We start from the raw sequence: 115,343 nt of genomic DNA on the forward strand, positions 1-115,343 counted from the left end.
CACCGGCTCTGCGAGGAGCTCGCCACGACCATCAGCGACCAGTGCGAGCGCATCGAACTTGCCGACGTCGACGCCGACCAGCAATGTCCGGGCCGGCCCTGCTCGATCCATCACACGCAGGAAGCCGGCCTGCCCCTCACCGCCAACGAACCGCATCCGGGCACCTCCTTGAGAAGACGACGATCAGCACCACCATCGGTGCTGTCGACTCCCACGAGGAGGTATCAGTCAGCACTTCGGCCCGATGAGGGCATCAAGCCGGGCAACGGCCTCCTTCCGGGAGACCGACACCGTCCATGGCCCTGATCGCCGCCACGCGACGTCTGCGAGGTCGAGAGCCCAGCAGCAGAGACCGATGATGTCCTCGGAGCGGTTGCTGAACTGCCAGCGGGGGTAGTCGTAGCGACGCTTCACGCCGCCGACCGTCCTGGTTGCCCAGTTGTTGACCCGTGCTCCGTCAGAGTGGAAGAGGCCGCGTAGGAACGCGCCGGGGAACGCGATCACCATCTCGGTCTGCCACGGCTCCAAGGCGATGAGGCGCTCGTGCTTGCGTCCCGGACCGTGCTGGGGGAAAAGGCACGGCCAGTGCTTCCAGTTGCTCTGGACCACTGTCGTGCCCGGCGCGCTGACGGTGAACACGCCGCCCGGCTGGAGCGACCCCACTAGTGCTGACACGTCGGTCACGATCCCCGTGAGAACGGTGTCGCAGGCAATGCGGAGCGTGGTGTGTGCGCCATGGGAAGAGACGCATCCGTCGCCCAGGTAGAAGCCGAGCAGCGCTGAGTAGCCACTACCCGGCCAAGGGACGGCCCCTCGGCAGACGACGCATCCTGGGTCGACTCGCGGCGTGCTCGACACCCACGACCGGATGGTCGACCTGGCGATTCCCATCGTTCGGCTCGCGGCGCTCAGGGTCGCGCCTGCCGACACCAGCTCGACCGCACGGGAACGTTCCAGAACCGAGTACATGCAGGTCACTGTGGCGCTGACCACTGACACCCATGTCGCGAGAAGTGCCCCGGGTGAGATTCGAACTCACACTGAATGCTGTTTGAGAGCATCGCCTCTGCCGTTGGGCTACCGGGGCGGAATCGGCGTCGGAACCCTATCCGAACTAGCCTTGCGACCGTGACGCAGCCCGTGGACACCAGCCCCGCCGCAGACGTACGCCGTGTCGTGATCGCCGAGGACGAGGCGCTCATCCGGATGGATCTCGCCGAGATGCTGGCCGAGGAGGGCTACGACGTCGTGGGCCAGGCCGGCGACGGCAAGCGGGCGATCGAGCTCGCGCGCGAGCTGCAGCCCGACCTGGTGATCCTCGACGTCAAGATGCCCGTGCTCGACGGCATCGCGGCGGCGGAGACGATCGCGGGGGAGCGGATCGCCCCGGTCGTCATCCTCACCGCCTTCTCCCAGCGCGACCTCGTGGTGCGGGCCCGCGACGCCGGGGCGATGGCCTACCTCGTCAAGCCGTTCCAGCGTGGTGACCTCGTGCCGGCCATCGAGATGGCGGTGAGCCGCTTCGCCGAGATCACGGTCCTCGAGCGTGAGGTCTCCGACCTCCAGGAGTCGCTGGCGACGCGGAAGTCGGTGGACCGCGCCAAGAGCGTGCTGCAGGAGAAGCTCGGTCTGAGCGAGCCTGACGCCTTCCGCTGGATCCAGAAGACCGCGATGGACCTGCGCCTGTCGATGAAGCAGGTCGCCGACGGCGTGGTGGAGCACGGCGTCGCCGGGCTCGGCGGCGATGCTGGGGGATCCGCGACCCGATCCTGACCCACTCCGGCCCTCGTCGCCACCCGGTCCTGGGCGGTGATCCGTCAAGGTCTGGTCAAGGTCTGTCGCGCGCGATGTTTCATGCTGGTTTCCGGTACAGACCGGTTGGTCACGAAACGGCAACGGCAGGAGACTCAGGCCGCGCAATCGTGTCCTGGGCCACACGCTGAGTGTTAGGTTCCCGCCACGAGGCTGCCGAGGTGGACAGCCCAGAGAACTACGGAGGGTCCATGATCCGCTCATCCAAGACGTGGCAGGCCGCCGCCATGGCGTCCGTTGCCGGTCTGGTGCTCAGCGCATGCGGAACGACCGACACCGATGGTGGCGGCGACGCGTCCGGCGAGGACTGCAACTTCAAGATCGGCGTGATGGGTGCCCTCTCGGGCGCCAACGCCAGCATCGTCCTCCCGTCCGTCGACGGCGCCGAGCTCGCGCTCAAGCAGTGGGACAACGACGAATGCGAGGTGACCCTCGAGAAGTTCGACACCGAGGGCGACCCCGCCAAGGCGACGCCCGTCGCGACCCAGATCGCGGGCGACGACACCTTCATCGGTGTCATCGGTGGCGCGTTCTCGGGTGAGACCCGTGCGACCAAGAGCATCTACGCCGACGCCGGCGTGACGATGGTGAGCCAGTCGGCCACCGCGACCGACCTCACGCAGGAGGACCAGGTCGACGTCTTCCACCGCCTCGTCCCCTACGACGACTACCAGGGCGCGGCGATCGCCAACTACCTCACCGACGAGGTCGGCGCGAGCAAGGTGTTCGTGGTCGACAACTCCGAGGCCTACGGCGAGCCGCTGGCCGACCGCGTCGAGGAGACCCTCGGCGACAAGATGGTCCAGCGCGACAAGACCGAGGTCGGCCAGACCGACTTCGCTCCGACCATCTCCAAGATGGAGTCGGCCCAGCCCGACGCCGTCTTCTACGGTGGCTACATCGCCGAGGCCGCGCCGCTGCTGAAGCAGATGCGTGACGCCGGCATCGACGCCCCGTTCGTCGGTGGCGACGGCCTCTACGGCGCCGACTTCGGCAACGCCGTCGGCGCGGCGGGCGAGGGTGCGGTCGTGATGTGCCCCTGCGCTCCGATCGAGGAGGACAGCACCTTCGCGGCCGACTACGAGGAGGAGTTCGGCCAGGCGCCGGGCGCCTACGCCGCCGAGGGCTACGACGCGATGAGCGTCTTCCTGGCCGCCCTCGACGACGGTGCCCGCACCCGCGAGGACGTCGAGGCGTTCGTCGACGACTACACCGGCGAGGGTCTCAGCAAGGAGATCGCCTTCGACGAGAACGGCGACGTCCCGCAGGAGAACGTCTCCTACTGGGCCTACAAGAACGAGGGTGGCACCCTGGTTCCCGATGTCGAGGTCACGCCCTGATCCACACGGATTGACCATTGTTCGACGGGGGCGGTCGGCTTTTGCCCGGCCGCCCCCGATCCATGGCCCGAGCAGGGCCTCGACCAGGGAGGGCCCTGAGTTGGACTTCGATGCCCTGATCAGCGGGTTGGACCGTCACACACTGGACGGCATCACCCGCGGATCCATCTACGCGCTCGTCGCGCTCGGCTACACCATGGTGTACGGCGTGATGAAGCTGATCAACTTCGCCCACTCCGAGGTGTTCATGGTGGGCACCTGGACCGTCCTGGGTGTCTACACCGTCCTCGGCGTGTCCGCCGGCGCGGGCCTGGGCATGGTCATCGCGGCCACCCTCCTGGCCCTGGTGGGAGCCATGATCGCCTCGGCGGGCACAGCGCTCGCCGTCGAACGCATCGCCTACCGGCCGCTGCGCAAGAAGGGCGCGCCGCCCCTGATCTTCCTCATCACCGGCATCGGGTGCTCGATGGTGCTGGTGGAGCTCTTCGGCCAGGTGTTCGAGGTCTTCTTCGGCCCGCCGTTCGGTCGCGTCACGGTCAACATCCCCTCCGTCCTGGAGACGAAGGAGCTGTTCACCATCCCGGGGATCGACCTGACCATCACCAACACCCGCGTGATCATCATCGTGGGCGCCGTCCTGATGATGCTCGCGCTCGACACGTTCGTGAACAAGAGCCGCCTCGGTCGCGGCGTCCGCGCCGTGGCGCAGGACCCCGACACCGCCTCCCTCATGGGCGTCAACCAGAACCGCGTGATCATGCTGGTCTTCGTCCTCGGTGGCGCCATGGCCGGAGTGGCCGCGCTGCTCTACACGATCCAGTACGACATCACGAAGTTCGACATCGGCTTCATCATCGGCCTCAAGGCCTTCACCGCCGCCGTCCTCGGCGGCATCGGCAACCTACGAGGTGCCCTCGTGGGCGGTCTCCTGCTCGGCATCGCCGAGGTCTACGCCTCGACGGTCTGGAGCTCGGAGTGGGCCAACGTGACGGCCTTCGTCGTCCTCGTGGTCATCTTGATGTTCCGCCCGACCGGACTGCTGGGCGAGTCGCTCGGAAAGGCACGCGCATGAGCCAGATCCTCGACACGTATCGCGGCCTCAAGCTGCGTGACCGCATGGCCGCTGCCCCCGCCTGGGTGCGCAAGGTCGGCCTGCTGCTGGTGATCGCGTTCGCGTTCTACCTGCCGTTCCTCAACATCCTGCCGTTCGCCTACGTCCGCACGGACCTGACGTCCCGAGGCTCCGACTGGGCCAGCGTGCTGTTCCTCGTCGTCGTCTACATGATCGTCGCCGTCGGGCTCAACGTGGTGATCGGCTTCGCAGGTCTGCTCGACCTCGGCTACGTCGGCTTCTACGCGTTGGGCGCCTACTCGATCGCCCTGTTCGGCTCGCCGTCGTCGCCGGTGGTGGAGGCCCTGCAGAGCAGGTTCGGCCTGTCCGAGACGTGGGCGGTGCCGTTCGCCGCCTGCATCCCGATCGCCATCGCCATGTCGCTGATCGCCGGCGTGATCCTGGGTGCCCCCACCCTGCGCCTGCGCGGCGACTACCTGGCTATCGTCACGCTGGGCTTCGGCGAGATCATCCGCATCACCGCCCGCAACCTCGACAACGTGACCAACGGCGCCACGGGCATCACCAACGTGCCCACCCCGCCCGGTCCGGAGATCGACGGTCGTTCCTTCTTCAACACCGTGGACGCCGAGCGGTGGTACTGGCTGGCGCTGACCATCCTCATCATCATCATCTGGCTGGCCTTCCGCCTCGAGCACAGTCGGGTGGGTCGTGCGTGGCTCGCCATCCGCGAGGACGAGGACGCCGCCGCGATCATGGGCGTGGCCGCCTTCAAGTTCAAGCTGTGGGCGTTCGCCATCGGCGCCTCGGTCGGTGGACTCGCCGGCCTGCTGTTCGGCAGCAAGCAGCAGTACGTCGAGCCCAACGCGTTCATGGTCAACCTGTCGTTCCTGTTCGTCGCGATGGTCGTCATCGGCGGCTCGGGCAACATCTACGGCGTACTGCTCGGCGCGTTCCTGCTCACCTACCTGCCCGAACGGTTCCGCGAGTTCCAGGAGTGGCGCCCGTTCGCGTTCGGCGTGGCCCTCGTGGTCGTCATGATCATGCGCCCGCAGGGACTGGTGCCGAGCAGACGCAGGGCACGAGAATTCGAGGACCGCAAGGTCGAAGCCGAGGAGGCTGCCGCCGATGCCTGACAACACCGCGCACGAGACGACCGTGGGGGGCGCGACCACGGTCGCCCCGGACACCTCCGACCACGAAGCGCTCAGCATCCACGTCGGCCCCCAGGGGGAGACGCTGCTCGAGATCGACCACGTCACGCTGCGCTTCGGCGGCGTGGTCGCGCTCAACGACGTCGACTTCTCGATCAAGCGGGGGGAGATCCTCGGCCTGATCGGGCCCAACGGTGCCGGCAAGACAACCTGCTTCAACGTCATGACGGGCGTCTACACCCCCACCTCCGGCGAGGTGCGCTTCAACGGCAAGGTGATCAGCGGCACGAAGCCGCACAAGATCAACCAGCTCGGCATCGCCCGGACGTTCCAGAACATCCGCCTCTTCCCGGAGATGTCGGCCCTGGAGAACGTCCTGGTCGGCTGCGACGCGCGGCACAAGACCAGCGTGCTCGGCGCGCTGTTCCGTGCCTACCGGGTGCGGCCGACGGAGGAGCAGCTGCCCACCAACCCGCTCAGGCGGGGCTTCGCCAGGGTGTTCGGCATCAGCCGTCACACCATGGAGGAGCGCGGGGGCCGCATCAAGGCCATGGAGCTGCTGAAGTTCGTCGGCATCGCCGACCGGGCCCACGAGCTGTCGCGCAACCTGCCCTACGGCTACCAGCGACGCCTCGAGATCGCCCGCGCGCTGGCCACCGAGCCCGAGCTGCTCTGCCTCGACGAGCCGGCCGCCGGCTTCAACCCCGCGGAGAAGGAGGACCTCATGGACCTCATCCGCCGCATCCGCGACCTCGGGCACACGGTGCTGGTCATCGAGCACGACATGAAGCTGGTCCTCGGCGTCACCGACCGGATCATCGTCCTCGAGTTCGGCCAGAAGATCGCCGAGGGCACCCCTGACGAGGTCGCCCGCAACCCGAAGGTCATCGCCGCCTACCTGGGAGAGCCCGACGATGCTGCTTGAGATGAAGGACGCCGTGCTCAGCTACGGCAAGATCGAGGCGCTCCACGGCATCAGCGTGGAGGTGGCCGAGGGCGAGGTGGTCTCCCTGATCGGCGCCAATGGCGCCGGCAAGACCTCGACGATGCGCGCGCTGTCCGGTGTGCGCGGGCTCTCCTCGGGCTCGGTCGTGTTCGACGGCGAGGACGTCACCAAGCTGCGCGCCGACCAGCGTCTGCGCAAGGGCCTCGTCCTGTGCCCCGAGGGTCGCGGGATCTTCCCCGGCATGACGGTCACCGAGAACCTCAACATGGGTGCCTACACCCGCAAGGACAAGGACGCCCTCGACGAGGACTACGACCGCGTCTTCGGCCTCTTCCCGCGGCTCCTCGAGCGCAAGAAGCAGGTCGCGGGCACGATGTCGGGTGGCGAGCAGCAGATGCTGGCGATCGGGCGCTCGCTGATGTCGCGGCCCAAGCTGCTGATGCTCGACGAGCCGTCGATGGGCCTGGCGCCGATGCTGATCCAGCAGATCTTCGACATCATCACCGAGATCTCGCAGCAAGGCACCACGATCCTGGTCGTCGAGCAGAACGCCAAGCAGGCGCTCACCCGCAGCGACCGGGCCTACGTGCTGGAGACCGGCCGGATCGTCAAGACCGGCAGCGGCACCGAGCTCCTCGACGATCCCTCGGTGCGAGAGGCCTACCTCGGCGTAGCCTGATCCCGGCAACGGGGATATGGTCTGTCCCGGCGTGGTGCCGCGAGAGGGCGGCAGGGGGCCACGGTGGGTGCTCGAGGAAGTGGTGGGTCGATGAGTCGGACGCCGGTGACCGTACGCGCGGCTGCGGCCGCGGACGTTCCCTCCCTGCGTGAGCTGTGGAGCGACATCCTGCGCCGCGGCGCGCTCGACGAGCAGCTGGCCGACGTGGCCGGGATCGTGGCCGACGCCGACGCGCGCGAGGACCGGTGCGTCGTCGTGGCCGAGGTCGACGGCGAGCTCGCCGGCGCGGTCTACCTCGAGGCGACGACCTTCACCCCCCTCAACCTCGAGCCGGCCGTCCTGGCGGTCTCGCCGCACGTCTTCTCGCAGTTCCGCCGCAAGGGCGTCGGCAGCGCGCTGATCGAGGCGGCCTGCCGCTTCGCCGAGCAGCACGGCATCAGCCACGTCCAGACGGCTGCGGCCGCAGAGGCGCGCGACGCCAACCGCTTCATGGCGCGCCTGTCCTTCTCGCCGCAGGCGACGCTGCGCGCGGCCACCACCAGCGCCGTACGAGCCCGCCTGCCGCAGTCGCGCCAGGTGACGCACGCGGCGACCAGCCGGCAGCGCATCGACCGGGTGCTGGCCGCCCGGCGGATCCGCCGCGAGCGCGTCCCGGGCTGAGCCCGACCGCGCACGAACCGGCACGGGGGTGCCACATGTGAGCGACCAGTTCTACGCGGACGCGAGGCTCTACGACCGGCTGTTCCCCGGGGGCGACCGCGCCGTCGCGTTCTACCGGGCCGAGGCCGACCGACACGGCGGGTCCGTGCTGGAGCTGGGGAGCGGCACCGGGCACAAGCTCATCCCGATCGCCGCCGACGGCCACCCGTGCACGGGCCTCGAGCGGTCCCCGGCCATGCTCGGCGAGGCGCGGCGCAAGGCGGCCGAGCGAGGCGTCGAGGTGGAGTGGGTGCAGGGCGACATGCGCGAGCTCGACCTCGGCCGCACCTTCGACCTCGTCGTCATCGCCGCCAACTCGCTGCTGCACCTGCAGACCTCGGAGGAGCTGGTCGGCTGCCTCCGGTCGGTGCGACGGCACCTCGCGCCCGGGGGACGGCTCGTCCTCGACGTCTTCAACCCCAGCGTGCGCATGCTCGCCCTGGCCGACGGGGTACGGCGCCGGCGCGAGGCGTCGTCCTACGTGGACCCCGACCGTGGCGTCGTGCACGTCGACGTCGCCGAGACCTACGACGCGGCCGCGCAGGTGACCCGCGGCAGCTGGTACTTCTCGAGCGACACCGAGGCCGACTTCCTCGTCGCTCCGCTCGAGATCCGGAGCATCTTCCCCCAAGAGCTGCCGCTGCTGCTCTCGCTCGGCGGCCTCCGGCTCGTCGAACGCCACGGCGACTGGTCCCGTGAGCCGTTCACCGCGGACGCGGCGCTCCAGATCTGTGTCTGCGAGCCGGACTGAGGCGGGCTGAGGCGGGCTCCGGCGGGCAGAGGTCAGGCGGCCGGGGCGTCGAGCAGCGCGCAGGTGATGCGCGCGGTGCACACGCGACGGCCCTGCTCGTCGGTGATCGCGATGTCGTACGACGTCGACGACCGGCCGAGGTGGATGGCGCTCGCGACGCCGGTGACGATGCCGGACGTGGCCGAGCGGTGGTGCGTGGCGTTGATGTCCACCCCGACGGCGATCTTGGCCGGGTAGGCGTGGATGGCGGACCCGATCGAGCCCAGGGTCTCGGCCAGGACGACCGACGCGCCGCCGTGCAGGAGGCCGAAGGGCTGGGTGTTGCCCTCCACCGGCATGGTCGCCACGACCCGCTCCGCGGACACCTCGACGAGCTGGACGCCCATCTTGTCGTTGAGCCGTCCGTTGCCCTGGGGGAGGAACGCGACGAGCTCCTCGACGCTCAGGTCGGCCAGCGACGCAGGTGGGGTGTCGGGTGTCTCGCTCATGCCGTCATTCTGTCGGAGCGGGGCGCGCTGGCGGCGCCGGGGCTGGGCACGGCCGGTGTCGGTCGCGGCGGCTAGAGTCGGCGGGTGCCTGAGACGAGCGAGCCCACCCGCCCCCGCCTCCTCCTGCTGGACGGCCACTCGCTGGCCTACCGCGCGTTCTTCGCGTTGCCCGTGGAGAACTTCGCGACCGCCTCCGGGCAGCACACCAACGCCGTCTACGGCTTCACCTCGATGCTGGTCAACGTGCTGCGCGACGAGGCCCCGACCCACGTCGCCGTGGCGTTCGACAAGTCGCGCCAGACCTTCCGGCTCGAGGAGTACAGCGACTACAAGGCCAAGCGCAACAAGACCCCCGACGAGTTCGGCAGCCAGCTGCCCCTGATCCGGCGGGTGCTCGACGCGCTGCACATCCAGCACCTGTCGATGGAGGGCTACGAGGCCGACGACATCATCGCGACCCTCGCCACCCAGGCGCTCGCGGAGGGGATGCAGGTCCTCATCATGACCGGCGACCGCGACTCCATCCAGCTCGTCACCGACGACTCCACCGTGCTCTACACGATGCGCGGGGTGAGCGAGCTGGCGCGGCTGACCCCGGCCGCGGTCCAGGAGAAGTACGGCGTCCCGCCCCACCGCTACCCCGAGCTCGCGGCCATCGTGGGGGAGACGTCCGACAACCTGCCGGGCGTCCCGGGTGTCGGCCAGGGCTACGCCGCCAAGTGGATCAACCAGTTCGACGGCCTCGACAACGTCATCGCCCGCGCCGACGAGATCACCGGCAAGAAGGGGGAGGCGCTGCGCGCCCACCTCGGTGACGTCATCCGCAACCGCCGGCTCAACGCGCTGGTGCGCGACCTGACGCTGCCGGTGCGTCCCGAGGGCCTGGTCCGGCAGCCGTGGGACCGCACCGCCGGTCTCGAGCTCCTCGACGAGCTGGAGTTCCGCGGCGAGCTCCGCACCCGGCTGCTCGAGACGATCGACCCCGACCCGGGCGACGTCGCCGAGGCCGAGGCGGGCTTCGAGCTCGACGGATGCCGCCTGGGCGCCGGCGAGGCCGCCGCGTGGCTCGACGTGCACGCGCCCGCCGGCACACGGGTGGGGGTGTCCGTCCAGGGCAGCTGGCGCGCCGGCACGGGCGAGGTCATCTCGCTCGCCGTGGCGACCCGCGAGGGGCAGGCGGCGTGGATCGACGTGACCGACATCGGACCCGACGACGACGCGGCGGTGGCGGCGTGGCTGGCCGACCCGGACCGCCCCAAGGCCGTCCACGACGCCAAGGGGCCGAGCCTCGCCCTGGCCGCGCGCGGGTGGGCGCTCGCCGGCCTCGAGGTCGACACCGCGCTCGCGGCGTACCTCGTCCAGCCCGACCAGCGCTCCTACGACCTCGCCGACCTGACCCTGCGCTACCTCAAGCGCGAGCTGCGCCAGGACACCGTCGACGCTGACCAGCTCAGCTTCGACGCGATGGACGACACGACGGCCAGTGACACCGCGATGCTCACCGCTCGGGCCGTCCTCGACCTCGCGGACGCGCTCGACGACGCGGTCGAGGAGCACGGCGGCACCCGTCTGCTGCGCGAGGTCGAGCTCCCGCTCATCGGCACCCTCGCCCGCATGGAGCAGGTCGGCATCGCGGTCGACATCGACTACCTCGAGCGCCTGGAGTCGGAGTTCAGCGACCAGGTGCGGGCGGCAGCGACCGACGCCTACGACGTCATCGGCAAGGAGATCAACCTCGGCTCGCCCAAGCAGCTGCAGGTGGTCCTCTTCGACGAGCTCGACATGCCGAAGACCAAGCGCACCAAGACCGGCTACACCACCGATGCCGATGCGCTGCAGCAGCTCTTCGAGAAGACCGCGCACCCCTTCCTCCAGCACCTGCTGCGCCACCGCGACGTGATCCGGCTGCGCCAGACGGTGGAGGGCCTGCTCAAGACCGTCGCGTCCGACGGCCGCATCCACACGACCTACAACCAGATCATCGCGGCCACGGGCCGGCTCTCCAGCACCGACCCCAACCTGCAGAACATCCCGATCCGCACCGAGGCCGGTCGCCGGATCCGCGAGGGCTTCGTCGTCGGCGAGGGCGGCGAGTCGCTGATGACCGCCGACTACAGCCAGGTCGAGATGCGGATCATGGCTCACCTGTCCGAGGACGCCCTCCTCATCGAGGCGTTCAGGTCGGGCCAGGACTTCCACTCCATCACCGCCGCCCGCGTCTTCGGGGTCGCCGCCGAGGACGTGAGCGTCGAGCAGCGCGCCAAGATCAAGGCGATGAACTACGGCCTCGCCTACGGCCTGTCGGCGTTCGGCCTCTCGCAACAGCTGCGCATCGACACCTCCGAGGCCCGCGGGCTGATGGACGAGTACTTCGAGACGTTCGGCGGCGTCCGCGACTACCTCGGCGGCATCGTCGACGAGGCTCGTCGCTCCGGCTTCACCGAGACCATCCTCGGTCGTCGCCGCTACCTGCCCGACCTGACCAGCGACAACCGCCAACGGCGCGAGATGGCCGAGCGGATGGCGCTCAACGCGCCGATCCAGGGCTCGGCCGCCGACCTCGTCAAGGTCGCCATGCTCGGCGTCGAGCGGGCGCTGGCGGAGCAGGGCCTGCGCTCCCGCATGCTGCTCCAGGTCCACGACGAGCTCGTCTTCGAGGTGGCGCCGGGGGAGGGCGACGAGCTCGCCGCGCTCGTGCGCGCCGAGATGGGTGGCGCTGCCGACCTTGCCGTGCCGCTCGACGTGTCCATCGGCACCGGGCGCAGCTGGCACGACGCCGCTCACTGAGCGGGTCGGGCCGCCTCGGTTGCGGCCGCCGCTCAGCCCGGCGGCGTGGGCGTGACGGGCGGGACGGGCGCCCCCCGGTTGATCCGCAGGCTGGCGAGCGTCAGCACCACGAGGAGTGTCGTGTCGACGGCGACGACCGACGTCACCAGCTCCGCGACGGAGTCGGCCTGGAGCCCCAGCGCGACCAGCGCGGCCAATGCGGCCCACACGAGCAGCACGGAGCGCCGCGCCTGCCTGGCCAGGACGGCGTACACCTGCAGCTGCAGCATGGCGAGCACGGTGCCGAGGGTCGCGAAGAGCCAGAGCAGTCCCTCGACCTCGCCGAACTCCGCGCCACCCACGAAGATCATCGCCACGCCCGACAACAGCTCGGCGGCGAGGACTGCGAGAGCTCCGATGGCGCCGATGGCGACCAGGCTCCGGACCAGGGCGCGCTTGCGATGCTCGGGCGAGGCCATGTCCGGGAACGCGACCACGACGATGAACTGAGGCAGGAACAGCATCACCTTCGTCATGATCAGGCCGGCGGCGTAGAGGCCCGCGTCGTGGTCGTCGAGCACGTTGCGGGCGATGACGATGTCGACGCTGGAGAGGGCGAAGAAGACGAAGAGCACCTGGGCGTTGTGGGTGCTCTCCACCAGCATCGCCCGGGCCGAATGCTCGGGCGCCGCAGTCTCGGGCGTACGACGCCTGCGCAGCACCCACCACCCGACGGCCACCGGGAAGGCGTAACCCAGGGCGACGCCGAGGACGGCCGTGGTGGCGTCGGGGCGCCAGAGGATCAGCGCGGTGCCGACGACGAGGCGAGGGATCCCGCTCGCGAGGTACAACACGGAGAGGGCGCCCCACCTGCGCTCTCCCTGCAGCACACCTGCCTGGCCGCCCGTCAAGGTGAGCGGGACGACGGCGCACGCGAGGATCACGGCGGTGAGCACGTCGTCGAGGTTGAGCATCCTCGTGACCACCGGTGACAGCGCCAGCACGACGAGGCCGAGGACGAGCGACACCCGGGTCGACAACGACAGGATCGACTGCTCGATGGCGGCGACGTTGTCGCGGTCGACGGCGATGCGGCGGGCTGCGGTGGCCTGCAGGCCGAGGGCGCCCACCTGGACGACGATGAGCACGCTCAGGCAGGCGGCCAGCGCGCCGTACTCGCTCGGCCCCATGATGCGCGCCGCCAGCATCGTGAAGCCGTAGGTGGCGAGGTTCATGACGCTGGTGGCAACGGCGACAGCACTGCCGTCGAGGGTGCGCGGGTGCGCGGTCGACGGCCTGGTCACTGCGGCATCCTAGGTGCACGGCCGTCCCGACCCGGGACCCGTCGGCGGCCGCGCCCCGTCGGAAGCCCGGCTGCGCCGGCACCGACCACCTAGGCTGTGCTCCCGTGCGGACAACGACCGGCGCCTGGGCGCTGCGCCTGGCCCCGGTCGCGTGGTCCGCGCTGCTGGCGCTGCTGATGCTGGGCAGCGCGCTGTCGCCGGGTCTCGTGCTGACCTACGACATGGTGTGGGTGCCCGACCTCACCGTGCGCGGCGACTTCCTCGGCCTGGGGTCCAACCTGCCGCGGGCGGTCCCGTCCGACATGGTGGTGGCGCTGCTCGACGACGTGACCACCGGCGTGGTGCTGCAGAAGGCGGTGCTGGTCGGTGCGCTGGTCCTGGCCGGTACCGGTGCCTGGCGGCTGCTGGGACGTGCCGGCGTCCTCGCCGCCCTCGCCGGGTCGACCTTCTACGTGTGGAACCCGTTCGTGGCCGAGCGGCTGGGCATCGGCCACTGGCCGCTCCTGATGACGTACGCCGCCCTGCCGTGGATCCACCTGCTCGCCCGTCGCCTGGCTGCGGGCGAGAGGTGCCTGCCGCAGCTGGTGCTCTGGCTGGCCTTCGCGAGCCTGAACCCGGTCGGGGGCATCATCGCCGGGCTGTACGCCGTCGTGGGCGTGGCGGTGGACGGCCGCAGCGCCGCTCGCGCGGCGGCCTGGACGGTGGCCTCCGTCGTCGCGGTGAACGCACCGTGGATCGCGGCGGGCGCACTGCACGGCACGGGGACGGTGAGCGACCCCGCGGCCGTTCGGCTCTTCGCGGCGCAGGCCGAGGGCGTCCTGCCCGCCTGGGCTGCCGCACTCGGTCTGGGAGGCATCTGGAACGCGGAGGTGGTGCCGGCCTCGCGCACGAGCTGGGTGGGTCTGGTCTCACTCCTGCTGGTGCTCGCCGTCTGCGGCGCCGGGCTGAGGTCGTGGCTCGGTGCGGAGGGCCGGCAGGCCCGGCTGGCGCTCACCGCCCCGGCAGCCCTCGGCCTGGTGGTCGCGCTGGCCGGGACGGTCGCGCCCGGTCTCGTGGGTTGGCTCGTCGGCCACGTGCCCGGCGGGGGACTGGTGCGCGACGGCACCCGGTTCCTGGCCCTGCTGGCACCGCTGCTGGCGGTGCTCTTCGGACGCGGCGTCGCCCGGCTGACGGCGTCCGTGCCCGCACGTACGCCCGCCGCGGTGCTGGGCACCGTCCTGGTCCTGATGCCCGTCACGCTCATGCCCGACGCCGCGCTGGGCCTCTCCGGACGCCTCGACGCCGTCGACCTCCCCGCCGACTTCGAGGCCGCCCGGCGGGCCGTCGAGGAGAGCCGGCGCGCCGGACGCGAGGGCGACGTGCTCTCCCTGCCGTTCACCTCCTACCGCCGGCCGGGCTGGAACGACGGCCGACGCACGCTCGACCCGGTCGGGCGCTACCTCCCCGCCGACTACCTCGCGAGCGACACCTTGGTCGTGTCGGGCACCGAGGTGGCGGGGGAGGACGCTCGGGCCCGGCGCGTGGCCCGTGACCTCGCGACGATGACGGGGCGTGACCTGGAGCGGGCCCTCGCCGGCGAGGGGATCGCCTGGGTCGTGGCCGACCGCGAGGCCACGCGCGCGCTGGCGGCCGAGGGCCTCGACGCGCCGGCGTACGGCACGCTCCCCGAGCTGCCCGGTGCCCGGGTGCTGCACGACGGGGAGCTGCTCACCGTCTGGGAGCTGCCCGACCCCGCCAGCGAGCCGGCCGGGACCGTCTCGAGCCGGCCCGTCCGGCTCGGGGTGCTGCTGGGCGCCTGGGCGCTCGCGGGCGGCGTGGTGGCCGCGGCAGCCCTGCGGGTGGCGACCCGGCGCTGGACCACTTCACGCCAAATGCGCCGGGAGGCGTGACGGGGTGCTACGGTTTGGTTCGGTCTAGTGAACTGGAGACATTCGTGCAGGGATTGATCGGTGGCATCGTCGCGGTCGTCGTCGGCCTCGTGCTTGCCGGACTCACCACCTTCGGTGTCGTCAACACGGTGAGCAGCGCCCCGTCGCAGCCCGACCAGAGCGTCATGGACTACGGCACCAACCAGCAGGCTGCCGAGTAGATCCGTCCCCGGGCGTCGTCGCCCGGGTCCCGCCACGCGTCCGACCTCAGGTCGGGCGCGTCTGCGTTTGCCGGGACCGGTCACGGGGGCCGGTGAGTGCCGGTCAGGGGCCGTCGGGGTCCTCGACCGCGACCCGTCGGCCGGCCAGCACGTCGGACAGGACGTGCGCGAAGGACTCCTGGGAGTGCGCCCAGGAGAACGTGTGGGACATCTCGCGCGCTCCCTTGCCCAGTCGCCGGCGCTCGGCGGTGTCGGACACGAGCCACCGAACGGCCTCGACGAGCTCGGCCGGGGTGTCGACCAGCAGCCCGGAGGTGCCGTCGTCGATCGACTCCCGGGTCCCGCCAGCTGACGCGTAGGCGATCGTGGGGACACCGTGGCTTCCGGCCTCGCCGATGACGATGCCCCAGCCCTCCTTCAGCGACGGCAGCAGCATGACCCAGGACCGGGCCAGGATCTCGTGCTTCTCCTGCTCGCTGACGTGCCCGGTGAACGTGACGGCGTCACCGGCGTCCCGCTCGGCGACGTAGGCCCGGAGGGACTCCTCCCACCAACCGTTGCCGACGACCACGAGGGTCGCGTCGGGATGGTCGGCGCGCAGGGCGACGATGACGTCGACGGCGTGCTCGACCTGCTTGTGCGGGACCAGGCGGCCCAGGACGCACAGCTGCGGGGAGGTGCTGCGCGGCACGTCCAGCACCGGCGCTGGATCAGTACCGTTGTGGACGACGGCGATCCGTTCGCGACCCACGCCCAGGCTGATGAGCTCGCTTCGGGTGGCTCGCGAGACTGCGACGTACTGTGAACGGCGGTAGAGGCGCGGCGCGAGCGCTCGCTCGATCCACCAGCCCACCCGCCCCAGCAGGCCCGGGTAGACGACGGGCCACTGCTCCCGGTGCACGTGGTGGACGAGGACGACGACCGGCGCTCGGGTCGCAAGCCGGGTGAAGAAGGGCAACCCGTTCTGCACGTCGACGACGAGGTCGACCTTGCCGAAGCGGCCGAAGACGAGGCGGAGCATGCCGATGACATAGATCGCGAGGTGGTTGCCGCGCCGGACGAACCGGACGCCGTCGACGACTTCGTCGGCGGGCGCACGGTCGTGTGCGGCGCAGAAGACGGTCGCGTGGGCTCCGTGGCGCACCAACCCACGGGCCATCGCCTCGACGTAGCGCTCGGACCCCCCTCCTTCGGGATTCTGGGTGTCGCGCCAGTTGAACAGCACCACGTGACGTCCGCTGAGGGACGCGGGGTTCGCCGCCTGCATGAGGCTAGGTTACCCGCGAGTTGGGTTGGCGTCTGCGGTCTGGGAAGCACAGCGGAGCGACCGGTGGTTCGAGCCGGTCAGTAGGGGTCGTACGGTCCCTCGTGCCCGAACAGCCGTGAGGCGACGGGGCGCAGCCGGAGTCGTAGGAGGATCTTCACGAGCACGTTGCGCAGCCACCAGGGGACCTCACGCAGGATGCGACGTCGGTCCTCCCAGGAGGGCCGGCCGACGCGGAACAGCGCCATCGAACCGCAACGGCGCTCGTAGCGGATGGTCCTGGACGGCAGCACGTGGGCGAGGACGCCAAGGGTGACCCCGATGGAGGAGTAGCAGTCGTGGACGAGGATGGGGGCTCCATCCGGAAGGTGCTCGGCCCACTTCAGGTCGTCTGCGAGCGTCCAGTAGTCGTGCTTGCCATCGATGTAGAGGTAGTCGATGTCACGCGTCCACGTCGGCCGGGCGCGAGTGCTGTACTCAGGAAGCAGCTCGACTGCGTCACCCAGCGCGGCCTCGCGCAGGTTGTTCTCGAACTTGGTCCTCGTGGAAGCGCCGCCGAAGAGGCGACCGTCGACGAACGGGTCGACCGCGACCACCTGGCCACCCTGTGCCAGCGCGGCCGAGGCCAGCACGATCGTCGACTTGCCTTGGTGGCTGCCGATCTCAAGCAGGAGAGGGGCGCTCGAGAGGTCGCGCGCAGTGTCGAACAGCAGCTTCGCCTGCTCCTCCGTGAGCCATCCCGGGATGGTCGACGCCACCTCCCAGACAGCCTCGAAGTCGAGGGCGGGGCGATCGCTCATGTGCAGTTCCTTGGAGCTGGACGGCCGGGGTGGCCGAGAGTACCGACGCAGAATATAGACTGCGCGTCGTTTGGCTGGATCGACACGGGAGGCAGCCGCAGTGACTGACGGCGCCGCCACGACCGTCCGAGCGCGCCCACGGCGCCGACCATCGTGGACCACTGGTGTGCACGTGCTCGTCTACGTCTCGGTCATCCTGGTCAACCTGCTCCAGCAGCCCGGACTGATCACGTTCGACACCAAGCTCGACATGCAGCTCAACCCGGCCGACCTCTTGGCTCGGAGCGTCGACCTGTGGAACGGCGACTGGGCTCTCGGGGGCCTGCAGAACCAGGCGTCGGGCTATCTCTTCCCGATGGGCCCAGTGTTCCTGATCGGTGACGTGCTCGGTGTGCCGATGTGGATCTGGGAGCGGCTGTGGTCAGCGGCTGTCATGTTGCTGGCCTACGAGGGCGCCCGACAGCTCGCCGCTCGATGGCCCGGCATAGGCGCCAACGGGGCCGTCCTCGCCGGCCTGGCCTACATGCTGTCGCCCCGGGTGCTGACGACCGTGGGCGGGTTGAGCGGCGAGACACTCCCCGGGTCCGTGCTGCCGTGGACCGTGCTGCCGCTCGTGCTCTACCTCCGAGGACGGCTGCGTGCGTGGGTGGCGTTCGTCCTCTCCGCTGCCACGATCCCCGTGATGGGCGGGCAGAACGCCACTCTCGTGGTGGCGTGCTTGGTGCTGCCAGGGCTTCTGCTGGTCCTCACGGCTGGGAGGACGCTGCGGCGACGAGCCGGTGACGTCGCTGCCTGGGGCGCGCTGGTCACGCTCGCCTCGCTGTGGTGGCTGGTCCCGCTCCTCCTGCTCGGCTCCTACTCTCCTCCGTTCCTCGACTTCATCGAGTCCGCGGCCAGCACCGCCGGCACCACCGGGTGGCTCTCTTCGCTCAGAGGGACCAGCCACTGGGTGGCGTTCTTCACGGGGGGCGGTCCGGTGGGCTGGACGGGTGGGAACGAGCTGGCGTCGTCGGCGCCGCTGCTCCTCTCGACCGTGCTGGTAGCCGCCATCGGGCTCGTAGGCCTCCTGCAGCCGAGGTTGTGGGGACGCCGCGCGCTCGCGACGTCTGTCCTGATCGGGCTGGCGGTGCTGACTGCAGGGAGCGGCGGATGGGCCGGCTCCGTGCTGTCGGAGGAGTGGTTGCACGCTCTCGACACCGTCCTCGCGCCCCTGCGCAACATCCACAAGTTCGATCCGCTCGTGCGGCTTCCGCTCAGCCTGGGCATCGGAGCGTGGGTCACGCTGGCCGTGCCCCGGCTCGTCGGGGAGGGACGGCTTCCCTCCGGTCCGTGGGCCCCACGCCTTGTCGCGGGAAGCGTGGGCGTGCTGGTCCTGGCGACCACGGTCCCCGCGCTCGGCGGCGCGCTGCGACCCACCGGGGGGTTCGAGGACGTCCCGAACAGCTGGCGGCAGGCGGCGGCCTACCTTCGCGACCAGCCGGACCCGACGCGCGTGCTGGTGCTGCCCGGGGTCGGCTTCGCGGTCCAGACCTGGGGGCGCACGATCGACGAGCCCATCCAGGTGCTCGACGCCCCCCCGTGGATGGCACGTGCGCAGATCACGGTCGCACCCGCCGGGACCCTGCGCCTGCTGGACTCCGTCGAGCAGGCGGTCGCAGACCCCCGGCCCGAGCGGGACCTGCCGGCGGCGCTCGACGCGCTCGGCGTCACCCACGTGGTCGTGCGGGACGACCTCGCCACCGATGAGGTCGACGCAACCGATCACGCGTTGGTGCGCGCTGCGGTCGCCGGCGTGCCGGGCGCCGCCTTGGCCGCCACCTTCGGCACCACCTCCGACGGGAACGCCGCCGTCGAAGTCTATGAGCTGCGCCACGACGCCGAGCCACGCGTCGAGGTCCAGGAGTGGGAAGACCGGCTGGTCGTTGACGGCGCCCCGGAGGTCGTCCCGCGCCTCCGAGCCGCAGGGCTCGTGGCCCGTCGCCGCGCCGCGGTACTGGCGGCGGACGACGATCGTCCCGACGTGGTGACCGACAGCCTGCGACGCGTCGAACGTAGCTTCGGGCGGGTCCACGACGCCCGGTCGGGGGTCATGACCGCGTCCGAGCCCTACCGCGTCACTCGCGTGGCTCACGACCACGTGGACGATGCCATGCCGTCGGACTTGACGGTGGCCGAGTATGAGGGTGCAGCCGAGATCCTCGCGTCCAGCTCTGCGGGCTACGCCGACATCCTCGGTCCGGTGCGCCCCGAGCAGCATCCCTGGTCGGCGTTCGACCACTCCGTCTACACCGCCTGGGGCACGGCACCGTTCGCGCGTCCGGAAGGCCAGTGGATCGAGGCGAGGTTCGACCGACCGACCCGGGTGGGGGACGTCTCGCTGTCGTTCGACACCTTCACCGGGGCACCGGTGACGTCGGTCCGGATCTCGACCGACGACCGGTCCGCCGTGGCCGAGGTGCAGCCGGATGGGTCGGTCCCCGATGTTGACGTTGACGACGACTCGGCCAGGAGACTGCGGGTCACCGTGCTCGGAGCCAGCAAGGACGGACAGGTTCGGCTCTCGGACGTGCGGGTAGCCGGGATCGACGTCACCAGGTCGCTGGTCGTCCCGGGACGGGTGTCGGCCGACACATCCGTGTTCCTGGCTGCCGAGACGCCGCAGCGTGCCTGCTTCGTGACCGTCGAGGACTTCGTCGACTGTGAGCTGGCGTGGCAGCGGGAGACCTCAGAGACGCCGGGTTTCGACCGCACCATCACGGTGGGTGCGAGTGGCAACTGGACGATCAAGGGTCGTGCCTTCGCCACCCACGGCCCGGCGCTCGACCAACTGTTCGCGCCGTTGGCGAAGGACCAGGTGCGGGTGGTGGCGACCTCGACCTACGGCGGCGACCCGGCGGTCAACGCGGCAGGCGCGCTGGACGGAGACCTGGAGACGGGGTGGACATCGGCCCCCGGTGACCCGGCCGCGGCGCTGCAGCTGACCTGGGGGCCGCGCCGCAAGGTCTCCCGTGTCCAGCTCCTGACCTCGCCGGGCCAGCCGGGCGAGCTTCCCGAGACGGTCGTCGTGGACGGCGGCCCCGGGACGGGCGACCCGCAGCTGGTGGCCACCCGGGGAGAGACGGCCGGTGAGATGAGGCCGATCCGCACCGACCAGCTCCGGGTGACGGCGTTCGGACCGGCGGGTCTCGACGGCGTGGGCATCTCCGAGCTGGAGGTCGACGGGATCGAGGACCTTCAGCACCGACCCGAACCGAACACCCCGACCGGCGCGGCCTGCGGCTTCGGGCCGACGATCGAGGTGGCTGGCCGCGCCGTCCAGACCCGGATCAGCGGCACGCTCGAGGACATCCGCACGGGCGCCGACCTGTCTGTGATCCCGTGCGGCAGACGGTCGGTCGACGTGCCCGAGGGGGAGCACCGGATTCGTGTGGTGAACCCGAACGGCTTCGTCATGTCGAGCCTGGTCCTGACGCCTTCCGTCCCCGCAGAGGACGCCGGCCCAGACCGGCCACCCGTGCTGATGTGGTCGCCGACGCACCGGGAAGTCCAGGTGTCGGTGTCGTCCGAGTCGGTCCTCGCGGTCGCGGAGAGCGCCAACGCAGGGTGGACCGCGAGGATCGGGAGCTCCGAGCTGCGCCCGGTCGTGCTCGACGGCTGGCGCCAAGGTTTCGTGGTCCCCGCCGGATCGGCGGGCGTCGTCGTCATGGACTTCGCGCCGCAGAAGCTGTTCCGCTTCGCGCTGGCGGGTGGTCTCGTCCTGGTCGGGATCCTGCTGCTCCTCGCGCTCACGCTCCTCGTGCGTGCCGTCGGACACCGCGATGCTGACGCGGCCCTCGACACGGGGGATACGGGCGCTGGGTCGTCGGGAGTACCTGCGTGGACGCAGGTACCCGCTGTCGTCGTGCTGGCCGTCGTATCGCTGCCGCTGGCGGTGGGTGCGCTGATCGGCTGGCTCACGCGCGACCGTGGCGACCTGCGGGTTGCTGCGGCTTGCGTGGGAGCGCTTGCGTTCGCCGGCGTGGTCGCCGTGTCCGCCTCCGCCGTGATCGTCCCACCGGTAGTGTCCGACGTCGTCGTGGCGCTGGCCGTGGGAGCCGTGTGCGGTCGGGTGCTCGCCCGACCGTGACCGGGCCGCATCGGACACACGTGTCCGGAGGAGGGGGAGGAGAAGCGTTGCCGGTTCCCGGTGTCCGCACGCTGGTCGTGGCGGTCCTCGCTGCCGCCGTCGCCCTCCGCGTGACCGCGGCCCAGCCGCTCACGGGCGCCTACGCCCGCCTCGCCGCCGACCCCACAGGTGCGCTCAGAAGCGCCGCCGACGGCTGGACGGTGTCCGGCACGCTCGGCGACGCGAGCGCCCAGGGACTCCGGGACGTCCCGCTCGCCGCCTTCCTGTGGCTGACCGACGTGTTCGGCGTGGCACCAGCCGGCGGGCGGGTGGCGTGGTCGGTCCTGGTCCTGGTCCTGGCTGCCGTCGGCGCGGTGCGCCTGGCGCGCTCTCAGGTCTCCGAGCCCGACGCAGGGAGCGAGTCCTGGACCCCCTGGGTGGGTGCCGCGCTCTTCGCCTGCGCGCCCGTGCAGGTCGCGACGGTCCTGCACTCGCCGGGCGACGGCCTGACCCTCGCGCTCCTCCCGTGGGTGCTGACGCCCTTGGTACGCGGCGCTGACGGCTGGCGCGCTGCCGCCGCGTCCGCTGCCTGGCTCGGCCTGGCCGGTGCCGGGACGCCCCCATGGGCCCTCACCGCGCTCGCGGCCGGCCTGGTGACGGCCTTCGCGACCGCTCGGCGACCGGGTGGAGCACGCCAGCTCGCGCGCTGGTCGGTGCTGGCCCTCGTCTCGTCCTCCTGGTGGGTGGCCGCCTACGTGTGGGAGGCGTCGTACGCCACTTCGGTGACGGGCCTGACCACCGATCTCGACGCCGCGGGGCTCGCCGAGGCCGCCGGCCTCACGTCGACCGCCACGGCCCTGACCGTGGTGCTGCTGCTCGCGCCGCTGGCCGTGGCGGTGAGCGCGCTCGCCCTGCGCGTGGGGCGCGCCCGCGCCGTCGTCGGGGCCCTGCTCCTGCTCGTGGGCGTGGCGACGCTGGTCGGCGTCATCAGCGGGGAATGGCCCGAGTGGCTGCCGGTGCCTGCCTCTGCGGCGACGGCCACCGACACCGTGCCCGCGCCGTGGGCGGTGCTGGGTGGCCTGCTGGGGCTCTCGGCCCTGCTGGCCTGGACGCCGCTGGTCGACCACCTGATCGATCGGTTGCCGCGTCCCTGGACGTGGCGCCCGGCGCCCGGCGGCGGTCTGGTCGCAGCCGGCCTCGCCGTCCTCGTCCTGGTCTCGGTGGCCGGGCCGATGCTCGCCGTGCAGGAGCAGGTGTCCGAGCCGTCGGGTGTCGACGCCGATCAGTGGGACGGCGTGGCCGCGTGGTCGCGGACCGCGCCCCCGGGGCGGGTCCTCGTGCTCCCGTCCGTGACCGCCGGACGCGTCGCTCCAGCCGTCCAGGACGCGTTGCGGGGCCGTCCGTGGGTCGCGCGCGACACCCTGCCCCTGTCGGGGCCTGCGGCCACGACCGCGCTGGATGCGGCTCTCGGCCGGCTGGACCGCGGGCACGAGGGTGCCGGCACCGCGGCCGTCCTCCGGCACCTCGGCATCTCCTACGTCCTGCTGCGCAACGACGTCCCGGCGGCCGAGGACCGGGAGCGGCCGCTCGCCCTCGTCCGGCACGCGCTGACCCGGCAGGGCGCCACGAGGGTCGCCGTGATCGGTGCGGACGACCAGGGCGACGCCGCCACTACGACAGGCATCGTGGACCTCGGTGTCCGCGACCCCACGGGGTCGATCGAGATCTGGGCGCTCGACGAGGCGGCCGACGGAGCGGTGCACGACGGTGCCCCGTGGGCGGTCGCGGGAGACGCCTCTGTCGTCGGTGACCTGGCTGACGCGGGCCTGTCGGAGACGCCCGCGCTCGTGCTGCGTGACGATGGCGCGGAGTCGGTCGACGTCGTGTCGGACAGCGCGCGCAGGCAGGACGTCGACCTTCGCGTCGCGAACGACCCGCGCGGGCCGGTGCTGGAGCCGGACGACACGCGCGCCGTGGTCCCGCCCGGCGCCGCGCCGGCGACGACGGCCGCCCGAGCCCTCGCGGGGGCGCAGGAGGTGCGCGCATCCTCTTCAGCCGCCGACCTGGACTCCCACCGCCGACGCGTCGGAGCGGTCGCGACCGCCGCGGTCGACGGCAACGCCTTCACGTCCTGGCAGTCGCGACGTGGTGAGGTCGTGGACGAGTGGTGGGAGATCTCCTTCGACGGCGTGACCGACCTGACGTCCGGCGCGCTCCAGGTGGTGCAGAACCCCTTCGCGTCCTACCAGGTCACCCGCGTCCGCTTGGATTCCGACAACGGCTCGACGGAGGTCGACGTGCCCGCTGACGGCGCGGTGGCCCTGGCGGGGATCGGCCGCACCGCCCGTCTGCGGGTGGTCGCCACCGGGGTCAGCGGCACCGTGTCCGCTGGGAGCAGCTTCGCCATCGCCGAGCTCGCCGTGCCGGGGCTCCAGGTGGAGGAGCAGCTCGTGGTGGAGGGACCCGAGACGGACTCGTGGATCCTCGCCGCCCGGCCGGCCAGCCTCGCGACCTGCGTGCCGTCCTTCGCGATCGGGGGAGCGGCGGACCCCGCGGCGAGCGAGACGGTGTGCAACCGCGGGGTGAGCGTGGACGGCCCCGACTCCGGTCCGCTCAGCCGGGTCGTGCGCGCCTCGCGTAGCGGGGAGGTCGCCGGACGCGCGTGGGTGCGCGCGGTCGACAGTGCGGAGTCGAGCCGCTTGGCCGACCGTCTTGCGCGGCCCACCATCGCCGCGACGGCGTCGAGCGTCGCCTCCTCCGACCTCGTGGCGGGGGCCCAGGCCGCAGTCGATGCTGACCCCGCCACGGCGTGGCGACCCTCACCGGAGGACGTGGCTCCCACGCTCACGCTGGCCTGGGAGCGGCCGGCGTCGGTCACCGACGTACGCGTGACGACCGCCGCCCGGCGGCTGGCGAGCCTGCCCACCCACGTCGTCGTGACCTACGGCGACAGCGCCCGGACCGAGTCGGGCGAGATCGGCGCCGACGGCGTGGTGGACCTCCCCGAGGTGCGCACCCGCGAGGTGACGCTCGCCTTCGAGGCCGAGGTGCCCCAGGCGTCGGCAGACTCCCTCACGGGCGGGGTGCAGGCGGTGCCGATCGCAGTGTCGGAGGTGGAGGTCGTCGGTGCGCCTGCGGTCCGCTACGACGCCGACGACATCGAGCAGCTGCCCTGTGGCTCGGGCCCCGACGTGTCGATCGACGGCGAGTCCTACGAGACCGCCGTACGAGCCTCCGCCCGGCAGGTCGTCGAGGCGTCGGTCGTCCCCGCCGTCCTGTGCGACCGCCCGGTCCTGGGGGCCGGTGACGTGCGGGTCAGCGTCGAGGCGTCCTTTGCCTGGATCCCGACGGGGCTGGTGCTCGCACCACCCGACGGGGTCCTCGGCGAGGTGGACGAGTACGGCGTCGATGCCGGCGCCGACGCAGACAGCGGTGACGTGGTGCCGGCCGGGACCATCGGCGCCCGCCCACGCACCAGGGTCCTCGACGTCGACCCCGACGAGCCCGCGACGCTCGTGCTGGCCGTGCCCGCCGGCACGGGCTGGGCCGCGGTCGCCGACGGGCGGGAGTTGGGGTCGCTCACCGTGGACGGGTGGGCCCAGGCGTGGCAGGTGCCGGAAGGGGTCGCGAGGGTGAGCGTCCGCTACGCCTCCGGCGAGGTGTTGCGCTGGGTGGCCGGGCCGGCGGTAGCGGGTTGGGCGCTGGTGCTGCTGCTGGCGCTCTGGTCACCGGCAGGGGCACGCCGACCGCGGAAGCCCGCCAGGTGGGGACGTCGCGACCACGCGATGGTCGGTCGCTCCACCCAGGCGTAGGTCGCCGCGCCGAGAGGGATCGAGATCCCCAGGACCCACACGAGGCGCCACAGCAGACCCAGCACGCCGTCGGGGAACGTGATGTCCCGCTCGAGGATGACGATGACGGGCAGGTGCCAGAGGTAGATGCCGTAGGACCACCGGCCGATGGCCACGAACCACCGTCGGCTCAGCAGCTGGTTCGTCGGCACCTGCGGCGGGCCGAAGACGACCACGCACAGGAGCAGGCACGCGATCGAGGCTGCGGTGAAGGTGCGCAGCTGGTCTTCGCCGAAGGTCACCGGGACGAATCCCGACGGCCCTCCGAGCGACGAGGTGGCCAGTGCGACCAGCGCGAGGGTCAGCACCAACGGTGCCCACCGGTCGGCGCAGAAGCGAACCAACCCGCTCAGCGGTACGAGACGGGCTCGCTGTGCCTCCGCCAGCAGGGCCACGAGCGCGCCACCGGCGAAGCAGAACAGGAACGAGGGCAGCCAGTAGGGGTAGAGGAGCTGTCCGGTGAGGTCGGCCTCCGCGGTCCAGAGACGCCACCCGATCGAGATGGGGAGCGCCAGCGAGATGAGCGCTGCGCACGTCCACAGCGAAGCGGTGCCGCTGCCGCGGCGTGCGAGGCGGCCCGTGACCCAGGCCATGACGGGAAGCGCGACGTACCACGACACCTCGGTCGCCAGGCTCCAGGTGTGCAGGAGGGCCGCGCGAGTCGGCTCGACCTCGTAGATCCAGGTGAGCGACAACGCGCGCAACCACCCCTCCACGCCGTCCGGGCGAGCAGCCGGGATCACCAACGCCACCGCGAGGAGCACCACCCAGTAGGCGGGGAAGATGCGGGTGACGCGCCGGATGGCGAAACGGCCGAGGGCGGGCCGATCCGCCAGGCGGAGGCTCCAGCGCGCCCAGGGTCGATAGAGGAGGAATCCCGAGAGCACGAACAGGCTCACCGGACCGTACGTGGGCAGGCCGAGCCAGTCGAACGTGGTGCGGCCCGAGGTGTGGATGAGCACGACCATGAGCGCGGCGAAGCCCCGGAGCCCGGTGAGGCTCGCGATCTCCGCCGCTCGACGGGCCCGCGCCTCGTCGGCGGGCGTGTCCTCCCATTCGACCGCGGTGCTCGCTACCACGCGGGCGATTAGATCATGGCCGGACGTTGGGGCTTGCGCATCGCCGCTACCCACGCGTGACCGCGAAGCGCCGCCCCCGGCCGCACCATCGGCTACAGTCGCCGCGTGCCGCCGCAGTCCTTGTCCGCTCCGTCGGCCTGGGCTCCCTCGCTGCGCCGCTCCGTGCGCCTCTTCCGTGCCTTCCGGGTGGAGCAGACGCAGCCGGAGGTGTTCTACGGCCAGCTCGCCGACGACGCCGTCGGCCACGTGTCTCACTACACCGACCTCGCCGGCGCCCGGATGCTCGACGTGGGTGGTGGACCGGGCTACTTCCGCACCGCGTTCGAGGGCGCCGGTGCCACCTACTTCGCGCTCGACGCCGACGTCGGCGAGCTCGCTGGCCTCGGCGACATCGCACCCCGCACGGTGCTCGGGAGCGGGATGCAGCTTCCGTTCGCCGACGGGACCTTCGACATCTGCTACTCCTCCAACGTGCTCGAGCACGTGGACGACCCGTGGCGCATGGCCGATGAGATGGTGCGGGTCACCCGACCGGGCGGGCTGACCTTCATCTCCTACACCGTCTGGTACGGCCCCTGGGGCGGGCACGAGACGTCCCCCTGGCACTACCTCGGCGGTCGCCGCGCCCGGCGCCGCTACCGGCGCAGCCACGGGCACGAGCCCAAGAACAAGTTCGGCGAGTCCCTGTTCGCGGTCACGGTGCGTGCCGGCCGGCGGTGGGCGGCCTCGCAGACCGCGGGCGAGGTCCTCGACGTCGTCCCGCGCTACAACCCCGCCCGTGCGCGGTGGCTGTCCCGGGTGCCGCTCCTGCGCGAGGTCGTCACCTGGAACCTGGTCATCGTCCTGCGCCGTCGATGACGTCCCCACCCGCCCACACGACGCCGTCGGCCGTCACGTGGCGCTTCCGGCTGTTCGTCTCCTGCCTGGTGCTGGTGGCGCTGGCGTTCGCCCAGCGGCCCGGTCGGCAGGTGAGCGACACCAAGTTCGACCTCGTCGCCGACCCGGGGGCGATGCTCGGTCGGGCGCTGCGTATGTGGGACCCGACGGGCGGGTTCGGGCAGGTGCAGAACCAGGCCTACGGCTACCTGTTCCCGATGGGTCCCTTCTTCTGGCTCGGGGACCTCGCCTCGGTCCCGGAGTGGGTCGTCCAGCGGGCCTGGTGGTCCCTCCTTCTGGTCGTCGCCTTCCTCGGCGTCGTGAAGCTGGCCGGCGCCCTCGGGCTGGGCACGCCCACCAGCCGGCTCGTCGCGGGCTTCGCCTATGCCCTGTCGCCGCGCATCCTCACCACCCTCGGCCCCATCTCCATCGAGGCCTGGCCGATGGCGCTGGCTCCGTGGGTGCTGGTGCCCCTCGTGATCGGCTCCCGACGGGGGTCGCCGGTCCGCGCGGCAGCCCTCTCGGCACTCGCCGTGGCCGCGGTCGGCGGCGTCAACGCAGCCGCCACCTCGGCGGTGCTCCCGCTCGGCGTGGTCTGGCTGCTGACCCGCACGCCCGGACCACGTCGGCGCGCCCTGCTCATCTGGTGGCCGGTCCTCGTCGGGATGGGGACGCTGTGGTGGCTCGTGCCGCTGTTCCTCCTGGGTGGCTACAGCCCGCCCTTCCTCGACTTCATCGAGACGGCCTCGGTGACCACGTTCCCCACCACCCCGTTCGACGTCCTGCGGGGCACGTCCCACTGGGTGCCCTACGTCGACGCGACCTGGCGGGCCGGCAACGACCTGATCGCGACCGGCTACGTCGCGATCAACGGCGCCGTGCTGCTGGTCATCGGCCTCGTCGGTCTGTCGCTGCGGAGCAACCCGCACCGCCGGGTGCTGGTCCTGGGCCTGCTGGCGGGCCTGGTGCTCGTGTCGATCGGGCACTCCGGAGCCGTCCACGGCTGGTTCGCCGGTGCCGAGCGCTCGGCCCTCGACGGCGCCCTCGCGCCGCTGCGCAACGTGCACAAGTTCGACCCGGTGGTCCGGCTGCCGCTGGTGCTCGGCCTCGCCCACCTGCTCGGCGCCCTTGCGGCCGCCGTGCCGGCGCCCGGCCCCGGTCGGCGCGACTGGCGCGCGCGGCTCGAGGACGGTCCGCGCGTGGCCAGCGTCGGGCTCGTCGTCCTGGCGAGCGTCGCCGTCGCCGGCGTGGCCAGCCCGGCCCTGGCCGGCCGGATCGCGCCCGCGCAGGACTTCGAGGACGTCCCGGACTACTGGCAGCGGGCCGTGTCGTGGCTCGAGGACGAGCGCGAGGACGACCCGGGCCGCGGCACGGCGCTCCTCGTGCCGGGCTCGAGCTTCGCCACCTACTTGTGGGGCACGCCCGAGGACGAGCCCGTGCAGTCCTACGGCGTGACGGGATGGGCCGTGCGCAACGCGGTGCCCCTGGCGCCGCCGGGCAACATCCGGATGCTCGACGCGGTCGAGCAGCGGCTGGCGACGGGGGAGCCGTCGGCCGGGCTCGCGCCCTTCCTGGCGCGCGCCGGGGTCGGGCTGCTCGTGGTGCGCAACGACCTGCGGCCCTCCGACGATGTACCGCTCCCGGTGCTGGTGCACCAGGCCATCGAGGGCTCGCCCGGGTTGGTCAAGGTGGCCGACTTCGGTCCGGACGTCGGCGGCCCCACCCGGCTCGAGTCGGACCGTGGCACGACGCTGGTCGCGGAAGGCGGCTGGCACTCGTCCTACCCGGCCGTGGAGGTCTACTCCGTGGCCGGTGCGACGGACGCGGCGGCCACGGATGCTCCGCCGCTCGTCGTCGGCGGCCCGGAGGACCTGCTCGGCCTGCTCGACGCCGGCCTGATCGGAGACGCGCCGGCCGTGCTCGCCGTCGACGCCGACGAGGCCGGTGCGGAGCAGTCGACTCGCGGGCCCCTGCTCCTCACCGACGGCCTGCGGCGCCGCGAGGCGACCTTCGCCCGTGTCCACGACGGGCGCTCCGCCACGCTCGAGGCCGACGACGCCGGTCGGCGCGGAGCCCCGGCCCGGGACTACCTCCAGGCAGGCGCGAGCCGGTGGGAGACGACCGCGCGCCTCATCGGAGCGCGGTCGGTCACGGCGTCCGGATCCCGTGCCTACGCCGACACGGTCGGACCGGTGCGGCCCGAGACGCTGCCCTACGCAGCGTTCGACGGCCGGCCCGGTACGCAGTGGGAGTCCGGCCCGTCGCGGGGCGAGGGACCGTGGGTGGAGGTCGAGCTCGAGCGGCCGACACAGGTCAACCAGGTCACCGTGGTCACCGGCGACACGGGGTCCGAGGAGGACCCCACGATCGTCGTCGAGACGGCCGCCGGCAGCTCCCGCGCCGTGCGCGCCCCGGCCGGGGAGGAGGTCGTCGTCGACCTGCCGGACGGTACGACATCGTGGCTGCGGGTGCGCGCCTCCGACGCCGACGGACCCGTGCCGAAGCTGTCGGTCGCGGAGGTCCGTGGCGACGGCCTCGACATCGACCGCACGCTCGTGCTGCCCGAGGTGCCGGCCGCGTGGGGTCCGCCCGACCACGTGCTCCTGTCGGCAGATCCGTCCACCGACGCGTGCGTGCAGGTGGACGATGACGTGCGCTGCGCTCCGGGCCGAGCCCGCCCCGACGAGGGCGGCGGAGTGGTCGACCGGACGGTGCGCCTCGGGAGCGGAGCGGACTACGGGGTCTCGCTGGAGGTGCGCCCGGTCGCCGGCGACGCGCTCACCGGGCTGATGCTGAGGGACCAGCTGGTCAACATCAGCGCGTCGTCGAACGCCGTCGCCGACGCCCGGGCGTCCGCCCTGGCAGCGATCGACGGCCGCCCCGGCACGACCTGGCTGGCCGAGGAGGACGATGCCGACCCGACCCTCGACGTGACCTGGATCGGCGAGCGCCGGGTGCGCGAGATCCGGCTCTCCCTCGACCGGCAGGCGGCCGCCTCGCGACCGACCCGGCTGGAGGTGGTGCACCCCGGCGGACGACAGGTCGTGCGACTGGACTCGTCCGGCCGGGCCGATCTCGAGCCCTTCCGCGCCTCGCGGGTCTCGGTGCGGGTGATCGGGGAGGAGCGGGCCTACGGCCGCTCTCGCGGGGGCGACCTGCAGAAGCTCCCGGTCGGCATCAGCGAGCTGCGCCTGCCCGGCACGGGCCTGCTCCCACTGAGCCTGTCCGACACCCCGGTCGACATCGGGTGCGGTTTCGGTCCCCCGCTCCGGGTCGGCGACACCCTGCTCGCCAGCAGCGTCACGGCCTCGCCGCGCCAGCTGTTCGACGCCGAGGCGCTGCCGGCACGTGCCTGCGGACCCGCGACGGTCGGCCTCGACTCACCGACCACCCGCGTGGTCGCCGCGCCGGCCCCGGCCTTCCGTCCGACAGCCGTGACCTTCTCCCGTCCCGGTGCCGCAGGCCCCCTCCCTGCGTCACAGGCCGTCGTCTCCCCGACGTCGCCGGTGACCGCGGTCCTCGACGTCGCCGGCACGGACGGCGAAGCGGCTGTGGGGGCGGATGGCGGCGTGGTGGCGGTGCGGCACAACGCCAACCCCGGCTGGCGCGCCGAGCTCCCGGACGGCTCGACGGCCGCGCCGCTCGTCGCGGACGGGTGGCAGCAGGCCTGGCACCTGCCCGAGGGCGTCGCGACGCTCGACCTGCGCTACGCCCCCGATCGCGCCTACCGCGTGGCCCTCGCCGTCGGCGCGTTCCTGCTGGCGCTGCTCGCCGGGGCCACGCTGCTCCTGCGGGGGCGTCGGCGACCGGTCCCGGAACCCTCGGGCACCCGCGTGGCGGCCTGGGTCGTGCCCGTCGCCGGGGTGGCCACCCTGGGGCTCGTCCTCGGGTGGTGGGGCCTCGCGGCAGGACTCGCCGGCGCCGCAGCCTCCGTCGTGGCCCGGCGCTGGGTGAGCAGCCCGTCGGTGGCGTGGGCGGCGGGGCTGCCGATCGTCGTCGCGGGACTCGTCTACTGGTGGCGGCCGCTGGGCTCGGCCGACGGCTGGGCCGGGGCGTTGGTGCTGCCCCAGCTGCTGGTCGCCGTGGCGCTGGGTGCGCTCGTCTCGGTCGACGTCGACCCACGCCACCACACGTTGCGCAGGCGCAGGGTGGGACGCTCGACGGCCCGGTGAAGCACCTCCGAGACGAGCAGTGAGGCAGCCAGTGTGAGCGCGAACAGCTCGATCCCGCGTCCCTCGAAGAGCGGCATGTCGCGCCAGTCGGCGATGAGCTCGAGCAGGACCAGGTGGACGCAGAAGATGCCGTAGGACAGGTGCCCCACGTGGCGCAGGGCCGGGGACGACAGGATGCGGACGAAGCGGCCGTCAGCCGGGCCGAAGACCCCGGGCAGGATCACGAAGCCGGCGATCGCCGCGTAGAGCAGGTTCTTGGTCAAGGCGGCGCCGAGCGTGGTCGGCGTCAGGTCGGGCGGTCCGGCCAGCGGGGTCGCCGCGATCACGAACAACGCGCCCGCGGCGAGCCAGCACAGGCCGGGGGAGCGGCCGAGCTCACGGACGACGGCCGTCACGCGGTCGGGCACGGCGTCGCGGTCCTCGCGGGAGCGGACGTCGTACGACGCGAGGAGGATGCCGACCGCGAACCACACGAGGTAGGACGGCAGCCAGAGACGGATCATCGTGTCCCCGCAGTCCCACCGCACGGAGAGGTCCATCAGCCACACGACGGTCGTCGCCGACATCGCCAGGGTGACGAGGCCGAGGCGGTCGGCGCGACGCCCCCCCACGCGGGCGAGCCCCACCCACATCAGCAGCGGCAGCACCAGGTAGAACGCCACCTCGGTCGACAGGCTCCACATCTGCGTGAGCCCGTCGGGCAGTCGGTCGTCGACGTAGATGTCGGCCATCAGGAGCGTCGTCACCCACTGGCCGACTCCGGCGCCGCGGTTCCCCGGCAGGAGCGTGAGCGCGGCGATGACCGTGATGACGTAGATCGGGACGAGCCGCAGAGCCCGCTTCCACAGGTAGTGCAGCGTCGACGGCGGAGCGAGCCCCGCGCGGTGGCGGGCGATCCACGGCCGGGACAGCAGGAAGCCGGACAGCACGAAGAACACCGCGACGCCCACGTCGAGCCGGGACAGCGCCGTCCCGACGACCGGGTGCGCGTAGGCCCCGGCCCAGAAGGCTGCGTGCGTGGCGAGGACGGCGACGGCCGCCACCGCCCGCAGTGAGTCGAGGGCCGGGAAGGCGACCGTGGCTGCCTCCTGGTTCGGGCCCACCATGGGGCCGAGTCTCGCACGCGCCACTAGGGTTCGCGCATGCTGCTGCTGAGACGGGGTCGCTCCGTGCTGTCCCGAGTGGGTTCGTTCTCCCGCGACCGGGGGGCGGCCGACGTGTTGCGCTCCTGCGCGCAGTGGGGTTGGGACTGGTGGCGCGGACGACCGGGGGGAGGCCGCGACCACGGCTTCTTCGAGTGGGACGGGCGTCGCTTGCCCTACTTCGTGCACCACTACCACTACACGTGGCTCAACGAGCGAGCCGTCGAGGTCGCCATGGCACTCGACCTCCTCGAGCGCCACGCCGGAGCGAGCGTCCTCGAGGTCGGCAACGTCCTCAGCCACTACGCCCCCGTCGGGCACACCGTCGTCGACAAGTACGAGCGGGCGCCCGGCGTGCTCAACGAGGACGTCGCCGACCTCGACCTCGGCCGGGAGTTCGACCTGGTGCTGGCGATCTCGACGCTCGAGCACGTCGGGCTCGACGAGGACGTCCGCGACGACGACAAGCCGCTGCGGGCGATCGAGCGGCTGCGCGCGCATGTGGCGCCGGGCGGTCGGCTCTGGGTGACGCACCCCGTCGGCTACAACGCGGCGCTCGACGCCCGTCTGCGCGACGGTGTGCCCGGGGTCGCCCGCATGCGGGCGCTGCGCCGCGACCGCACGCGCAACCAGTGGCGCGAGGTCCCGCTCGACGAGGCCTGGGGGACGCCCTACGACCGCCTGCTCTACACCGCCCACGCGGTCGTCGTGGTCGAGATCAACCCGGTTGGGGAAGGTGCTGCGAAGACGGGTGCCGACGAGGTGACTGGCTGGTAACGTTCGCGCGTCGCGTGAGCACGAACACACTTTTGAGGAGTGCAGGTGGGTAAGAAGCTGGCCGTCATCTTGACGGGTTTGGGTGTGTTCGTCCTGGGGGTGGCCCTGCTGGCCCGGTTCTACGCCTACGACCGACTGGCCGTGGTTCCCCTCGACCAGGACACGGTCTCGGTGTCAGAGGGACCCGGCGCCACGATCTTCGACATCGCCAGCCAGCAGGAGATCACGGTCGACCTGGTGTCGACCCGCAACGTGGTCGGCGACGTGGAGGCCTCCGAGAAGGCCAGCGAGGAGCTCGATCGCGACATCGCCATCTGGGAGACCCTGGTCTACACCGACGAGCCCGGCGCCGAGGTCAGCGCGGACAACCCGCCCCGGTCCGGCAACCACGACCTGGTCGCCTTCGACCGCCACACCGGCGAGACGGTCAAGTGCTGCGACACCTACACCAGCACGACCGCCGACGACCGCGGGGTCGAGGAGAAGGACACGATCGGGTTCGAGGGCCTCTACTTCAAGTTCCCGTTCCAGACCGAGAAGAAGACCTACCGCTTCTGGGACGGCTCGCTGCGTGAGGCTCCCGAGATCGAGTTCAAGGAGGAGGAGACGATCGAGGGCCTCGACGTCTACCGCTTCGAGCAGGTCATCCCGCCGACGACCGTCGGCAACATCACCGCGCCGGCGTCCTTCTTCGACATCGACGAGGAGGGTGACGTCACCCTCGACCGCGTCTACTCCAACACGCGCACCCTGTGGATCGAGCCGGAGACCGGCGTCATCATCCGCGGCCAGGAGGACCAGTTCAGCGTCGCCGAGTACGAGGGCGAGCAGGTCGCGACCCTGACCGACGTGACCATCGGCTACAACGCCGAGACCATCTCCGACAACGTGGACACCTACTCCTCCCTCGCGACGCAGCTCAAGCTGATCCGCATCTGGGTGCCCCTCATCGGCGGCATCCTCGGCCTGCTCCTCCTCGCAGCCGGACTGGTGATGCTCCTGCGCAACCGTCGCGAGGCGACGCACGCGGCCTGACGCACCCGAGGTCGTGCCTGGCGGCCGACGGGCCACCCGGCTCGTCGGCCGTCAGTCGCACCTGGTCGGGTCCGCGCGTGGTCGCGCCGCCTCGCGGCCGTCGGTGCGGCCGTCGCCGTCCGTGTCGACGCGGGTCGGGTCGGTGCGCACCACGCGGCCGTCCGCGAGGCGGTAGCCCTCGGCCTCGCGCCGGTCCGTGACGGAGTCGTCGTCGGTGTCGCGCAGGTAGGCCACGCTCCGGACCCGGAACCGCAGCCGGACCGCACCCGAGCAGGCGACCACGCGCTGGCGTACGACGTAGCCGTGGATCTCGCGCGCGTCGGTCAGGCCGTCGCGGTCGGTGTCCGGCCGTCCCGGGTCGGTGCCCGTCCCCAGGCCACGGCGGGTGAGGGCGAGCGCGTCGACCAGTGTCCGGGCCAGCAGCGCGTGCCCGGCATCGGTGAGGTGCACCGCGTCCGGTCCGACGAGGTCGTGCGGGTCGGCACCGAGCGCGTCCTGCGCCTCGAAGGTGCTCCCGAGGTCGGCGAACGTGACGCGCGGGCGTCGCAGCGCGAGCTGCTCCAGGGCGTTGCCGTAGTCCTGCCAGGCCTCGACGGACACCTGGTAGCGACGCACAGGTTGCAGCAGCACGTGGCAGGGAGGGTGGGTGCTGACCGCGTCGATGCGGCGTACGACGTCCTCGACCTGCGAGACGAAGGTCGCGGCGGGCACGCGGGCGACGCTGTCGTTGGAACCGATCATGTGGAGCACGCAGGTCGGCTGCAGCACGCGGACGGCGTACTCGTGCGCGGGGCTGAAGTAGGTGGCCGCGGTCGAGCCCCCCGCGGCGCCGTTGACCCCCTGGACCCCGGGCCTCCCGTCCGGCCGGTCGGTGCTCTCGGCCAGCCGGCGCGGCGGCCGGCTGGTCGAGGTGCCGACAGGGAACCGCGACTGGAGCCGCGCGACGACCTGGTCGACGAAGCCGGCGGCCGCCGAGCTCGCACCGACGCCGTAGGTCGTGGAGGAACCGAGGAAGAGCAGGCGGACCGGCTGGCTGCGGCGTCGCGCGAAGGCGGTGGTCAGCGGCGCGAGGGACGGTCGCGCCAGGGCGGTGGCGCCGAGCTCGACCCGGTCGGACAGGCCGTCGCGGTCCCGGTCGGTGGGGGCGGCCGCCCGAGCCGCGCTCGCAGGTGTGGGGGGTGCCGTCGCGACGCTCGCGCCGACGGGCGCCGGGGTCAGGCACGAGCAGGTGCCCAGGACGACCAGCGTCCCCGCGGCTGCCACCGACCCGGGGCGGCGTCGGGGCCGGTCGGATCGACGCCAGCGCATGGCGCAGGCTACCCCGGAACCCGGTGGTGGTCAGCCCGCCAGGAGCGCGACGAAGATCGCCGTGCCCGGCGTCAGCAGCCCGCGGGTGCGTGACCAACCGCCCCAGACCCGGTCGTGCTGCTCGGGCCACTCGGGCTCGACGAGGTCGACCAGCCTGAAGTCGGCCGCTGCGAGGAGGCGCACCCAGTCGCCGAGCGTGCGGTGGTGCTCGACGTAGGCGACCACGCCCGTCTCGTCGTCGACCTCGACGTAGGGCGTGCGGTCCCAGTAGGACTGCGTCGCGGTCAGGCCGGCCTCGCCCGGGTCGTCGGGGAACATCCAGCGGGTCGGGTGGGTGACGGAGAACGCGAAGCGCCCTCCCGGGCGCAGCACCCGGGCGACCTCGGCCACGGCGACGTCGATGTCGCTGACGAACTGGAGGGCGCCGAAGGAGCAGAAGACGACGTCGAAGCTGCCGGCGGCGAAGGGCAGGGCGGTCGCGGTGCCCCGCACGGACGGCACCGCCACCCCCGTCTCCGCGTCGAGGCGCAGCGAGTGCTGCAGCTGGCGGTGCGACAGGTCGAGCCCGAACCCGCGGCCGCCGTGCGTGCGCACCCAGCGCGAGCACTGACCGGCGCCACTGCCCACCTCGAGGACGTCGAGGTCGGACACGTCGCCGAGGATCCCGAGCTCGTCCTCCGTGTGCCCCTCCGGGCCCCACACGAAGCCGGCGTCACCGAGGAACGCCCCGTGGGTGGCCTGGTACTCGTCGGCGTAGCGGTCCCAGTCGGGCCCGTTGGCGCTGCGCGACTCGTGCTCGGACACGGGGCGGCGCTCGACCCGCACGGACTGCGGCAGGTGATCCTCCACCCCCGGAGCGTAATGGTGCCGGTGCGCCGGGCGGACGACCGCCCGGCCCACCGGCACCCCAGGGGCGCGACGTCTCAGCCGACGCCGAAGGTGCCAGCGCCGGTCCGGCTCTCTCGGACGCGCGGGTCACGCGGACCCGAACGCCAGTCAGCCGGGTTGGACCTGGCGCGCACCTCGGCACCGTCGCGTACGCCACCACGGTCGGTGTCGCACTTCGTCGGGTCGGTGCGGTCCCGGCCGAACCGCTTGTTGGCGCTGCCGGTCACCTCGACCTTGTCCTTCAGGCCGTCGCGGTCGGAGTCCTTCTTCGTCGGGTTCGTCCGTGTCTTGCCGATCTTGAAGGACTTCTTCTTGGTCCTCACCTTCTGCTTGATCTTGACGCCCCTGACCTCCGTGCCGTCGCTCAGCCCGTCCTTGTCGGTGTCCTTCGACAACGGGTTCGTCCGGACCAGGATCGCCGTACGCGCCTTCCTGCCGCAGACCTCGAAGCGCTGACGGATCCGGACGCCCGCCACCTCGCGGCCGTCGGTGATCCGGTCGTCGTCGGTGTCCGCGTCGGTCGGGGCAGTCCCGTGCACGTCGACCTCGGCGCCATCGGTGAGACCGTCGCCGTCGGTGTCGTCGTCCAGCGGGTCGGTGCCGGTGGTGTTGACCTCCTGGCCGTCGGAGAGCCCGTCGTCGTCGGTGTCCGGGTCGTTGGGGTCGGTCCCGGTCGTGCCCTCCTGCTGGTCCGGCAGGTTGTCGCCGTCGGCGTCGCCGGGGGCGGGTACGACGGTGAAGGTCACCGTGTCGGCCCCGCTGGTGCGGTCGCCGATGGTCTGCGTCGCGGTCACGGTGTGCGGACCGGGCTGAAGGACCACGCCCGAGCTGCACGACCACCGTCCGTCGTCGCCGACGACGGCGGTGCACAGGAGGACGCTGCCCTCCTGGACCTCGACCGTCGCGCCGGGCTGACCGGTGCCGGAGATCGCCGGCGTCGTGTCCTGCACCGTCGCGCCGGGCGCCGGCGAGGTGATGTCGGGTGCGGCCGGCGGAGCGGGCTCACCGCCACCCTCGAGGTCGATGGTGATCGTCACGGTGTCGGTGTCGGTGTTGCCGGCCTCGTCGGTGGCGGTCGCGGTGAGGGTGTGGTCGCCGGGCAGCAGCGGGAGGGTGGGTGTGCAGCTCCAGCCGCCCTGGGGGCCGACGGTGGTCTGGCAGACCGGGATGCCGTTCTCGGTGACCTCGATCGTGGCGCCTGCCTCGCCGGTGCCCGTGATGGTGGGCGTGGTGTCGTCGGTTGTCGAGCCGTCGGCCGGGGTCACGATGGTGACGGTGGTGGCGGTGTCGATCTCGAAGGTGACGCTGTCCTCGGGTGAGGTGTTGCCGGCGTCGTCGGTGGCGGTGGCAGTGTAGGTGGCCTCGCCGTCGGGGAGGGGCTGGGCGGGTGAGCAGCTCCAGGCGCCGGTGACGGGGGCGGCCTCGGCGGAGCAGACCTCGTTGCCCTGGGCGTCCTCGACCACGACGGTCGAGCCGGGCTCGGCGGTGCCGGAGAACTCCGGCGTCGGGTCGTCGGTGAGCTCGCCGTCGGCCGGGGTCACGATGACCGGCGCGGCCGGGGCCTCGTCGTCGACGCCACACTCGACGCCGCCCTCGGGGGCCGTGGCCTCGACCGACATCGGCGCGATGTCGAGGTCGACGCTCGCGGCGTCGAGGACCCCGACGTCGAGCACGTCGAGCGAGATGCTCAGCAGCGCGTCGGCGGTGGCCGCGCCGGTCGGGCCCGCGGACAGGTCCTCGGCGGGGTACGCGGTGATGCTGAGGTCGACCAGCGGGTCGAGCAGCAGCGGGAGGTCGATGGGCTCGGGCTGGCCGTCGGCAGGAATGGTCACCTGCTGGCCGCCCACGGTGGCGACCACCGTCGGCGGGTTCGTGTAGCCCGCGGTGCCGGTCGTCCCGTCGGAGCGGGCCTCCAGCACGACGGGACTGGTGACGTCCACGGTCACGGCGCCGCCGAGGAGGCTGATGTCACCGACGGTCGTCGTGGTGCGCGAGACGACGTCGGAGCTCCCGGCCCCGTCGTCGTCCAGGAAGGTGCGGGTCCGGGTCTCCGAGGCGGTCACGTCCGCGAGGGTGCCCAGCCCGGGCAGGCTCGTCAGCGACAGCCCGGCGAGCGTGGTCCTGGCGTCGGAGAGGACACGGTCCCCGTCGGCGTCGGCCGCGACGCAGGTGCCGAGGTCCTCCTCGCAGGCGGCCCGGGTGTCACCCGTGATGGCGCCGACCGTGACCACCGGGGCCAGGTCGACCGCGAGCAGGCCCTCGGCGCCCGGGTCGCCGCTCGGCGGCGCGACGGTCGACTGCTCGTCCAGGGTGAGCCCGGTGCCGATCAGGGTCCCGTCGAGGTTCGCGGCGTTGGCGCTGCTGGTGCCTGCCTCGACGCTGCTCTCGACCGTGCTGCGGCTGTGGCCGACGGCCACACCCGCCAGGTCGAGCGAGAGCAGGTCGACGTCGAGGCCCACGATGTCGCCGTGGGCGTCGGCGGAGTACGCCGCTGGGAGCGGTGCCGCCGCGGCCGGCGGCTGGGCGAAGGCCAGGAACGAGCCCGGTAGTGCGATGGCCGTGGCGATCGCCAGCGTCCTCGTGGACCGGCCCCGTGACCGGTCGTGTCGTCGATGCATCTGAAGTTCCCCCTGTGGCGTTCAGTCGTGCCGATCCCCGCCAGACCCACACGACGGTGATGTCATGTCAGTGGTCACAACGAGGTACCCACAATTTGGTAACACCGCCCCCGGGGAACCCAGCGCGACCGGCCGCGCCGGGTAGCAGGTCCCCGTGCCACCATGCGTGGGTGAGCGAGCTCGGTACGACGATGCGACCGCTGGCCGGCGGGCACTCGGGACGCACGTTCGTCGCGGAGGTCGCCGGCGAGCGGGCCGTCGTACGGCTCTACCCGCCCGATGACCCGCGGGGTGAGGCGGCTCCCGAGGTCGACCAGGCGGTGCTGCGGCTGGTGCGTGGCCTGCTGCCCGTCCCCGAGGTGCTCGAGGTGCGGCGCGCGGAGGCCGGCGCGGGGCACCCCGGGCTGCTCGTGACGTCCTGGATGCCGGGGGAGCGGGGCGACCTGGTCGTCGCGCGGCTCTCGGACGCCCGCGACGAGGACGGTCTCCGGCGACTGGGGAGCAGCACGGGCGCCGTCGCCGCCACGCTCGCCGGGATGCCGATGCTGCGGCCCGGACCGTTCGTCGACGCCGAGCTGACGCTGGGCCACTTCCCCGACGGCGGCCTCGACGAGTGGGTCGCCCAGCGGCTCGGGCGCTGGCCCGAGGCCCGGCGTACGGCGCTGGCCGAGGTCGCCCGTCGCGCCCAGGACCTGCTCGACGCGGCGCAGCGGACCTGCCTCGTGCACAGCGACCTCAACCCCAAGAACCTCCTCGTCGACCCGGACACCCTCGAGGTGACGGGCGTGCTCGACTGGGAGTTCGCCCATGCCGGGCACCCGTGGACCGACCTCGGCAACCTGGTGCGGTTCGAGCGGGACCCGTCCTACGTGGCCGGGGTCCTCGGCGCCTGGACGGCACGACACGGCGGAGCCGTCGACGCGCTGCTCGACGGGGCGCGGGCGGCTGACCTGTGGGCGCTGGTCGACCTCGCCGCCAGGGCGGGCGACAACCCCGTCGCCGATCGCGCCGCCGCGCTCCTGCGAGCCGTCGCGGAGACCGGTGACCTGCACGCCCGGCCCGCCGCGTCCTGATCGCGTCGGGAGCCCGGTTCGCGCGTGGTCCGGAGCTTGCTCCTGAGCGTGGGTCTGAGCGTGGGTCTGAGCGTGGACCGAGCGTGCCCCGCCGGTTGGACGCGGGCCGTCGCGCGCGCGTAGTCTTGGGAGTTGCGCCAGTCGTCTGCCCGGCTTCCATACCGAGCGAACCCGGGCTCGCCGCGTCGCCGCGCGTGATCAGTCACCGTCGGGGGCCAGTGAAACGGACAGCTGCACGCGTCCGCACGACTCCATCCATCCAAGGAAATCCCTTCCATATGACGAGCACGCTCTCCACTCTTCCGGACTACGACGCCCCTCAGGTGGCTGTCAACGACATCGGGTCCGAAGAGGACTTCCTCGCGGCAATCGACGCGACCATCAAGTACTTCAACGACGGTGACATCGTCGACGGCACCATCGTCAAGGTGGACCGTGACGAGGTCCTCCTCGACATCGGCTACAAGACCGAGGGCGTCATCCCCTCGCGCGAGCTGTCGATCAAGCACGACGTCGACCCCAACGAGGTCGTTTCCGTGGGCGACAAGGTCGAGGCCCTGGTCCTCCAGAAGGAGGACAAGGAAGGCCGCCTGATCCTGTCCAAGAAGCGTGCTCAGTACGAGCGTGCCTGGGGCACCATCGAGCAGGTCAAGGAGGAGGACGGCGTCGTCGAGGGCACCGTCATCGAGGTCGTCAAGGGTGGCCTCATCCTCGACATCGGCCTCCGTGGCTTCCTCCCCGCCTCGCTGGTGGAGATGCGTCGTGTGCGCGACCTGCAGCCCTACGTCGGCCAGACGCTCGAGGCGAAGATCATCGAGCTCGACAAGAACCGCAACAACGTGGTCCTGTCGCGCCGCGCCTGGCTCGAGCAGACCCAGTCCGAGGTTCGCCACGGCTTCCTGACCCAGCTCCAGAAGGGCCAGATCCGCAAGGGCGTCGTCTCCTCGATCGTCAACTTCGGTGCGTTCGTGGACCTCGGCGGCGTCGACGGCCTCGTCCACGTCTCCGAGCTGTCGTGGAAGCACATCGACCACCCGTCCGAGGTCGTCGCCGTGGGCGACGAGGTCACCGTCGAGGTCCTCGACGTCGACATGGACCGCGAGCGTGTCTCCCTGTCGCTGAAGGCGACGCAGGAGGACCCGTGGCAGCACTTCGCCCGCACCCACCAGATCGGCCAGATCGTGCCGGGCAAGGTCACCAAGCTGGTGCCCTTCGGCTCGTTCGTCCGCGTCGAGGAGGGCATCGAGGGCCTGGTGCACATCTCCGAGCTCGCCGAGCGTCACGTCGAGATCCCCGAGCAGGTCGTCCAGGTCAACGACGACGTCATGGTCAAGATCATCGACATCGACCTCGAGCGTCGCCGGATCTCGCTGTCGCTCAAGCAGGCCAACGAGACCGCTGCGGCCGCCGACGTGGAGGAGTTCGACCCGACGCTCTACGGCATGACCGCGACCTACGACGAGCAGGGCAACTACGTCTACCCCGAGGGCTTCGACCCCGAGACGGGCGAGTGGCTCGAGGGCTTCGACGAGCAGCGCGCGATCTGGGAGGACCAGTACGCCAAGGCGCACGCCCGCTGGGAGCAGCACGTCAAGCAGCAGGCCGAGGCCAAGGTGGCCGAGGCCGAGGCCGGCGAGGCCACCTCGTACTCCTCGGGCGGCGACGTCGCCGAGGGTGGCGAGACCGGTGGCGACACCGGCGGCTCGCTCGCCTCCGACGAGGCGCTCCAGGCGCTCCGCGAGAAGCTGACCGGCGGCTCCAACTGATCCGCTGATCGCCACGTAGCACCCACGTAGCACCACGACGGCCCGCCGGGGAGACCCGGCGGGCCGTCGTCGTGCGCGGGGGCGTGCCACGGTCAGGGTCGATCCGCTAGAACTGGCGACATGACAGGACGCGGCACGTCGGCACTGGTCCTCGGCGGCGGGGGCATCACCGGGATCGCGTGGGAGCTCGGGGTCCTCACCGGGCTCGCCCGCGCCGGCGTCGACCTCACCGGCGCCGACATCGTCGTCGGCACCTCGGCCGGATCGGTCGTGGGCGCGCAGGTGACCAACGGACTGCCCCTGGAGGAGCTCTACGCCGCCCAGCTCGAGCCGGCCGACGCCGAGCTCGGCGGTCGGCTCTCGCGCATCGCAGCGCTCAAGCTCGTCCCGCCCTACGTGCTGCCCGGGAGCGGGCGCGACAAGCTCGCCCGCGTCGGGCGGGTCGCGCACGCGTCCCACGCGCCCGGCAGCGTCGACCGCGAGGGTGTCATCCGCTCGCGGCTCCCGGCCCACGACTGGCCCGACCGCGACCTGCGCATCACCGCCGTGGAGACCACGACCGGCGAGTTCACGGTCTTCGGACGGGACTCCGGCGTGGACATGGTCGCGGCGGTCGCGGCGAGCTGTGCCGTGCCGACGGTGTGGCCGCCCGTGGAGATCGACGGACGTGCCTACATGGACGGCGGCATGCGGTCCACGGCCAACGTCGACGTCGCGGCAGGTGCCGAGCGGGTGGTCGTCCTGGCGCCGCTCCCGCGGTCGCTGAGCAAGAAGGTGTCGATCCGGGCCCAGCTCGAGCGCGTCGGTCCGCGCGCCTGGTCGGTGGTGACGCCCGACGCGGAGGCGCTGGCGGCCTTCGGCCGCAACCTGCTCGACCACACCAAGCGCGCCGTCGCGGCCGAGACCGGGCTGCGCCAGGCACGTGACCTCGTCGACCAGGTCGGCCCGGTCTGGGCCGCCTGAGTCTCAGACCAGGTCCTGCAGCGCGTCGCGCCGCACCTTGCCGGTGGCGGTCATCGGCAGGCCGGTGACGGCGACGTAGGCCTTGGGTCGCTTGGCGGGCGCCAGGACGAGACGGGCGTGCGCGTCGAGCTCGTCGCTCGAGACGTCGCCGACGACGGCCGCGCACACCCGCTGCCCCCACTGGGGATCGGGCAGGCCGAAGACGGCGACGTCGCGGACGCCGGCGACCTCCCGGAGGGCGTTCTCGACCTCGAGCGGGTAGACGTTGACACCGCCGGTGATGATCAGGTCGGTGCGGCGGCCCTCGAGGTGCAGGTAGCCGTCGGGGTCGATCCGCCCGACGTCGCCGACGGTGAACGCCGGCCCGTCCGGGGTGTCTCGCCACGCGGCGGCGGTCTGCTCGGGGGCGCCGAGGTAGGTGAACCGGGCGTGCGGCGGGACGGCGCACCAGATCCGGCCGTCGTCGTCGACGGTGAGCGTGCGGCCGGGTCGGGCCCGGCCCACCGTCCCGGGACGTCGCAGCCACTCCTCGGACCGGCAGGCCGTGAACTGGCCCTCGGTCGAGCCGTAGAACTCCCACGTCGAGCCGTCCGGGAACCGGTCGACCAGCTCCCGCTTCACCTGCGGGGGACACGGTGCGCCCGCGTGGGCAACCAGGCGGAACGACGACAGGTCCGGCGCCCCGACGGCGTCCCAGTGGGCGAAGAGGCGCTGCAGGTGGGTCGGCACGCAGAACATCGTGGTCGGACGCTCGCGCTCGATCGCCGCGGTCACCGCCGCCGGGTCGAACTTCCCGGGCACCACGATCCGGCCGCCGGCGAGGAGGGTGCCGGTCGCGAACCGCAGGGGCGCGGAGTGGTGGAGCGGGCTCAGCACCAGGTTGACGTCGTCGGCGTCGAAACCCCACAGGTCGCGCTCCTCGGCGACCAGCGCCTCCGCCTCGGCGCGGGTCAGCAGGCCGGACCACACGCCCTTTGGAGTGCCGGTCGTGCCGCTCGTGCAGTGGATCGGCCGGCCGAGCGGCAGCGAGCGGGACCGGTCCGCCCGACCGGTGAGCAGCTGCTGCACCTGGGCGTCCGAGGTGACCACGAGGTCGGGGGCGATCGGCTCGAGGATGCGGCCGAGCTCGGCCTGCGTGAGCGCCGGGTCCAGCGGGACCGGGAAGACGCCGTCGGTGAGGAGCGCGAGGACCAGGTCGACGTACGACGCGGAGCCGGGGACCAGCAGGGCCACCCGGGCGCCAGCAGGGAGGACGTCAGCGGTGTCGGGGCTCGCCATGGAGGCATTGTGTCCGTACCGGGTCACGCGCCCGCACCCGCCGGGATCGCCGGCGGGTGCGGGAGCAGGGTGCGTGCGGGTCAGCGGCGCACGATGAGCCACCAGCGGACGGTGCGCTTGTTGCCCGCCGCGTCGCGGACCACCAGCACCACACGGTGACGACCCGGTGCGAGCTGCTTCGCCGTCGCGACCATGACGCCCTTGCGGTTGACGCGCACCGCCGCGGCCTTCTTGCCCCCGATGCGGATCGTCACGTCACCTGCGCGGAGGCGGTCGTGGCGGTCGCTGATCCGGGCCCGGACGGTCGGCGTGCGGTCCCGGGTCGGCTCGCTCCCGGTCAGGACCTTCGCCTTCGGCTTGCCGCGGTCGACCGTCCACGTGCGGACTGCCGGGGTGGCGTCCGTGTTGCCCGCCGCGTCGATGGCCCGCACCCGGAGCTCGTGCTCGCCCTGCCTGAGCTTGTTGAAGGTCGCTGGGGAGGTGCACGGTGCCCACGCCCCGCCGTCCAGGCTGCACTCGAACCTGCTGCCGGGCTCGGAGGAGACGAAGGTGAAGGTCGCAGCCGGGCCGCGGCCCTGACCCTTGGGACCGTCGGTGATCGTCGTCTGCGGGGGAGTGGTGTCGCCCGGGGCCGGCTTCGCCTTGACGGTGACCGTCACCGTGCCCTCGCCCGCCGCGACGTCGTCGCTGCCGGCGTAGGCCGCGGTGAACGTCACCGCACCGGGCTCAGCGAACGGACCCACGGTGAAGGTGGCGGTGCCACCCTCGAGCGCGGTGGGGCCGTAGGACTTCCCGCCGCCGGTGAGGGTGACCTGCCCGGTGGGCGTGGTTCCCTCGGCCGCGACCTTCACCGACACCTGGCTGGTGTCGCCCACCGTGACCTCCGACGGTGTCGCCGTCGCGGTGACCTCGGAGGCGACCGGGTCGGTCGGCCCGGGGTCGTCGCCGGTGACGACGACCGCGACGGTGTCGGTGACCTCGTCGGTGCCGTCCTGGCTGCCCACCGTCACCGTGGCCTCGTAGGTGCCGGGCTCGGTGTAGGTGTGCGTGGGGTCGACGCCCTCGGCCTGCTCGCCGTCACCGAAGTCCCAGGCGTAGGTGAGCCCGTCGGTGCTCGGGTCGAGGTCGACGCAGCCGATCCGCTTGGCCGGGTTGTCCGGGTCGTGGATCACGATGGCCATGGCCTTGGAGCCGGCGCGCTGCTCGCTCGTCACGACCACCTCGCCGCTCGCGCCCTCCTCGTCGCTGGTGAAGGGCAGCCAGATCTCGTTGGCCTCGGCGAACGGCTGGTCGGTGTCGAAGCGGAAGTGCGCTCCACCGTTGCCGTCGGCGCAGGCCTGCTCGTGGACGTGGACCATGTGCTGAGCCCCGGGCTTGAGCCCGGTGACATCGAGCGTGGTCACGGTCGTGTCGCGTGAGCGGACCATCGACGCCGTCCCGGTCAGGTCCGGGTAGGTGGTGGTGCCGTCGGCGAAGGCGCTGACGTCGCCTGCGGTGGTGACGACCGTGGAGAAGTCGACCTCCAGGGGCGCGTCACCGCTGTCCGGCGTGGCCGTCGCCTCGATCTCCGGCAGGGCCTCCACGTCGATCTGCACCGTGGCACTGCCGGTGTTGCCCTCCTCGTCCGTCGCGGTCAGCACGGCCCGGTAGGTGCCCGGCTCGGTGTAGGTGTGCTGGGCCATGGGCTTGGGGCCCGTGGCCGGGGTGGTCCCGTCACCGAAGTCCCACTCGTAGCTGACCACGTCGCCCTGGTCGTCCTCGGCGGTCCCCTCGAACGAGACCAGCAGGGGTGCCCGGCCGCTGGTCGGCGTCGCCGTGGCCGTGACCCGCGGGTCGACCCCGGTGACGACGATCTCGAACTCGTCCTCGTACGTCCCCCCGTTGCCGTCGTCGACGGTCAGGGTGGCGGTGTAGGTCCCGGGGTCGGTGTAGGTCACGTGGGCGTGCGACGACGTCGACTGGTCGGACGGACCGTCGCCCTGGCCGAAGTCCCACAGGTAGGTGAGGTCGTCACCGTCGGGGTCGTCGGCGCGGGCCTCGAAGTGGACGTAGAGCGGTGCTGCGCCCTCACGCGGGTCGACGAGCGGGTCGGCGGTGGGCGGCTGGTTGTCCTGCGCCGGCTCCTCGACGACCACGGTGCCTCGCATGGTGGCGCCGTGGATGCTGCACCAGTACTCGTAGGTGCCGGGCTCGGTGAAGGTGTAGCGCACCGGTGCTCCGCCCGCGTCGCGGTACTCCCGGAGCTCGGGGTCCCAGGTGTCGCCGCTGTCGAGTGAGGTCAGGTCGTGGCCCATCGTGGCCTGGTCGAACTGCCACTCCACGGTGTCGCCGACCTCGATGGTGACGGTCGACGTGCCGTTGTCCTCCGACACCCACTGGTTGTCGGTGGCCGAGTCGACGGCGTCCACGACCCACGTACGTCCCTCGGCGGGCTCGTCGACGACGACCTCGACGGTGTCCTCACCGGTCTGGCCCTCGGGGTCGGTGACCGTCACGGTCGCCGTGTAGGTGCCCGGCTCGGTGTAGGTCCAGCTCGCCTCGGCGGTGTCGGCGGTGTCGTCCTGCGTCCCGTCGACGCCGAAGTCCCACGCGTAGCTGAGGTCGCCGCCCTCGGGGTCGGTGCCCTCGGCGGTGAAGGCGACCTCGAGCGGCGCCGTGCCCGAGGTGGGCTCGGCCGCTGCGGTCACGCTCGGCGCCTCGCCCTGCTCGACTCCCGACCAGCGGAAGAAGTCGAAGTCGGCGACCGGGTTGCCCCCGGCACCGCCCTTGAGCGCCATCACGCCGACGCGCGGGTTGGTGATCCCGGCCAGCGTGCGCGGGTCACCCACCTCGGTGAACTCGTCGCCGTCGGTGGAGTACCACCCGCGCAGCTGGGTGCCGTCCGAGGTGAAGCGCAGCCAGAACGTGGTGGGGAAGTCGCCGGGCAGGAACGGCCCGTTGAAGCTGCCGCCACCGGTGTTCCAGTCGCCGGTGAACTCGAAGTCGTTGTTGCTCGGGCTCGACGACTTGAGGAACTCGATCCACTCGTTGTCGTTGCCCTTGTCGACGTAGGTCAGCTTGGCGAAGCCGGAGCCGCCGCTGCCGGCGACCACGAGCCCGGCCTGCTGGCCCGCCTCGGCGGGGTCCCAGATGAGCTTGGTCGTCGCCGTCCAGGCACCGTCGGGAGCGTCCTGGGTGATGATGTTGGCGGTGTCGTTGTACTCACCGGGCCGCGCTGTCAGGTGCAGCGCGCCGTCGGAGACGTCGTACGCCGTCTCGTCGGGGCGGCGCACCGTCCAGTGGCAGTTGTCGAGCAGCTCGGTGTCGTCGAACTCGTCGGAGCGCTCGGGCTGCTCGCACGGCGGTGCGGGCTCCTCGCCCCGGACCCCGGAGATCCCGAAGACGTGGAGCTTGGGGTCGACCGGGAGCGTCAGGGTGTCGGGCTGCTTGCCGGCCTCCAGCGGGATCCGCTGGGTGAAGATCATGACCCGGGGTGAGGTGTCGCCCCCGCCGTTGTGGCGGTAGGGCATGTCGATGGCGATCTCCTCGCCGAACTTCGGCGTCACGGCCCAATCGGTGAACCGCAGCGGGACCTGCGCCGTCGTGCCGTCGTTGTAGGCGAGCGTCGCCTCCTTCTGGACGTCGCCGTTGTGCGCGGTCGCCAGGATGCTCAGCTCGTCGTAGGTGCCGGTCGGCAGCGGGATGACCTGGCCGTCGGACTCGACGTTGTTGAGCTGGCCGTCGGCCGGGCTGCCGAAGTCGTAGTCCACGCCGTTGAGCCGCACCGGGCCGCCGTTGTCCTGCACGGCCGGCGGGAGGAGCTCGGCGGCGAAGGTCCAGCCGCCGCCGTCGAAGTTGCCGTCGCCGGGGTTGGCGTCGGTGGAGATGCCGTCGTTGTTGAACAGCTCCGACAGGTCGGCCACGGGCCGGCACTCGCCGTCGGCGAGGACCTCGATGCGCACCGAGCTGGTGCCGGTGTTGCCGTCGGGGTCGGTGGCGACGACGGTCGCGGTGTACTCGCCGGCCTCGGTGTAGGTGTAGGACGGCGACTTCGCGGTGGAGGTGTCGGTGTCGGTCCCGTCGACCCCGAAGTCCCATGCCCAGGTCACGGCCTGGTCCTGCGGGTCGGTGGCGGAGGCTTCGAAGTCGACGTCGAGCGGCAGCACGCCGCAGCGCGGGGCCGCGGTCGCGGTGGCGACCGGGTCGACGAGGACGGTGATCTCCTCGGTCGTCCGCGTCACGCCGCGGTTGCCGTCGGCGTCGACGGGGGTCACCTTCGCCCTGAAGGTGCCGCCCTCGGTGTAGGTGTGCGAGACCGTGCCAGCGGCGCCGGTGACGGGGTCGGACCCGTCGCCGAAGTCCCAGTCGTAGGTGATCGCGTCGTCCTGCCGGTCGATGCCCTCGGCGGTGAAGTCCACCGTGAGGGGTGCGCCGCCGCGGACCGGGTCGGCCGTCAGCTCGTTGACGAACGGCTCGTCGACCTCGAGCTCCTTGACCTGGATGTTGCGGAAGCTGACGGTGTCGGCGTTGCCGTGGTTCTGCAGGCCGATGTAGCCGTCGGTGCCACGCGTGCCGTCGGAGGTGTACTCGTTCACCACCTGGCCGTTGAGCGTCATCGTGTAGGTCTGGCCCTTGACCGTGATCTCGTAGTCGTTCCACTCGCCGACGGGCTTGGCGTTGCGCGCGTCCTCGCGGTCGAAGTTGTAGACCGATCCGGTCTTCTGCGGCTCGTCGTTGGGCTGCCCCTCCTTGATCTGGATCTCGTGGCCCTCGTCGACGGCGACGAAGGGGTCGTTGCCCGGGTCGGGGAAGCGGGTGAAGACGCCGGAGTTGTCCGCGTCGTCGGACAGCTTGAACTGCAGCTTGACCGTGTAGTCGTCGAACGTGCGCTCGGAGAACCAGAAGAGGCCGAGGCCGCCGACGCTGGTGAGCTCACAGTTCTCGACCGTGAAGCCGCCGGGGCCGGACTGCTTCCAGCCCGAGACGTCGGTGCCGTCGAAGAGCAGCTCGTAGCCCTCGTCGGGGGTCGGCGCGGTCGCGCAGGGCTGCCGGACCGTCACGTCGACGGCCTGGCTGGTCGACTTGCCGGTGGAGTCCTCCACGCTGAGCGTGGCGGTGTAGGTGCCGGGCTCGGGGTAGGTCCACGTGGCCGTCGCCGTGCTGGCGGTGTCGTCGCTGGTGCCCTCGATGCCGAAGTCCCACTCGTAGGTGATGGCGTCCCCGTCGGGGTCGCTGGCCTCGGCGGTGAACTCGACCTCGAGCGGCGCGAGCCCGTCGGCCGGGGCCGCGGTCGCCGAGGTGATGACCGGCGAGGTGTTGCCGGCCACGCCCTTGCCCTCGACGGAGAACTCGTCGAAGTTCATCTCGCCGCTGCCGGCGTAGACGAAGTAGAGCGGACGGCCGCCGGCGTCGGCGTCACGCGCGGTGATGGCGGCGCTGACCGTCTTGTAGAAGTACTGGCCCTGCGTCCCGCCGTCGAGGGGCACGGTCGCGACGAGCGGCCCGTCGGCTGCTCCCGCGCGCACCTGGATGGCGGCGCCGGACTGGGGTCCGCCGGAGTAGCGGATCGACACGTCGGTCATGTTGGCCAGGCTCATGGGGTCGAACATCACCCAGTCGCCGTTGCCCATGCCCGTGATCAGCCCGCCGCCGCCCGGGCGCGTGCCCGACTTGTCGTCGTAGCCGGTGTAGCCGACGCCCTGGCGGTTGGTGGCGTGCTCGGCCTGGCGCAGCTTGGGCTGGAGGATGACGGTGTCGCTGCCCTGCAGGGGCGCGTTGGCGCCGTCGTTGGCGCCTCCGTCGCGGTAGGTGGCGATCAGCACGCCGTAGGTGTTGGCGTCCGGACCGTGGTCGGCCGACGCAGCGGTGCGGATGGTGCCCTCGCAGCCGTTGACCGACAGGTTGGGGTGGACGTGGATGTCGTGGCCGAGGCCCTCCTGGACCACGACCTCGCTGCAGTCGACCGTCTCCTCGGCGTCCTGCACGTCGACGACGAACGGGATGTCGTCGCCGGAGGAGTAGAACCCGCCGTCGACCGGGAGCTCGATCCGGACCGTGGGCGCGGTGTTGCCGACGTTGACGACGACCTGCGACGTCGCGGTCTTCCCGGTCGCGTCGGTGACGGTGAGCACCACGGTGTAGTCGCCCGCGGTGTCGTAGGACCAGGTCGGGTCCGGGTCGGTCGAGTCGGTCTCGCCGTCGCCGTCGAGGTCCCAGGCATAGGTGACGTCGTCACCGTCGGGGTCGCTCGTGCCGTCGCTGCTGAACTGGACGTCGAGCGGCGCCGGCCCCTCGGTCACGTCGGCGCTGGCCCGGGCCACGGGCGCGGAGCCGTTGACGGCGTAGTCGATGCGGACGAGCTTGGTCTGCGGGGAGCCGGAGAAGAACCCGGTGCCGTACTCGAGGACGTACATCGAACCGTCGGGTCCGAACTCGAGGTCACCGGGCGCCACGAACCCGCTCATGAAGTCGTTGACCGAGGTGATGTTGCCCTCGGCGTCGGTGCGGACCTCCTTGATCCAGCCGCGGCTCATCTCCGACATGAAGTAGGAGCCCTCGAAGTAGGCCGGGAAGGCGGTGTCCTTCGCCGCGGTGTTCTGCGACTGCCGGTAGACCTGGCCGCCTGTCGGGGTCGAGCCCTGGACGGCGGGGTACTTGTAGGGCGCGACGTCGGAGTAGGGGATCCAGGCGTCGGTCATCGGGGGCAGCGTCTGCAGCCCGGTGCTGTTAGGGGAGTCGTTGACCCCGGCCATCTCCTCGGGGTCGTTGCACGGGAACCGCTTGGGGCTGCCGTCGGGGTTGGTGCGGTAGCGGTTGGCCACGAAGTCCCAGTCGACGTAGGCGCCGCCGAAGTCCATCTTGGTGAGGTCGTCGCCGACCTCGCCGCCGCAGTAGGGCCAGCCGCCGTTCATCGCGACGTCGGTCCGGTTGAACTCCTCGAAGTGGCGCGGGCCGCGGTTGGGGCTGTTGACGCGCGAGTCGGGACCGACCTCGCCCCAGTAGACGACGTCGGTGTCGGCGTCGACGCCGAGGCGGTAGGGGTTGCGCAGGCCCATCGCGAAGATCTCGGGGCGCGTCTTGGCGGGGTCCGCGTCGGGGTAGAGCGCGGTCGGGTAGGCGCCGCCCTCGCCGAACAGGTTGCCCTCGGGGATGTCGTAGGAGATGCCGTCGCCGGCCGTCGGGTCGACGTCGCCGGCGTCGTCGTCGCGCGGGATGACGCGCAGGATCTTGCCGCGCAGGTCGTTGGTGTTGGCCGACGACTTCTGGGCGTCGTAGTCCGATCGGCCGGTCCGCTCGTCGTGCGGGGAGTAGCCGTCGTTGTCGGAGGACGAGGTGTTGTCACCGGTCGCGAGGTGCAGCACGCCACCGTCGCCGAACTGGACCGAGCCGGCGGAGTGGCAGCACACGTTGCGCTGCGTGCCGACCTCGAGGATGACCTTCTCCGAGTCCTTGTCGATGAACGCGTCGCCGTCGGTGTCGGTCTCGACGGTGAGGCGCGCGAGCCGGTTGGCGTTGTACGACGCCGGCAGCGGCGCGTAGTAGACGTAGACCCAGCCGTTGGTGGTGAAGTCGGGGTCGAGCGTGATGCCGAGCCCGCCGTCCTCCAGGCCGCTCCAGACCCCGAGGCTGGGGTTGTTCATGATGATCTCGATGCTGCCGTCGGCCGGGTCGTACATCGAGATGTCGCCCGCGCGGGTGATGAAGAAGACCCGCCCGTCCGGCGCGACGGTGAGCTCCATGACCTCGCCGAGACCGGTGCCCTGGCCCAGGACGACCTTCTGGAACTTCGAGAGGTCCGGCGGGTCGTCGGCCGCCGCGGCGGAGGTCGCGGCCGTCCCGTCGTCCGCAGGCTCGTCCGTCCTGGCGGTCTTGCCGGACTTGCCAGCGGCTCCGGCCTGCTTCTCCGCCCGGTCGCCCGAGGTGTCGTCAGCGGTGTCGTCAGCGGTGCTGGACGCCGTCCGGTCGGGGGTGGGGTCCGGCACGGCGGCCGCCACCGGGGCGGTGAGCCCCAGGGCGAGCGCCAGGCCGGTCACGAGGGCGAGCAGTGAGACGAGGAGCTGACGAGACCGCACGGGCATGATGCGCCTTCCACAACCGAGTTTGAGGAGCGAGCGTCACCGGCACGACAGCCGTGTGACCGCCATCACGCTAGGCTGGACTTTTGTGTCAGGTCAAGCAAAAGTTGATTTGTGTCCGTCGGAACGGGGCTCAGCCGCGCGGGACGAGGTGCAGTCGCTCCTCGATCGGGCCCAGCTCGTCGACGGGGTGGGAGGCGGAGGCGGGGCCGGCGAACCGGTCGTGTCGGGCGTAGCTGACCAGCGCGGAGATCGCTGCGGCCAGGACCAAGAGGGCGATGATCGTGTTCATGGCAGCAATCATTCGCCCATCTCGTTCCTGCCACCAGTGGCAGGAACGACAGGGTTAGTTGATTTCCTGCCAGCGGTGGTCCAGTCTGCTGTCATGAAGAAGGTCGTGGTCGTCGTCCAGGAGCAGCCCGAGCCGTTCGGCCTGGGTGCGCTGTGCGAGGTGTGGGCAGAGCCCTACCACCCCGAGGACGACAACCCGGTGTTCGACTTCACCGTCGTGACCCCGCGGCCGGGCAGGCTGCGGACGCGCGCGGGGTTCGACCTCCACGTCGAGCACGGGCTCGACGCCGCCGCGGACGCCGACCTCATCTGCCTCGCGCCCAAGAGCGACCACCGCAGCACCTCGCCCGAGGTCTCCGAGCTGCTGCGCGCCGCCCACGACCGTGGCGCGATGCTCTTCGCGCACTGCACCGCGACCTTCCAGCTCGGTGAGGCCGGTCTCCTCGACGGCACCCGCTGCACCACCCACTGGAGGTGGGCCGCCGAGCTGGCCGCACGCTACCCCCGAGCCATCGTCGACCCCGACGTCCTCTACGTGCAGGACGGCTCGATCGTCACCGGCGCCGGGTCCGCGGCCGCCCTCGACGCGGCGCTGCACGTGATGCGCCAGCAGTTCGGCGCCAAGGTCGCCGCGACGACGGCCCGTCGGATGGTCGTGCCGCCGCACCGTGACGGGGGGCAGGCGCAGTTCATCGCGCGCCCGGTCCCGGTGTGCGAGTCCGAGGCGCTGGCGCCGCTGCTGGCGTGGATCAGCGCGAACCTGTCCGAGGAGCTCGACGTCGAGACCCTGGCCAAGCAGGTGCACATGTCGGCGCGCACCTTCGCTCGGCGCTTCAAGGAGGAGACCGGCACGACGCCGTACAGCTGGATCCTCGGCGAGCGCGTGCGTGCCGCGCAGGAGCTGCTCGAGCAGACCGACCACTCGATCGACTGGGTCGCCGGCGAGGTCGGCTTCGGCAACGCCGCCACCTTGCGCCACCACTTCGGCCGGGCCCGCGGGGTCAGCCCCCAGGAGTACCGGCGGACCTTCCGGATGACCGCCTGACCTCAGCGTCGGGGGTCTCCGACGTCGTACGGGTGTCGCCGGCTGCAGGAGAACTGCGGCCGTACGACGTCGCCGAGGCGCCGGCAGTTGTCGTCCGGCCGCAGTTCTTCAGCGGCCCGCTGGCGGGGCCGCCTCTTGGGCGCACCACCCGCAGGAGGCGTCGTACCAGCGGGAGAGCGGCCGTCAGGGCCGGACGCCGGGACCTCTAGGCTGGAACCCGTGAACGCGACTGCGCTGGCCGACCTGTCCGCCGACGACCTCGCCGCCCTGCTCGAGGAGCAGCGCGCCGCCTACGAGCAGCTGAAGGCGCAGGGGCTCAAGCTCGACCTCACGCGCGGCAAGCCGTCGTCGGAGCAGCTCGACCTCGCCGACGACCTGCTGAGGCTGCCGACGTCGACGAAGGACGCCAGCGGGGTCGACGTGCGCAACTACGGCGGCCTGGAGGGCCTGCGCGAGCTGCGGGAGATGTTCGCCGAGCTGCTGTGGGTCGAGCCCGACCAGGTCGTGGCCGGCGGCAACTCCAGCCTGTCGATGATGCGCGACTGCCTGGTCTGGATGATGCTCTTCGGCGCGGTCGACTCCGAGCGCCCGTGGAGCACGGAGGAGAAGGTCCGCTTCGTGTGCCCGGTCCCGGGCTACGACCGTCACTTCACCCTGCTCGAGAGCCTCGGCATCGAGATGGTGACCGTGCCGATGCACGACGACGGGCCGGATGCCGACGCCGTCGCGGCCCTCGTCGCCGACGACCCGAGCATCAGGGGCATGTGGATCGTCCCGACCTACGCCAACCCGACGGGCGCGATCTGCAGCCAGGACGTCGCTGCCCGGCTGGCCGCGATGCCGACGGCCGCGCCCGACTTCAAGATCTTCTGGGACAACGCCTACGCCCTGCACCACCTCACCGAAGACGAGGCCAAGAGCGCCGACATCCTGACCCTCGCCTCGGCCGCGGGCCACCCGGACCGGCCGATCATGTTCGCGTCGACCTCCAAGATCAGCTATGCCGGCGCCGGTGTCGCCTTCCTGGCGGCGTCGACCGGCAACGTCGGCTGGTACCTCGGGCACCTCGGCAACGGGTCGATCGGGCCCGACAAGGTCAACCACCTGCGGCACGCCGAGTTCTTCGGGTCGCCGCAGGGCGTGCGCGACCACATGGCCAAGCACCGCGCGATCATCGCGCCGAAGTTCGCCGAGGTGGACCGGGTGCTGACGGAGCGGCTCGGCGGTCGCGGCGTCGCCACCTGGAACAGCCCGACCGGCGGCTACTTCGTCAACCTCGACGTGGTGCCCGGCACCGCGAGCCGTGTCGTCGCCCTCGCCAAGGAGGCCGGGATCGCGCTGACGCCCGCCGGGTCGTCGTTCCCCTACAAGCGGGACCCGGACGACACCAACATCCGGCTGGCGCCCACCATGCCGCCGCTCGCCGAGGTCACCCAGGCGATGGAGGCCGTGGCGACCTGCGTGCTGCTGGCGGCCGCGGAGAAGGCGTCCGCCTGACGCACTCCTGAGGAGGTACGTCATGGGAGCTGGGCGTTCGGACCCCGGATTCCCATGACGTCCGCTCACGCAGCCGCGGGCTCCGCGCCCAGCCCGCCGCGCACCAAGTCTGCGTAGCGGCCGCCCTGGAGCAGCAGCTCCTCGTGGGTGCCGAGCTCGACCACGCGGCCCGCGTGGAGGACAGCGATCTGGTCGGCGTCGCGGACGGTGGACAGCCGGTGCGCGATGGTGATCGTCGTACGGCTCCGGGTCACCTCGTCGAGGGTGGCCAGGATGGCGCGCTCGGTCTCGTTGTCGAGCGCGCTCGTGGCCTCGTCGAGGACGAGCACGGCCGGGTCGCGCAGCAGGGTGCGGGCGATGGCCAACCGTTGCTGCTCGCCGCCGGAGAACCGGTGCCCGCGCGAGCCCACGACGGTGTCGTAGCCGTCGGGCAGCGAGGTGATCAGGTCGTGGATGCGCGCGGTGCGGCAGGCCTGCTCGATCTCGGCGTCGGTGGCGTCCGGGCGCGCGTGGCGCAGGTTGTCGCGCACGCTCGCGTGCATCAGGTAGGTCTCCTGGGTGACGACCCCGACGACGGCAGCGAGATCGGTGGCGGCGAGGTCGCGGACGTCGACCCCGTCGACGAGCACCCGGCCGCTCGTCACGTCGTGCAGCCGGGGCACGAGCGAGGCGAGGGTCGACTTGCCGCTGCCGGTCTCGCCGACCAGCGCCAGCGTGCCGCCCGCGGGGACCACGAGGTCGACGTCGGACAGCACGGCGCGGTCGCCGTCGTAGGAGAAGCCGACGTGCTCGAAGCGCACCTCGCCACGCACGCGCTGCCGGTCCAGCCGGACCGGCTCGTCGGGCTCGCCGAGGTCGACGGGGAGGTCGGCGTACTCGAAGATCCGGCTGAAGAGCGCCAGCGAGGCGGTGAGGTCGACGCCCACGTTGAGCAACCCCATCAGCGGCCGGAAGAGCGTGCCCTGCAGGGCGATGAAGGCGACGAGGGTGCCGATGGTCATCCCGCCCGAGGTGGCCGGGAAGCCCGCGGCGAGGTAGATCGCGGCCGGGACCGCGGCGAAGACGACGTTCATCGTCGCCATCCGCCAGCGACCGGCGAGGCGGGAGCGGATCTCGAGGCCGACGAGGTCGGCGGACGTCTCCTCGAACCGGGCGGTCAGCCGCGGCGAGGCGCCGAGGGTCTTGGTGAGCAGCACCCCGCTGACAGAGAGGCCCTCCTCGATCTGGACGTGGAGGTCGGCGAGCCGCCGCTGCCGCTCGCCGGTGATGCGGTGGCGCATCCGGGCGACCTGCCGGGTGAGCAGCACGGCCGGTGGCAGCACGACGAGCGAGATGAGTGCCAGGCGCCAGCTCAGCGCGACCATCGCCACGGCCGTCCCGACGACCACCGTGACGTTGGCGGCGATGGACGTCGCGGTCTGGGTGACGACGCCCTGCATGCTGCCGATGTCGTTGACCAGGCGCGACTGCACCTCGCCGCCCCGGGTGCGGGTGAAGAAGTCGAGGGACTGCCGCTGCAGGTGGGCGAACAGGTCGCTGCGCAGGCGGTGCATGACGCGCTGGCCCACCGAGGTGGAGAGCCACGTCTGCACGACGCCGATCGCGGCGGTCGCGACGGCGACCCCGAGCATGGCGCCGACCAGGAGCAGCAGCAGGCCGACGTCCTGGCGGGGGAGCGCCTCGTCGATCACGTGCCGGACGAGGAACGGCTGGGCGAGGCCGACGAGCGAGCTCAGCACGATGAGTGCCACGACGACGGACAAGGTGGCGCGGTGGGGCGCGAAGAGGCGGGCGATGCGGCGCAGGGACACGGGGGAGTCCGCGAGCTGCCGCAGGTCGGCCGGGTCGGGCCGGCCGCCGCGGCGGCCTCGGGTGGGGGAGTCGGTGTGGTCAGCCATCCGACCAGCTCCTCTCTGGATGAAGTGGTGAGGTAACCTCACTATGAGGCCACAACCGAGGTGGAGAGCGAGGTATTCCCATGGATCCGGACAGTGGGCCCGACCCGGCGACCGGCGACCTGGTCATGGCGCTCGCGCGGCGCCTGCGACGCGCGCACGTCGAGGCCCTCGCCGCCTGGGACGTGACGCCGGCCCAGGCGCGGGCGCTGCGCGTGCTGGCCGGTGCCGAGCCGATGCGACCCTCGGCCCTCGCGGAGGCGCTGCGGATCGCGCCCCGGTCGGCGACGGAGGTCGCCGACGCGCTGGAGGACCGCGGCTGGCTGCGGCGCGAGCCGGACCCGACCGACCGCCGGGCCACCCGCCTGGTGCCCACCGACGACGGCCGTCGGCTGCTCGCGCACATCGACGGCGTACGGCGGGAGGCGTCGCAGCGGGTCCTCGACGTGCTCACGCCCGCCCAGCGTCGTACGCTCCACGAGATCCTGGCCGTCGTCGTGGGGGAGGACCTGTGACCGTTCGTGTCGGCCTGACCGGCGGCATCGCCTCGGGCAAGAGCACCGTCTCGGCGATCCTCGCCGAGCTCGGCGCGATCGTCATCGACGCCGACAGCCTCGCCCGCGAGGTCGTGGCGCGCGGGACGCCCGGGCTGGCGGCCGTGGTCGAGGAGTTCGGGCCCGAGCTCCTCACGCCGCAGGGCGACCTCGACCGCGCGGCCATGGGAGCCCTCGTCTTCGGAGACGCCGACGCGCGTCGCCGGCTCGAGGCCATCATCCACCCGCTGGTCCACCGGCGCAGCGCCGAGCTCGAGGCCGACGCCCCGGACCACGCGGTCGTGGTCCACGACATCCCGCTCCTCGCCGAGGTCGGGCGGGCGGGGTCCTTCGACGCCGTCGTCGTGGTCGACGCCCCCGCCGAGGTGCAGGTGCAGCGGATGGTCGCGGACCGCGGCTGGACCCGTGAGGAGGCCCTGTCGCGGATCGCGGCCCAGGCGACCCGGGAGCAGCGGCTCGCGATCGCCACCCACGTCGTCGACAACACCGGTTCGCTCGAGGACCTGCGGCGGCAGGTCGTGGCGATCCACGAGGAGCTCGCCCGGCGGGCCTGACGTTTCCGGGTCGCGGGGGTCGGCCGGGTAGCCTCCCCGGCGTGTTCTCGACCCGACCCCGCCTGGCCTTGATCGCGACCGGCGTCCTGCTCGTGAGCGGGTGCGCCGGCCTCGGACAGGCGCCTGACGACGCGGAGCCGGCCACGTCCAGCCCGTCGCCGTCCGTGTCGACGACGGAGTCCGCCGCCCCTGCCGAGCCGGAGGCGTCCGAGGACCCCGACACCCCGACGACGTGGGGTCCGACCACCGGTGAGCTCGAGCAGGCGCAGGAGCTGGTCTCCACCTGGAGCTCCGAGCAGCTCGCCGGCGGCGTCATCGTCGGGCGCTTCCACGGCACCGACCCGCAGGAGCCGGCCCGGATGGTGCGCGACCTGCACCTCGCCGGCGTCTCGGTGACCGGGGCCAACGTGCTCGACCGCGAACAGGTGCTGGCGATGACCTCGGCGATCGCCGAGGCCGCCCGCGCCGACGGACGTGACCACCCGCCGGTGATCGGCGTCGACCAGGAGGGCGGCTACGTCTCGCACCTGCGCGGCATCGCCACCGACTTCCCGCACTTCCAGACGGCCGGGCTCGCCATCGCGGCCGACGCCCGGCTCGGCCGCCGGGTGACCCGCGGCGCGGCCCTCGCCACGGGCCTCGAGCTGCGTGACCTCGGCTTCACGTGGGTCTTCGCCCCGGTCGCCGACGTCACCATCGGCGCCGCCGACCCGACCATCGGTGCCCGGTCGCCCTCCCAGGACCCGCGGCTGGCGGCCCAGGCGGTCGGCGCCGCGATCAAGGGCTACGACGACGCGGGCGTCGTGTCCACCGTCAAGCACTTCCCGGGCCACGGTGGCGCCACCAGCGACAGCCACGACACCCTCCCGGTGCTCGACTCGACGCTCGCCGAGCTCTCCGCCCACGACCTGCCGCCCTTCGAGTCGGCCATCCGCCAGCAGGCGCCGGCCGTGATGCTCAGCCACCTCGACCTGACCGACATCGCTCCCGGCGTGCCGGCCAGCATGGCGCCCGAGGTCTACGACCTGCTGCGCGACGACCTCGGCTTCGAGGGCGTCACCATCACCGACTCGCTCGGCATGGGCGCCGTCGGGGGCCGGCCCACGCCGGCGTTGCAGGCGCTGCAGGCCGGGGCCGACCTGCTCCTCATGCCGGTCGACACCGCCACCACGCACGGGATCGTCGCCGACGCGATCGACTCCGGCCTGGTCTCGCGCGCGCACGTCGAGGAGGCGGCCGCCCGCGTGGTGGCGGTCCAGATGTGGCAGGCGCGGGTGGCAGCCCGACGGCCCGTCCCCGCCGACGTGGTCGAGCGGGCACAGGCCGCGAGCGCGGACCTGGAGTCCGCGGCGTACTGATCCGGTCTGCCACCTCACCCCTCACCGAGCGGTGAGTGGGGCGGCTTCTCGGCGTCCGGAACCCGCGTCACGCACCGCTCGCCCAGCACGCCGCGACCCGAGCGGTGAGTCGGACGGCTTGTCGGCGTCCGGAACCCGCGTCACGCACCGCTCGGGGCGCGGGCGGGCCGGGACATGGCAAGACCGCCGGGCTCGGCCCGGCGGTCTTGAGGGAGGTGCTGTGGAGTCAGGCTGCGAGGTCGGGGTCGCCGGCGCGGCGGAGCTTCTGCAGCGCCTCGCGCTCGAGCTGGCGGACCCGCTCGGCGGAGATGCCGTGGCGGGCACCGATGTCGGCGAGCTTGTGCTGGCGACCGTCCGCGAGGCCGTAGCGGGCGCGGACGATGTCGGCGGAACGCTCGTCGAGGATGCCGACGAGGTCGTCGAGCCGCTGGCGGGCCTCGGCGTCGAGGACGTTGAGGTCCGGGCCGGGCGCGGTCTCCTGGGCCATCAGGTCACCCAGCGAGGTGTCGCCGTCCTCGTCCACCGGCGTGTCCAGCGAGACGTGGTCGCGGCCCCAGCTCATCAGGTCGAGGACGCGGTCGATGTCCATGCCGAGCTCGGTGGCGATCTCCTGCGGCTCGGGGTCGCGGCCGAGCTGGCGCTCGAGCGTTCGCCGCGCGCTGCCGACCTGGTTGAGCTCCTCGACGACGTGCACGGGGAGGCGGACGACGCGGGCCTGCTGCGCGATGCCGCGCGTGATCGCCTGGCGCACCCACCACGTGGCGTAGGTCGAGAACTTGTAGCCCTTGGTGTAGTCGAACTTCTCGACCGCGCGGATCAGGCCGGTGTTGCCCTCCTGGATCAGGTCGAGCATCGGCATCTGCGAGCGGCCGTACTTGCGCGCGATGGAGACGACGAGGCGGAGGTTGGCCTCGATGAACCGGTCGACCGCGAGGCGACCCTGCTCGGCGAGCCACTCGAGCTCCTCCTCGTTGGCGCTCATCGGCGCACCGCCCTTGCGGCGACCGACACGGCCGGTGTCGAGGAGGTGCTGCGCGAGCAGGCCCGCCTCGATCGTCTTGGACAGCTCGACCTCGGTCTCGGCGTCGAGGAGCGGGGTGCGAGCGATCTCGTCGAGGTAGAGCCCGACGCTGTCGCGGCCCTCGATCTCACGAGTGGTGGTGGTGCGCTTGGCCTGTGCGGTGCTCATCTCGTCCTCCTGCTCTCGTGCGACCACCCCGTGTCGCACATCTGTTCCAACGCCTGTGTCCGCCGCGGGATTCCCCGCCCCGGATGTGGTGCCTTCACCTGCCTTGACGAGCCAGTACCCACCGGAGTTGCACGATCGCCCAACTCTCAGGGACTTCTCAGGGGTTGCCCGGGGACACTGGGCCCATGCGGAACGCCGAAGGCCCCGACGCGGTCGACCTCAACGCCGACCTGGGCGAGGAGATCACCGACGACGAGAGCCTTCTCGCGGTCGTCACCAGCGCCAACGTGGCCTGCGGGTTCCACGCGGGCACGGTGGACACGATGCGCGCCGTCTGCGCCGTCGCCGTCGGTCGCGGGGTGACGCTGGGGGCGCAGGTGTCCTACGCCGACCGCGAGCGCTTCGGCCGGGTGGAGCTCGACGTGGCCGCCGACGTCCTGCGCGAGCAGGTGGCCGAACAGGTCGGCGTCCTGTCGGCCATCGCGTCCGCCGAGGGCGCGGAGGTGGCCTACCTCAAGCCGCACGGTGCGCTCTACCACCGGGTCGCCCGGGACGAGGAGCAGGCAGCGGCGGTGCTCGACGGCTCGGGCGGGCTGCCCGTCCTGGGCATGCCCGGCTCCCTGCTGCTGTCGATGGCGCGTGCGCGGGGCCGGGGGTGGCGGCTCGAGGGCTTCCCCGACCGCGGTTACGGCGCCGACGGCCGGCTGCTGCCACGCGACCGGCCGGGTGCCCTGGTGACCGACCCCGAGCGGGTGGCGTCGCGCGGGGTCGAGCTGGCGGCGTCGGTGCACTCGGTGTGCGTGCACGGCGACTCCCCGGGGGCGGTGCGGACCGCCGTCGTCGTACGACGCGCGCTCGAGGCGGCCGGCCTGTCCGTAGAGACGTGCTGGTCCTCCACAGCCTGAGCCGCCGGCTGTGGACGGGACCGACCGGGCTGTGGAGCAGCGGACCACTTCTGTGGGGAACCCTGTGGGATCGCAGGTTTGTCGGGGAGACCCCTTGCGGGCGGCTGCCAGGACGACGTAGAACTCTCCTACCGACGCCGCTCCGGCGGGGTCGGGGATCGGATCGGACGAACAGCTCCACACGGCGACTTGGTCGCCGCGCAGGCCCGGTGGCGGGGACTGTGGGGGCCGGAGGCCGGTCCGGTGGATCGGACGTCACCATCCCGATCACATCGAGGGGCTCCTGATGCTCATACCATCGGGAGCCCCTCACCTGTGTGCGCCCACGAGGCTGCCAAAGGTCGGGGCCCCGCGGCAACTCCGCGGGTGGGCGGCGCGGTGGACAATGGCCCACGTGAAGGTCGTCGACGTCGCTGCGCGTGCCTGCCTCGTCGAGGTCGAGGACGCCGTGGCGGCCGCCGCTCTCGCCGCGTGGGTGCGTGCGGTCGGCCTGCCCGCCGAGGAGGTCGTCCCGGCGGCGCGGACCGTGCTCCTCGACGGCGTCGACCCGGTCGCCGCGCGCGAGGCCCTCCGGAGGTGGGCGACGGACGACGTGACCCGGCCCGCTCCGCTCGTCCGTCTGCCGGTCCACTACTCCGGTCCCGACCTCGCCCGGGTCGCCGACCACTGGGGGTGCACGACGCGGGAGGTGGTCGACCTCCACACGTCGCTGGAGTTCACCTCCGCCTTCTGCGGGTTCGCACCCGGGTTCGCCTACCTCGCGGGGCTCCCGCTCGAGCGGGCCGTGCCGCGGCTGGCGTCGCCGCGGACCCGCGTGGCACCCGGGTCGGTCGGGCTCGCCGACACCTGGTGCGGCGTCTACCCGACGGCCTCGCCCGGCGGCTGGCTGCTGATCGGCACGACCGACGCCGAGCTGTGGGACGTGGACCGCGCCCGACCGGCCCTCCTGGCCCCCGGGACCCGGGTGCGGTTCGAGGCGGCGCGGTGACGGCCGGCGGCGACGTCGAGGTCGTCGACCCGGGCCCGCTCTCGACCGTCCAGGACCTCGGCCGGCGGGGATGGGCCCACCTGGGCGTGCCCCGCGCGGGTGCCCTCGACCGCGGAGCCGCGGCGCTCGCCCGGCGGCTCGTCGGCGGGAGGCCCGACGACGCCGTGGTCGAGACCACCGTCGGCGGGATCGTGCTGAGGCCGCGCCGCGCGGTGACGCTGGCCGTGACCGGCGCCCCGTGCACCGTCCGCGTCGGCGCGCGGGCCGTCCCCCACAGCGCCGCGGTCACCGTGCCCGGCGGGGCCGTGGTCACGGTCGGACCGGCCACGACCGGCGTCCGGTCCTACGTCGCCTTCAACGGCGGGATCGCGGTCACCCCCGTGCTGGGCTCGCGCTCCACCGACACCCTCGCCTGGGTCGGGCCGCCCCGGCTCGCGGCGGGTGACGTGCTGGCGCTCGGGTCGACCGGACCGCTCCCCGAGGCGCCCGCCGCGGTCGTCGTACGACCCCGGGACCCGGTGCTGCGGCTGCGTCGCGGACCGCGCGCGGAGTGGCTCGACGACGACGGCTGGCGGCGGCTCGAGGGGGCGTCGTACGCCGTGGCGCCCGACAGCGACCGGATCGGGCTGCGGCTCACCGGGCCGCCGATCCTCCGCCGCGGCGGCGAGCTGGCGAGCGAGGGGATCGTGCACGGCGCGGTCCAGCTGCCGCCGTCCGGCCAGCCCGTCGTGTTCCTGGCCGACCACCCGACCACCGGGGGCTACCCGGTCGTGGCCGTGGTCGAGGACGACGACCTCGACCTCTGCGCGCAGCTGCGGCCCGGCGACGAGGTGCTGCTCCGGCTCGGGTGAGGGCGGCCGTCAGTCCTCGGGCGGCGGCTCGAAGCGACGCAGGGCCGGGTCGTCGGCGCGGAAGCTGCGCACCGGCCCCGGCGGGGTGTCGGCGGTCTCGAAGCGCACGGTCACCACCCCCGCGCCGGAGCCCCACACCCAGCCGGCACCCAGCTCGTCGTGCACGACGTCTGCGCCCGGCGGCCAGGTGCGCCGTGGTGGCTCGGGGAGCACGACCTCGACCTCCTCGTCCTCGGCGTCCGCGCCGAAGAGGTCCTCCTGCACCCAGTCGGCGAGGCCGGACACCCCGACCCCGAGCAGGCGCACGCCGCCGGTGGTGTCGAGGTCGGCCAGCAGCGAGCGGGCGATCCGGGCGATGGTGGCGCCGTCGTCGGTGGGGCTGGTGAGCGTGCTCGACCGGCTGAGCGTGGTGAAGTCGTGCAGGCGGACCTTGATCGTGATGGTCCGGCCCGAGTGGCCGTTCTTCCGCATCCGGGTGCCCACCTCGCGCGCCTGCCTGGTCAGCAGCCCCTCCATCAGCCTGCGATCGGTGAGGTCGGAGTCGTAGGTGCCCTCCACGCTGATGGACTTGGCCTCGCGTTCGGCGACCACCGGGCGGGAGTCCTGTGCCCGGGCCAGCTGCCACAACCCGTGCCCCTGTGCCTGGCCGAGCAGCCGCACCAGCTCGTCCTCGGTGACCGCCTCGAGCTCGGCCACGGTGTGGATGCCGGCGCGACGCAGCCGCTCGGCGGTCGCCGGGCCGACGCCCGGGATCACCTTCACCTTCATCGGCCGGAGCAGGTCGAGCTCGGTGCCGGGAGGGACCACGGTCATGCCGTCGGGCTTGTCGAGCTCGCTCGCGACCTTGGCCAGGAACTTCGAGGACGCGATGCCGACCGTCGCGGTGAGCCCGCCGGTGACCTCCTGCACGCGACGGCGCAGCTCGGCGCCCGCGGCGGTGACGGTGTCGACCTCGAGGTCGGGCAGGTCGGCGGCCGCGAGGTCGACGAAGGCCTCGTCGAGCGACAGCGGCTCCACGAGCGGGGAGAGGTCGCGCAGCGCCTGCATGACGAGCTTGCTGGTCGCGCGGTAGGCATGGAACCGGCCGCTGAGGAACGCCGCGTGCGGGCAGCGGGCCCGGGCCTCGCGTCCGGACATCGCCGACCCGACGCCATACTTGCGCGCCTCGTAGGACGCCGTCGACACCACGCCCCGGCCGCCCGTGCCGCCGACGATGACCGGCTTGCCGCGCAGCGACGGCTTGTCGCGCTGCTCGACGGCGGCGAAGAAGGCGTCGAGGTCGAGGTGGAGGATCGACGCGGTGCTGCGCATCAGCCGGCCGGGCCGGGAGCAGGCAGCAGTGTCACCGCGCCATCCTCCCGCATGCAGCGGACGGTGGAGTGCCCGCGGGGCCGGACACGGGCCACGAACCGTCCACAGGCGGCCTCGGGACCCGCCCGTCCACAGGCGGGGACGCCGACCTGTGTCGAGGGTCGGTGCCCGCGGGAAGCGTCGACGTCATGGAACCTCACGAGCTCGTCCCCGTCCCCGTCCCTCCCTCCACCGCGTCGGCGCCCGCCGGCCCCACCACGCTGCGCGTGCGCAGTCGCGGCGACATCGCCGCCTTCGTGCCCCTCGCCCTGGGCTTCGTCCCCCGACGGTCCGTCGTCCTGGTGAGCGTCGGCGGCTCGGGGGGCGGCATGCACGCCCGCGTCGACCTGCCCCACGACCCCGACGACGTCGACGACGTCGTCGAGGCGCTGCTGCGGCCCGCACGGCGCAACGGCGTGCGGCAGGTGGTCGTGGTGGTCTACGACGACGACACGACGGTCGCCGACGAGGCTGCCTGGTCGGTCCACGAGGAGTTCACCGCGGCCGGCATCGACGTGCGTGAGGTGCTGCGCGTCCACGACGACCACTGGTACGCCGTGCTCCCGGGGGCGCCGCTCGCCGCCTACCGCGGCACGCCGTTCACCCTCGCGGAGCACCCCTTCACCGCCCAGGCCGTCTACGAGGGGCGGGTGACCCACGCCAGCCGCGAGGCGCTGCGCGAGACGCTCGCACCCGACGCGCCGGCGGTGGGACGGAGCCTGCCCCACCTGGCCGGCGCGACGCCGCTCCCCGCGGGCGGCCTCCGGGCGCTGGTGCGTCGCCACCTCGGCGCCGCGACGACGTTCACCGCGCCGGAGCTGGCGTCCGTGGCCGCGACGGTGCGCACGGGCGAGCGGCGCGACGAGGCGTGGGTCTGGCTCGACCGCACCGAGGCGCGGGGCGCGGTCGAGCTCTGGTCCGACGCCGTGCGCCGGCTTCCCTCGTCCCACGTCGCCGGCCCCGCTGCGGTCCTGGCGTTCGCCGCGTGGCTCGCCGGCGACGGCGCGCTGTCGTGGTGTGCCGTCGACCGGTGTCGCGAGAGCGAGCCGGCCCACTCGCTGGCCGGGCTCGTGGCCCAGCTGCTCGAGTCGGCGACGCCGCCGGACTCGTGGGCGACGCTGCAGCCCGGGCTGGGCGTGAGCGGCGATCCGGCGGCGTAGACCAGCCCTCCGGACGGTTCCCGGTCGATCCCGCCGTGACTAGGGTTCGGACATGGGCGAAGAGGTCGATCAGCAGGAGTTCAGCCGGGCCGACCGCACGCGCCACCGCGAGAAGGTGCGCCGCAACCTCGACGTGTTCGCTCGCATGCTGCGCGAGGCGGCGTTCGACACCGACGACCCGATGACGGGCCTAGAGATGGAGCTCAACCTCATCGACGACGCGGGCGACCCGGCCCTGAAGAACGCCGAGGTCCTCGAGGCCATCGCCGACCCCGACTTCCAGACCGAGCTCGGCCAGTTCAACATCGAGATCAACGTGGCGCCGGCCAAGCTCCGCGAGGGTGGGCTCTCCGAGTTCGAGCAGAGCCTGCGCCGCTCGCTCAACGACGCCGAGGAGAAGGGCTCTCAGGTGGGTGCCCACCAGGTGATGATCGGGATCCTCCCGACGCTGGCCGAGGGTCACATGACCGTCTCCTCGCTCAGCTCCAACCCGCGCTACAAGCTGCTCTCGGAGCAGATCCTCGCCGCACGCGGCGAGGACATCACGATCAGCATCTCCGGCCGTGAGCGCCTCACCACGACCGCGGATTCGATCGTCCCCGAGGCCGCCTGCACCAGCACCCAGTTCCACGTGCAGACCTCGCCCGACCAGTTCGCCGCCCACTGGAACGCTGCGCAGGCGATCGCCGGCGTGCAGCTGGCCGTGTCGGCCAACTCGCCCTACCTGCTCGGCAAGGAGCTGTGGCGCGAGACCCGCATCCCGCTCTTCGAGCAGGCCACCGACACGCGCAGCGAGGAGCTCAAGGCGCAGGGGGTCCGGCCACGGGTGTGGTTCGGGGAGCGGTGGATCACCTCGGTCTTCGACCTGTTCGAGGAGAACGTCCGCTACTTCCCGGCCCTGCTGCCGGTGACCGACGACGAGGACCCCCTCGAGGTGCTCGAGTCCGGCGGCACGCCGGCCCTCCACGAGCTCAAGCTCCACAACGGCACGATCTACCGCTGGAACCGGCCGGTCTACGACATCTCGCAGGGCATGCCGCACCTCCGCGTCGAGAACCGCCTCCTCGCGGCCGGGCCGACGGTCGCCGACACCATCGCCAACGCCGCGCTCTGGTTCGGCCTCGTCCGCTACCTCGTGGAGAGCGAGCGGCCGCTGTGGTCGCAGATGTCGTTCTCCGCGGCGGAGGAGAACTTCCACGTCGCCGCCCAGATGGGCGTCGACGCCCAGGTCTACTGGCCGGGCCTCGGCCAGGTCCGGGCCACCGAGCTGGTGCTGCGCCGGCTGCTGCCGATGGCCCACGCCGGTCTCGAGTCCTGGGGCGTCCCGTCGGAGGAGCGGGACCGCTACCTCGGCATCATCGAGCAGCGCTGCCAGAGCGAGGCCAGCGGCGCCGGCTGGTTCGTCGACCGCGTCCACGAGCGCGGGGGAGTCGACCGCTACGACGCCCTCCGCGCGACCCTCCTCGACTACCGCGACCGGATGCACAGCAACGAGCCCGTCCACACCTGGGACTGACCCCCGCCAGCCGGCCACCCGGCCCCCGGCCGCGCCGCGTCGTCGTACGAGCGGTGCGTGAGGCAGGTTCCGCGCGCCCGAAAGCCGCGTGGCTCACCGCTGCCCGGTGAGCGGTGGCTCAGCCGCCTTCTGCGCCTCGGGAAGGTGGCTCACGCACCGCTGGGTGCGCGTCTTACGGCGACACGCCGGGGGAGCGGTGCGTGAGGCAGGTCTTGCGCGCCCGAAAGCCGCGTGCCTCACCGCTGCCGGTCGAGCCGTGGCCCAGCCACCGCTCGAGGTCAGGTCCGGGCCGAGGGGGGACGCGGGCGCAGCCTCTGCCACTCGCGGCGTACGTCGCTGACCGGGTCGAACCACCCCCGCCGGGTCACCACGACCAGGCCGACGGAGGTCCCGAGCGCGCGGGCGGCCCAGGCGGCGGGACCGAGCCAGCGCAGGTCGTCGTCGTGCGGGCTGAGCTCGCCGGGCCGGGTCAGCCACAGCGCCGGGCGCGGGGTGAGGGAGGCGGCGGCCCGGAGCATGGTGAGGACGACGTCGGCCCGCAGCCCGGCGTCCGGCAGGGGAGGGTCCTCGACGTGCCGCACGGACCGGCCCGGCACCCCCGCGTGCAGGGCCACCGGGAAGCGGCGCCGGGTCTCGCCCTCGACCAGCTCGAGCGTGGCCGCCCGGAGGACCGCGTGCGTGTGCCGGTCCACGGGAGCCAGGACTGCGGGCTGGACTGCGGGCTGGAGGTCCACCGCTCCAGCCTGCCGCAGCGCGACGCGTCCGACCCACCCCTCCACAGGCTGCCCAAGCACTGTGGTTTCCGTTACGGTGCCAGCAGGCCGGCGGCGAGGCGTCGCGGCCCCGAGAGGAGACACCATGGGCACCGTCGTCGTCGGGTACGTCCCCAAGCCGGAGGGTGAAGCAGCCCTTGCTGCCGGCATCAACGAGGCCAAGCTGCGTGGCAGCAAGCTGGTCGTGGTGAACTCCCACCGGGGAGGTCAGGATTTCGACGGGCCGGCCGCACGCTCGTCCGAGGACGACCTCAACGGCATCCAGAAGAGGCTCGAGGAGGCCGGCGTCGAGCACGACGTCCGTCAGCTGGTGCGTGGCTTCGAGCCCGCCGAGGACCTGATCAGCATCGCCGAGGCCAACGGCGCCGAGCTGCTGGTGATCGGCCTGCGTCGCCGTTCGCCCGTCGGCAAGCTCATCCTCGGCAGCAACGCGCAGCGCGTGCTCCTCGACGCCCCGTGCCCCGTCCTGGCGGTCAAGGCGCAGTAGCGGCGCCCACCTGACGGCGGCTCGCGTGCCAGCGCGAGCCCTACGGCGGCGTCCGTGGGCGATGATGTCCCCATGGGCTTCCAGATCACGGGCGACCCCGCCGCCGACAAGGTTCTCGACGACTCCGCGTTCGCGCTGCTGGTGGGCATGATGCTCGACCAGCAGTACCCCATGGAGCACGCCTTCCGGGGGCCCGCCAAGGTCCTCGAGCGCTTCGGCACGGTCGAGCCCGAGGCGATCGCGGCCGCCGACCCCGAGGAGTTCGCGGCGATGGCCTCCACCCCGCCGGCGATCCACCGGTTCCCGGGATCGATGGCAGCGCGCCTGCAGGAGCTGGCCCGCATCGTCGAGGACACCTACGGCGGCGACGCCTCCCGGCTGTGGACCGAGGCCGCCGACGGCAAGGACCTGCTCAAGCGGGTGATGGCGCTGCCCGGGTTCGGCAAGCAGAAGGCCCAGATCTTCGTCGCCCTCCTCGCCAAGCAGCTCGACGTGCGTCCCGAGGGCTGGGAGGCCGTCGTCGGCGACTACGCCCTCGAAGGGCACCGTTCCGTCGCCGACGTGGTGGACGCCGAGTCGCTGCAGAAGGTGCGCGACTTCAAGAAGGCGAAGAAGGCCAAGAAGGCTGTCGCTCAGGCCGCGGAATGACCGGGGGAGCGTGGCGCACGCCCCTGACGGAGCGTGGACACGCGCGGCCGACAGGCGGATGCCCGGCCATCAGGAGGGCCGTGGCAGAATGGCATCGCGGCTCTTGACGTCACCGGGCCTCGCCGCGCCCCGAAGTTGCTCGACGAGAGGTGTTCGTGTCCTCACACGCACGCAAGTTGCTTCCCGCAGAGGTGCTCACGCACCCCTCCATCGCTGCCCTCGTGGCCGGTGCCGATCCCAGCGGCACCGTGTCCCCCGAGGACGTACGGCGCGCCAGTGACGAGGCCGGCGTCGAGCCCCGGCACCTGAAGGCGCTGCTGGTGCACCTCAGCGGCCTCGGGATCTCGGTCCAGATCGACGCCGCAGGCATGCGTGCCGTGGCCGCCACCAGCAAGCGGGCCGCGACGTCGTCCGCTGCCAAGAAGGCTCCGGCGAAGAAGGCGGCCAAGACGGCTGCCCCGCCCGCCGCCAAGACCGCGGCTCCGGCGAAGAAGGCGGCCGCCAAGAAGGCGGCGCCGTCCGCCGACGCGCCCGCGGGCGACGAGGTCGTCGACCTCGGCACCGTCGAGGCGCCGGTCATCGGCCCGGACGGCAAGAAGATCCTGCCGGACATCCCCGACGCCGAGTTCGAGAAGGCCGTGGCCGCCGACCCGACGATCAAGGAGGACGAGAAGCAGGCCTTCACCGTCTCCGCGGCCGACGAGACCGACGAGCCGGAGCAGCAGGTCATGGTCGCCGGTGCGACCGCCGACCCGGTCAAGGACTACCTCAAGCAGATCGGCAAGGTCCCGCTGCTCAACGCCGAGATGGAGGTCGAGCTCGCCAAGCGCATCGAGGCCGGCCTGTTCTCGGAGGAGAAGCTCGCCAAGGGCGGACGGATCAGCCCGAAGATGCTCGAGGAGTACGAGTGGATCGCCGAGGACGGGCGCCGCGCGAAGAACCACCTCCTCGAGGCCAACCTGCGACTCGTCGTCTCGCTGGCCAAGCGCTACACCGGTCGCGGCATGCTCTTCCTCGACCTCATCCAGGAGGGCAACCTCGGCCTGATCCGCGCGGTCGAGAAGTTCGACTACACCAAGGGCTACAAGTTCTCGACCTACGCCACGTGGTGGATCCGTCAGGCCATCACCCGCGCCATGGCCGACCAGGCCCGCACCATCCGCATCCCGGTGCACATGGTCGAGGTCATCAACAAGCTCGCGCGCGTCCAGCGCCAGATGCTCCAGGACCTGGGCCGCGAGCCCACCCCGGAGGAGCTGGCCAAGGAGCTCGACATGACCCCGGAGAAGGTCATCGAGGTCCAGAAGTACGGCCGCGAGCCCATCTCGCTCCACACGCCGCTCGGCGAGGACGGCGACTCGGAGTTCGGTGACCTCATCGAGGATTCCGAGGCCATCGTGCCGGCCGACGCCGTGTCGTTCACCCTGCTGCAGGAGCAGCTGCACGCAGTGCTCGACACGCTCTCCGAGCGCGAGGCGGGCGTGGTCTCGATGCGGTTCGGCCTCACCGACGGCCAGCCGAAGACGCTCGACGAGATCGGCAAGGTCTACGGCGTGACCCGCGAGCGGATCCGCCAGATCGAGTCGAAGACGATGTCCAAGCTGCGCCACCCGAGCCGCTCGCAGGTCCTGCGCGACTACCTCGACTGAGCTCACGCTCGTCCCTCTCGCGAGCAGCGTCGTCCTCCGGGGCGGCGCTGCTCGGCATTTCGGGGTGGGGAACCATCGGCAGGTCGTTCGGGACGTCTCGGGTGCGGATGGTTCCCCGACCCTGCCTGGCCGTGCTCGTCCGTGGCTGTCCATGGATGGGGCTGGCAGGGTGGGGGCGTGACGACGGGGCGCGCGAGGCGGCGGGGGGCGGCTGCGTCCGCCACGATGGCGCTGCTGGTGGTCGCCGGGTGCTCGACGGACCAGCCGGAGCGCGGCGGCCGAGACGCGCCGGCCGCGCCGCCCCAGGAGTCGGTCGAAGAGCCGGTCGAAGAGCCGGTCGAGGAGCCTGAGCAGCCTGAGGAGCCAGAGGAGCCCGCCGAGCCGTCCCCGACCGCTGAGACCTCACCGGAGGCCTCACCGGAGCCCGACGAGCCGCTCTCCGCCGACGCCGTCGACACCGCCGTCGCGGTCCGGGCCGTGCGCCACCTCGCGGGCCGGATCGGTCCGCGGGAGGCGACGGGGGAGGCCTACGCGCGCGCCGCCCGCTGGGTCTCCGGCGAGCTGTCCCGGCTCGGGTACGACGTCGAGCGGCGGCGCGTGGACGTGCCGGCGGGGGAGTCCTGGGGGGTGCCCGTCCCGGCCGGACGCTCGGTCAACGTGGTGGCCACCCCGCCGGGCTTCGACCCGACCAAGCCGCACCTCGTGGTCGGGGCGCACCTCGACACGGTGCCGCAGGCGCCCGGCGCGGAGGACAACGCCTCGGGCGTGGGCGTGGCGCTCGCGGTCGCCGAGGCGGCGTCGCAGCACTCCACGCGCCTCCCGACGGTGTTCGTCGCCTTCGGCGCCGAGGAGCCCCGCGGTGACCCGGAGGACCACCACTACGGGTCGCGGCAGTACGTCGCCGCGATGCCGCCCGCGGAGCGCCGAGCGATGCGGGCGATGGTGTCGCTCGACCGCGTCGGCGTGGGGGCGGTGGTGCCGGTCGGCTCCGCGGGCGAGTCCGACCCGGTGCAGGGAGCGCTGCTGGCAGCGGCCCGTCGAGCCGGCGCGGCTGCCGTCGCCGAGAGCGGCCAGCGCAGCAGCGACCACTGGTCCTTCGTCCGGGACGGCCTGCCGGCCGCGCGCCTGGGGTCGACGCCCTACGCCGGCTACCACTCGACCGCGGACGTGCCGTCCGTCGTGTCGCCGGCGCAGCTCGAGCGAGTGGGCCGGATCGTCGCGGAGTGGCTCGCCCCGCGCTGAGGCTGGTCAGCCCAACCCGGCGCACTCCCGCAGCGCGACCCGGCGGTCCCGCGACGCCGCCGCCGCCGGGCCGGTGTCGAGCGCGGCGAGACCGTCCGCACCGATCGTCGCGGGCCACCACCGCGACGCGGTGACCCTCGCCCGGCCCGCCGGCTCGCGCGGTGGCCGGACGGTGAGGGTGAGGACGCCGGTGGGGCCGGGGGAGTACCACGCGAAGTTGCCCAGCCCGTAGGCGACGTAGCCGGGCCCGAGACGACCGTCACCCTGCAGCTCGTGGGCGTGGCTGCCCACCACGACGTCGGCGCCGGCACCGACGAGCCGCCGGGCCATCACGCGCTGGTCGTCGGACGGGCACCGCTGGCCCTGCACGCCCCAGTGGAGGTGGACGACCACGACGTCGGCGGACCGGTCGGCGAGCCGCACCTCGCGGAGCAGGCGTCCGGGGTCCAGTGCGCCGGCGACCCCGGACCTGGCCGGTCCCGCCACCCAGGAAGCAGTGGGGTCCGCCGTCGGGTCCTGGTCGGCCGCCGAGGCGGCGATCGTCGCCACGGTCGTGCCCTCGACGTCGGTGAGAGCGGGGGCGAAGGCGTCGTCCGCGTCGGCGCCGATCCCGATCACGGCCAGCGGCGGGTCGGCGGCAGCCGCGCGGCGGGCGGCCCGCAGCGTGGAGGGCAGGCGGCTGCGCCCGAAGTCGAGGGCGTGGTTGTTGGCCATGCTGGCGACGTCGACGCCCGCGGCGGCCAGGGCGGTGAACGCGGCCGCGCCGGCGGAGAAGGTGAAGCGCTTCCCGGGCTCTGGAGCTCCACCCGTGCCGACCGAGGTCTCGAGGTTGACGATCGCCACGTCGGCCGCGGCGAGCTCGGAGGCGGCGCCGGTCAGCGCGGTCGCAGGCCGGCGCAGGCGCGGGGCGAGCACGCCCTCGAAGTGCACGTCTCCCGCGACCGCGATGCGCACCGGGGCCGGACGCCGCTCAGGCGGGGCGGGATCGGGCGAGGTGTCGGGCGGGGCGTCGGGCGAGGCATCGGGTGCCGCCTCCGTCGACGCGGAGGGCGGCAGCGGAGGCGTCGGCTCGTCGGACCGACCGCAGGCCGCGAGCGCGAGGCAGGCGAGGAGGGCGAGCGTGGTGCCGTGGCGGCGTGTGCCCCACCCCCCGGCCCCGGTCATGCCGCCATCGTCCCACCGCCGCGCGGCCCCCTCCCCAAGTGGGTGGACGCGACAGGGGTGTGCGGTGACAGACTCGGGTCATGAGAACTCGGATCTCACTCCTGGCCGTCCCCGTGCTCGCGCTCACCGCCCTCGCCGCCGCGCCGGCGCACGCGGAGTTCTACAGCATCGACGACCCGGCCGATGCCAAGGGCTCGCTGACCGACGTCTACGGACTCGAGGTCAACCACGGAGCCGACAACGTCCTCGTCAAGGTGCGCTTCAACGAGCTGATGCGCTCCAGCGCGGCCGGGGTCTCGGTGTTCCTCGACACCGACCGCGACGCCAAGGGCCCCGAGTACGTCCTGAGCAGCGGCCTCGGCGACGGGACCGACTACGTCCTGACGGAGGCCGACGGCTGGCGGGGGAGCGACGACCGCGTCAAGTGCGACTACGCGGCCCGTCCCAAGTGGGGCCAGGAGGTGTTCCGGGCGGTGCTGAGCCGGGACTGCTTCGACCGTACGCCGTCGGTGCGGGTCTCGGTGAAGATGGTCGACCAGGCCGACGGGTCCAAGCCGGTGATCGACTGGGCGCCCAAGCGGCACCGCTGGACACTCCCGGTCGAGTCGGGGCTCGGCGCCTGAACCCGGGCGCGCGGCCTCACGCCTGCCAGCGCCGCACCATCGTCCAGACGTTGCTCGCGCCGTCGCGCTGGTAGTCGAGCTCGTCGAGCACGGCCGAGGCCAGCGGCAGGCCGCGCCCGGACTCCGCCATCTCGCCCGGCATGTCGTGGGAGGCGGCCGCGTCCCACCCGGCGTACTCCTCCCCGGAGTCGGCGAGCCGCGCGGTGAGCGAGTCGGCGGACACCTCCAGGCTGAAGCGCCAGGCGACCTGGCCGACCGGGCGTCCGTGCTCGACGACGTTGTTGGCCAGCTCCATCACCGCGGTCTCGAACATCATCACGTCGGAGGCAGGGATGTGCGGGTGCTCGGTCGAGGCCCGCTCGAGCAGGTCGTGCAGCTGCTCCATGTCGCGGGGGACCGCGAGGCCCTCGATGTCGTAGTGCTCACCAGTCACGGCGCGCGTCCTCGACCGTGTCTTGGGGGCGGAGGATGCGGTCGAGGTTGGTCAGCCGGAGGACGGTGCGCACCTGCTCGCCCGCGCCGGCGATCCTGAGGTCGCCGCCCGCCTGCCGACACGTCTTGAGACCGCTGACCAGGGCCCCGAGCCCGGACGAGTCGATGAACGCCGTGGGCCCGAGGTCGACGACCACCTTGGGTGCCTGGGCCACGGCCGCGGCGATGGCGTCGCGGAAGGACGCCGCCACGGCCATCGACACCCGCGCCGGGCACACGATCACCGCCACGCCGTCGCTGACGTCGGTCTGCCACTCGGTCATGCTGCTCTCTCCTCCACCTGGTCGGGGAACTCCGGCACGCGGAACCGCGCGGCCTCGATGATCACGCTCAGCACGAGCAGGTCGTAGGCGACCCACAGCCAGTTGACGCCGGTGCCGATCACCGACGTGGTGGTCCCGGCCCACAGGCGCAGCCCGCCCACGACGCACGCGAGGACGAGGATCGCCATGGCCGTCAGCTGCGGCCAGATCAGCCGCCACGGGAAGGGCTGACGTGCCTGCCGCGTCTTGGGGGTGACGACGAAGCCCAGGGGCCGGCCGAACCACACGTTGGCGGCCGCGGTCACGCAGGCCCGGATCCACAGCGGGAACAGGGCCAGGCTGTACTGGTGGCCGCGCCAGGTCTTCACCCCGTAGCCGATGACCGCGAACAACAGCTGGTTGAGCACGACGTAGGGGATGAAGTAGGCGAGGAACGTCAGCCCGTAGGCGTTGACCGGCAGGATGCCGAGGCAGAGGTAGACGACCGGCGCGGCGAGGTAGATGACGGCCGCGAAGCCCGAGAGGTAGCTCCACATCGTCGCGAAGTACATGAGTCGCTGGCCCGCGCTCAGCCCGCGCTGGCCGAGCGGGTTCTCGCGCAGCAGCACCTGGAGGGTGCCCTGCGCCCAGCGGAGGCGCTGCTGCAGCATGGTGCGCAGGTCCTCCGGCGCGAGCCCGTGGGCCAGCACCTCGTGGTGGTAGACCGACTTCCAGCCGTTGGCGTGCAGGCGCATGCAGGTGGCCATGTCCTCGGTCACCGAGACGGTGGCGAGCGGCATCATCGGCTGCGCCTCGTCGGCGCGGTCGACGTCGACAGCGGTCATCAGACGTCGTACGGAGTCGACCGCTGCCAGGGGTGAGAGGTCGCGCCGGGCGAGCTGGTCGAGCGCCGCGTCGTCGACGACCGGGACACCCAGCTCGGCGTCGACGTCGACCGGGAGCAGGTCGAGCGACTCGCCCGTCAGCAGCTCCAGGTCGGCGAGGTCGGCCCGGATGGCCGCGAGGTCGTCGCTCACGACCGACCTGCTCGCCTCCTGGACCGTCTGCTGGAACTCGAAGGTCACCTCGGAGACCGGGACGCCCTCGTCGAGCCGCCGCTGGGCGACGTGCACCGCCTCCAGCACCAGGCCGATCGAGGGAACCAGCTCGGGCGTGTCCTTGCGGGCCCGAGCGACCGCCTTGTCGAGGACGCGACGCGACGCCCGGAGGGTGTCGCGCACGGCACGCTCGACCTCGCGGACGTAGGCGACGATGCCGAGCTGCATGAGCGCGTCGCGCCGCAGGAGTGCGTTGGACCCGCAGAAGAAGGCGGCGTTCCAGCCGTCCTTGCCCTGCTGGATGGGCCCGTAGAACAGGGGCGCCTGGCTCCCGAGCGGGTCGCTGTCGGTGACGTTGCTGAACCACTGGGGCGTCTGGACCAGCGCCACCTCGGGGTCGCGGAACCAGCCGAGGGTGCGGTCGAGGATCAGCGGGTCGGGCACCTGGTCGGCGTCGAGGATCAGGAGGAACTCGCCCTCGGTGCGGAACAGGGCGCTGTTGAGGTTGCCGGCCTTGGCGTGGCGGGGCATGTCCTGCCACTCGTCACCCCGGGTGAGGTAGCCGACGCCCAGCCGTTCGGCCGCCGCCCGCATCTCGGGGCGGTCGCCGTCGTCGAGGATCCAGGTCGTGTGGGGGTGCACGATCCGCTCGGAGGCCTCCGCGGTCGCGGCCACCATCTCGACCGGTTCGTTGTAGGTGGTGATCAGCACGTCGACGGTCGCGCCCTCGGGCGGGGGCGGTGCCTCGCCGCGTTCCTTGCGGCGCCACATCGTGAGGCCGAACAGGTAGGAGTCGACGAGCGAGTAGGTCTCGGCCAGGACGAGCGGCACCGCGATCCACCAGTTGACCCAGTTGACCGAGAACAGCCAGCGCCACCCGACGTAGAGCGTGCCGCTCGTCAGGGTGAGGAGGACCAGGATCCGGATGGCCAGCTGTTTCACGTCGTCTCCCGTCGGACAGCGAGCACGGTCAGGTCGTCGCTCGTGGTGAGCTCCTTCACCCGCTCGGTGACCATCTCGACGATCGTGCTCGGATCGGGTGACAGGGCCGCCAGGTCCCGCGCCGCGGCGAGCGCCTCCTCGGCGGTCGGGAACGCGTCGAGGACGCCGTCGCTGACCGCGAGGAGCGTCTCGCCGGGCGCCAGCACGTCCGAGCGCGACGTCCAGCCGACCCCGGCCATCGCGCCCAGGGGGAGGTCGCCCGAGGCCAGGCGCCGCACCTCGCCGTCGGGCTGCAGGACGAACGCCAGGCCGTGGCCGGCGTCGACGTACTCCATCTCGCCGTTGCGCGGGTCGATCCGTACGGCGAACAGCGTCACGAAGGTGCCGGCGTCGTCGAGGTCGTCCTGGCTGTCGACCGCCGCGCGGGTCACCGAGGCCGCCACACTGTTGAAGGGCGAGGTGCCGCGCACGAGGGTGCGCACCTGCGCGGCGATCATCGCCGCGACGAGGCCCTTGCCCATCACGTCGGCCAGCACCACCTGGAGCTGACCGTCGAGCACCTGCCAGTCGTAGAAGTCGCCGCCGACCGACCGCGCGGGCTGGCAGTGGCCGGCGATCTCGAGACCGGCGACCTGCACGTCGGCGCGGGGGAGCAGGCGGCGCTGCACCTCGCGGGCCTCGCGCTGGTCGCGGTCGCGGTCGAGCTCCTGCTCGACCCAGGTGGCGAGGTCGGCGAGCATCTTGTCCTCGGCCTCGCTGAAGGCGCGGGGGCGGTCGTCGGCCAGGCACAGGCTGCCGATGACGTGGCCGTCGGCGTGGAGCGGGCGTCCGGCGTAGAAGATGGCCGGCTCGTCGGACACCACCGCCGGGTGCTGCGCGAACTCCGGGTCCTCCCGCGCGTCGGGCAGGATGATCGGACGGTCCTGGGCGACCGCGACCGCGCAGATCGACTCCGACACCGGCCGCACCGGCGACGTCAGGCCCACGTGCGCGATGCTGACCTGCTGGTGGTCGTCGACGACGTTGACCGCGACGACGGGCACGTCGAAGAGGCGGCGCGCCATGCGGACGACGCGGTCGAAGCGGTCCTCACGACCTGCTGTCGATGCGAGGTTCTCGATGGCCGCAAGGCGCGCAGGATCGTGGAGCCGAGACACGCTGCGACCCTGGCAGCTCCGGAGCCGGTCTGGACCAGCTTGTGCCCACGTCGCTGCGGTCCGTCCCCGCGGGCTCAGGTGGCCGCGACCCCGACGGCCCAGGCGGTGGCCGCGAGGAAGGCCGCCGCGAGCTCGATGAGGATCGACACGCCCACGGCGTGCAGGGCGCCCTTGGTCGAGGGCCACGCCAGCGGGCCGCCGACGCGCGCCCGCTCGGCGGCGTAGACGCCGAGGACGAACCCGATGAACATGCCGACGACCGGGATGACGAAGAAGCCGACGAAGGCGAGCAGGGCGCCGGCGAGGAGGGTGCGGTTCGGCACGCCGGAGGCCTTGAGTCGCCGGCCCGGGACGAGGTACTTCACGACGGTGCCCCCGACGAGGAGCAGCGTGCTGACGGCCAGGACGGCCCAGCCGGTCGTCGTACCGACGTCGAGCGCCCAGACCAGGATGGCGCCGAGCACCAGGATGGTCCCCGGGAGGACCGGGACGATGATGCCCGCGATGCCGACGGCGATCGCGAGGGCGACCAGGACTTCGACGGTGCTCACGGGGCACAGCCTCCCAGACGGCGCACGGCCCGGCGGACCGGGACGCAGAACGGCCCCGGAGAGCGTGTCCGGGGCCGTTCTGGGAAGTCGGTCTGGTCGGTCGGGCTCAGGCCTCGCTGCCCGCGGTGGGGGTGTCCAGCTTGTGGGTCTCGTCGTGGACGGTCGCGGCGACCTCGCGGAGCTTCTCGCCGTGCTCGCGAGCGTGGTGGGCGCAGAACAGCAGCTCGCCGCCGGTCTGGAGCTCCACCCGCAGGTAGGCCTGGGCGCCGCAGCGGTCGCAGCGGTCACCAGCCGTCAGGACGGCTTGGGTGGGTGCGGTGGCAGTGGTCACGTCAGCCTCATTTCTGTTCATCGGTGTCTGGCCCAACGTAGCCAGTGGGACAAAGATTCCCTGCTGTCGTTCGAGATCGAGAACTCGTCAAGTCAATCACGTCACATCCCTCCCCGCTGGCGTTGTCCTCAGGCGTGGACGAGCCGTTGCAGAAGTGATACCTGACAGGTGCCCCACGCTAGACCTGCCCATGCGCGGCACGAGGCAGGCGTGCCTCCCTCGGCGCCCGGCGTGTCGCAGGTAGGTTCTTCCCTTGTGGCAGCACCGTCAGACAACACGTACAACGCCGCGCACCTGCTCGTCCTCGAGGGGCTCGACGCGGTCCGCAAGCGACCGGGCATGTACATCGGCTCGACCGACACGCGCGGGTTGATGCACTGCCTCTGGGAGATCATCGACAACGGCGTGGACGAGGCACTGGCCGGGGTCGCGCACCGCGTCGAGGTCACGCTGCACGACGACGGGTCCGTCGAGGTCTACGACGACGGGCGCGGCATCCCCACCGACAAGGAGCCCAAGACGGGCCTCTCGGGCGTCGAGGTCGTCGCCACCAAGCTGCACGCCGGCGGCAAGTTCGGCGGCGGGTCCTACGTCGCGACCGGCGGCCTGCACGGCGTGGGCCTCTCCGTGGTGAACGCGCTGTCCGCCCGCATGGACATCGACGTGGACCGCTCGCCGTCGCAGCAGGGCCTGTCCTTCCAGCGCGGCGTGCCCGGCGTCTTCGACGGCGAGGGCCCCGGTGCCTCCTTCACGCCGCAGTCGGGCCTGACCCGCAAGGGCAAGCGCGTGGCGAAGGGCAGGACCGGCACCCGGATCCGCTTCTGGCCCGACCGGCAGATCTTCACCAAGGACGCCCGCGTCGAGATGGAGGGGCTGATCGGTCGCGCCCGCCAGACGTCGTACATCGTCCCGGGGCTCGAGCTCGTCATCCGCGACCAGCGCTCCTCGGAGATGGTCGAGGAGAAGTTCCGCCACGACGGTGGCATCGCCGAGTTCGTGGAGTTCCTCTCCCACGGGGAGCCGGTCACCGACATCCTGCGCCTGCAGGGCACCGACACCTTCACCGAGACCGTGCCGCTGCTCGACGACAAGGGCCACATGACGCCCCAGGAGGTCGAGCGCGAGCTCACCGTCGACGTCGCGGTGAGGTGGGACACGGCCTACGACACCGAGGTGCGCTCGTTCGTCAACGTGATCGCGACGCCCAAGGGCGGCACCCACGTCAGCGGCTTCGAGGCCGCACTCACCAAGACCTTCAACGACGCCATGCGCGCCGCCAAGGTGCTGAAGGCCGCCGACGCCGACGTGATCAAGGACGACGTGCTCGAGGGACTCACCGCCGTGGTGACCGTGCGGCTCGCCGAGCCGCAGTTCGAGGGCCAGACCAAGGAGATCCTCGGTACGCCGGCCGCGCGCAGCGTCGTACGCAAGGTGGTGGCCGGTGAGCTCAAGGCGTTCCTGACCTCGACCAAGCGCGCCGACAAGGCGCAGGCCAAGCTCCTGATGGAGAAGGTCGCCGGTGCCTCCAAGACCCGCCTGGCGGCGCGCCAGCACAAGGAGAACCAGCGCCGCAAGAACGCCCTGGAGTCCTCGGCCCTGCCCGCCAAGCTCTTCGACTGCCGCAGCTCCGACACCGAGCGCACCGAGCTCTTCATCGTCGAGGGCGACTCGGCCATGGGCACGGCCAAGGCCGCCCGGAGCAGCGAGTTCCAGGCGCTGCTGCCGATCCGCGGCAAGATCCTCAACGTGCAGAAGGCCACCGTCGGCGACATGCTCAAGAACGCCGAGTGCGCCTCGATCATCCAGGTCGTCGGCGCCGGGTCGGGTCGTACGTTCGACCTCGAGGCGGCCCGCTACGGCCGGATCATCCTGATGGCCGACGCCGACTCCGACGGGGCCCACATCCGCTGCCTGCTGGCGACGCTGTTCTTCAAGTACATGCCCGACCTCGTGCGCGACGGCCGGCTCTTCTCCGCGGTGCCGCCGCTGCACCGCATCGAGCTGTCCAACCCCAAGAAGGGGATGGACAAGTACATCTACACCTATTCCGACGACGAGCTGCAGCGCAAGCTCGCCGAGCTGAAGAAGAAGAACGTGCGCTGGAAGGACCCGGTCCAGCGCTACAAGGGCCTCGGCGAGATGGACGCCGACCAGCTGGCCGAGACGACGATGGACCCGCGCCACCGGACGCTGCGCAAGCTCACGATCGACGACGTCGACGAGGCGAGCAAGGTCTTCGACCTCCTCATGGGCTCCGACGTCGCGCCGCGCAAGGAGTTCATCGTCCAGGGCGCCTACGAGGTCGACGTGGAGGCGCTCGACGCGTGAGGTTCGGACCGGGTCACGTGGAGGTGGACCGCTGATGTCGGTCCACGTCGAGGTGGTCGAGGCTGTCGCAGCAGCGCTCGTGCACGACGAGCTGTGGCCCCTCTACCGCGAGGTCTTCGGGGACTTCGACGACCACGAGGCGTGGCGCGGCCACGTCTGGGAGCGGCACTCGGCGCGGGCCGGGTTCCGCCTCGCCCTCGCCCGGTCCGACGGCGAGCTCGTCGGGTTCGCCTACGGCTACACCGGTGAGGCCGGTCAGTGGTGGACCGACAACGCCGCGAGGGTGCTGCAGCCCGCCGTCGCCTCGGACTGGCTCGGTGGACACTTCGAGCTGGTCAGCATCGGGGTCGCCGCGTCGGCACGCGGGTCGGGCGTCGGACGGCGACTGATGGCCGCGCTCACCGACGGGCTGGAGCACCCGCGGTGGATGCTCATGACGTCGGCCGACCCCGACGACCCGGCCCGGCGGCTCTACCGCTCGTGTGGCTGGGCCGTCATCGGCCCCGGGCTCGCCGCCGACCGGGTCATCATGGGTCGGTCGTGGCCGGTGCCCCGACGTCCCTGACGGTGCGCGCGGGCTCCGGGCCCAGCATCAGCAGCCCGCCGAGCACGACCGTGCTGCCGAGCGAGATCATCTGCGCCACCACGTCGAGTGCTCCGAGCCCGTCGAGGTGGAGCGCGTGGTAGGCCAGGTGCGGGACCGAGAACACGACCCAGGCCAGCCCGATCGTGCGGCTGGCGGCCACGGCAGCGACCTCGGACCGCTGCAGCGCGGCGAGCGCCGTCGCGGCGGCCAGGCCCAGGTAGAGGGCACCGACGTCGCGGACCAGGTGCTCGTTGTAGGGGCCGTCGATCGAGATCCAGATGAAGCCGAGGCCGGGGAAGGAGTCGTAGAAGCTCTTGGGCGCGCCGGCCGACCACAGGCCGACGTACAGGCCGACGACGGCGGTGAGCCAGAGCAGCGTACGCCGCATGGTGAGGGTCATCGGACCGTCTCCAGCCACTCGGCGAAGGTCGCCGTGCCGTGGTCGGCCCCTTGCCCGGTGACCAGGGTGCCGTCGCGCATCGCCCGCCCCAGCGCGCCCGGCAGCGGCACCTCGAGCACCCGGGACGGTCGGCCTGTCGTGCGCGCCCACGCGCGCACCATGTCGGCCATCCGCTCGCGACGCGGGCCGCCGAGGTCCCGCACGCGGCCGGCGGGCGCCCCCTCGGCCAGGTCCACGAGCCGCTCGGCGACCTCCGCCGCGGCGACAGGCTCGGACACCATCCGTGGCACGACCACGAACGGGCCGATGCCGACGGCTCCGTGGATCTGGCCGGCGAACTCGTGGAACTGGGTGGCGCGCAGGACGGTCCAGGGCACGGTCGAACGAGCCAGCAGCTCCTCCTGGAGCACCTTGCCGGCGTAGTAGCCGTGGGGCGCCTCGTCGATCCCGACGATCGAGAGTGCGACGTGGTGTCCGATCCCGGCGCGGGACTCGGCGTCGAGCAGGTTGCGGGTGACGGCACCGAAGAACGCCCGGGACTCCTCGGCCTTCTGGGAGACCTGCGAGGTCACGTCGACCACGACCTGCACGCCTTCGAGGGCCTCGTCGACACCGGTGCCGGCGACCAGGTCGACGCCGGTGCTCCGCGCGAGCACCACCGCCTGGTGGCCGCGGCGCTGCGCGACCTCGACGACGTGGCGGCCGACGGTCCCGGTGCCGCCGGCCACGGCGATCCGCAGCCCGGATGATCTGGGTGTGTTGTCCATGCCTCCTCGACCGGACAGGGGGCCGGAGTGTGAGGTCAGGTGCCGGACGTCTCCTGCTCGAGCCACGTCCCGAGCTTGTCGGGGTTGAGGGTCAGCCAGATGTTGCTGACCAGGCCGTTCCGGACGCGGAACGTGGCGACGGCGGCCACCACCCCGCCACGGCGGAGGACCAGGCGGGTCTCGTCGCCACCGTCCTCCAGGGACGCCACGAGGTCGGTGGACTTGCGGAGGGCGCCGACGAGGAACCGCGCCACCCGGTCGGCTCCCACGACCGGGCGCAGGGCAGCCCGCACCCGCCCGCCGCCGTCGCTGGTCGCGACCGCCGACGGGTCCAGGCGGCCGACGAGCGTGGCGACGTCGCCGGTGAGGCAGGCCTCGACGAACGACTCCACGACCTGCCGCTGCTGGACGGGGGTCGAGGCGCGCCTCCGTTCGTCCTCGACGTGCTTTCGCGCCGTGGACGCCAGCTTGCGCACGGCCTGCGGCGTGCGCCCCACCATCTCGGCGATCTCGTCGAACCGGTAGCCGAACACGTCGTGCAGGACGAGGGCCACCCGCTCGCCGGGGGTGAGGGCGTCGAGCACCACCATCAGGGCCATCGTCACCTCGTCGGCCAGCGCCGCCTGGTCGGCGGGATCGGCCGCAGGCGCGCCCGGGCCGAGGAGGACCGAACCGGCCGCCAGGGGCTCGGGCAGCCACTCGCCGACGTAGGACTCGCGACGGTGGCGGGCCGAGTCCAGGACGTTGAGGCAGACCCGGGTCATTGCGGTGGTCAGCCACGCCGCGGGGTTGCGGATGCCGGCCTGCTCGTCCTCGGTGAGCCGGTACCAGCGGACGTACGTCTCCTGGACCGCGTCCTCGGCCTCGGCGCGGCTGCCGAGCATGCGGTAGCCGATCGCGAGCAGGCGGGCGCGCTCGTCGAGGAGCTGCGCCACGCTGTCGGCGCTGTCCCCGGCGGGATCGGTCGGGTGGGTGGGATCGGCCACGGGCTCATCCTGTCGTCGGTGGTGCCTCCTCGACCAGACAGCCGTCGGGAACGTGACGTCACGTTCCGGCGCCCTGCCCGGCCTCGAGGCGCAGGCACGCAACCTCGTCGCGGCGGCCCGCTCGACCTGCGCCGTCAGGCGTGCTGGGTGAGCAGGCCCGTGTCGACGTCGTAGAGGAAGCCGCCGACCTTGGCGCGCTCGCCGATGAGCGGGTGCGTGCGGACCTTGGCGACGTCCTGGCGCAGCTGGTCGAGCTGGTCGGTCACGACCCCGAAGGACTGCCAGCTGGCGTCCACGCCCGCGGACTCGCCGATCTTGGCGCGCAGGTCCTGCTCGGAGGCCGACGCCATGGCGCAGCGGGTGTGGGGCACCACGAGGATGCGCTGCACGTTGAGCAGGTGCACGCCGAGGACGAGTGCCTCGAGCGCCTGCGGCGTCACGCGTGCGCCCGGGTTGCGGAAGATCTTGGCGTCGCCGTGCTGGAGCCCGAGCATGCGCAGCGGGTCGATGCGCGAGTCCATGCACGTGACGAGGGCGATCCCGGCATGGGCCTTGCCGTCGAAGCCGCCGAGGTCGAAGGTGTCCGCGAAGCCGCGGTTGGCCTGCAACAGGTCGTCGAAGTCGCTCACGAACGGCAGGGTAGCGCCCTTCACGCCCGCCCGGTGAAGACGTCTCGCGGGGTCAGCCGGGTGGGGCGCACCTCGCGGAAGAGCACGAGCGCCAGGACCGCGGCGACCACCGCGCACCCGGCCGCGCCCCAGAAGACCGCGTGCTCCTGGGCGATGCCGGCGACTCGGAGGAGGTCGGAGAACTCCTTGCACCGGCTCTTGCCGTCGCACACCTCCTGCACGGGAGGCACGGCCAGCTGCTCGGAGTAGTAGCGCCGGAGCCCGATCGTGGTGAGCGCCGAGATGCCGACGAGCATGCCGACCATCCGCGCCACCACGACGAAGGCGCTCGCGACGCCGTGGACGTCGTCGTCGGTGAAGGCGAGCAGGGCGGCGTTGACCGGGGCGAGGGCGAGCCCGAAGCCGAGCCCGCCGGTGACGAGCGCGACGTTGGCGATCGGCTCCTCGATCGTGGTGAGCCCCCAGCGGGTCATCAGGACGAAGCCGGTGGCGGCGAGCAGCATCCCGATGGCGGTGACCGGGCCGGGGGAGAGGAAGCGGATCAGGTAGCCGCCCGCCACGGCACCGACGGGCAGCGCCAGCAGGAAGCGGACGAGCACGAGCGCGGCCGGCAGCTGGTCGTCGGGGTAGACGGTGGTGCGGGCGAAGAGCGGGATGTCGATGAGGGCGGCGATCAGCGCGGCACCGACGAAGAAGCTGACCAGCAGCGCCCCCCACGCCGGCGTACGACGCAGCGCGCCGCGGGGCACGAGCGGGCGGGCGGCGCGACGGAGGTGCCAGGTGAAGGCCGCAGCCGCGACGACGGCGCCGAGGAGGTACCACCGGCCCTGGGGCGAGAACACCTCGACCTTGGGGTCGGCGGTGGCGAAGGCGAGGATGACCCCGCCGAGGGCCGCGGCGAGCAGCAGGGCACCGACCAGGTCGGCGTCGACGAGGACGCGCGTCCAGCCGCGCAGGTCGAGCAGGGGGCGGGGTGCGGACCAGCACCAGGCCAGCAGCAGCACGAGCGCGACCACGGTGGCGGCGCCGATCGGGGTGAGCCAGCGGCCGTCGCCGGCGAAGGGGATGAACAGCCGGCCCCACGTCAGGTCGCGCATCAGGGGTGCGGGACGCAGGAAGACCACCGCGGCGCACGCGAAGGTCACCAGCAGCAGCAGGAGGCCGACGAGGTCGGGCCGCCGTCTGGTGCCGGACCCCGGCGGACGGTGCGGGGCGAGGGTGCGGATGGCGGCGGCGAGCACGAGGCCGACGGCGAGGTTGACGGCGAAGATCGCCCGCCAGTCGGCGACGGCGAGGACCGCGGCACCGAACAGCGGGCCGAGGACCGAGCCGATCTCCTGCACCGCGGACACCACGCCCAGCGGGACGCCACGGCGCTCGACCGGGTAGAGGTCGGCCACCAGGGCCAGCGTCGCCGGCACGAGGCCGCCGCCGCCGACGCCCTGGAGGAAGCGGCCGGCGACGATGCTCGGCATGTCGTAGGCGACGGTGGTGACGAGCGAGCCCAGCGCGAACAGCACGAGCGCCATCACCAGCACGGGCACCCGGCCGCGCAGGTCGGCGATGCGCCCGATGAGCGGGAGCATCGCGACGTAGCCGAGGAGGAAGCCGCTGACGATCGGCGCCGCCCGCTGGAGCTGGTCGATCGGCACCCCGACGCCGGTCATCATGTCGGGGAGCGCCAGGACGACGACGTAGGTGTCGGCCGCCGCGAAGGCGACGGCGACCGCGGCCAGGGCGAGGAGCGCCCGCGAGGTGCGGGACACCGCGGCCTCGCCCGTGGCGGTGCTCACGGCGCGGTGATGTCCTTCTCGGTGCCGTAGTCGGCGAAGTCGACCGTGTAGGTCATCGGCTCGGCGCGGGGGTAGAAGGCGCCGGTGAGGGTGGCCTTGCGGAGCTCGCCGGCGTCGCTGACCTGCCACTCGACGTCGAAGGTGTCGCCAGAGGACGAGGGGATGATCGCGTCCATCGCGTCACCGGGGACGGTGCCGGAGTAGGTGGTGAGGATCTCGCTGTTGTCGGCGCCGCCGCGCACGGTCTCGCCCGCCTCGGGCGACTCGGTGAGGCCCAGCAGCCCGGCGAAGCCGTCGTCCCCGATCAGGTTGGAGGGGTCCGGCGCGCCGTACTCCTTGGGGTTGACCTTGTTCCAGCCCGGCGTGAAGGGCAGCTGCGCGTAGACGGTGTCGTCGACCGCGACGACAGGTACGTCGACGGTCTGGCCGGCGAACACCACCGTGATCGAGCCGTCGAAGGCCGGCGTGTTGGTGATGGTGCCGACCGCCTTGGTGATGCCCGAGACCCCGTCGGGCAGCGAGGGCGTGGACAGGCTGAGCTCGACACCGGCGGTCTCGGTGAGCGTGGTCGCGGCCTCGTCGAGCACCTCCTCGGGAGTCGGGCCCTCGTCGGTCTCGCCGCTGGCTCCCTCGCCGCCGGAGCAGGCGGCCAGGACGGGCAGGGCGAGCACCACGGCGGCGACGGTCGTGGCGAGTCGTCCGGAGGTGCGGGCGCGAGCGAGCATGGCCTCAGCCTTCCACAGGGGCGGCTGCGCCAGCCGCGTCCGCGCCCGGCGTGGCCACACCGGTCGCGACCTGCGCCGACACGGGGGAGGCGACCGCGGCGATGGGCTGGGGCGCGGGAACGCCCGAGCCGTCACGACGGCCGTTGGCCTCGGGCAGGTCGACGGGCGCCCCGCTCGAGGCGGCCGCGCGGGCCGGGCCCGGACCGGCCCAGGCCGTGACCAGGACGTCCTCGCCCTTGAGGAACCGGTGGCTGCGCACGCCGCCGGTGGCGCGGCCCTTGCCGGGGTACTCGCTGAACGGCGTCACCTTGACCGCACCGGCCTCGGTGCCGGGCAGGGCCGTGGACGACCCCGAGGCGGTGACGACGACCGCGTCGTCGGGGACGAAGGCGCCGAAGAAGGCGACCCGCTGGCCCGCGCCGAGCTTGATGCCGGCCATGCCGCCGCCCGAGCGGCCCTGCGGTCGTACGCCGGAGGCGGGGAAGTGGAGCAGCTGGGCGTCGCTGGAGATGAAGCAGAGCTCCTCCTCGCCCGTGATGAGCTCGACCGCGCCGACGACCTCGTCGCCGTCCTTGAGGCCGATGACCTCCCACTCGTCGCGGTTGAGCACCTCAGGGTTGACCCGCTTGACCACGCCGTCGCGCGTGCCCAGCGCGAGACCGGGACCGTCGGTGGGCAGCGCGGTGAGCGCCAGGGCCCGCTCGCCCTGCTCGAGGGCGAGCATCTCGCTCAGCGGCAGGGTGCCCTGGAGGTTGGGGTCGTTGGCGGTGGGCGGCAGCTCCGCGTTGCTCAGGTCGAGCACGGAGAGCCTCATCACGCGACCGCGGCTGGTGACCACCCCGATCTCGCCGCGCTTGGTCGTGCGCACCACCGAGACGGTGACGTCGTGGTTGGCGCGGTCGCCGCCCGAGCCGAGCGGCTCGGCGTCGCGGGTGCGCGCGAGCAGGCCGGTGGAGGAGAGCAGGACGTAGCAGGGCTCGTCGGCCACCTCGACGGACGCGACGGCCGCCGTGACGGCGGGAGCAGCGCCGAGCAGGACGGTGCGGCGCGGCGTGCCGTGCTCCTTGGCGACGTCGGTGAGCTCGTCGGAGACGACCTTCCGCAGCAGCTTCTCGTCGGCGAGGATCGCGTCGAGGTACTCGATCGTGCGCTCGAGCTCGCTCTTCTCCTTCTCGAGCTCCAGCCTGGAGAACTTCGTCAGCCGGCGCAGCGGCATGTCGAGGATGTAGTCGGCCTGGACCTCGGAGAGCTCGAAGATCTCGATGAGGCGCTCCTTGGCCGCGGCGGCGTTGTCGGAGCCGCGGATCACCTGGATGACCTCGTCGATGTCGAGGATCGCGACCAGCAGACCGTCGACGAGGTGCAGCCGGTCCGCGGCCTTCGCGCGGCGGAACGTGGAGCGACGGCGTACGACGTCGAAGCGGTGGCCGAGGAACACCTCGAGCATCTGCTTGAGGCCCAGCGTGCGGGGCTGGCCGTCGACGAGGGCGACGGCGTTGATGCCGAAGGAGTCCTCGAGCGCGGTCTGGCGGTAGAGCTGCTCGAGGATCGCCTCGGGGACGAAGCCGTTCTTGATCTCGATGACCAGCCGCAGGCCGTGCTCGCGGTCGCTGAGGTCCTTGATGTCGGCGATGCCCTGGAGCTTCTTGCCGAGCACGAGCTTCTTGATCTGCTCCATCACCCGCTCGGTGCCGACGCCGTAGGGCAGCTCGGTGACGACGATGCCCTTGCGTCGCGCCGTCACCGACTCGATCCGCGCGGTGGCGCGCATCTTGAAGGTGCCGCGACCGCTCTCGTAGGCGTCGCGGATGCCGTCGAGGCCGACGATCTTGCCGCCGGTGGGCAGGTCCGGGCCGGGCACGAAGCGCATCAGGTCGTCGAGCGACGCCTTCGGGTGGGTGATCAGGTGCTTGAGCGCCTGGACGACCTCGACGAGGTTGTGGGGCGCGATGTTGGTGGCCATGCCGACCGCGATGCCGGCCGACCCGTTGACCAGGAGGTGGGGGATCGCCGCCGGCAGGACGACCGGCTCCATCTCGCGGGAGTCGTAGTTGGGCTTGAAGTCGACCGTGTCCTCGTCGATCGAGGCGGTCATCGCCACCGCGGCGGGCGCCATCCGGCACTCGGTGTAGCGCATGGCGGCGGGGGAGTCGTCGGGCGAGCCGAAGTTGCCGTGCCCGTCGACGGTCCGCAGCCGCATCGACCAGGGCTGCGCCATCCGCACCAGGGCGTCGTAGATCGCGCCGTCGCCGTGCGGGTGGAGCCGGCCCATCACCTCGCCGACGACACGGGCGCTCTTGACGTGGCCGCGGTCGGGCCGCAGCGACATGTCGTCCATCGTGTAGAGGATCCGTCGCTGGACCGGCTTGAGGCCGTCGCGCGCGTCGGGCAGCGCCCGGGAGTAGATGACCGAGTAGGCGTACTCGAGGAACGACGTCTGCATCTCGTCGCGGATGTCGGTGTCGAGGATGTGCTCCTCGAAGTCGTCCGGGAGGGGCTCCTGCTTCGTACGTCGTGCCATGCGCGCCATTGTCCCCGGTGCCCGCTCGCCGATCGGCAGGGGCACGCCGGGGCGGCCCGCCGAACCCTCGCTGGTCGAGTGCCGCGCGAGCGCCCGCCACCCCTCGTTGGTCGAGTAGCCCGCGAGCGCCAGCGAGCGGGCGTATCGAGACCCCTCAGTCCGGACCCGCGGATCTCGACCGGTCGCCGGTGCCACCCGTCGGGGGCCGGCGGCGGGAGAAGTCCTTCCTCGCGAGCGCGGGCAGGCCCTCGTAGTCGCCCTCGACGAGCGCCAGCCGCTTGCGCCGGCTCCAGCTCTGGACCTGCTTCTCCCGGGAGTAGGCCAGGCCGACGTTCTCGTACTCCTCGTGCCACACCAGCTCGACCGGTCGACGCGTGGTCGTGTAGGCGGCCCCCAAGCCGATCTGGTGCTGGTGGAGGCGGATGGCGAGGTCGCGCGTGCTGCCGACGTAGAAGGAGCCGTCGGAGCAACGGAGCATGTAGACGTAGGCAGTCATGGATCCAGCGTCGGTGTCGGCGGCGGAGGGCGACAGGTGCTGGAGGGCATCTGTGGAGAGGGGTCTCGATACGCCTCGCTCGTTCCTCGCTCGGCTACTCGACCAGCGAGAGGGGCGGAGGATGGGGGTCTCGACGCCGGCCGGACAGGGGTGTGGGCGCCGGACACGCCTCCTGGCGGCGGGGCGGATAGATTGCAGGCGTGACCGAGACGGACGCCGCTGCAGACGAGGTGCGTACGACGCGTCCGCCCCGGCACTGGGAGGCGGACGTCCTGCTGCGCGACGGGCGCACGGCCCACATCCGGCCGATCCAGCCCGACGACCGGGACCTGCTGGTCGAGTTCTACAGCCGGGTGTCCGACCAGTCGAAGTACTACCGCTTCTTCTCGCCCATGCCGGAGCTGTCCGAGCGTGACCTGGACCGGTTCACCAAGGTCGACCACCGTGACCGGGTCGCGATGATCCTGCTCGTGGCCGGGCAGATGATCGCGGTCGGCCGCTACGACACCATCCGGCCCGGCTACGCCGAGGTCGCGTTCCTCGTCGAGGACGCCCACCAGGGCCGCGGCATCGGCCAGCTGCTGCTGGAGCACCTCGCCCAGGCCGGGCGCGAGCGGGGGATCCAGGAGTTCGTCGCCGAGGTCCTGCCCGACAACCAGGCGATGATCCACACGTTCAAGGACGCCGGCTACCAGGTGCGGAGCGCGTTCGAGGACGGCGTGATGGAGCTGGTGTTCCGGATCGACCCGACCGACACCGCGCTCGGCGTCATGGAGCAGCGCGAGCACCGCGCCGAGTACGCCTCCATCGAGCGCTTCTTCTCCCCGAAGTCGGTGGCGATCATCGGCGCGAGCCGCCGCCAGGACACGATCGGGCGCGCGCTGGTGCGCCACCTGGTCCTGGGCAACTTCACCGGCCGCATCCACGTGGTCAACCCCAGCGCCGACTCGGTGTCCGGCATGCCGGCGTGGAAGTCGGTGGGCGACATCCCGGGCGACGTGGACGTGGCGATCGTCGCCGTGCCCGCCGAGTCGGTGCAGGACGTCGTGCTCGACTGCGCCGCCAAGGGCGTGCACGGCCTGGTCGTGATCTCGTCCGGGTTCGCCGAGACCGGCGAGGAGGGCCGGATGCGGCAGCGCCGCCTGGTCGGCCTGTCCCGCTCCTACGGCCTGCGGCTGATCGGCCCCAACGCCCTCGGCATCATCAACACCGACCCCGACGTCCAGCTCAACGCCTCGCTCTCCTCGGTGATGCCGCCCCGCGGCCGGGCCGGCTTCTTCTGCCAGTCCGGCGCGCTCGGCTCGGCGATCCTGGAGAAGGTCCAGAACCGTGGCCTGGGCCTGACCACCTTCGTCAGCGCCGGCAACCGCGCCGACGTGTCCGGCAACGACCTCCTCCAGTACTGGGAGGAGGACGACGCCACCGAGGTCGTGCTCCTCTACCTCGAGTCGATCGGCAACCCGCGCAAGTTCTCCCGCATCGCGCGACGGGTCAGCCGCCGCAAGCCGATCGTCGCCGTGCGGTCGGGCCGCAGCTCCCAGGGCGTCCCGATGGGGCACGCGGTGCGCAAGATCGGGGCGCCGGGCGAGGCCGTCGACGCGATGTTCCGCCAGGCCGGGATCATCCAGGTCGAGTCGCTGGAGGAGATGTTCGACGTCGCCCAGCTGCTCGCCCACCAGCCGCTGCCGCGCGGGCGCCGGGTCGCGATCGTCGGCAACTCCGACGCGCTGGGCCTGCTCGCCGCCGACGCTGCCAACTCCGTCGGTCTCGTCGTCAACCGGCAGGAGGCCCTCGGCGCCGACGCGACCGCGGAGGACTTCGAGGACGCCCTCGACGCCGCGATCGACGACCCCGAGGTCGACGCCGTCGCCGCGATCTTCATCCCGCCCCTCAACGTCGCCGGCGCCCGGGAGGACGTCGCCAACGTGCTCGCGGCCGTCGGCGAGCAGTCCGACAAGCCGATCGTGTCGACCTTCCTCGGCACCGAGGGCGTGCCGGAGCTGCTGCGCGTGCCCGACGTCGCCGGCTCGAGCGCCGGCCGCGGGTCGGTGCCGTCCTACCCGGCCGTCGAGGCGGCCGTGCGCGCGCTCGCGCACGTCGTCGAGTACGCCGTGTGGCTGCGCGTGCCCAACGTGCCGCCCGTCGAGCCGGGCTCCAACGACCTCGACGCGGCCCGTCACCTCGTCAACGAGGTCCTCATGCGGCACCCCGAGGGCCGCGACCTCGACTTCGACGAGCAGTACCGCCTGCTCACCGCCTACGGGATCGACCTGTGGGACACCTACGCCGTCGCCACCCTCGACGAGGCCACCACCGCGGGTGAGGCGCTGGGCTGGGACGTCGTGCTCAAGGCGACGGCCGACCACCTGCGCGACCGCCCCGACCTCGCCCACGTGTGGCGCAACATCGACACCCCGGCGGAGATGGCGCAGGCCTGGCGCTCGCTGACCAGCCTCATCACTGACCCCGACAACGCCGGCTTCGTCGTGCAGCGCAACGCGCCCCCGGGCGTGCCGGTCACGATCGCGACGATGGAGGACCCGCTCTTCGGCCCGGTCCTGTCGTTCGGGATCGGCGGTCCGCTTACCGAGCTGCTGGGGGACCGGTCCTACCGGATCCCGCCCCTCGCCGACCACGACGCCCAGGACATGGTGCGCGAGATCAAGGCCTCGCCGCTTCTCTTCGGATACCGCGGCAGCGAGATCGTCGACGTCGCGGAGATCGAGCGGCTGGTGCGCCAGGTGGCGCAGCTCCAGCACGACCTCCCGCAGGTGCGGGCCCTGCAGCTGCCGCTCGTGCTGGCCGGCGTGGAGAGCGCCACCGTGCTCGGCGCCAACGTGCGGGTCGAGCCGGTCAAGGACCCCCGGTCCGACTGGTTCGTCCGCCGGCTGAGCACGATGCCCGGTGACACCCTGCCTGACTGAGGACCGGACGGCGGAGGCGTGACACACTGCCACCATGCCCCGCTCCACCCGTGACGCGGACGTCTCCCACGACCTCCGCAAGGCGATCCACCGCACCGGCTACTACCCCGAGGTCGTCGCCGACGGCGTGTTCTCCGCGGCCGGCGGCGAGGAGGTCGTGTCCTACTTCGTCCACCACGAGACGACGTTCGACCACGAGGAGGTACGCCGGCACCTCACGGCGCTGCTGCTGACGCCCACCCGGCTCGTCATCGCGCACACCGACGAGCACCCCGGCGACGACCTGCTGCCCGAGCCCTACACCTCGACCACCACCGAGGCCGTCACCCTTACGTCCATCCGGACCGTGGTCGTGACCCGGATGGTGGCCAACCCCACGAAGGGCGTCGCGCCGCCCGCCGAGGCCGTGCTGACGATCGGTTGGGGCGGCGTGGGTCGGCTCGACCTCGAGCCGGCGGCCTGCTCGGACCCCGAGTGCGACGCCGACCACGGCTACACCGGTACCCTGGCCAGCGACGACTACACGCTGCGGGTCTCCGCGGCGGCCGAGGGCTCCGACGCCGTGGCCGGGCTGCTCGGGTTCGCCGAAGCGCTGTCCGCCCGCACCCGCGGATGACCCTCACGCCACCGGCCTACGGCGACCGCTCGCTGGCCGACGTGGTCCCGTCGGTGGCCCGGGCGCTGGGCGTGGAGCTCGACGGCCACCCGGTCGGGTTCGAGCTGCCCCCGGCGCCGTCGTACGTCGTCTTCCTCGTCGACGGGATGGGTGCCGAGCTGCTCACCCGCTACTCCCATGCGGCGCCCTACCTGTCGTCCCTGGTCGCCGGCGGCGCCACTGGGACGGCCGGCGTGCCGTCGACCACGGCCACCTCGCTCACCTCGCTCGGCACCGGGCTCGTGCCGGGCGCGCACGGCCTCGTCGGCTTCACCGCCCGCATCCCCGGCACCGACCGGCTGCTCAACCACCTCTGGTGGGACAAGGACGTCGACCCGCTCGAGTGGCAGCCGCACCCGACGGCGCTCGGGCGGCTCGCCCACGCCGGCGTCAACGTCACCTCGGTCAACAAGCGTGACTTCGACGGGTCGGGCCTCACGGTCGCCTCCCAGCGGGGCGCGACCTACGTCGGCGCCGACCGCGTCGGCGAGCGGATCGCCGCGACCGTCGCGGCGTCGGCCGACCAGCCCTCGCTGACCTATGTCTACGACTCCGACCTCGACTGGACCGGGCACAAGTTCGGCGTGGCCTCGACCCAGTGGCTCCAGCAGCTGGCGATGGTCGACGCCGAGGCGGAGCAGCTGCGCGAGGCGCTGCCGTCCTCGACCCGGCTGCTCGTCGTCGCCGACCACGGGATGGTCGACAGCCCGCGCGAGGCCCGCGTCGACGTCGACGAGGTCGACGGCATGCGTGACGGGGTCGCGCTGCTCGGCGGCGAGGCCCGGTTCCGCCACCTCTACTGCGCCGCGGGCGCCGTGCCCGACGTCGTGGCCACCTGGCGCGACGTGCTGGGGGAGCGTGCCACCGTGCTGACGCGGGAGGACGCGACCGCCCGCGGCTGGTTCGGGACGGTGGCGCCGGGCGTACGGCCCCGCCTGGGCGACGTCATGGTCGCCTGCCACGGCGACACCGCCGTCATGTCCAGCCGTGACTTCGCCTACGAGGACACCCTGGTCGGGCTCCACGGCTCGCTCACCTCGACCGAGATGCTGATCCCGATCCTCGTCGGCTGACGAGCCGGCCCCCGCAGGCGTCAGCCGAAGGGCAGCGGCTCGGGGGCGAGGCTGACCGCCTTCGCGCGCGCCGCGGTGAGGCGGCGGCGGTGGTGCTGGCGGCACAGCACCTCGTAGGCGACCTCGGCGGGCGGCTCGTCGGCCAGGTCGACGTCCCCGACGACGATCACCTCGCCGTCGGTGACCATCGCGCCGTTCTCGGTGCGGGCGTTGTGGGTGGCGCGCTTGCCGCACCAGCACAGCGCCTCGACCTGGAGCACGTTCATCCGGTCGGCGAGCTCGACCAGCCGGGCGCTGCCGGGGAACAGCTGCGAGCGGAAGTCGGTGAGGATGCCGAAGGCGAAGACGTCGATCTGCAGCTCGTCGACGACCTTGGCCAGCTGATCGATCTGCTCGGCTGCGTAGAACTGGGCCTCGTCGCAGATGAGGTAGTCGATCCGCCCGCCCCGGGTGAGGGTGTCGACCACGTAGGCCCAGAAGTCGAAGCCCGCGTCGACCTCGAGCGCCTCGTGGGTGAGGCCCAGGCGGCTGGACAGCACCGCCTGCCCCGACCGGTCGTGCGTCGTGAAGATCCGGCCGACGCGTCCGCGGGCGGCGTGGTTGTGGTTGGTCTGGAGCGCCAGCGTCGACTTGCCGGAGTCCATCGTGCCCGTGAAGAAGTGCAGTTCAGCCATGTCTCGCGAATCCTGTCACAGCCCACGCCCGGTCCGGCGGCTACCGTGCCGGGCATGGACGACGACTTCCGCCGTACGCCCTCCCGCGGACCGCTGACCAGCCCCGAGGAGCTCGCCGCCGACCTCGGCGGCGTCACCGTCCTCGACGTGCGCTACCTCATGGGCGGGCCGCCCGGTCGCGAGCAGCACGCGACCGGCCACGTCCCGGGAGCGGCGTACGTCGACATGGACGAGGACCTCGCGGACCCGCCGGGCGCCGGTGGCCGGCACCCCCTGCCCGACCCGGCACGGTTCGAGGCAGCGATGCGACGCGCCGGCGTGTGCGACGACCGCCCCGTGGTGGTCTACGACGACTGGCAGGGGCGGGCGGCCGCGCGGGCGTGGTGGCTGCTGCGGCACCACGGCCACCGCGACGTCCGTGTCCTCGACGGCGGGTGGACCGCCTGGCTGGAGGCCGGGCTCCCGACCGAGTCCGGACCGGTCGAGGCCGAGCCGGGCGACTTCACGCTGTCGGCGAGCGACGCGGCTCCCGCCGTGGGACCGGACGAGGTCCTGGACGTCGAGGTGCTGATCGACGCACGGGCGCCCGAGCGGTTCCGCGGCGAGACGGAGCCGGTCGACCCGGTCGCCGGCCGGATCCCCGGCGCCGTCAACGTCCCGACGACCGCCAACCTCGACGATCGGGGGCGCTTCCTGGCGCCGGAGCGCCTGCGCGAGGTGTACGCCGGCGTGGGAGCGGACGCGGCGGGGTCCGTGGCCGCCTACTGCGGCTCCGGCGTGACCGCCGCGCACGACCTGCTCGCGATGGAGGTCGCCGGCATCCGCGCCGCGCTCTACCCGGGCAGCTGGAGCGGGTGGATCACCGACCCGCGGCGTCCCGTCGCGACCGGGTGATCAGAGGGCCCGGACCTCGTCGCCGACGCTGATCCGTCCCGTCGTCTCCGGGACCAGGTGCACGGCGAAGAACACCTTGCCGCCGTCGAAGCGCCGGTGCCGCGCGAGGGTGCGCGTCGGCTCCGTCGCCGTCGTCAGCGTGAGCGGGTCGAGGGTCGCCATCACGCACCGGCCGACCGGCTTGCCGATCCGGAAGGGGACCTCGCCCACCACGACCCGGCTCCACCCGTCCTCGGCGAACGGCGCGTCGCCGTCGACGACGAGGTTGGCCCGGAAGCGCTCGATCGGCAGCGGGCCGGGCGGGTCCTCGCCGAGCTCGAGGGCGCGCTCGACCATCCAGTCGTTGAGCTGACGCATCGAGGCGAGCGAGGCGATCGTCACCGGGAACGAGTCGGGGAAGGCGGCGTGGTCGCCGGGCTGCGAGAACCCCGGCTGGAGGGTCCGCTGCTCCGGCGCGTGGCACCAGACCAGCCGGAGGTCGTCACGTCCCAGGACGCGTCGCAGCCACGCGTCGGCGTCCGGGCCCGCCGGGCGCGCGTGCAGGTGCAGGGAGAAGAGGCGTACGGCGACCGGCGCGGACTGCGGGACGTCGACGAGCAGGTCGGGGTGGCCGGGGGCGCGGAGCCGGAGCGCGGCCCCCACGGACGGGTCGGTCGCGGGGGTGTCGGCGACCACGTGGAAGAGGCCGGGCACCTCGCGCGCCGAGACGAGGCCGGCGTCGCCGTCGACGAGCATCCAGGACCGGTCGTCCGCCAGGCCGCGCGGCAGCACGGTCGAGGACGTGACCGGCCGGATGGCGCCTGACTTGAGCGGGTGGACGTTGAGCTGGACGAGTCGCAACCCTCAGTCGCCCTTGCCCCCGCCGAACATGATCTCGTCCCAGCTCGGCACCGACGCGCGGCCGCGCTTCTTCGCGGGCTTGGGCTTCGGCTCGGCAGGCGCCTCCGCGGCGGGGTCGCGGCGGGGCTCGACCGGCTCCGAGGGGGCCTCGCCGTCGCGCTGCTCGTCACGCTGCTCGTCGAGGTAGGCCTCCATCGGCTGCTCCGCGCCCAGACCCGTCTCGGACAGCTCCATGGTGGTCTCCTCGGGGGTCGCGGACGACTCCTCCCCGGTGACCATCTCGATCGCGTCGTCGCCGAGGGGCAGCTCGTCGCCGACCGCGCTGAGCCGGCGCTGGCGCGCGGCCGCGAGGTCGTCGGACGTCGGTGTGGCGGTCGCGGCCTCCGGGGCGGTGTCACCGACCAGCCAGTGGGCGTCGTCGTCGTCGAGCGTCACGAAGCTGCCGCGCGGGTCGTGGGAGAACGTCGCGGTGCCGATGCGCCCCGCGATGTCGTAGAGCGCCGTCAGCGTCCACCGGCCGTCCTCGCGCCGCCAGGCGTCCCACTCGACGCTGGCCGGGTCGACGTCGTGGGCACGCAGGTGGGCGCTGACGGCCTCGCCGAGGGTGCGGGCGCCGGACTCGGACGCGCGGCGTCGTACGGAGGCGAGCTGGGCGCGCTCGGCGACGTGGGCGCGCTCGGCCATCACGGGCGCCGCGAACGGCATGATCTTCTCGACCGACGTGCCGGCCGCGTGCGCCACCGCCTCGGGTGACTCACCGGCGCGGATGCGCATCTGGATGTCGCGGGGGCGGAGGGTTGATTCCATCGGGATCTCCAACTGGCCAGACGTGTCGGGGCCGGTGCTGTCGGGCGCGCCGCTGACCGCGCGACGGAGCCGGGGGTCGATGGCCAGGGTGTGCTCCTGGCCTGACTCGTCCACCAGCAGCAGGCGCTTGCCGTCCTTGCTGCGTCCGGTGAACGTCAGCTTGGCCATCGACGGCGGACTCCTGCCTGGCTGGTGGTCGGGTGGGTCGGCGGTGCACGGGGCATCCGTGTCGCTCGAGCCTACGCCAGCACGGTGCCCCGGCACGGTTGCGCCCGCGGCGCGCCCTAGGCTTCCGGTGTGCCTGAGCCGGAGTTCGCGACGCCGCTGGTCGTGCTCGACCTGACGGGCATCTTCTTCTTCGCGGTCGCCGGCGCGCTGGTCGCGGTCCGCAGGAACCTCGACCTCTTCGCCGCCCTCGTCCTCGGCGGGGTCACCGGCCTCGGCGGCGGGATGATCCGCGACGTGCTCATCGGGGCGACGCCCCCGGCCGCGCTGGCCGACTGGCGCTACCTGCTCGTCCCCGTCGTGGCCGGGTTGCTCACCTTCGCCTTCCACGGCGCGGTCGGGCGTCTCGAGCGGGTGGTGACCCTCTTCGACGCCTTCGGCCTGGCGCTGTTCTGCGTCACCGGCGCGCTGAAGGCGGTGGAGTACGGGCTGGGTCCGCTCCCGGCAGCCCTGCTCGGGATGGTGACCGGCATCGGCGGCGGGATGATCCGCGACGTGCTGGCCGGCAGCGTGCCGGTCATCTTCGAGGGCGTGCTCTACGCCACCCCGGCGCTCGCCGGCGCCCTGGTCGCTGTCCTCCTCGACCGCGCGGACCTGCCGTTCGCGGTCGTCGCGACGGGCGGCTTCGCCACCTGCCTGGGGTGGCGGCTGCTCGCGCTGGTGCGCGGCTGGCGGGCCCCGCTGCCCAAGGGCCCGGCCAACGTCTGAGCGCCGCGCGCCCGGCCTGCGACCCTAGTCGCCCAGGATCCGCCGCAGGTGGGCGTTGGCGAAGACCCGGTCGGGGTCGAGCCGGTCGCGCAGGGCGAGGAAGTCGGTGAACCGGTCGTACGCCGGCGCCAGGTCCGCGGCCGTGCAGGTGTGCACCTTGCCCCAGTGCGGGCGCCCGCCCGCCTCGCGCAGGATCGGCTCGAGCCCGCCGAAGTAGGCCGTGTGATCGGTGTCGGCCGGCACGTGGAAGGCGAGGTAGAGGCTGTCGCGGCCGTGGGCGGTCGACAGGGCGACGTCGTCGGCGCGGGCGGTGCGCACCTCGACCGGGAAGGCGATGCGCCAGTCGCTCGCGTCGATGACCCGGCGGCACTCGCGCAGCACGTTGAGCCCGACCTCGCGCGGGACGGCGTACTCCATCTCGCGGAACCGCACCCGACGCGGGGTCACGAACACCCGGTGGGCCAGGTCGCTGTAACGGCGCTCGGACTGTGCCCGGCCGGCGACGCGGTTGATGCGCGGCACCAGCGGGGGGACCCGCGACCCGACGCGGCACAGGGCACCGAAGACCGCGTTGGACAGCGCCTCGTCCTCCCACCACGCCGCCACGCGCGACGGGGGCTCCTGCTCGCCGGGCTCGAGGTCGGTGCGGACGTTCTGCTTGACCATGAGGCGGTCGGTGTGGGGGAACCAGTAGAGGTCGAGGTGGTGCGCGGCGGCGGCCATCTCGTCGTAGGACGCGAGCCCGCGGTCCCACGTCATCGGCTGCTCGTGGGCCTCGAGGACGAAGAGCGGCTCCACGTGGAAGGTGAGGCTGGTGAGGACCCCCAGGGCGCCGAGGCCGACCCGCGCGAGGTCGAAGACGTCGGGGTTCTCGGTCACGGAGGCCCGGAGCACCTCGCCGGTCCCGGTGACCATCTCGATCCCGGCGAGCTGCGCGGCCAGGCCGGCGGCGACGCCACCGGTCCCGTGCGTGCCGGTCGACGTCGCGCCCGCGATCGTCTGCTCGGCGATGTCGCCCATGTTGTGCAGGGACAGGCCGAGGCGCTCGAGCGCGAGGTTGAGGTCCTTCAGCGGCGTGCCCGCGCGGGCGGTGACCGTCATCGCCTCGCGGTCGACGTCGAGGATCCCGCTCAGCCCCTCGGGGCGCAGCAGCGTGTGCTCGGGAGCCGCGATCGCGGTGAAGCTGTGCCCGGTGCCGGTCATCTTGACCGTCGTGCCGGCCTCGCGCGCCCGTCGTACGACGTCCACGACCGCCTCGACGGACGCGGGCGTCTCGACGTGGCGCGGCACCGCCTCCTCCAGCCCGGACCAGTTGCGCCAGAGGTGACCGTGGAGGGCGGAGCTCATGCCCGCAGACTAGGGCCCGGCCGGGCCAGCTGCGCGGCGAGCGCACCGAGGACTCCTCCGACGAGCGCCACCGCGTACGCCGCCGACGCGCCGCTGTGGTCGACGACGAACCCGGCGATGCTCGCGCCGGGTGCCACGCCGGCCACGATGCCGGTGTGCAGGATCGCCATGCCCTCGGTGAGGCGACCGGCCGGGACGCCCTGCTCGACCATCGTCATCGCGCCGATCATCGTGGGCGCGATCGCCAGGCCGCCCACGAGCAGCACCACGGCCATCAGCGGCACGGAGTCCACGAACATCAGCGGTGCCATCGCCAGCGCCATGGCCGCCGACCCCCACCGGAGCCGGACCTCCGGACCGCTGCGCCAAGCGACGGCACCGGTCACCAGCCCGGCGACGAGGCTGCCGAGCGACCACGCCGCCAGGAGCCAGCCTGCCACCCAGCGCTGGCCCTGCTCCTCGGCGAAGGCGACCGTGGTGACCTCGGCGGCCCCGAAGAGGGCGCCGAGGGTCAGGCAGACGAGCGCGAGGGCCAGGACGAGCCGCCACGGCATCGGAGGACGGGGGCCGGCGGGTGCGCTGCGACCGGCGGGCGGCTCGGTGCGCCGCTGCGCCGCGAAGGCGAAGGTCCCGACGACGCCGCTGACGAGCGCGCAGGTGAGGCCCGCGACCGGGTGCCAGCTCGTCGCCAGCAACGTGACCAGCACCGGACCCACGACGAAGACGACCTCGTCGAGCACCGCCTCCAGCGCGAACGCGGTCTGCTTCTCGGCCGGCTCGTCGAGCAGGTGCGACCAGCGGGTGCGCACGCTGGCGCCGACCTGGGGGAGCGACGCACCGGCGACGGCCGCGAAGACGTAGGTCCAGACCCGCGGCCAGTCCTGCTCGACTGCGAGCATCATCAGCGCGAGCCCGGCGCCGAACACCGAGATCGCCAGCGGCAGCACTCGCGACTGGCCGAAGTGGTCCACCCACCGGCCGTGGAGCACCGCGAAGGCCGCCTCGGCCAGCACGAACACCGCGGAGACCGTCCCGGCCAGCCCGTAGGAGCCGGTGCGCTCCTCGACGAGCAGGACGATCCCGAGCCCGACCATCGAGATCGGGAGCCGGGCGACGAGGGCGGCGCTGCTGAACGCCAACGCGCCGCGGCGTGCCAGCACCCGGCGGTAGGAGTCGAGCACAGGCCGGATGGTAGGCCGCTCTACGCTGGCACCATGAATCCTGCGGGTCACCCCGACGTGAAGCCGTACGACGCCCTCCTGGTCCTCTCCTTCGGAGGCCCCGAGAAGCCCGAGGACGTGGTGCCGTTCCTGGAGAACGTCACCCGCGGGCGCGGGATCCCGCGAGAGCGCCTCGAGCAGGTGGGGGAGCACTACTTCCTCTTCGGCGGCAAGAGCCCGATCAACGACCAGAACCGGGCGCTGATCGCCGCGCTCGAGAAGGACTTCGCCGACCAGGGCATCGAGCTGCCGGTCTACTTCGGCAACCGCAACTGGGACCCCTACCTCGCCGACACGCTCGCGCAGATGACCGCTGACGGCGTCCAGCGGGCCGCGGTCTTCGCCACGTCGGCGTACTCCTCCTGGTCGTCGTGCCGGCAGTACCGCGAGAACCTGTGGGACGCCGTCGAGCAGACCGAGGGGGCGCCGCGCCTCGACAAGCTGCGGCAGTACTACAACCACCCCGGGTTCATCGAGCCGGCCGTCGACGCCTGCCTGGAGGCCCTGGCCGCCCTGCCCGACGGGGGCGACCGGGCGCGGCTCGTGTTCGTCACCCACTCGATCCCGACCGCGATGGCCGAGACCAGCGGCTCCGAGGACCCGGCCGGCCAGCCGCGCGGGGCCTACGTCAAGCAGCACCGCAGCGCCGCCGACGAGATCGCCCGCCGGGTCCGGGAGGTCACCGGCCGCGCCCACCGGCACGACCTCGTCTACTGCTCCCGCTCCGGGGCCCCGTCCACGCCGTGGCTGGAGCCCGACGTCAACGACCACCTCGAGGAGCTGGCCACCGACGGGGTGAGCGGCGTGGTCCTCGCCCCGATCGGTTTCGTGTCCGACCACATGGAGGTCATCTACGACCTCGACACCGAGGCGATGGAGACCGCGGAGCGTCTCGGCATGCAGGCGGTGCGAGCGGCCACGGCGGGGACCGACCCGCGGTTCGTGGCGATGGTGCGCGACCTCGTGCTGGAGCGGGCGGCCGCCGAGCGCGGCGAGGGACCGGCGCGCCCGGCCCTGGGCTCGATGCCGGCCGGTCCGGACGTCTGCGGCGTGGGGTGCTGCCCCAACCCGCGGGGCCCGCGCCCGGCCCTCTGCGGGGCCGATTCGTGACCCACGACCCCCGGGAGCTGCGTGACCTGGCGCGCTCGCTCGCGCACGAGGGTGCCGGACTCGCTCGCGAGATGCGGCGCGGCGGGATCGAGGTGGCCGACACCAAGACCAGCGCCGTCGACGTCGTCACCGAGGCCGACCGTGCGGTCGAGGAGCTGCTGCGCTCGCGCATCGCCGCGCAGCGCCCGGAGGACGCCGTGCTGGGGGAGGAGGGCGACGACCGCGCCGGCACGTCGGGCGTGCGCTGGGTCGTCGACCCGATCGACGGGACCGTGAACTACCTCTACGGCCTGCCCGACTGCGCCGTGTCCGTGGCCGCCGAGGTCGATGGCCAGGTCGTGGCAGGTGCCGTGGTCACGATCCCGACCGGGGTGGAGTACGCCGCTGCCCTCGGGCACGGTGCCACGCGCGACGGACGGCCGATCTCGGTCCGGCCCTCGCCGCCCCTTGCCGAGCGGCTGGTGCTGACCGGGTTCGGCTACCAGCGCGAGGTGCGCGAGCACCAGGCCGGCTGCGTGGCGGCGCTGCTGCCGGAGGTGCGCGACATCCGACGGATGGGCTCCTGCGCCCTTGACCTGTGCCACGTGGCGGACGGCAGTGGGGACGGCTACGTCGAGGCCGGGCCGCAGCCGTGGGACTGGTCCGCCGGCGGGCTCGTGCTCTGTGAGGCCGGTGGCCGCTTCGAGCTGCTCGACGGCACGTTCACCCTGGGCTCGCACCCGGTGCGCAACGTGGTGGTGGGCGCCCCGGCCGACGGGTGGGACGACTTCGTCGCCGCGCTCGCCACGGCCGGTTTCCTGGCCTGAGGCGTCCTCCAGGCGTCCCTCTGGCCTCCCGTGGGCATCTCTCTGGCATCCCTTGGGACGGTGGGCTGGTCAGGGCGGTCGAGGAGGGAATAGCGAGAGGTCACCCACTGTTCAGGCGACACGTTACGGACCGGCTCACCACGGAACCGGTTCATGGTGCACAATCTGGCGCCGACGACGCGCACAACTGGGACGTCCCCCGCGATCCGGCGGGGCGGGCCCACAGCATGGGGAGAGGTAAGCGATGGCCACCGACTACGACGCACCACGCAAGTCCGAGGAGGACCAGAGCGAGGAGAGCATCGAGGAGCTCAAGGCCCGACGTCACGACAAGAACTCCGGCAAGGTCGACGAGGACGAGACCGAGGCCGCTGAGTCCTTCGAGCTCCCGGGCGCCGACCTCTCGCACGAGGAGCTTGCGGTCGAGGTCATGCCTCGACAGGACGACGAGTTCACCTGCATGAGCTGCTTCCTGGTCCACCACCGGTCGCAGCTGGCCGACGAGAAGAAGCTCATCTGCCGCGACTGCATCTGAGGCTCTGAACACGACAGCGCCTGTTCCTCCTCGCGAGGGGCGGGCGCTGTGGCGTGTCCGGGGCCGGAGGTGCTGATCACGCGGCGGGTCGGGGCGGGACCGTCCGGCTCCTCCTGGCCATCCGCTCCTCGTCGAGGTGCACGGCCTCGGCCCTCAGCTGGCGCCCAGCAGGGTGGTCGACCGGTGTGCCGAAGACCATCCGCTCGACCCGTCTCCGGTGTGGGCACGTCCGGTAGCGCACGCACGGCGTCCCCGCCCTGCGTGAGCGGTCGACACTGGTGAAGTAGTCGATCGTCGTCATGTCCCGGAACTCCCGCGGCACCCACCACCCGGTCACCCGGAGATCGACGTGGGCCGGGTAGCGATTCCCGTTGCGGGCGCGAGCACCGTCGGCCCGCATCGGCTCCACCCGCTCGCCGGACTGCTCATCGTGCAGTGCGACCGCGACGCCGGCGAGACGCAGCATTCGCTGCAGGACGCTCACCCGAGGACTCGTGCGCTCGGTCTCCCACCGCGCCACCGCCGACTGGGACACCCCCAGAAGCTGGGCCAGTCCGCGCTGCGACACGTCGAGGATCCGTCTGATCCGCCGGACGAGCCCCGGCACACCCCCGTCGAAGGGCCCCATGTGCAGCCACTCGAGCTCTGCCTCGCTGATGCCTCCCGCCCTGCGCCCCGCAGTCGTCCCGCTCATGTGCCTTCCCTCCGTGATCGACCGTCTGTCGTACGACGAGCGAACCGCGAGGTGCCGACAGCAGGAGCCGCCCGTCCACAGGAGGCCGCTCCGGCCGCACCTGGCTGCGCCTGTGGACGCTTCGTGGCCTCGGAGCCCGGCCGTACAGACCTCCTGGCCGCACCATGGCCGGTGAGTCGCTGGGCGACTCAAGGGCCATCGAGCCGTTGACCGCCGCGCCGGTCGCAGTGAGTCGCTGGGCGACTCACTGGCCATGGTCGGGCCGGGGTGCGCCGCGGGGCGGTCCGAGGGCTCGAGCGGGGAAGGTCGCGCTGACCACTGGCCCCGGGACCGGCCCGTGGCCGGGGAGCCCGGCGCGCGGTGGGCGTCGGAGGTGGGTGCCGCTGGTCTCAGGACTGGGCAGCGGGCGCCTTGTCGGCGTCCTGACCGTCCTTCTTCAGCTGCGGCGGGAGGTGGCCGGTCGACTTGGCGTAGTAGTGCGCCGCGCGACGGGCAGCGAACATGCGCGCCACGCCGATGAGCGTGCCGCTGACAGCCGCCCAAAGGACAGCCTCCCCGATGCTGACGTCAGGGTCGGCCGGGTTCGCGGGCGGGTTCTTGCCGGTGGCCGCGCGCCACGAGGTGTTGAGGCCCTTCTTGGCCACGGCGGCCGCGCCGAGGGCCGCAGCGAGGGAGAACGCCGAGTAGAGCTTGCTGGAGCTGTCCGTGGAGGAAGAAGCCATGCCCGCACCCTACCCAGCGGTCCGACGGGTCCGCCCCGCCTCCAGGGCTGAGACGAGGGCGTCAGGTCGGCGCGAGCTCACGAGCCAGTACGGCGTCGGATCGGCAGGGTCGGCGATGTCCACCCGCACGCCGCGCTTCAGGTAGGGGCGCAGGAGGAGGTAGGCCCGGGCGTCGGCGTCGACACCCGCCTGGCGTCGTACGCCGTCGGCGTCGAGCGCCGTGGCGGGACCGACGAGCTCGAGCGGGATGTGCGCCCGACCGGCACGGAAAGTCGTGCTGTCGACCGACACGCGGGGCCGGCCGTAGCCGAGGAACCACGCCACCAGGAGGGCCATCGCCACCGCCGTGACGGACCACGCGACGACCTCGGGCGTGGCGGCCAGGACGGCCAGCCACAGCGACGCCACGAACATCGTCCCCTGCACCCACCAGCGCAGCGGGACGGTGAGGCGTTCGGCGTAGTCCACGGCGCAGAGCCTATAGATTCACTCCCCGTGCCCGACCACGACCCGACCCTCAACGCGACCCCTGACGCGACCCCCAGCCCGACGCCCGACCTGGACGTCGCCGTCGTCCGGCTCGACGCCGACCTGCCGCTGCCGTCGTACGCGCACCCGGGGGACGCCGGTGCCGACCTGCACACCACGGTCGACATCGACCTCGCACCGGGGGAGCGGGCCCTCGTGCCCACCGGCATCTCGATCGCGCTGCCGGACGGCTACGTGGCGCTGGTGCACCCGCGATCCGGCCTTGCGGCCCGGCACGGGTTGTCCATCGTCAACACCCCGGGCACGATCGACGCGGGCTATCGCGGGGAGGTCAAGGTGCTCCTGATCAACCACGACCCGGTCGAGTCCGTGACGCTCCGCCGCGGTGACCGGATCGCCCAGCTGGTCGTCCAGCGATTCGAGCGAGCGCGCTTCGTCGAGGTGGGGGTGCTGCCGGAGTCGGTCCGGGGCGGCGGGGGCTACGGTTCTACAGGTACCGGTTCGCGTCCCTGAGCCGGAGCCCGTCCGAAGGAGCGCTGATAGAAGGAGTGCAGACGTGAAGTTCCGCCGCAAGGCAGACACGACCCCGGCGACCGCGGACACCGCCGCAGAGGACGCCACGGACGCCACCGCCGGCCCGGCCGCGGGAGCTGGTCCGTTCGACGTGTCCCAGGTCGAGGGTGACGGCATCGAGCGGGCCGACCTCGGCTCGGTCCTGGTGCCCGCCATCGCGGACCGCGAGCTCCGGCTGCAGGTCGACGAGAAGAGCGGCCAGGTCCGTGCCGTGATGCTCGCCGGCTCCGACGGCGCCTGCGAGTTCCAGGCCTTCGCCGCGCCGCGCAACGGAGACCTCTGGTCCGAGGTGCGCCCGCAGATCGCCGAGGACATGGCGCGCCGTGGGGGACAGGCCACCGAGCGTGAGGGCCGCTGGGGCACCGAGCTGGTGTGCCAGATGCCCGTGCGCCGCCCCGACGGCACGACCGCCACCCAGCCCTCGCGCATCATCGGCGTCAACGGCGACCGCTGGATGCTGCGCGCGTCCTTCCTCGGCCGGCCGGCCGTCGACCCCGACGCCACGACCGAGTGGGAGGACGCCCTCGCCCAGATCGTCGTCCGCCGCGGTGACCAGGCCATGCCCGTGGGCGAGCCGCTGCCGGTCACCCTGCCGGACGACGCCCGCCGGGTCAGGTAAGCCGTGGCCGAGAAGAGCCGGCTGCGTCAGGCGCTCTCCCGCTGGGCTGACAGCTCGGAGGCCCACCAGCGTGACCTGCGCCAGTCGTACACCACCGACGAGGCCGTGGCGATCGCCGACGCTCCCGAGCGCGAGCACGTGGTCGTCAACGGCGTGCTGCGCACGGTCACGCTGCGCCCGCGCGGCGGCGTGCCGGCTCTCGAGGCCGAGCTGGACGACGGCTCGGGCGTCATCACCGTCGTGTGGCTCGGCCGGCGCCGCATCACCGGCGTCGACCCCGGCCGGTCGGTGACGGTCGCCGGCTGCATCGGGCGCCAGGGCGGCGTACCGATCATGTTCAACCCGCGTTACGAGCTCCGGCCATGACCGAACCCGCGCGCGAGCCCGCGCAGACCGCCACCCCCACGACCGAGACGGTCGAGGCCGCGGTGCGCGGCCAGCTCGCCAAGGCCCTCGGTGGCCGGCGGGGGATGGCCGAGGCGGCCGTTCCGACCATCCTCTTCACCGCCACCTGGCTGGGCCTGCGCGACCTCGACCTCGCGCTGTCGGTCAGCATCGGCGCCGCGGTCGTCCTGCTCGTCGTCCGGCTGGTGCAGCGCTCGACGGTCCAGTTCGTCGTCAACGCCCTCTTCGGCATCGGCATCGGGTGGTACTTCGTCTACCGCGCCGCCCAGTCCGGCGGCTCGGAGCAGGAGCAGGCACTCGCCTACTTCCTGCCCGGGCTGCTCTACAACGGTGGCTACGCAGTCGTGCTGGCCTTCACCTGCCTCATCGGCTGGCCGCTCGTCGGCTTCATGGTTGGCAGCATCACCGGTGACCCGACGGCCTGGCACTCCGACAAGCAGGTCGTGAAGCTCTGCAGCCGGCTCACGTGGCTGCTGGTCGCGCCCTGCCTGCTGCGCGTCGCCATCCAGGGACCGATCTGGCTGGCCGGCAACTCCGGCTCCATGGACGCCGACGCCGCGGTGGCAGCACTCGGCGTGCTCAAGATCGCGCTCGGCTGGCCACTCCAGCTCGCAGCGCTCGGCTCGATGATCTGGCTGCTCTCGCGCAACAAGACGCCTGTGGCGGGAGACGCCGCCGCGGCCTGAGGCCGTCGCTCAGCCGGTGCTGGGCTCAGCCGTGGTGCTGGATGGGGGAGAGCAGCTGCTCGAGCTCGGTCTCCACCTCGGCCGGCACCACGAACAGCAGCTCGTCGCCCGACTCCAGCGGCTGCTCGGCCTCCGGGGTGTAGACCTGCCCGTCGCGCAGGATCGTCACGAGCGCGCAGTTGTCGGGGAACGGCACCAACCCGGCGGGCGTGCCGACGTAGGGGGAGTCGGCCGACAGGGTGAGCTCGACCAGGTTGGCGTTGCCCTGGCGGAAGGTGAAGAGGCGGACCAGGTCGCCGATGGAGACGGCCTCCTCCACGAGCGCGGACATGATGCGCGGGGTGGAGACGTTGACGTCGACGCCCCAGGCCTCGGTGAACAGCCACTCGTTGTTGGGGTGGTTGACCCGGCCGACGGTGCGGGGGACACCGAACTCGGTCTTGGCGAGCAGCGAGGTGACCAGGTTGGCCTTGTCGTCACCGGTGGCGGCGATGACCACGTCGCACTTGCCGAGCTGGGCCTCGGCGAGCGAGGACAGCTCGCACGAGTCGGCGAGCAGCCACTCCGCGTTGGGCACGCGCTCGGGACGGATCGCGGAGGGGTTCTTGTCGATGAGCAGGATCTGGTGACCGTTCTCGATCAGCTCCCGCGCGATCGATCGACCCACGGCTCCTGCTCCGGCGATGGCGACGCGCATGTCTCAGGTGTTCCTTCAGTCGTCTTCGGGGCCGGCCTCGAGCACGGCGTAGGCGTGGGCGGCGTTCTCCTCGCGGATCACCAGGTGCAGCATGTCGCCCTCCTGGAGGACGGTCTCGCGCGTGGGCAGCATGCCCTCGCCGAGCCGGTCGATCCACGCGATCCGGCTGCGTGACTGCATCTGGAACTCGACGGTGCGGTTGCCGATCCAGGCCTCCGGCACCGGCACGTGGTCGACGCGGATCGTGCCCGAGGGGTCGCGGAAGTCGGGCTCGGCGCCCGCCGGCAGGATGCGCCGCAGGATCTGGTCGGCGGTCCACTTCACGGTCGCCACGGTCGTGATGCCGAGGCGCTGGTAGACCTCGGCGCGGCCGGGGTCGTAGATGCGGGCGACGACCTGCTGGAGGCCGAAGGTCTCCCGCGCCACGCGCGCCGCGATGATGTTGGAGTTGTCACCGCTGGAGACCGCCGCGAAGGCGTCGGCGCGGCGGATCCCGGCCTTCTCCAGCACCTGCTGGTCGAAGCCGTAGCCCGTGATCTTGTCCCCGTTGAACTCAGGGCCCAGCCGCCGGAACGAGTCGGGCTCGCTGTCGATGACGGACACGGTGTGGTTGCGGTCCTCGAGGCTCCGGGCGAGCGTCGAACCGACGCGGCCACAACCCATGATCACGACGTGCACGCCAGAACCGTATCCCAGCACGGATCCGGGACGCTGCGGGTCTAGGCTCGCGCCCGTGAGTGTCGGCGACGTGTCCAAGCGGATCCTGCTGGGTCGCAAGCTGCGCAGCAGCCAGCTGGGGGAGACGCTGCTCCCCAAGCGGATCGCGCTGCCCGTGTTCGCCAGCGACGCCCTCTCGTCGGTGGCCTACGCCCCCGACGAGGTGTTCATCATGCTGGCGATCGCCGGCGCGTCGACCTACGTCTGGTCGTGGAAGATCGGTCTCGCGGTGGCGCTCGTGATGCTCACGGTGGTCGCGAGCTACCGGCAGACCGTGCACGCCTACCCGTCCGGCGGCGGCGACTACGAGGTCGCCACCGTCAACCTCGGACGCAACGCCGGCGTCACGGTCGCGAGCGCGCTGCTCGTCGACTACGTGCTCACGGTGGCGGTGTCGATCTCCTCGGCCTCGCAGTACGCCGCCGGCGCCATCCCGCCGCTGATCGGGCACGAGGCCACGGTGGGTGTGATCGCGGTGGCACTGCTGACCGCGATGAACCTGCGCGGCGTGCGCGAGTCGGGGTCGTTCTTCGCCGTGCCCACCTACCTCTTCATGGTCGCGATCCTCGGCATGTGCGCCTACGGCCTGCTGCGGCTGCTCGCCGGCGACCTGCCCGACGCGGAGAGCGCGAACCTCGAGATCGTGCCCCAGCCCGGCTGGGAGGAGCCCCTCACCCAGGTCGGCCTGATGTTCCTGCTGGCCCGGGCGTTCTCCTCCGGGTGTGCGGCGCTCACCGGCGTCGAGGCGATCAGCAACGGCGTGCCGGCCTTCCGCAAGCCCAAGAGCCGCAACGCCGCCACCACGCTGCTCATGCTCGGCCTGATCGCCATCTCGATGATGATGAGCGTCATCGTGCTCGCCAAGCAGATGACGATCCGCTACGTCGACCCGCACGAGCTCGACCGGCTCCGCACGGTGGGCGGCGGCGCGGTCCCGGAGGGCTACGAGCAGCACCCGGTGATCTCGCAGATCGCCGCCGGGGTCTTCGACCACTTCCCGCCCGGCTTCTACTTCGTCGTGACGGTCACCGGCATCATCCTCGTGCTCGCCGCCAACACGGCCTTCAACGGCTTCCCCGTCCTCGGCTCGATCCTCGCCCAGGACGGCCTCGCGCCCCGATCGCTGGGATCACGTGGTGACCGGCTGGCCTACAGCAACGGCATCGTCTTCCTTGCGGCCCTGTCGATGCTGCTGATCTGGGTCTTCGACGCCGAGACCACCAAGCTGATCCAGCTCTACATCGTCGGTGTGTTCGTCTCCTTCAACCTCAGCCAGCTCGGGATGATCCGGCACTGGACGCGCCACCTGCGCACCGAGCGGGACCCGGCCGTACGCCGTCGGATGATGCGCTCGCGGGCCATCAACACCTTCGGCCTCGGGATGACCGCCGTCGTCCTGGTGATCGTGCTGATCACCAAGTTCCTCGCCGGCGCGTGGATCACGATCCTGGCGATGGGCTTCTTCTTCCTCGTCATGCAGGCCATCGGACGCCACTACGCGCGCGTCGAGCTCGAGCTCGCGGCCGACGAGCAGGACAAGGTGATGCCGACCCGGGTGCACGCCATCGTGCTCGCCTCCAAGCTGCACAAGCCGACCCTGCGGGCGCTCGCCTTCGCACGCGCCACCCGGCCCAACGTGCTCGAGGCGATCTACGTCAGCATCGACGCGAAGGCCACCACCCGCCTGCTGGAGGAGTGGGACGACCGGCACCTCGACATCCCGCTCAAGGTGCTGCACTCGCCCTACCGCGAGGTGGTGCGCCCGATCGTGGAGTACACCCAGGAGATCCGGCGGGCCAGTCCGCGCGGCGTGGTGGCGGTCTACATCCCGGAGTACGTCGTCGGGCGCTGGTGGGAGCAGCTGCTGCACAACCAGACGGCGCTGCGGCTCAAGGGACGGCTGCTGTTCACCCCCGGCGTGATGGTCATCTCCGTGCCCTACCAGCTGCGGTCCTCCCAGGTGGCCGAGGAGCGGCGGCGCGACGAGGTGCGCGTCCACGCCGGCGACCTCCGGCGTGGCCGGGTCGCCTCCCGCGACACCAACCGGCAGATCGACGACGAATGAGCCGCCACAACCGGCCGCGGCGGGCGAAGGGGCGCTCGCGGGTAGGGGAGCGCTTCGAGGTCGAGGTGGGGCCGATCGCCCACGGCGGGCACTGCGTCGCACGGCTCCCCGAGCCCGAGTCCCGGGTCGTGTTCGTCCGCCACGCCCTGCCCGGGGAGCGGGTGGTCGTCGAGATCACCGAGGGCACCGACGGCGACCGCTTCTGGCGCGGTGACGCCGTCCGGGTCGATCAGCCGTCGGCCGACCGGGTCGAGCCGCCGTGCCCCTACGCCGGTCCCGGGCTGTGCGGCGGCTGCGACTTCCAGCACGTCACGCTCCCGGCCCAGCGCGACCTCAAGGCGGCCGTGGTGCGCGAGCAGCTCGTCCGCCTCGGCCGGCTCGACGCGACCTCCGAGCTGGTGACCTCGCTGCGGGTCGAGGCGGTGCCGGTGCCGGGTCGCGACGACGACGGCCTGCGGTGGCGCACCCGCCAGCGCTACGCCGTCATGCCGGACGGCCGGCCGGCGATGCGGGCGCACCGCTCCCACGACCTCGTCCCGGTCGAGGACTGCCTGATCGCCGCCGAGGGTGCACGTCCCGGCGACGCGCTCGAGGGCCCGCTGGTCGAGGAGGGCGCTGCGGACCCCTCACGAGACCCCGTCATCCACGAGGTGACGGCCGGCCGCGCGACGCACCCCTTCTCCGTCGCCGCCGACGGCTTCTGGCAGGTCCACCCCGAGGCGCCACGCGTCCTCGTCGAGACGGTGCTCGACCTGCTCGGTCCGCGGCCCGGCGAGCGCGCTCTCGACCTCTACGCCGGCGTCGGGCTCTTCGCGCGGTTCGTCGGCGAGGCGACCGGCGCGCGGGTGGTCGCCGTCGAGGCGGACCGGACCGCCTGCACGCACGCCCGGGCCAACCTGTCCGCGCTGGAGGCGTCCGCCGTCGAGTGCGGCCCCACCGACCGGGTGCTGCGCTCGGGGCTCGACGAGCCGTTCGACCTCGTCGTGCTCGACCCGCCCCGGGAGGGCGCCAAGCGTGTCGTCGTGGAGCAGGTGGTCGACCGCCGCCCGCGCGCGGTGGCGTACGTCGCGTGCGACCCCGCCGCGCTGGGTCGCGACGTCGCGATCTTCGCCGAGCACGACTACCAGCTCACCGCGATCCGGGCCTTCGACCTCTTCCCGATGACGCATCACGTCGAATGCGTCGCGAAGTTCGTCAAGACCCGCTGACCTGCGGTGGTGCTTCAGCGTCAAGGAAGCGTCGCGCCGGCTCGGGGTCAATGACTCCCGCCTCAGGCAGCTTCGTTCGGGGGACCTGCGTGGTCGCCGCCTGGGCAACTCCTGGATCGTCTCGTCTCAGGATGTGGCTCGGCGGTCGACATCCGCGAGCGCTATCCGTTCACCTTCGCCGACCGGCAGGCGACGACCCGCCGCGAGCCGCTCAAGGCCGGTGACTACGGCCTCCTCGTCGAGGGGCTGTTGCAGGCCACGGTGGAGCGCAAGTCGCTGGCCGACCTCGTCACCTCGTTGACGACCGGCACACTGAAGTTCCAGCTCACCGAGCTGGCCGCAGTCCCGCGGGCGGCGGTGGTCGTCGAGGAGCGTTACTCGCAGGTCTTCAAGCTCGACCGCGTCCGTCCCAGCGTCGTGGCCGATGGCATCGCCGAATGCCAGATCCGATTCCCGACCGTTCCCATCGTGTTCTGCGAGACCCACAAGCTCGCCCAGGAGTGGACCTATCGCTTCCTCGCGGCCGCCCGGGTCGGGCTGGCGGAGGAGGTGGTCGGCGATCTCGCCCTGCGCGGTCTGGAAGCGGCACCGCCGCTCGCGCCTGCGCGACCGACGCCGGCCGCCGTGCGTCGCTGGGCCAAGCGAGCCGACGTCGTCGTCTCCGACCGAGGTCGGATCCCGGGAGCCGTGATGGAGCAGTACCTCGAGGCCCGCGCTCGCGGCGAGGTCTGACGTTGCTTTCGTCTGCACCGCCGTGCTCCCCGGCACGTCCGGCGGGCGGAGGCCGGCATCGTCACCGCGACGTGCACGATCTGCGCGTGCGTCGAGGAGACGGCGACCTCGACGGCGACTTCCAGGACTCGTCGGCTACAGGTCCGGGCGTTCGGATCCTCGTTCACCACGGAGTGGTTGAGGGTTGCTGCGGTGTGTCGCCCGCGCGGGCGAGGTGGGAGCAGACGGGATCCCGGGCGCCGGAGTCGGGTGGGTGCTGCCGCCCATGTTGGCTCGCCGGATCAGCTCTGAGACGATCCGGTGCGCCTCGTGGAGGGTCGCGGTGAGGGTCCCCAGACCGGCCTCCGGTTGTCCGGACTCCAGGGACCACTTCGCTGCCGTCATCCCCTGGATCAGGGAGTCGTTGATCTCGATCGCCTCCCGGTGCAGCAAGGCCGTCTGCTCGAGCCTTCTACGCTCGGTCTCGCCCTGGCGTGCCCGGTCGGTGGCCCTGCCCACCAGGAAACCCAGCAGCAGGATGGGCAACGCGCGTGATCCCCATCCCGTAAGACCGAGACTCACGTCCCGCACCACGACCCAAGCAACGATCAAGGAGACCGCGACCAGTCCGGCCGTGACGCCTCCTCGTTGACCGAACGCGGTCGCTGCGAGAGCGACCGGCAGGGCGTACAGCATCGAGTAGGCATCGGCGGCGTCCCCCGCCAGCAGTCGGAGAGCAAGGACCGCTACGAACAGAGCGGCGATGACGCCCACGGCGAGGCATGGTCGTTGCGAGAACCACTGGTTGCGGGGCCGGGTGCCCAGATGGACGAGGCGCGCTGCGGTCGACATGCCTGTCAGGATGCCCGCCGACATCGGCTCGATGAAGGGTCCGAAGTCCCTCTCCGGCAGGTCCTACCTGGTGAGCTCGGGCAGGCGCCTCGTGACCGGCGCTTGATGAAGGGGACCGCGACCTGACGGGCACGGTGCGAAAGACGTGGACAGCCATGGCACCGAAGGCCGAGACCCCCACGAATGCGACCCCCACCGGCTTTCGACGGGTGCTCGGTCGTTTCCTGCGACGGGTGCTGAAGACGTCGGCCGGTGGGTTACGCGACCGCGATGAACCGCACCCGGAAGTCGACCGGGCCGCGCTCGAGGTAGGTGATGTCGAATCGGCCGGGCGTACGCTGCTCGACCTGGCTGAGCAGTGGGATCGGGTCATGGTCGGCGACGATCTCCAGGCCCCCGCCCGGAGCCACCGCGTCGAGGGCGCCGAAGATCGTGGCGTGCCGGATGGCGTGCGGGATCACACGGACGTCCAGCTCGGGGTTCCCGGGCGGGTCCACGGTGCCGCACGCGCAGCTCGAGCCGCCGGGGCCGGTCGCCGACCCGGCGGGGTCCTCGTGGTCGTGTCCGTCGTGACCGCCACCGAGCACCTGGTGCATGCCCTCGAGCAGCCCGGCGATCGAGTGGTTCGGCGACGCGGCGAGCAGTGGCAGCACCTGGTCGTTCTCCTTGTCCAGGTGCACCGTGAAGAGCGCCTGGAGGGCACGCGCGGCGGCTGCCGCGGTCACGTGCGTGTCGGCCTTCTCGACCTCGTCGACCATCGCGACGATGGCGACGTGCTCGGCGAGCATCGCATCGACCAGGAGACGCCCCTCGGTCAGCTCGCGGGCTGCCGGGTAGAGGGTCTGCTCCTCGGCCAACGCGTGCGGCACGAGCGATTGCCGGGCCCAGGCGACGAGGCGGCTGCGGGCGCTGGTGGCCTCGCCGGCGTCGGCAGCGTTGGCAGCGTCGGCGAGGTTGGCGACGAGCAGGGCCAGCTCGCCGGACATCTGGGCGTGGTGGTTCTTCACGGCTTCCACGGCCTCGGCATCGGCCGGGTCGGAAGCGATCGTGAGGGTGGTCATGGGAGGTCCTCTCGGAGTTCGGGTTCTAATAACATACAATAAACCCCGTGGAAAAAGATGCGGGTCCCCCCTCGGGTGTCGATCGGGCGCCGACGGGCGCCCAGGGTCGTGTCCTGGCCGCGCTCGCGCAGCGG

Annotated in this window: 95 protein-coding genes, 1 tRNA gene and 2 pseudogenes (1 of these 98 running past the window's edge); 53 read left to right on the top strand and 45 right to left on the bottom strand. The window is 72.4% G+C overall.

Annotation, left to right across the window (positions count from 1 at the left end):
• Positions 1-228 precede the first annotated feature (228 nt).
• Entirely contained in the window at positions 229-969 is a 741-nt protein-coding gene (locus tag NCI01_RS17180; protein WP_254182715.1) for a helix-turn-helix domain-containing protein, read from the bottom strand.
• Positions 970-1,014: 45 nt separating this feature from the next.
• Positions 1,015-1,087: transfer RNA gene (locus NCI01_RS17185), tRNA-Leu, on the bottom strand.
• A gap of 41 nt (positions 1,088-1,128) precedes the next feature.
• Here NCI01_RS17185 and NCI01_RS17190 point away from each other — a divergent pair.
• The 8 genes from NCI01_RS17190 (at position 1,129) to NCI01_RS17225 (ending at position 8,453) form a co-directional block, all read left to right on the top strand.
• Positions 1,129-1,773 (top strand): ANTAR domain-containing response regulator, encoded by a 645-nt coding sequence (locus tag NCI01_RS17190; RefSeq protein ID WP_308213231.1) that lies wholly within the window; start codon positions 1,129-1,131, stop codon positions 1,771-1,773.
• 230 nt (positions 1,774-2,003) lie between these two features.
• Positions 2,004-3,152, top strand: coding sequence for a branched-chain amino acid ABC transporter substrate-binding protein (locus tag NCI01_RS17195; protein WP_254182716.1), 1,149 nt, complete (start codon positions 2,004-2,006; stop codon positions 3,150-3,152).
• 100 nt (positions 3,153-3,252) lie between these two features.
• Positions 3,253-4,224: a branched-chain amino acid ABC transporter permease gene (locus NCI01_RS17200; protein WP_254182717.1), complete on the top strand. Its 972-nt coding sequence runs from the start codon at positions 3,253-3,255 to the stop codon at positions 4,222-4,224.
• The gene (locus NCI01_RS17205; protein WP_254182718.1) at positions 4,221-5,360 is read left to right on the top strand and encodes a branched-chain amino acid ABC transporter permease; all 1,140 of its coding nucleotides are present in this window, start codon (positions 4,221-4,223) and stop codon (positions 5,358-5,360) included. Before NCI01_RS17200 ends, NCI01_RS17205 begins: the two co-directional genes overlap by 4 nt.
• On the top strand, positions 5,353-6,303 hold the full coding sequence (locus tag NCI01_RS17210) for an ABC transporter ATP-binding protein (protein ID WP_254182719.1): 951 nt from the start codon (positions 5,353-5,355) through the stop codon (positions 6,301-6,303). The genes NCI01_RS17205 and NCI01_RS17210 overlap by 8 nt, the downstream gene beginning before the upstream one ends.
• Positions 6,293-7,003 (top strand): ABC transporter ATP-binding protein, encoded by a 711-nt coding sequence (locus NCI01_RS17215; RefSeq protein ID WP_254182720.1) that lies wholly within the window; start codon positions 6,293-6,295, stop codon positions 7,001-7,003. The genes NCI01_RS17210 and NCI01_RS17215 overlap by 11 nt, the downstream gene beginning before the upstream one ends.
• A 90-nt stretch (positions 7,004-7,093) precedes the next feature.
• Positions 7,094-7,663 (top strand): GNAT family N-acetyltransferase, encoded by a 570-nt coding sequence (locus tag NCI01_RS17220; RefSeq protein ID WP_254182721.1) that lies wholly within the window; start codon positions 7,094-7,096, stop codon positions 7,661-7,663.
• Positions 7,664-7,700: 37 nt separating this feature from the next.
• On the top strand, positions 7,701-8,453 hold the full coding sequence (locus NCI01_RS17225) for a class I SAM-dependent methyltransferase (RefSeq protein WP_254182722.1): 753 nt from the start codon (positions 7,701-7,703) through the stop codon (positions 8,451-8,453).
• 32 nt (positions 8,454-8,485) lie between these two features.
• Here the strand turns inward: NCI01_RS17225 and NCI01_RS17230 are convergent, their stop codons facing one another.
• Positions 8,486-8,941, bottom strand: coding sequence for a hotdog fold thioesterase (locus tag NCI01_RS17230; protein ID WP_254182723.1), 456 nt, complete (start codon positions 8,939-8,941; stop codon positions 8,486-8,488).
• 84 nt (positions 8,942-9,025) lie between these two features.
• On the opposite strand from NCI01_RS17230, the gene polA reads away from it, so the two are divergent.
• Positions 9,026-11,728, top strand: coding sequence for a DNA polymerase I (gene polA, locus NCI01_RS17235; protein ID WP_254182724.1), 2,703 nt, complete (start codon positions 9,026-9,028; stop codon positions 11,726-11,728).
• Positions 11,729-11,760: 32 nt separating this feature from the next.
• On the opposite strand, the gene NCI01_RS17240 is transcribed toward polA, so the two are convergent.
• A complete protein-coding gene (locus NCI01_RS17240; RefSeq protein ID WP_254182725.1) occupies positions 11,761-13,011 on the bottom strand; it encodes a lipopolysaccharide biosynthesis protein in 1,251 nt (416 codons plus the stop codon).
• Positions 13,012-13,115: 104 nt separating this feature from the next.
• On the opposite strand from NCI01_RS17240, the gene NCI01_RS17245 reads away from it, so the two are divergent.
• Positions 13,116-14,900 carry an MmpA family trehalose lipid delivery protein gene (locus tag NCI01_RS17245; RefSeq protein ID WP_254182726.1) on the top strand — a complete coding sequence of 595 codons (1,785 nt, stop codon included), beginning with the start codon at positions 13,116-13,118 and terminating at the stop codon, positions 14,898-14,900.
• 44 nt (positions 14,901-14,944) lie between these two features.
• The gene (locus NCI01_RS17250) at positions 14,945-15,100 is read left to right on the top strand and encodes a DUF2613 family protein (RefSeq protein ID WP_254182727.1); all 156 of its coding nucleotides are present in this window, start codon (positions 14,945-14,947) and stop codon (positions 15,098-15,100) included.
• Between the two features lie 103 nt (positions 15,101-15,203).
• Here the strand turns inward: NCI01_RS17250 and NCI01_RS17255 are convergent, their stop codons facing one another.
• Entirely contained in the window at positions 15,204-16,367 is a 1,164-nt protein-coding gene (locus NCI01_RS17255; protein ID WP_254182728.1) for a glycosyltransferase family 4 protein, read from the bottom strand.
• Between the two features lie 77 nt (positions 16,368-16,444).
• On the bottom strand, positions 16,445-17,164 hold the full coding sequence (locus NCI01_RS17260) for a class I SAM-dependent methyltransferase (protein WP_254182729.1): 720 nt from the start codon (positions 17,162-17,164) through the stop codon (positions 16,445-16,447).
• A 166-nt stretch (positions 17,165-17,330) separates the two neighbouring features.
• Between NCI01_RS17260 and NCI01_RS17265 the strand changes: the two genes are divergently transcribed.
• Together NCI01_RS17265 and NCI01_RS22985 are read left to right on the top strand one after the other, a co-directional pair.
• Positions 17,331-21,290: an alpha-(1->3)-arabinofuranosyltransferase domain-containing protein gene (locus NCI01_RS17265; RefSeq protein ID WP_254182730.1), complete on the top strand. Its 3,960-nt coding sequence runs from the start codon at positions 17,331-17,333 to the stop codon at positions 21,288-21,290.
• A 110-nt stretch (positions 21,291-21,400) separates the two neighbouring features.
• A pseudogene (locus NCI01_RS22985) lies at positions 21,401-24,394 on the top strand (alpha-(1->3)-arabinofuranosyltransferase domain-containing protein); the annotation flags it as partial.
• 518 nt (positions 24,395-24,912) lie between these two features.
• Here NCI01_RS22985 and NCI01_RS17275 read toward each other — a convergent pair.
• On the bottom strand, positions 24,913-26,199 hold the full coding sequence (locus NCI01_RS17275; RefSeq protein ID WP_308213232.1) for an acyltransferase family protein: 1,287 nt from the start codon (positions 26,197-26,199) through the stop codon (positions 24,913-24,915).
• A gap of 105 nt (positions 26,200-26,304) precedes the next feature.
• On the opposite strand from NCI01_RS17275, the gene NCI01_RS17280 reads away from it, so the two are divergent.
• Both NCI01_RS17280 and NCI01_RS22835 read left to right on the top strand, forming a co-directional pair.
• Entirely contained in the window at positions 26,305-27,057 is a 753-nt protein-coding gene (locus tag NCI01_RS17280; RefSeq protein WP_254182732.1) for a class I SAM-dependent methyltransferase, read from the top strand.
• The gene (locus NCI01_RS22835; protein WP_254182733.1) at positions 27,054-31,247 is read left to right on the top strand and encodes an alpha-(1->3)-arabinofuranosyltransferase domain-containing protein; all 4,194 of its coding nucleotides are present in this window, start codon (positions 27,054-27,056) and stop codon (positions 31,245-31,247) included. The genes NCI01_RS17280 and NCI01_RS22835 overlap by 4 nt, the downstream gene beginning before the upstream one ends.
• 20 nt (positions 31,248-31,267) lie before the next feature.
• Here the strand turns inward: NCI01_RS22835 and NCI01_RS17290 are convergent.
• Positions 31,268-32,353: pseudogene (locus NCI01_RS17290) on the bottom strand (acyltransferase family protein); the annotation flags it as partial.
• 36 nt (positions 32,354-32,389) lie between these two features.
• On the opposite strand from NCI01_RS17290, the gene NCI01_RS17295 reads away from it, so the two are divergent.
• Together NCI01_RS17295 and pgfA are read left to right on the top strand one after the other, a co-directional pair.
• On the top strand, positions 32,390-33,166 hold the full coding sequence (locus NCI01_RS17295; RefSeq protein ID WP_254182734.1) for a class I SAM-dependent methyltransferase: 777 nt from the start codon (positions 32,390-32,392) through the stop codon (positions 33,164-33,166).
• 45 nt (positions 33,167-33,211) lie between these two features.
• The gene (gene pgfA / locus NCI01_RS17300) at positions 33,212-34,201 is read left to right on the top strand and encodes a cell envelope lipid trafficking protein PgfA (RefSeq protein ID WP_254182735.1); all 990 of its coding nucleotides are present in this window, start codon (positions 33,212-33,214) and stop codon (positions 34,199-34,201) included.
• A 51-nt stretch (positions 34,202-34,252) separates the two neighbouring features.
• Here the strand turns inward: pgfA and NCI01_RS17305 are convergent, their stop codons facing one another.
• From NCI01_RS17305 to NCI01_RS17315, 3 genes are all read right to left on the bottom strand, one after another.
• Entirely contained in the window at positions 34,253-35,509 is a 1,257-nt protein-coding gene (locus tag NCI01_RS17305) for an SGNH/GDSL hydrolase family protein (protein ID WP_254182736.1), read from the bottom strand.
• A gap of 30 nt (positions 35,510-35,539) precedes the next feature.
• A complete protein-coding gene (locus NCI01_RS17310; RefSeq protein ID WP_254182737.1) occupies positions 35,540-36,358 on the bottom strand; it encodes a class I SAM-dependent methyltransferase in 819 nt (272 codons plus the stop codon).
• A 74-nt stretch (positions 36,359-36,432) separates the two neighbouring features.
• Positions 36,433-39,015 carry an Ig-like domain-containing protein gene (locus NCI01_RS17315; protein ID WP_254182738.1) on the bottom strand — a complete coding sequence of 861 codons (2,583 nt, stop codon included), beginning with the start codon at positions 39,013-39,015 and terminating at the stop codon, positions 36,433-36,435.
• A gap of 170 nt (positions 39,016-39,185) precedes the next feature.
• Here NCI01_RS17315 and NCI01_RS17320 point away from each other — a divergent pair, with 170 nt between their 5' ends.
• The 3 genes from NCI01_RS17320 (at position 39,186) to NCI01_RS17330 (ending at position 42,817) form a co-directional block, all read left to right on the top strand.
• The gene (locus NCI01_RS17320) at positions 39,186-40,088 is read left to right on the top strand and encodes a phosphotransferase family protein (protein WP_254182739.1); all 903 of its coding nucleotides are present in this window, start codon (positions 39,186-39,188) and stop codon (positions 40,086-40,088) included.
• 278 nt (positions 40,089-40,366) lie between these two features.
• Positions 40,367-41,854, top strand: coding sequence for a 30S ribosomal protein S1 (rpsA, locus tag NCI01_RS17325; RefSeq protein ID WP_254182740.1), 1,488 nt, complete (start codon positions 40,367-40,369; stop codon positions 41,852-41,854).
• Positions 41,855-41,974: 120 nt separating this feature from the next.
• Positions 41,975-42,817, top strand: a complete 843-nt coding sequence (locus tag NCI01_RS17330) for a patatin-like phospholipase family protein (RefSeq protein WP_254182741.1) — start codon at positions 41,975-41,977, stop codon at positions 42,815-42,817.
• Positions 42,818-42,820: 3 nt separating this feature from the next.
• Here the strand turns inward: NCI01_RS17330 and NCI01_RS17335 are convergent, their stop codons facing one another.
• From NCI01_RS17335 to NCI01_RS17345, 3 genes are all read right to left on the bottom strand, one after another.
• Positions 42,821-44,095: a class I adenylate-forming enzyme family protein gene (locus NCI01_RS17335; protein WP_254182742.1), complete on the bottom strand. Its 1,275-nt coding sequence runs from the start codon at positions 44,093-44,095 to the stop codon at positions 42,821-42,823.
• 80 nt (positions 44,096-44,175) lie between these two features.
• Positions 44,176-52,152 (bottom strand): PKD domain-containing protein, encoded by a 7,977-nt coding sequence (locus tag NCI01_RS17340; RefSeq protein WP_254182743.1) that lies wholly within the window; start codon positions 52,150-52,152, stop codon positions 44,176-44,178.
• A 130-nt stretch (positions 52,153-52,282) separates the two neighbouring features.
• A complete protein-coding gene (locus tag NCI01_RS17345) occupies positions 52,283-52,441 on the bottom strand; it encodes a hypothetical protein (protein WP_254182744.1) in 159 nt (52 codons plus the stop codon).
• Between the two features lie 93 nt (positions 52,442-52,534).
• Here NCI01_RS17345 and NCI01_RS17350 point away from each other — a divergent pair, with 93 nt between their 5' ends.
• Together NCI01_RS17350 and NCI01_RS17355 are read left to right on the top strand one after the other, a co-directional pair.
• On the top strand, positions 52,535-53,485 hold the full coding sequence (locus tag NCI01_RS17350) for a GlxA family transcriptional regulator (protein ID WP_254182745.1): 951 nt from the start codon (positions 52,535-52,537) through the stop codon (positions 53,483-53,485).
• 219 nt (positions 53,486-53,704) lie between these two features.
• A complete protein-coding gene (locus NCI01_RS17355) occupies positions 53,705-54,982 on the top strand; it encodes an aspartate aminotransferase type Ic (RefSeq protein ID WP_254182746.1) in 1,278 nt (425 codons plus the stop codon).
• Positions 54,983-55,047: 65 nt separating this feature from the next.
• On the opposite strand, the gene NCI01_RS17360 is transcribed toward NCI01_RS17355, so the two are convergent.
• Positions 55,048-56,880 (bottom strand): ABC transporter ATP-binding protein, encoded by a 1,833-nt coding sequence (locus tag NCI01_RS17360; RefSeq protein ID WP_254182747.1) that lies wholly within the window; start codon positions 56,878-56,880, stop codon positions 55,048-55,050.
• 80 nt (positions 56,881-56,960) lie between these two features.
• Here NCI01_RS17360 and NCI01_RS17365 point away from each other — a divergent pair, with 80 nt between their 5' ends.
• From NCI01_RS17365 to NCI01_RS17375, 3 genes are read left to right on the top strand one after another with little or no spacing between them, the layout of a single operon-like run.
• Positions 56,961-57,392 (top strand): MarR family winged helix-turn-helix transcriptional regulator, encoded by a 432-nt coding sequence (locus NCI01_RS17365; protein WP_254182748.1) that lies wholly within the window; start codon positions 56,961-56,963, stop codon positions 57,390-57,392.
• Positions 57,389-57,985 (top strand): dephospho-CoA kinase, encoded by a 597-nt coding sequence (coaE, locus tag NCI01_RS17370; RefSeq protein ID WP_254182749.1) that lies wholly within the window; start codon positions 57,389-57,391, stop codon positions 57,983-57,985. The genes NCI01_RS17365 and coaE overlap by 4 nt, the downstream gene beginning before the upstream one ends.
• Positions 57,986-58,026: 41 nt before the next feature.
• Entirely contained in the window at positions 58,027-59,343 is a 1,317-nt protein-coding gene (locus NCI01_RS17375) for a glycoside hydrolase family 3 N-terminal domain-containing protein (protein WP_254182750.1), read from the top strand.
• Positions 59,344-59,569: 226 nt separating this feature from the next.
• On the opposite strand, the gene NCI01_RS17380 is transcribed toward NCI01_RS17375, so the two are convergent.
• The gene (locus NCI01_RS17380) at positions 59,570-60,532 is read right to left on the bottom strand and encodes a sigma-70 family RNA polymerase sigma factor (RefSeq protein WP_254182751.1); all 963 of its coding nucleotides are present in this window, start codon (positions 60,530-60,532) and stop codon (positions 59,570-59,572) included.
• 185 nt (positions 60,533-60,717) lie between these two features.
• Between NCI01_RS17380 and NCI01_RS17385 the strand changes: the two genes are divergently transcribed.
• The 3 genes from NCI01_RS17385 to NCI01_RS17395 all read left to right on the top strand — a co-directional run bounded on the left by NCI01_RS17385 (position 60,718) and on the right by NCI01_RS17395 (position 63,276).
• Positions 60,718-61,437: a 5-oxoprolinase subunit PxpA gene (locus NCI01_RS17385; protein ID WP_254182752.1), complete on the top strand. Its 720-nt coding sequence runs from the start codon at positions 60,718-60,720 to the stop codon at positions 61,435-61,437.
• Between the two features lie 394 nt (positions 61,438-61,831).
• A complete protein-coding gene (locus NCI01_RS17390; RefSeq protein WP_254182753.1) occupies positions 61,832-62,425 on the top strand; it encodes a 5-oxoprolinase subunit B family protein in 594 nt (197 codons plus the stop codon).
• Positions 62,422-63,276, top strand: coding sequence for a 5-oxoprolinase subunit C family protein (locus NCI01_RS17395; protein WP_254182754.1), 855 nt, complete (start codon positions 62,422-62,424; stop codon positions 63,274-63,276). The genes NCI01_RS17390 and NCI01_RS17395 overlap by 4 nt, the downstream gene beginning before the upstream one ends.
• A gap of 9 nt (positions 63,277-63,285) precedes the next feature.
• Here the strand turns inward: NCI01_RS17395 and NCI01_RS17400 are convergent, their stop codons facing one another.
• Positions 63,286-64,587, bottom strand: coding sequence for a DNA polymerase IV (locus NCI01_RS17400; protein WP_254182755.1), 1,302 nt, complete (start codon positions 64,585-64,587; stop codon positions 63,286-63,288).
• 188 nt (positions 64,588-64,775) lie between these two features.
• Here NCI01_RS17400 and NCI01_RS17405 point away from each other — a divergent pair, with 188 nt between their 5' ends.
• Together NCI01_RS17405 and NCI01_RS17410 are read left to right on the top strand one after the other, a co-directional pair.
• Positions 64,776-65,786 carry a DUF4192 domain-containing protein gene (locus NCI01_RS17405; protein ID WP_254182756.1) on the top strand — a complete coding sequence of 337 codons (1,011 nt, stop codon included), beginning with the start codon at positions 64,776-64,778 and terminating at the stop codon, positions 65,784-65,786.
• 52 nt (positions 65,787-65,838) lie between these two features.
• Complete coding sequence (locus NCI01_RS17410; RefSeq protein ID WP_254182757.1) at positions 65,839-67,302, top strand: glutamate-cysteine ligase family protein; 1,464 nt, start codon at positions 65,839-65,841, stop codon at positions 67,300-67,302.
• A 278-nt stretch (positions 67,303-67,580) separates the two neighbouring features.
• On the opposite strand, the gene NCI01_RS17415 is transcribed toward NCI01_RS17410, so the two are convergent.
• Positions 67,581-68,036: a hypothetical protein gene (locus tag NCI01_RS17415; protein WP_254182758.1), complete on the bottom strand. Its 456-nt coding sequence runs from the start codon at positions 68,034-68,036 to the stop codon at positions 67,581-67,583.
• Positions 68,037-68,160: 124 nt separating this feature from the next.
• Between NCI01_RS17415 and NCI01_RS17420 the strand changes: the two genes are divergently transcribed.
• From NCI01_RS17420 to NCI01_RS17435, 4 genes are all read left to right on the top strand, one after another.
• Complete coding sequence (locus NCI01_RS17420; RefSeq protein ID WP_254182759.1) at positions 68,161-68,562, top strand: universal stress protein; 402 nt, start codon at positions 68,161-68,163, stop codon at positions 68,560-68,562.
• Between the two features lie 72 nt (positions 68,563-68,634).
• Positions 68,635-69,210 (top strand): HhH-GPD-type base excision DNA repair protein, encoded by a 576-nt coding sequence (locus NCI01_RS17425; RefSeq protein WP_254182760.1) that lies wholly within the window; start codon positions 68,635-68,637, stop codon positions 69,208-69,210.
• A gap of 149 nt (positions 69,211-69,359) precedes the next feature.
• Entirely contained in the window at positions 69,360-70,859 is a 1,500-nt protein-coding gene (locus NCI01_RS17430) for an RNA polymerase sigma factor (RefSeq protein WP_372495193.1), read from the top strand.
• Between the two features lie 177 nt (positions 70,860-71,036).
• The gene (locus NCI01_RS17435; RefSeq protein ID WP_254182761.1) at positions 71,037-72,101 is read left to right on the top strand and encodes a M28 family metallopeptidase; all 1,065 of its coding nucleotides are present in this window, start codon (positions 71,037-71,039) and stop codon (positions 72,099-72,101) included.
• 6 nt (positions 72,102-72,107) lie between these two features.
• Here NCI01_RS17435 and NCI01_RS17440 read toward each other — a convergent pair whose 3' ends face one another.
• Positions 72,108-73,265, bottom strand: coding sequence for a CapA family protein (locus tag NCI01_RS17440; protein ID WP_254182762.1), 1,158 nt, complete (start codon positions 73,263-73,265; stop codon positions 72,108-72,110).
• 80 nt (positions 73,266-73,345) lie between these two features.
• On the opposite strand from NCI01_RS17440, the gene NCI01_RS17445 reads away from it, so the two are divergent.
• Positions 73,346-73,888, top strand: coding sequence for a hypothetical protein (locus NCI01_RS17445; protein ID WP_254182763.1), 543 nt, complete (start codon positions 73,346-73,348; stop codon positions 73,886-73,888).
• Positions 73,889-73,904: 16 nt separating this feature from the next.
• On the opposite strand, the gene NCI01_RS17450 is transcribed toward NCI01_RS17445, so the two are convergent.
• The 6 genes from NCI01_RS17450 to NCI01_RS17475 form a co-directional block, all read right to left on the bottom strand.
• Positions 73,905-74,321, bottom strand: a complete 417-nt coding sequence (locus NCI01_RS17450) for an ATP-binding protein (protein ID WP_254182764.1) — start codon at positions 74,319-74,321, stop codon at positions 73,905-73,907.
• Complete coding sequence (locus tag NCI01_RS17455) at positions 74,311-74,643, bottom strand: STAS domain-containing protein (RefSeq protein ID WP_254182765.1); 333 nt, start codon at positions 74,641-74,643, stop codon at positions 74,311-74,313. The genes NCI01_RS17450 and NCI01_RS17455 overlap by 11 nt, the downstream gene beginning before the upstream one ends.
• A complete protein-coding gene (locus NCI01_RS17460) occupies positions 74,640-76,622 on the bottom strand; it encodes a glycosyltransferase family 2 protein (protein WP_254182766.1) in 1,983 nt (660 codons plus the stop codon). Before NCI01_RS17460 ends, NCI01_RS17455 begins: the two co-directional genes overlap by 4 nt.
• Positions 76,619-77,779, bottom strand: coding sequence for a PP2C family protein-serine/threonine phosphatase (locus tag NCI01_RS17465; RefSeq protein ID WP_254182767.1), 1,161 nt, complete (start codon positions 77,777-77,779; stop codon positions 76,619-76,621). The genes NCI01_RS17460 and NCI01_RS17465 overlap by 4 nt, the downstream gene beginning before the upstream one ends.
• A gap of 74 nt (positions 77,780-77,853) precedes the next feature.
• Complete coding sequence (locus NCI01_RS17470; protein ID WP_254182768.1) at positions 77,854-78,330, bottom strand: DUF456 domain-containing protein; 477 nt, start codon at positions 78,328-78,330, stop codon at positions 77,854-77,856.
• Positions 78,331-78,436: 106 nt separating this feature from the next.
• The gene (locus tag NCI01_RS17475) at positions 78,437-78,682 is read right to left on the bottom strand and encodes a DUF7455 domain-containing protein (RefSeq protein ID WP_254182769.1); all 246 of its coding nucleotides are present in this window, start codon (positions 78,680-78,682) and stop codon (positions 78,437-78,439) included.
• A 234-nt stretch (positions 78,683-78,916) separates the two neighbouring features.
• On the opposite strand from NCI01_RS17475, the gene NCI01_RS17480 reads away from it, so the two are divergent.
• Together NCI01_RS17480 and NCI01_RS17485 are read left to right on the top strand one after the other, a co-directional pair.
• Positions 78,917-80,989, top strand: a complete 2,073-nt coding sequence (locus tag NCI01_RS17480; protein ID WP_254182770.1) for a DNA gyrase/topoisomerase IV subunit B — start codon at positions 78,917-78,919, stop codon at positions 80,987-80,989.
• A gap of 34 nt (positions 80,990-81,023) precedes the next feature.
• Positions 81,024-81,554, top strand: coding sequence for a GNAT family N-acetyltransferase (locus NCI01_RS17485; RefSeq protein ID WP_254182771.1), 531 nt, complete (start codon positions 81,024-81,026; stop codon positions 81,552-81,554).
• Here the strand turns inward: NCI01_RS17485 and NCI01_RS17490 are convergent.
• From NCI01_RS17490 to NCI01_RS17525, 8 genes are all read right to left on the bottom strand, one after another.
• Positions 81,517-81,975 carry a hypothetical protein gene (locus NCI01_RS17490; protein ID WP_254182772.1) on the bottom strand — a complete coding sequence of 153 codons (459 nt, stop codon included), beginning with the start codon at positions 81,973-81,975 and terminating at the stop codon, positions 81,517-81,519. The two genes, NCI01_RS17485 and NCI01_RS17490, sit on opposite strands and share 38 nt — an antisense overlap.
• Positions 81,972-82,742 carry an SDR family oxidoreductase gene (locus tag NCI01_RS17495; protein ID WP_254182773.1) on the bottom strand — a complete coding sequence of 257 codons (771 nt, stop codon included), beginning with the start codon at positions 82,740-82,742 and terminating at the stop codon, positions 81,972-81,974. Before NCI01_RS17495 ends, NCI01_RS17490 begins: the two co-directional genes overlap by 4 nt.
• A gap of 35 nt (positions 82,743-82,777) precedes the next feature.
• Entirely contained in the window at positions 82,778-83,728 is a 951-nt protein-coding gene (gene sigJ, locus NCI01_RS17500) for an RNA polymerase sigma factor SigJ (protein WP_254182774.1), read from the bottom strand.
• Positions 83,729-83,862: 134 nt separating this feature from the next.
• Positions 83,863-84,357: a beta-class carbonic anhydrase gene (locus NCI01_RS17505; RefSeq protein WP_254182775.1), complete on the bottom strand. Its 495-nt coding sequence runs from the start codon at positions 84,355-84,357 to the stop codon at positions 83,863-83,865.
• Between the two features lie 20 nt (positions 84,358-84,377).
• The gene (locus NCI01_RS17510) at positions 84,378-86,150 is read right to left on the bottom strand and encodes an MFS transporter (RefSeq protein WP_254182776.1); all 1,773 of its coding nucleotides are present in this window, start codon (positions 86,148-86,150) and stop codon (positions 84,378-84,380) included.
• Positions 86,147-86,875 (bottom strand): LppX_LprAFG lipoprotein, encoded by a 729-nt coding sequence (locus NCI01_RS17515; protein WP_254182777.1) that lies wholly within the window; start codon positions 86,873-86,875, stop codon positions 86,147-86,149. The genes NCI01_RS17510 and NCI01_RS17515 overlap by 4 nt, the downstream gene beginning before the upstream one ends.
• Before the next feature lie 4 nt (positions 86,876-86,879).
• A complete protein-coding gene (locus tag NCI01_RS17520) occupies positions 86,880-89,396 on the bottom strand; it encodes a DNA gyrase/topoisomerase IV subunit A (RefSeq protein WP_254182778.1) in 2,517 nt (838 codons plus the stop codon).
• 154 nt (positions 89,397-89,550) lie between these two features.
• A complete protein-coding gene (locus tag NCI01_RS17525) occupies positions 89,551-89,892 on the bottom strand; it encodes a GIY-YIG nuclease family protein (RefSeq protein WP_254182779.1) in 342 nt (113 codons plus the stop codon).
• 200 nt (positions 89,893-90,092) lie between these two features.
• On the opposite strand from NCI01_RS17525, the gene NCI01_RS17530 reads away from it, so the two are divergent.
• The 3 genes from NCI01_RS17530 to NCI01_RS17540 are packed head-to-tail and all read left to right on the top strand — an operon-like array spanning position 90,093 to position 94,544.
• Positions 90,093-92,816 (top strand): bifunctional acetate--CoA ligase family protein/GNAT family N-acetyltransferase, encoded by a 2,724-nt coding sequence (locus NCI01_RS17530; RefSeq protein ID WP_254182780.1) that lies wholly within the window; start codon positions 90,093-90,095, stop codon positions 92,814-92,816.
• Between the two features lie 34 nt (positions 92,817-92,850).
• Positions 92,851-93,432 carry a DUF5998 family protein gene (locus NCI01_RS17535; protein WP_254182781.1) on the top strand — a complete coding sequence of 194 codons (582 nt, stop codon included), beginning with the start codon at positions 92,851-92,853 and terminating at the stop codon, positions 93,430-93,432.
• On the top strand, positions 93,429-94,544 hold the full coding sequence (locus NCI01_RS17540; protein WP_254182782.1) for an alkaline phosphatase family protein: 1,116 nt from the start codon (positions 93,429-93,431) through the stop codon (positions 94,542-94,544). The genes NCI01_RS17535 and NCI01_RS17540 overlap by 4 nt, the downstream gene beginning before the upstream one ends.
• Before the next feature lie 20 nt (positions 94,545-94,564).
• Here the strand turns inward: NCI01_RS17540 and NCI01_RS17545 are convergent, their stop codons facing one another.
• Positions 94,565-95,218 carry a thymidine kinase gene (locus NCI01_RS17545; protein WP_254182783.1) on the bottom strand — a complete coding sequence of 218 codons (654 nt, stop codon included), beginning with the start codon at positions 95,216-95,218 and terminating at the stop codon, positions 94,565-94,567.
• A gap of 54 nt (positions 95,219-95,272) precedes the next feature.
• Between NCI01_RS17545 and NCI01_RS17550 the strand changes: the two genes are divergently transcribed.
• Positions 95,273-96,112 (top strand): sulfurtransferase, encoded by an 840-nt coding sequence (locus NCI01_RS17550; RefSeq protein ID WP_254182784.1) that lies wholly within the window; start codon positions 95,273-95,275, stop codon positions 96,110-96,112.
• On the opposite strand, the gene NCI01_RS17555 is transcribed toward NCI01_RS17550, so the two are convergent.
• Together NCI01_RS17555 and sepH are read right to left on the bottom strand one after the other, a co-directional pair.
• Positions 96,113-96,952 carry an MOSC domain-containing protein gene (locus NCI01_RS17555; protein WP_254182785.1) on the bottom strand — a complete coding sequence of 280 codons (840 nt, stop codon included), beginning with the start codon at positions 96,950-96,952 and terminating at the stop codon, positions 96,113-96,115. It lies immediately after the preceding gene.
• A 3-nt stretch (positions 96,953-96,955) separates the two neighbouring features.
• Complete coding sequence (gene sepH, locus NCI01_RS17560) at positions 96,956-97,927, bottom strand: septation protein SepH (RefSeq protein WP_254182786.1); 972 nt, start codon at positions 97,925-97,927, stop codon at positions 96,956-96,958.
• Between the two features lie 129 nt (positions 97,928-98,056).
• Between sepH and NCI01_RS17565 the strand changes: the two genes are divergently transcribed.
• Entirely contained in the window at positions 98,057-98,692 is a 636-nt protein-coding gene (locus NCI01_RS17565; RefSeq protein WP_254182787.1) for a trimeric intracellular cation channel family protein, read from the top strand.
• A 24-nt stretch (positions 98,693-98,716) separates the two neighbouring features.
• On the opposite strand, the gene NCI01_RS17570 is transcribed toward NCI01_RS17565, so the two are convergent.
• On the bottom strand, positions 98,717-100,039 hold the full coding sequence (locus NCI01_RS17570; RefSeq protein ID WP_254182788.1) for a D-arabinono-1,4-lactone oxidase: 1,323 nt from the start codon (positions 100,037-100,039) through the stop codon (positions 98,717-98,719).
• Positions 100,036-101,220 (bottom strand): MFS transporter, encoded by a 1,185-nt coding sequence (locus NCI01_RS17575; RefSeq protein WP_254182789.1) that lies wholly within the window; start codon positions 101,218-101,220, stop codon positions 100,036-100,038. The genes NCI01_RS17570 and NCI01_RS17575 overlap by 4 nt, the downstream gene beginning before the upstream one ends.
• A 33-nt stretch (positions 101,221-101,253) precedes the next feature.
• On the opposite strand from NCI01_RS17575, the gene NCI01_RS17580 reads away from it, so the two are divergent.
• From NCI01_RS17580 to NCI01_RS17590, 3 genes are all read left to right on the top strand, one after another.
• Positions 101,254-102,369: a ferrochelatase gene (locus NCI01_RS17580; RefSeq protein WP_254182790.1), complete on the top strand. Its 1,116-nt coding sequence runs from the start codon at positions 101,254-101,256 to the stop codon at positions 102,367-102,369.
• Positions 102,366-103,175 (top strand): inositol monophosphatase family protein, encoded by an 810-nt coding sequence (locus tag NCI01_RS17585; protein ID WP_254182791.1) that lies wholly within the window; start codon positions 102,366-102,368, stop codon positions 103,173-103,175. The genes NCI01_RS17580 and NCI01_RS17585 overlap by 4 nt, the downstream gene beginning before the upstream one ends.
• Positions 103,176-103,419: 244 nt before the next feature.
• Positions 103,420-103,710 (top strand): DUF4193 domain-containing protein, encoded by a 291-nt coding sequence (locus tag NCI01_RS17590; RefSeq protein ID WP_056600397.1) that lies wholly within the window; start codon positions 103,420-103,422, stop codon positions 103,708-103,710.
• Positions 103,711-103,786: 76 nt separating this feature from the next.
• On the opposite strand, the gene NCI01_RS17595 is transcribed toward NCI01_RS17590, so the two are convergent.
• The 3 genes from NCI01_RS17595 to NCI01_RS17605 all read right to left on the bottom strand — a co-directional run bounded on the left by NCI01_RS17595 (position 103,787) and on the right by NCI01_RS17605 (position 105,594).
• On the bottom strand, positions 103,787-104,404 hold the full coding sequence (locus NCI01_RS17595; RefSeq protein WP_254182792.1) for a helix-turn-helix domain-containing protein: 618 nt from the start codon (positions 104,402-104,404) through the stop codon (positions 103,787-103,789).
• Between the two features lie 389 nt (positions 104,405-104,793).
• Complete coding sequence (locus NCI01_RS17600) at positions 104,794-105,126, bottom strand: DUF4235 domain-containing protein (RefSeq protein ID WP_254182793.1); 333 nt, start codon at positions 105,124-105,126, stop codon at positions 104,794-104,796.
• A 9-nt stretch (positions 105,127-105,135) separates the two neighbouring features.
• The gene (locus tag NCI01_RS17605; protein WP_254182794.1) at positions 105,136-105,594 is read right to left on the bottom strand and encodes a DUF3093 domain-containing protein; all 459 of its coding nucleotides are present in this window, start codon (positions 105,592-105,594) and stop codon (positions 105,136-105,138) included.
• A gap of 90 nt (positions 105,595-105,684) precedes the next feature.
• On the opposite strand from NCI01_RS17605, the gene dut reads away from it, so the two are divergent.
• The 4 genes from dut to NCI01_RS17625 are packed head-to-tail and all read left to right on the top strand — an operon-like array spanning position 105,685 to position 107,898.
• Positions 105,685-106,128: a dUTP diphosphatase gene (gene dut / locus NCI01_RS17610; RefSeq protein WP_302182253.1), complete on the top strand. Its 444-nt coding sequence runs from the start codon at positions 105,685-105,687 to the stop codon at positions 106,126-106,128.
• A 43-nt stretch (positions 106,129-106,171) separates the two neighbouring features.
• The gene (locus NCI01_RS17615) at positions 106,172-106,807 is read left to right on the top strand and encodes a DUF3710 domain-containing protein (protein ID WP_254182795.1); all 636 of its coding nucleotides are present in this window, start codon (positions 106,172-106,174) and stop codon (positions 106,805-106,807) included.
• A gap of 3 nt (positions 106,808-106,810) precedes the next feature.
• Complete coding sequence (locus NCI01_RS17620; protein WP_254182796.1) at positions 106,811-107,173, top strand: OB-fold nucleic acid binding domain-containing protein; 363 nt, start codon at positions 106,811-106,813, stop codon at positions 107,171-107,173.
• Complete coding sequence (locus NCI01_RS17625) at positions 107,170-107,898, top strand: DUF3159 domain-containing protein (protein WP_254182797.1); 729 nt, start codon at positions 107,170-107,172, stop codon at positions 107,896-107,898. Before NCI01_RS17620 ends, NCI01_RS17625 begins: the two co-directional genes overlap by 4 nt.
• A 25-nt stretch (positions 107,899-107,923) precedes the next feature.
• On the opposite strand, the gene NCI01_RS17630 is transcribed toward NCI01_RS17625, so the two are convergent.
• Positions 107,924-108,595, bottom strand: a complete 672-nt coding sequence (locus NCI01_RS17630) for a potassium channel family protein (RefSeq protein ID WP_254182798.1) — start codon at positions 108,593-108,595, stop codon at positions 107,924-107,926.
• A gap of 15 nt (positions 108,596-108,610) precedes the next feature.
• Entirely contained in the window at positions 108,611-109,273 is a 663-nt protein-coding gene (locus NCI01_RS17635) for a potassium channel family protein (protein ID WP_254182799.1), read from the bottom strand.
• Between the two features lie 55 nt (positions 109,274-109,328).
• Between NCI01_RS17635 and NCI01_RS17640 the strand changes: the two genes are divergently transcribed.
• The 3 genes from NCI01_RS17640 (at position 109,329) to NCI01_RS17650 (ending at position 113,317) form a co-directional block, all read left to right on the top strand.
• Positions 109,329-111,377 carry an APC family permease gene (locus tag NCI01_RS17640; protein ID WP_254182800.1) on the top strand — a complete coding sequence of 683 codons (2,049 nt, stop codon included), beginning with the start codon at positions 109,329-109,331 and terminating at the stop codon, positions 111,375-111,377.
• Positions 111,374-112,585, top strand: coding sequence for a class I SAM-dependent RNA methyltransferase (locus tag NCI01_RS17645; RefSeq protein WP_254182801.1), 1,212 nt, complete (start codon positions 111,374-111,376; stop codon positions 112,583-112,585). Before NCI01_RS17640 ends, NCI01_RS17645 begins: the two co-directional genes overlap by 4 nt.
• A 150-nt stretch (positions 112,586-112,735) precedes the next feature.
• Entirely contained in the window at positions 112,736-113,317 is a 582-nt protein-coding gene (locus NCI01_RS17650) for an ERCC4 domain-containing protein (RefSeq protein WP_254182888.1), read from the top strand.
• A gap of 135 nt (positions 113,318-113,452) precedes the next feature.
• On the opposite strand, the gene NCI01_RS17655 is transcribed toward NCI01_RS17650, so the two are convergent.
• The gene (locus tag NCI01_RS17655) at positions 113,453-114,148 is read right to left on the bottom strand and encodes a hypothetical protein (protein ID WP_254182802.1); all 696 of its coding nucleotides are present in this window, start codon (positions 114,146-114,148) and stop codon (positions 113,453-113,455) included.
• Between the two features lie 257 nt (positions 114,149-114,405).
• On the bottom strand, positions 114,406-115,209 hold the full coding sequence (locus tag NCI01_RS17660) for a DUF2249 domain-containing protein (protein ID WP_254182803.1): 804 nt from the start codon (positions 115,207-115,209) through the stop codon (positions 114,406-114,408).
• A 47-nt stretch (positions 115,210-115,256) separates the two neighbouring features.
• Here NCI01_RS17660 and NCI01_RS17665 point away from each other — a divergent pair, with 47 nt between their 5' ends.
• A protein-coding gene (locus NCI01_RS17665; RefSeq protein WP_254182804.1) for a helix-turn-helix transcriptional regulator crosses the window boundary here: on the top strand, positions 115,257-115,343 show its 5' end (the start). Its footprint extends 558 nt past the window's final position; the window shows 87 of its 645 coding nt (coding positions 1-87); the start codon lies at positions 115,257-115,259; its stop codon lies off the right edge, out of view.

Source organism: Nocardioides pinisoli (assembly GCF_024199985.1).
Lineage (GTDB): Bacteria > Actinomycetota > Actinomycetes > Propionibacteriales > Nocardioidaceae > Nocardioides > Nocardioides pinisoli.

What these genes read in the sequence shown, in the direction of transcription:
- NCI01_RS17485 (WP_254182771.1), top strand. Translation starts at nt 81,024, where the DNA reads ATGTCGGTCCACGTCGAGGTGGTCGAGGCTGTCGCAGCAGCGCTCGTG.
- NCI01_RS17520 (WP_254182778.1), bottom strand. Translation starts at nt 89,396, where the DNA reads ATGGCACGACGTACGAAGCAGGAGCCCCTCCCGGACGACTTCGAGGAG.
- NCI01_RS17180 (WP_254182715.1), bottom strand. Translation starts at nt 969, where the DNA reads ATGTACTCGGTTCTGGAACGTTCCCGTGCGGTCGAGCTGGTGTCGGCA.
- NCI01_RS17305 (WP_254182736.1), bottom strand. Translation starts at nt 35,509, where the DNA reads ATGCGCTGGCGTCGATCCGACCGGCCCCGACGCCGCCCCGGGTCGGTG.
- NCI01_RS17230 (WP_254182723.1), bottom strand. Translation starts at nt 8,941, where the DNA reads ATGAGCGAGACACCCGACACCCCACCTGCGTCGCTGGCCGACCTGAGC.
- NCI01_RS17255 (WP_254182728.1), bottom strand. Translation starts at nt 16,367, where the DNA reads ATGCAGGCGGCGAACCCCGCGTCCCTCAGCGGACGTCACGTGGTGCTG.
- NCI01_RS17385 (WP_254182752.1), top strand. Translation starts at nt 60,718, where the DNA reads ATGCGGAACGCCGAAGGCCCCGACGCGGTCGACCTCAACGCCGACCTG.
- NCI01_RS17645 (WP_254182801.1), top strand. Translation starts at nt 111,374, where the DNA reads ATGAGCCGCCACAACCGGCCGCGGCGGGCGAAGGGGCGCTCGCGGGTA.
- NCI01_RS17215 (WP_254182720.1), top strand. Translation starts at nt 6,293, where the DNA reads ATGCTGCTTGAGATGAAGGACGCCGTGCTCAGCTACGGCAAGATCGAG.
- NCI01_RS17335 (WP_254182742.1), bottom strand. Translation starts at nt 44,095, where the DNA reads ATGGCGAGCCCCGACACCGCTGACGTCCTCCCTGCTGGCGCCCGGGTG.
- NCI01_RS17365 (WP_254182748.1), top strand. Translation starts at nt 56,961, where the DNA reads ATGGATCCGGACAGTGGGCCCGACCCGGCGACCGGCGACCTGGTCATG.
- NCI01_RS17315 (WP_254182738.1), bottom strand. Translation starts at nt 39,015, where the DNA reads ATGCATCGACGACACGACCGGTCACGGGGCCGGTCCACGAGGACGCTG.
- NCI01_RS17660 (WP_254182803.1), bottom strand. Translation starts at nt 115,209, where the DNA reads ATGACCACCCTCACGATCGCTTCCGACCCGGCCGATGCCGAGGCCGTG.
- NCI01_RS17440 (WP_254182762.1), bottom strand. Translation starts at nt 73,265, where the DNA reads ATGACCGGGGCCGGGGGGTGGGGCACACGCCGCCACGGCACCACGCTC.
- NCI01_RS17475 (WP_254182769.1), bottom strand. Translation starts at nt 78,682, where the DNA reads ATGAACAGAAATGAGGCTGACGTGACCACTGCCACCGCACCCACCCAA.
- NCI01_RS17195 (WP_254182716.1), top strand. Translation starts at nt 2,004, where the DNA reads ATGATCCGCTCATCCAAGACGTGGCAGGCCGCCGCCATGGCGTCCGTT.
- NCI01_RS17210 (WP_254182719.1), top strand. Translation starts at nt 5,353, where the DNA reads ATGCCTGACAACACCGCGCACGAGACGACCGTGGGGGGCGCGACCACG.
- NCI01_RS17630 (WP_254182798.1), bottom strand. Translation starts at nt 108,595, where the DNA reads ATGCGCGTCGCCATCGCCGGAGCAGGAGCCGTGGGTCGATCGATCGCG.
- rpsA (WP_254182740.1), top strand. Translation starts at nt 40,367, where the DNA reads ATGACGAGCACGCTCTCCACTCTTCCGGACTACGACGCCCCTCAGGTG.
- NCI01_RS17425 (WP_254182760.1), top strand. Translation starts at nt 68,635, where the DNA reads ATGGGCTTCCAGATCACGGGCGACCCCGCCGCCGACAAGGTTCTCGAC.
- NCI01_RS17535 (WP_254182781.1), top strand. Translation starts at nt 92,851, where the DNA reads ATGCCCCGCTCCACCCGTGACGCGGACGTCTCCCACGACCTCCGCAAG.
- NCI01_RS17220 (WP_254182721.1), top strand. Translation starts at nt 7,094, where the DNA reads ATGAGTCGGACGCCGGTGACCGTACGCGCGGCTGCGGCCGCGGACGTT.
- NCI01_RS17545 (WP_254182783.1), bottom strand. Translation starts at nt 95,218, where the DNA reads ATGGCTGAACTGCACTTCTTCACGGGCACGATGGACTCCGGCAAGTCG.
- NCI01_RS17495 (WP_254182773.1), bottom strand. Translation starts at nt 82,742, where the DNA reads ATGGACAACACACCCAGATCATCCGGGCTGCGGATCGCCGTGGCCGGC.
- NCI01_RS17655 (WP_254182802.1), bottom strand. Translation starts at nt 114,148, where the DNA reads ATGTCGACCGCAGCGCGCCTCGTCCATCTGGGCACCCGGCCCCGCAAC.
- sepH (WP_254182786.1), bottom strand. Translation starts at nt 97,927, where the DNA reads ATGGCCAAGCTGACGTTCACCGGACGCAGCAAGGACGGCAAGCGCCTG.
- NCI01_RS17410 (WP_254182757.1), top strand. Translation starts at nt 65,839, where the DNA reads ATGGGCGAAGAGGTCGATCAGCAGGAGTTCAGCCGGGCCGACCGCACG.
- NCI01_RS17345 (WP_254182744.1), bottom strand. Translation starts at nt 52,441, where the DNA reads ATGAACACGATCATCGCCCTCTTGGTCCTGGCCGCAGCGATCTCCGCG.
- NCI01_RS17260 (WP_254182729.1), bottom strand. Translation starts at nt 17,164, where the DNA reads ATGAGCGATCGCCCCGCCCTCGACTTCGAGGCTGTCTGGGAGGTGGCG.
- NCI01_RS22835 (WP_254182733.1), top strand. Translation starts at nt 27,054, where the DNA reads ATGACGTCCCCACCCGCCCACACGACGCCGTCGGCCGTCACGTGGCGC.
- NCI01_RS17360 (WP_254182747.1), bottom strand. Translation starts at nt 56,880, where the DNA reads ATGGCTGACCACACCGACTCCCCCACCCGAGGCCGCCGCGGCGGCCGG.
- NCI01_RS17420 (WP_254182759.1), top strand. Translation starts at nt 68,161, where the DNA reads ATGGGCACCGTCGTCGTCGGGTACGTCCCCAAGCCGGAGGGTGAAGCA.
- NCI01_RS17550 (WP_254182784.1), top strand. Translation starts at nt 95,273, where the DNA reads ATGGACGACGACTTCCGCCGTACGCCCTCCCGCGGACCGCTGACCAGC.
- NCI01_RS17515 (WP_254182777.1), bottom strand. Translation starts at nt 86,875, where the DNA reads ATGCTCGCTCGCGCCCGCACCTCCGGACGACTCGCCACGACCGTCGCC.
- NCI01_RS17295 (WP_254182734.1), top strand. Translation starts at nt 32,390, where the DNA reads ATGCTGCTGCTGAGACGGGGTCGCTCCGTGCTGTCCCGAGTGGGTTCG.
- NCI01_RS17405 (WP_254182756.1), top strand. Translation starts at nt 64,776, where the DNA reads ATGGAACCTCACGAGCTCGTCCCCGTCCCCGTCCCTCCCTCCACCGCG.
- NCI01_RS17540 (WP_254182782.1), top strand. Translation starts at nt 93,429, where the DNA reads ATGACCCTCACGCCACCGGCCTACGGCGACCGCTCGCTGGCCGACGTG.
- NCI01_RS17590 (WP_056600397.1), top strand. Translation starts at nt 103,420, where the DNA reads ATGGCCACCGACTACGACGCACCACGCAAGTCCGAGGAGGACCAGAGC.
- NCI01_RS17380 (WP_254182751.1), bottom strand. Translation starts at nt 60,532, where the DNA reads ATGAGCACCGCACAGGCCAAGCGCACCACCACCACTCGTGAGATCGAG.
- NCI01_RS17350 (WP_254182745.1), top strand. Translation starts at nt 52,535, where the DNA reads ATGAAGAAGGTCGTGGTCGTCGTCCAGGAGCAGCCCGAGCCGTTCGGC.
- NCI01_RS17570 (WP_254182788.1), bottom strand. Translation starts at nt 100,039, where the DNA reads ATGAGCTCCGCCCTCCACGGTCACCTCTGGCGCAACTGGTCCGGGCTG.
- NCI01_RS17205 (WP_254182718.1), top strand. Translation starts at nt 4,221, where the DNA reads ATGAGCCAGATCCTCGACACGTATCGCGGCCTCAAGCTGCGTGACCGC.
- NCI01_RS17525 (WP_254182779.1), bottom strand. Translation starts at nt 89,892, where the DNA reads ATGACTGCCTACGTCTACATGCTCCGTTGCTCCGACGGCTCCTTCTAC.
- NCI01_RS17400 (WP_254182755.1), bottom strand. Translation starts at nt 64,587, where the DNA reads ATGCGCAGCACCGCGTCGATCCTCCACCTCGACCTCGACGCCTTCTTC.
- NCI01_RS17455 (WP_254182765.1), bottom strand. Translation starts at nt 74,643, where the DNA reads ATGACCGAGTGGCAGACCGACGTCAGCGACGGCGTGGCGGTGATCGTG.
- NCI01_RS17340 (WP_254182743.1), bottom strand. Translation starts at nt 52,152, where the DNA reads ATGCCCGTGCGGTCTCGTCAGCTCCTCGTCTCACTGCTCGCCCTCGTG.
- NCI01_RS17330 (WP_254182741.1), top strand. Translation starts at nt 41,975, where the DNA reads ATGACAGGACGCGGCACGTCGGCACTGGTCCTCGGCGGCGGGGGCATC.
- NCI01_RS17490 (WP_254182772.1), bottom strand. Translation starts at nt 81,975, where the DNA reads ATGACCCTCACCATGCGGCGTACGCTGCTCTGGCTCACCGCCGTCGTC.
- NCI01_RS17600 (WP_254182793.1), bottom strand. Translation starts at nt 105,126, where the DNA reads ATGGCTTCTTCCTCCACGGACAGCTCCAGCAAGCTCTACTCGGCGTTC.
- NCI01_RS17595 (WP_254182792.1), bottom strand. Translation starts at nt 104,404, where the DNA reads ATGAGCGGGACGACTGCGGGGCGCAGGGCGGGAGGCATCAGCGAGGCA.
- NCI01_RS17445 (WP_254182763.1), top strand. Translation starts at nt 73,346, where the DNA reads ATGAGAACTCGGATCTCACTCCTGGCCGTCCCCGTGCTCGCGCTCACC.
- NCI01_RS17625 (WP_254182797.1), top strand. Translation starts at nt 107,170, where the DNA reads ATGACCGAACCCGCGCGCGAGCCCGCGCAGACCGCCACCCCCACGACC.
- NCI01_RS17580 (WP_254182790.1), top strand. Translation starts at nt 101,254, where the DNA reads ATGAATCCTGCGGGTCACCCCGACGTGAAGCCGTACGACGCCCTCCTG.